Source organism: Pseudarthrobacter sp. Hb11 (assembly GCF_059383655.1).
Map to the genome: position 1 here is coordinate 517,954 of NZ_JBWZCM010000001.1, position 115,343 is coordinate 633,296.

Below are 115,343 nucleotides of genomic sequence, written 5' to 3' on the forward strand. Positions count from 1 at the left end.
TATCCGGGAAGTCGGTGACGGCGAGTGCGTCCATGACACCCCAGGCGTGGTTGGCTGCGTCGCCGGCGAGGGTGCAGCCGATAGCCTGGCGCACCTTGCTCCGGGCACCGTCTGCACCCACCACGTATTTGGCCTTAACGATGCGCTCCTGACCCTCATGGGGACCGGCAGTGTGGAGCAGAGTCACGCTGACAGGGTACTCCCCCTCCCCCACCTCAAGACCCCGGAACTCGTAACCGTAGTCGGGCGCCATGCGGGTGGGCGCATTGGCCATGTACTCGGCAAAATAGTCCAGCACTCGGGCTTGGTTAACGATCAGGTGCGGGAACTCGCTAATACCAGCGGGGTCGTCCGGGGTCCGGGCGGTGCGGACAATGCGCGACGGGTCGTTGACGTCCGGCTTCCAGAACGCCATCTCGGTGATCGCGTAAGCCTCAGCAATGATCCGCTCCGCGAAGCCGAAGGCCTGAAAAGTCTCGACACTCCGCGCCTGAATACCGTCCGCCTGCCCAATGGCAAGCCTGCCGGGGCGCCGCTCGATAATGCGGGTGGTGACGGTCGGGAACTGCGAGAGTTGTGCTGCGGCGAGCATCCCGGCCGGGCCGGTACCAACAATCAGGACGTCAACTTCTTCGGGGAGATCTGCGGGTCGGTCAATACCGACCCCGGCGGCGGGCTGAACCCGAGGGTCCCCGGATACATAACCGTGGTGGTGGAACTGCACGGGCTTTCCTCACTTCACTGTGGGCTTTGATTCACCAATAAGTGTTCTTTATGCGAATCAGCTTTTCTATATTTGAACGCATGGGTTCGGCAAATACTGTACGGCACATGTGACGGGGACGACAAGGGCGCAGAAAACCGGCAGAATTCGGGGGCTTGACGGATCCAGTGAGGCACCTCATCGTTGTTCGTATACGATTTCGTACTTGATGAGGAGACAGCTTTGGAGCAGGTCAACGGGGACACCCTGGCAGCGGCACGGAAGGTGATCGCGGTCCACATTAACTACCCCAGCCGCGCTGCACAGCGGGGGCGCACCCCTGCCCAGCCGTCCTACTTCCTGAAGCCGTCGTCGTCGCTTTCACTCAGCGGCAGCAGTGTGGAGCGGCCCGCGGGCTGTGAACTGCTTGGCTACGAGGGCGAGATCGCGCTGATCATTGGCAAGGCCGCCCGCCGCGTCGGGCTCGAGGACGCGTGGAGCCATGTGGCGGCGGTGACTGCCAGCAATGACCTGGGCGTTTACGACCTGCGCTGGGCAGACAAGGGCTCCAACCTTCGGTCCAAGGGCGGGGACGGCTTCACTCCAGTGGGCCCGGCACTGATCCCGGCAGAGGCCGTCGACCCCGCCGGCCTGCGCATCCGTACCTGGCACAACGGCGAACTGGTCCAGGATGACACCACGGAGGACCTGCTCTTCCCGTTCGCCCGGCTGGTGGCGGACCTGTCCCAGCTGCTCACCTTGGAAGAGGGGGACATCATCCTCACCGGCACCCCCGCCGGCGCATCCGTCGCCAAGCCCGGGGACGTCCTCGAAGTGGAGGTCTCTGCCAGGGACCTGTCCACAGGCCGTCTGGTTACCCGGGTGGAGGAAGGCACGACGACGTTCGCCGGCTTTGGCGCCGGGCCAAAGGTTGATGACCTGCAGCGCGAGGAAGCGTACGGATCGCGCAAAGCCGCCGGGCTGCCCGAAGCAGCAAGTGTCCTGACCCCTGAGTTGAAGGCCAAGTTGGAAAGTGTCGCCACGGCCACCCTGTCTTCGCAGATGCGCAAGCGCGGGTTGAACAACGTCAGCATCGACGGCCTGCAGGCAACCCGGCCCGACCGGCGCGTGGTGGGCCTGGCCCGGACCCTGCGCTACGTCCCCAACCGCGAGGACCTCTTCAAAACCCATGGCGGGGGCTTTAACGCCCAGAAGCGCGCCATCGATTCCGTGAACGAGGGTGAGATCCTGGTGATGGAGGCCCGGGGCGAGAAGGGCACCGGCACCGTGGGTGACATCCTTGCCCTGCGCGCCCAAGTGCGCGGCGCTGCGGCGATCATTACCGACGGCGGCGTCCGCGACTACACCGCCGTGGCCGGCCTGGAGATGCCCACCTACTTCGCCAACCCGCACCCCGCAGTGCTGGGCCGCCGCCACATCCCCTGGGACACGGACATCACCATCGCCTGCGGCGGGGTCACTGTCCAGCCCGGTGACATCATCGTGGCCGATTCCGACGGCATCCTGGTGATCCCGCCGGCCATCGCCGAAGAACTGGTGGAGGACTGCATCCAGCAGGAAAAGGAGGAAGCCTTCATCTTCGAAATGGTGAAGCAGGGCAACAGCGTGGACGGCCTGTACCCGATGAACGCCGAGTGGCAGGCTCGGTATAAGGAATGGAAAGCAGGCAACGCAGATGACTGAAACAGCCGTTACCGATCTGCCAGGTTCAACCATCGCCGGCAGCAAGTCCGAGCAGGCGTACCAGGCCGTGAAGGCCCGCATCGTAGAAGGTGCCTACTCCCCCGGCTACCGGCTTGTCCTGGCTGCCATTGCCAAGGACCTCGGTTTCAGCGTGGTCCCGGTCCGGGAGGCCATCCGCCGCCTCGAGGCCGAGGGCCTGGTGACGTTTGAACGCAACGTGGGAGCAACGGTTTCCGGGATTGATCCCACCGAATACCTCTACACCATGCAGACCCTGAGCATCGTGGAAGGCGCCGCCACCGCATTGTCCGCACCACTCATTGGTGAGACGGACATCGCCCGGGCCCGCGCGGTGAACGAGGACCTGCGCGAGTGCCTCCACCACTTCGATCCCGTCCGTTTCACCCAGCTGAACCAGGACTTCCACAGCGTCCTGTTCGAGCACTGCCCCAACCCGCACATCCTGGACCTCGTCCACCGCGGCTGGAACCGACTCGCATCATTGCGGTCCTCCACGTTCCGCTTTGTTCCCGGCCGGGCCCGCGACTCCGTGGACGAGCATGAGGCACTGCTGCAGCTCATCGAGTCCGGAGCAGACGCGGATGAGATCGAGAAGACCGCCCGGCTGCACCGCTCCGCCACCCTGGACGCCTACCTGAGCCAGGCCAAAAACCTCTGACCCCTCGTCCTACCAAAGACCCCATTCGAGCAGTAAGGAAACAACAATGACGTTCACTGCAGAACAGACCGCCACGCATTACGTGCCGCAGGACCTTCCCACCCACATCCAGCATTACATCAACGGCCAGTTCGTTGACTCCGTGGGCGGCAAGACCTTCGATGTGCTGGATCCGGTGTCCAACCGGAACTACGCCACGGCTGCGGCCGGGCAGAAAGAAGACATCGACCTCGCCGTCGCAGCCGCTCGCGAAGCGTTCGTGAACGGCCCGTGGCCGAGGATGAAGCCCCGCGAACGGGCCCGCATTCTCAACAGGATCGCCGATGCCGTCGAGGCCCAGGAGGCCCGGCTCGCCGAACTCGAAACCTTCGATACCGGCCTGCCCATCACCCAGGCGAAGGGCCAGGCGCTGCGGGCAGCGGAGAACTTCCGGTTTTTCGCTGACCTGATCGTGGCCCAGTTCGACGACGCCATGAAGGTCCCCGGCTCACAAATCAACTACGTAAACCGCAAGCCGATCGGCGTCGCAGGGCTCATCACCCCCTGGAACACCCCGTTCATGCTCGAATCCTGGAAGCTCGCCCCGGCCCTGGCCACAGGCAACACCGTGGTCCTCAAGCCCGCCGAGTTCACCCCGCTCTCGGCATCACTGTGGGCCACCATCTTCAAGGACGCCGGGCTGCCCGACGGCGTCTTCAACCTGGTCAACGGCCTCGGCGAGGAAGCCGGCGACGCACTCGTCAAGCACCCTGACGTCCCTCTGATCTCCTTCACCGGCGAAACCACCACCGGGCAGACAATCTTCCGCAACGCGGCCGAGAACCTCAAGGGCCTGTCCATGGAGCTCGGCGGCAAGTCCCCCTGCGTCGTGTTCGCCGACGCCGACCTTGACGCAGCGATCGACTCCGCCCTGTTCGGGGTCTTCTCCCTCAACGGCGAACGCTGCACCGCCGGCTCCCGCATCCTAGTCGAGCGCGCCATCTACGACGAGTTCTGCGAAAAGTATGCCGCCCGCGCCAAGAACATCGTGGTCGGCGACCCGCACGACCCCAAGACCCAGGTGGGCGCCCTGGTACACCCGGAACACTACGACAAGGTGGCCTCCTACGTGGAGATCGGCAAGTCCGAAGGCCGGCTCCTGGCCGGCGGCGGCCGCCCGGAGCACCTCCCCGAAGGCAACTACATCGCACCCACGGTGTTCGCCGACGTCGCCCCCGACGCCCGGATCTTCCAGGAGGAAATCTTCGGCCCCGTCGTGGCCATCACCCCCTTCGAGAATGACGACGAAGCACTCGCCCTGGCCAACAACACCAAGTACGGGCTGGCCGCCTACATCTGGACCCAGAACCTGACCCGCGCGCACAACTTCTCGCAAAACGTGGAGGCCGGCATGGTGTGGCTGAACAGCCACAACGTCCGCGACCTGCGCACCCCGTTCGGCGGCGTCAAGGCGTCGGGCCTCGGTCACGAGGGCGGCTACCGCTCCATCGACTTCTACACCGACCAGCAGGCCGTCCACATCACCCTCGGCACCGTCCACACCCCCAAGTTCGGCAGCATCGAAGCCTCCGCCGCCAACGAAGGCTAAGCCCCTTCCCCCGTTACAAACTCAAGAACCTGCTCGAAGAAGAGAGACCATCATGACCAACTTTGTCCCCACCCCCAGCGTCCCGGCACCGGACATCGTCCGCTGCGCCTACATGGAAATCGTGGTCACCGACCTCGCCAAGTCCCGGGAGTTCTACGTGGACGTCCTGGGCCTGCACGTCACCGAAGAAGACGAAAACGCCATCTACCTCCGTTCCCTGGAGGAGTTCATCCATCACAACCTGGTGCTCCGCAAAGGGCCGGTGGCTGCCGTCGCCGCGTTCGCCTACCGGGTGAAGTCCCCCGCCGAGGTGGACGCCGCCGAGGCCTACTACCGCGAGCTCGGCTGCCGGGTTGAGCGGCGCAAGGAAGGCTTCACCAAGGGCATCGGCGACTCCGTCCGCGTCGAGGACCCGCTGGGCTTCCCCTACGAGTTCTTCTACGACGTGGAGCACGTGGAGCGCCTCACCCAGCGCTACGACCTCTACTCTGCCGGCGAACTGGTCCGCCTGGACCACTTCAACCAGGTCACCCCGGACGTGCCCCGCGGCCGCGCGTACCTCGAGGACCTCGGCTTCCGCGTCTCGGAGGACATCAAGGATTCCGACGGCGTGACGTACGCTGCGTGGATGCACCGCAAGCAGACAGTGCACGACACCGCCCTCACCGGCGGCAACGGACCCCGCATGCACCACGTCGCGTTCGCCACCCACGAAAAGCACAACATCATCCAGATCTGCGACAAAATGGGCGCCCTGCGCATCAGCGACCGGATCGAACGCGGCCCCGGCCGGCACGGCGTGTCCAACGCCTTCTACCTCTACATCCTGGACCCCGACGGCCACCGCATCGAGATCTACACCCAGGACTATTACACCGGCGACCCGGACAACCCCACCATCACCTGGGACGTCCACGACAACCAGCGCCGCGACTGGTGGGGCAACCCCGTCGTCCCCTCCTGGTACACCGAAGCCTCCCTGGTCCTGGACCTGGACGGCAACCCCCAGCCCGTCATCGAACGCACCGACGCCTCCGAAATGGCAGTCACCGTCGGCGCGGACGGCTTCTCCTACACCCGGCCCAGCGAAACAGCCGGGGCTGAGGGCTTCAAGCTCGGCGCGCAGCTCTAGCACTGACTGGGCAGCCGATTCCGTATCGCAACAGCGGGACCGGCTGCCCTTACACCCGAACGATTTGTACCACCCTGAGGAGCGCAGAATGCTGGAGCCGAAGACGATTGAGGCCATCGCAGACGAGTTGCTGGAAGCCGGGCGTTCCCGGACCCCGGTGCCGCGGTTGACGGCCCGCTATCCGGAGATGACGGTGGAGGACTCCTATGCGGTGCAGCAGTTGTGGCGGCGCCGGAACGAGGAAGCGGGCCGGACCCTGGTGGGGCGCAAGATCGGGCTCACGTCCAAGGCCATGCAGGACGCCACCGGCATCACCGAGCCGGATTACGGGGCCATCTTCGATGACATGGTCCTCGAGACCGGCTGCTCGGTGGAGTGGGACCAGTACACCCACCCGCGCGTGGAAGTGGAACTCGCGTTTGTGCTCAAGGACGGGTTGAAGGGCCCGGGGGTGACCATCTTTGACGTACTGAAGGCCACCGACTACGTGGTTCCGGCCCTGGAGATCCTGGACTCCCGGATCGAGATGGAGGGCCGGACCATCGTGGACACCATCTCGGACAACGCCGCGATGGGTGCCATGGTGGTGGGCGGACGGCCGGTGAAGCCGGACGCCGTGGACCTGCGCTGGGTTTCGGCCATCCTGTACAAGAACCAGACTGTGGAGGAAACCGGCGTCGCCGCCGGGGTCCTTGACCATCCCGCCAATGGGGTGCATTGGCTGGCCAACAAGATCGCCGCGCACGGGGACTCGCTCAAGGCCGGGGACATCATCCTCGCCGGTTCCTTCACCCGCCCGCTTTGGGTTCACAAAGGCGATACCGTCCATGCCGATTACGGGCCCCTGGGGAGTGTGACATGCCGCTTCGGATAGAGGACACCTTCCGCGACGCCCTCGCCGCGGCCAACCGGCCGCTTGCCGGGATGTGGATATGCTCCGGCAGCCCGCTCATCGCCGAGCTCTGCGCCGGGTCCGGCCTGGACTGGCTCCTGGTCGATGCCGAACACAGCCCTAACGGGCTTGAATCCATCCTCGCCCAGCTTCAGGCCATCCACGGCTACCCGGTCCACACCCTGGTCCGCCCGCCCGTGAACGACACCGTGGTGATCAAGCAGTACCTCGACCTCGGCGTGCAGAACCTGCTCATCCCCATGGTCAACTCCGTCGCCGAAGCCGAAGCGGCAGTGGCCGCCACCCGCTACCCGCCCCAGGGCGTCCGCGGTGTCGGCTCCGCCCTGGCCAGGGCCGCCCGCTGGAACCGGGTCCCGGACTACCTGACCCGCGCCGGCGAGACGATCAGCGTCACCGTCCAAATCGAATCCACCGCCGCCGTGGAATCGGTGCAGGACATCCTGAAAGTCGAAGGCGTCGACGCCATCTTCGTCGGACCCTCCGACCTCGCCGCGTCCATGGGCCTGCTCGGCCAACAGGAACACCCCGAAGTGCGCACCGCCGTCGAACGCTGCCTGACAGCTGCAAAGGCAGCTGGCAAGCCGGCGGGCGTGAACGCCTTCAACCCTGACACCGCCCAGCACTACCTGGACACTGGCGCCAACTTCATCCTGGTGGGGGCCGACGTCGCCCTTCTGGCGAGGGGCTCCGAAGCCCTCGCTGCCCAATACATCAAGGCCACCGACGGCGACACCCCCGCCAGTTACTAACCCCGTGGTTGGGCCTGTCGGTACCACTGACCCATCAGGCCCATCCCCGCCCACACACTTTTTCAGGAGACCCGCATGACGACTTTGCCCGTAACCTCCCCTGCCATCCCACAGGAACGGGAAGCGTCCCTCCTCGCTTCCGTGCCCACCGGCCTGCTTATCAACGGCGAGTGGCGGGACGCGTCCGACGGCGGCACGTTTGACGTCCACGACCCTGCGACCGGGGAAGTGCTTGCCACCCTCGCCGCTGCCACCAGCGAGGATGCGGTTGCCGCGCTGGACGCCGCCGACGCGGTTCAGGCTTCCTGGGCGCGGACCGCACCGAGAGTCCGGGCCGAGATCCTGCGCCGTGCCTTCGATCTGATCACCGAACGGGCCGAGGACTTCGCGCTGTTGATGACCCTGGAAATGGGAAAGCCCCTGGCAGAGGCCCGCGGCGAGGTGGCCTACGGCGCCGAATTCCTGCGCTGGTTCTCCGAAGAGGCCGTTCGTGACTACGGCCGCTATCTGACCTCCCCGGAGGGAAAGAACAAGATCCTGGTCCAGCACAAGCCTGTCGGTCCCTGCCTGCTCATCACGCCCTGGAACTTCCCGCTGGCGATGGCCACCCGCAAGGTCGCACCGGCCGTCGCCGCAGGTTGCACCATGGTCCTTAAGCCCGCCAAGCTGACCCCGCTCACAGCACAGCTTTTTGCCCAGACCATGATTGACGCCGGCCTTCCTGCCGGTGTGCTGAACGTTGTCCCATCCTCGTCGGCCTCGGGGATTTCCGGCCCGTTGCTGAAGGACTCCCGGCTGCGGAAGGTCTCCTTTACCGGCTCCACCCCTGTGGGCAAGCGCCTGATGGCCGACGCGGCGCAGAACGTTCTGCGGACCTCCCTGGAACTGGGCGGCAACGCACCGTTCATCGTGTTCGAGGACGCCGATCTGGACAAGGCGGTCGAAGGTGCGATGGCGGCGAAGATGCGGAACATGGGCGAGGCCTGCACCGCCGCGAACCGGTTCCTCGTCCAGGAATCCGTTGCGCACGAATTCACCCGGAAATTCGCCGCCGCCATGGGAGTCCTGACCACCGGACGCGGTACCGACCCCGCCACCCAGGTAGGTCCCCTGATCGACGCCGGCGCCCGCGACGACGTCCACGCCCTCGTTACTGCCGCCGTCGACGCCGGAGCGGTAGCCGTAACCGGCGGCGCCCCCGTGGACGGCGCGGGCTACTTCTACCAGCCCACCGTCCTCGCAGACGTTCCCAACGATGCCGCGATCCTGGGCCAGGAAATCTTCGGCCCCGTCGCCCCCGTCACCACCTTCGCCACAGAGGAAGACGCCATCCGGCTGGCCAATGCCAGTGAATACGGACTCGCGTCCTACCTCTACAGCCATGACTTCAACCGCCTGCTGCGGGTGGCGGAACAGATCGAATTCGGCATGGTCGGCTTCAACGCCGGCGTCATCTCCAACGCAGCAGCACCCTTCGGCGGCGTGAAGCAATCCGGCCTCGGCCGCGAAGGCGGCACCGAAGGCATCGCCGAATACACCACCACCCAATACATCGGCATCGCCGACCCCTACGCCCGCTGACCCAAACCCCTCAAGCATCTGGGCTCTTGTCGATCTCCCTACGACAAGAGCCATGCGCAAAAGACAGTTAATCAACTCGCAGTCAACAAAAACTGTGGAACTCCGTCCAGCCATTCCGGCTGCACTCAAACGACTACCCGAAGTGGAGTATCTCTTGGAATCCTATGATGCGCTTCTCGCGTCCATCACCCCCTCGTTCGGCCCCACGAAAACCATCCTTAACCCAGCAACGGGCGAGACGGTCGGCGAAGCTCCCCTTCACGATCTCGAATACCTGGAGAACGCTGTTGCCGCTGCTGTTGCCGCGCAGCCGGCCTGGGCTGCGCTGGGCCACGACGGCCGGTCCGCTGCGCTCCTGAAGGCAGCCGACGCCGTAGAACGCTCCGCCGAAGAACTCGCGCAGCTGCTCTCCCGTGAGCAGGGAAAGCCGCTGAACGGACCCAACGCCCGCTTCGAAGTCGGCGCCTGCGCGGCCTGGCTCCGCGCCGCGGCCACGATCCATCTGGAACCAGAAACCATTGTGGATGACGGTGAAACCCGCGCCGAACTGCATTACAAGCCCATTGGTGTCGTTGGGGCCATTGGGCCCTGGAACTGGCCTATGATGATCACCGTCTGGCAGATCGCCCCCGCCCTGCGGATGGGCAACGCGGCGGTGGTCAAGCCCTCCGGCAACACGCCGCTGAGCGTCCTTGCGCTGATCAAGGTCATTAACGAAGAACTCCCCGAAGGTTTGCTGTCAGTGGTCTCGTGCGGCCGGGAGGTCGGCGCCCGCCTGACCGACCACCCCGCCATCGGCAAAATCATGTTCACCGGCTCCACCGCAGCCGGCAAGGCCATCATCAAATCTTCCGCGGACACCGTCAAACGCCTCACCCTGGAGCTCGGCGGCAACGACGCCGGCATCGTCCTTCCCGACGCGGACCCCAAAGCAATCGCCCAGGACCTTTTCTGGGGCGCCTTCATCAACACCGGCCAGACCTGCGCGGCCCTGAAGCGCCTGTACGTCCACGAAGACATCTACGACGCCGTCTGCGAGGAACTCACAGCCGTCGCCGCCGTGATGCCGATGGGCAACGGCCTGGACGAAAACAACGTCCTGGGCCCCTTGCAGAACAAATCCCAGTACAACATCGTCGCCAACCTCGTGGAGGCGGCCAAAGACTCCGGCGCACGCGTGCTTCTGGGCGGAAACCCCGACACGGACCAGCCCGGCTACTTCTACCCCACCACCCTGGTTGCGGACATCGACAACGACAACCCGCTTGTGGCCGAGGAACAGTTCGGCCCCGCACTGCCCATCATCAAATACAGCACCGTGGACGAGGCCGTCGAAATGGCCAACGCCCTCGACGTCGGACTCGGCGCGTCGGTCTGGTCCTCCGACCTCCCCGCAGCCCGCACAGTGGCAGCCCGTATCCAGGCCGGCTCCGTATGGATCAACAAACACGGCGTCGTAGATCCGCGCATCCCGTTCGGCGGAGCAAAGCAGTCCGGTTACGGCCTCGAATTCGGCGTCGAAGGCCTCAAAGCCCTCGGCGTCCCCCAGGTCATCAACGGCTAGGGGCCGTTCATAAGCAGGAGCACTGCACGCCGTGGCGTGCAGTGCTCCTGCTGTTTAAGTAGCTAGCTACTTGTGATGACGGCCATGGCGAGGGTCTTTTTGCCCTTGCGGAGGACTAAGAATTTTCCATGGATGAGTTCCTCCGCCGGGACTACATGCTCAGCGTAGGCAATTTGAGCGTTGTTGAAGTATGCCCCACCTTCGCTGATAGTTCGGCGGGCTGCGGAGTTGCTGGTCGCGCGCCGAGTGGCAACGAACAGACTGCTCATGGCCAAGTTGTCTCTGCTAACTTCCGTCGTTGCTATTTCCGCGGAAGCTGCCTGCAGCGTCTCGGGGTCCAGCGCCGCCAGGTCACCGTTGCCGAAGAGGGCAGCCGAAGCCGCGATCACCTTCTCGGTGGTCCCCTCCATGAACAAGGGACGTCACTGCGAGGCAAGCTTCCGCGGGCACTCCCTGGTAAACGGACGTTCGGCAACAGCCGTTGCGATGTCTTCGATTTCGGCCCGGCTCAGGAAGGTAAGCACCTTCAACCGGTCCACCACATCCGCATCGGCTGTGTTGAGCCAGAACTGGTAGAAAGCGTACGGGCTGCACATGCCGGCGTCCAGCCAGATGGCGTTGCCCTCGCTCTCCCGAACTTGGTGCTGATTGCGCCCTTTCGTCCTCAGGACAAAACGGGGCAAAAAGGGACATCGATAATGATGCGGCCGGCGACCGATCCTCTGATCAGGTTTCTGCTTGGGCGGCTACGAAGTCCCCCTGACACGCCAAACGAGACCGCCGTCAAGGCGTGAAACCAGTCTGCGTCCAAGGCCCGTGTCGACATACAGCCACAGGATCGTGCCATCGTCTGTTACAGCGTCAACTTGACCGTGCAACTCATGTGCGTCCTTTTCAACAAAGCACACCTTTTCCCCCGCTTGCAGGCTGGTCCAGTCGCGGACATATTCCGCATCTTGCGGGGGAAAGTAGTCGAGGGGGTAACCCTCAACTTTCCTCGGCGGTCGTAGCAGGGGTCGGCCTCGGGGCATGTTTTCCTCCCGTATTGCTTATGCGGCCAGTTGACCGGTGGATGTACATTCTGATTGGGCGAAGCAGGGCCGATTCGTCCCTGCCAGCCCGCTGGCCAAGAGTCGTATGTGGATGGTTGCGCCACCTCAGCGGCTACCGTGCAATGTTGCACGTTGGTTGGTCCGCAACCGGGCGATCAGCGTGGCGGCAAGCAGCCCCGTCATCAGCTCCAGTCCGACAATGGCCAGCAAGGTTCCGGTCTGGCTGCTTGCAGAACCTTGATCGCCGTGGTGGGCCAAGTGTGTGTGTCCCTCTGTTATGCCGCCCACCAGCAACATGCCGTGGAGGGCCACCATGGAAAGCGCGCAAACCATGACACGCTGCAGGGCACCTACATTGCTGTGCCGCCAGATGTGCTCAAGGCAGGGCACGCACACGGCGGCGAGTACAAGCATTAGAAGGCCGAGCCAGACCCCATGCCGGCCCGACGCCGCCACCCACAAGTGGACCAGGCAGGAGACCGAGGTAACCGCCGCGCACACCCGGGGGTGCAGGACGGGCCCGGCTGACCGGACCCGTCCCGCCGTCGTCGTCACTAGTTTCCAGTCCGTGGCCGCAACAGCGGGACTAGTGGCAAGAGCCACCGTTATCACCCTCGCTATGGCAGGACCCTGAGCTCTGCTTGTTCGGGTTGGCAGGTACGTCCAGGACGGGGCTGCGGTCGAAGAAGCCCTCCGGGCGGAGTTTAAACCCCACGGTGTCCACCGGCATGATGGGCCAATCCTCAACACGGGGAAAGTGGGTGAGGCCGAACGTGTGCCAGACCACGATGTCCTGGCTGTCGATGTCACGGTCCTGCGCTACGTACTCGGGCAGGCCCGCCCCGCCGCCATGCTGGTTCACGAAATCGCCCGTCGGGTAACGCTCGTCCTCCGCGTAGCGGGTGACCCAGAGGTCCTTCGTGGCAAAGGCCGCGCGCCTGGCGATTGAGGATCCCGGGTCCGCGAGAAGGGTGGGCTGGTTTTGGGCGTGGAGCTTGTAACCCACGGGCTCGCCCAGGCGGTTGCGCGATTCAGGGTTGGAGATGATCCAGGTCCGGCCGGCGCGGGCGTCGGCTTCACGGACCGCCTCGGATTCGCGAGTGAGCAAGGTGCGCTTGCGGGAGAAGGCATTGCCGCGCTCGTTGCCCGGGCCCATGGCCTGCCGGACGACGTCCTCCTCTTCCACCCTGTTGGTAAATCCGTCGATGGCCATGTCCAGCCGAGCGCCAAAGAGGTGCTGGTGGTACGGCGCGCCCAGTCCAGGGGCGAGCTGGGAGATGTTGTCCGAGCCGCCCTCAGGGAACGCGGAGGTGAAAACGACGCCGGTGGCCTTGGCTTCGAATTCGATGGTCCCGTCCAGGTAGAGGTACCAGTAGAAGCCGTAGTCATAGTTGCCGATGGTGGTGAAGAAGGAGATCACCAAGCGCCGGTTTCGGCGGGTGTAGTTAACCCCGCTCCACAGGTCCGAGTGTTTGGACAGGATGCCCCAGTCTTCCTCGTGCATGCAGATGCCGTTGCGGATCTCCCGCGGGTTGCCGAAGGCGTCGGAGATGACGGGGCTGAGGTAGGTGATGTCGCCGAGGCAGTCGCAGCCGAGCTCCAGGGAGTTGGCGTACTGGCCCACCAGGTATTCGCCGGTGTCGAAGTAGTTCTGCCAGGACCGGATGGGTGAGGGGTCGCCGTACGGGACCACCATTTCGGCGATGGAGGCCCGGTTGATGATGGGCCGCAGCCGGTCCCCGTCACGGAAGGCCAGGTTGTGCAGGACCACACCCTCGCGGACGTCGAACCCGACATCCACGCTCCACTTTTCCCATTCCACGTGGTTCCCGCCGGTCACGGTGAAGCTGGGGCCATCCGGCTGGGTGATGCTGATGGGCTTCTGCGTGGTGCGCAGCGGCCCGGTCAGCTCAGGATCAGTGTAGTTGCCGTGCTCGGCCGGGACCGGCATGGGTCCGAGGTCCAGGACCTGGGTGACTTCCTTATTGACCACATCAACGTAGGCCACCAGCCCGTCGACGGGATGCGCCCAGGCACTGTCCTCAGGGAACTCCTGAACAAAAGCCAGGCCGCGCAGGATGCGTCGGCCCTTCTCTTCGGTGTACTCGAAAGAGCCTGCAGAGAGCGGCGCCACCCGGACCTTGCTGACGTCCAGGTCCCGTGCCGCCAAGGCGGTAAGCCAGCGTTCGTCTCTGGCCAGCAGGGACTCCACCACCTCAAACTCTTCCTCGAGAACGGGCAGTTCGCCGGTCCGGGCGGTATCGAGGATGACGGCGGACTCCACATGCTGCTTGGTGACCGAAACGACGACGTCATGCGGCGTGCCGCCGGAGACATCGTGGATGAAGATGCGGAAGCGCCGGTCTGCTTCCTCCGGGGTGGCTCCGCGGGAAGGCTCCAGGAGCCCCAGATAGGCAATGCGGTGGTGGGGCTCAAGGTGGCCGGCTGCCCGCAGGATTGCCTGGACCTGGGAGATTTCGTCGCCAGAAGTCAGGCGGTACTGGGTGTCTGCGTCTGCATGTGCGAGTGTCATCGTCGACCTTACTTAAGACCGTTGCCGGCCGGAGAGTTTATTTTCTATACCTGTAGATAATAACCTGAGGTTAGATGGATCACAAGAGTTGAAGCGAGATGTTTCCCGGAAGGGGCAGCGTGCCAAAAGTTGTTGACCATGATGAGCGTCGCCTGGAGCTGCTGGATGCCACGTGGCGGATCATTGCACGCCATGGCATCGAGGGTGCCACCATGCGGGAGATTGCGATGGAGGCGGGCTTCGCCAATGGGGCGCTGAAACCTTACTTCTCAACGAAGGAGACGCTCCTGGAATTCGCGTTTGGACATGTCTTCAACCGCACCAATCAGCGAATTTCCAACGTAACCGCCGGCAAGTCCGGTCTTGCCGCTTTGCGAGCGTTCTGCCTCGAGGTTCTTCCCTTGGACGAGGAACGTGCTAACGAGGCGCGGATAGTTATTCCCTTCTGGCAGAAGGCGGTCAACGACCCCCAAAAGGCGCTTATTCACCAGCGTTCAATGGCTGAATGGCTCGACGCTATTCGGCGCTGGCTAACCGAGGCAAGGAAGGCCGGCGACGTAAGCACCACAGTGGAGGACTCCGTCCTCGCCGGCCAGCTCCTGAACATGCTGCTCGGTGCGCAGATTGAGGCGGCCCTTGCACCTGCCGGCAAAGGGGATTTTCAACATGCCCTTCAACTTGAGGGCTATCTGGCCCTGCTTCGACCGGAAGGCGTCAGCACCTGATTCAAAGCCAAACCAAGGCTGTGGCAACAGGGGCTGCGTTTCCTGTTACGGCATTGAATATTGACAGTGTCATTCAGCCTGGTAGTGGACGTCTCGCGCTGTTGCTGGTGATGGTCGAGTGGCCGGGTGTGCCACAGAGCAGCGGTTCGGACCGAACCGATGTTGGCAGGGGCTCGCCGCGCACCCAGGCCTTCTCCGAGTTTGTGCGTCAAGCGGTACAACCTCCGGGCAGGAGCCCGAGCAGCTACTTGCCAGAATAGCTCCGCATCACGGCGCAAGCTGAAGTTTTTTTTCGACGTTTGTGGAAAAAAGATGACAGATGAGTCCTCGTGGGTTTAGCCTGAGTGGAATGTGTTGCGCGACACAACGTTCGTTGCTACTCCACCGAGGTATTGGATGGATCTAGTCACTACCGGCAGAGTCCCTGATGTCCCTGGATGGTCTCCGCTGTGCGTTGCTTCAACCGGGTTGAAGCAGCTGCCGGCTGCGGTGCTCAGTGTGTGAATAAGTGATTTCGAGGTTGCTGCCTTCCTCGCCCAACATCGGGGGATGGCAAGCCGCATCCTTCCATTTCCTGTAGGCGCAGTGCCTGATCTGTGCTGAACGTCTCAAGTCCCACCCCGTTCGCAGGGCCACTTCCCTGTTCTTCTTTTGGAGCATTACTTGCAACCTAAAACTTCGTCACCGCTGACGGCCAATGCGTTGCCCTCCCTTAACCGCCAGACCATAGGTGTTCCGGGACTCGTCTTCATGATTGTCGCTGCTTCGGCGCCACTTACAGTCATCGCCGGTGGCGTTCCCAGTAACTTTGCCGTGACGGAGAACGTCGGGGTGCCCCTTTCGTTTCTCCTCCTGGGAGGAGTGCTGGCCCTGTTTACGGTGGGCTACGTAGCCATGAGTGCTCACATTCGTAACGCAGGCGCGTTTTATGCCTACGTAGCTCAAGGACTAGGCCGCGCTGTTGGCGTGGCAGCGTCGTGGGTCGCCCTTGTGTCCTACAACGCGATGCAGGTCGGCATTTACGGCCTTTTCGGTTTTGCTTCCGCATCCTTTGTGGCAAGCAAGACCGGAGTGGACCTACCCTGGTGGGCGGCGGCGCTGGCCGGGTTCATCATTGTCGGGTGGCTGGGAATCAACAAAGTGGACCTGTCAGTGAAGGTCATTGCCGTGCTTGTGGGCCTTGAATTCCTGGCCGTTATCGTCTTTGATGTGCTGGCCTTTTCGGTAGCACCCGAAGGTGTTTCGGGAGCTGGTCTGGATCCGTCCAACCTGTTGGTTCCCGGGCTGGGAGCAGTCCTGGCATTCAGCATCGCTGCCTTCATGGGATTCGAGTCGGCAGCTATCTACAGCGAAGAAGTGAAGGACCCCAAACGTGCTATCGGGCGGGCAACCTACGTCGCTGTCGGTATTGTCGCCGCTTTCTACGCATTTTCATCATGGGCCATGACCGTGGCGACCGGTCCAGGCAATGTCGTGGCCAGTTCGCAGGAAGCAGGGCCTGACCTCATTTTTGTCTTCTTGGCAGAACATGCCGGGCAGGTGATTACCGACATCACCCAGATCTTGTTCATAACCAGTCTCCTTGCGGCTTTGATTGCTTTCCATAATGCTGTGGCGCGCTACTCCTTCTCCTTGGGGCGGGAAAGCGTTTTGCCCCGCTGGCTGGCCGGTGTAAATCCCCGGACTCATGCTCCTGTAGCCGGTTCCCTCGCGCAGTCCGTTTTCGCTCTGGTTGTTTTGGTCTGTTTCGCCCTTGCAGGGGCAAGCTCCGAACTTGGTCCGCTCTTCCCCGTCCTGACGCTCTTCACTTGGCTCACCAACGCAGGAGCGGTGGGACTCGTGCTTCTGCTCGTGATGACTTCCCTGGCAGTCATCGGCTACTTCCGCCGCCACGCCGGCCAGCACACGGCATGGACGCGAGCAGTGGCACCGGGACTGTCGGCAGTCCTTCTTGGAGCAGTTCTCACGGTAATACTGGTCAACTTTGACGTCCTGATCGGCGCCGAGGGCGATTCTGCACTGTCCTGGATTTTGCCGGCACTGGTACTTCTGCCGGGCGTCGCTGGTCTCGGCTGGGGTCTGTACCTCAAGGCCCGCCGGCCCGGCGTGTACTTAGGCATCGGTTTCGGTGGTTCACAGGACCCAGCAGACGATCTGAGGACTGATGGTGGCATGCCGGCCCAGGACCGCGACAACACAGCAAAATAACCAATACTCGCCTAGTGCCGCTAGCCACTCAGAACCGAGTACCCACAGAGTCAGAAAGATCCCCGAGCAACTAACTACGCGAAGTGGAGTAATCATGGAAAGCTACGAAGCACTTTTGGCCTCAATCACGGGCGGCGCCGGCGACACGAGGACGATGCTGGACCCCGCGACCGGTGAAGTTGTCGGTCAGGCGCCCGTTCATACTGTCGAGGACTTGGACCGCGCGGTCGCCGCTGCCGCAAACGCCCAGCCGGCATGGGCGGCGCTGGGGCACGATGGCCGCAGCGCCGCTCTGCTCAGGGCGGCCGATGCTGTCGAACGTTCCGCTGAGGAGCTTGCACGGCTGCTTTCCCGTGAGCAGGGCAAGCCGCTGAACGGATTGAACGCCCGCTTCGAAGTCGGCGCCTGTGTCGCCTGGCTTCGCGCTACCGCTACTACCGTCCTGGAACCAGAGACGGTCGTGGATGACGGCGAAACCCGCGCCGAGCTGCACTACAAACCCATCGGTGTCGTCGGCGCCATCGGACCTTGGAACTGGCCCATGATGATCACCACCTGGCAGATCGCCCCCGCCCTGCGCATGGGTAACTCCGTGGTCGTTAAACCTTCCGAATACACCCCGCTGAGCGTGCTGGCCCTGGCTAAGGTCATCAACGAGGAACTGCCCGAAGGCCTCCTGACCGTCATTTCAGGAGGTCGTGAGGTCGGGGAACGTCTGGCCGGACACCCGGCTGTTGGCAAGATCATGTTCACCGGATCCACCGCCACGGGCAAGGCGATCATCAAATCCTCCGCCGACACGGTCAAACGGCTCACCCTGGAACTGGGCGGAAACGACGCAGGCATCGTCTTGCCCGACGCCGACCCCAAAGCTATTGCCGAGGGTCTGTTCTGGGGAGCGTTCATCAATACCGGACAGACCTGCGCAGCCCTCAAACGCCTCTACGTCCACGAGGACATCTACGACGCGGTCTGCGAAGAACTCAGTGCGGTTGCCGCTGCTGCTCCGATGGGCAACGGGCTGGACGAGACCAGCGTTCTCGGCCCCCTGCAGAACAAGCAGCAGTTCGACATCGTGAACAGGCTGGTTGAGTCCGCCAAAGACTCCGGTGCGCGCGTCCTGATGGGAGGCAACCCGCCGCAGGAACAACCTGGCTACTTCTACCCCACTACTCTGGTCGCGGACATCGACAACGACAATCCACTCGTGGCTGAGGAACAATTCGGCCCGGCCTTGCCGATCATCCGCTACAGCACGATCGATCAAGCGGTCGCCATGGCCAACAGCCTCGAGGTCGGGCTGGGAGCCTCAGTCTGGTCATCCGATCCCGCAGCTGCCCGCGAAGTTGCAGCAAGGATCCAGGCCGGCACCGTATGGATCAACAAACACGGAGCCGTCGACCCACGCGTTCCCTTCGGCGGCGCCAAGCAGTCAGGCTACGGCTTGGAATTCGGCGTCGAAGGTCTCAAAGCCCTCGGCGTCCCCCAAATCATCAACGGCTGAACTCACGACGGTCTTCGGGCCTCGAGTATGGAGGCCTCCAAAGTACAGCTTCGTTAGGTATCCGCAAAGCGGCCGCGACAAGCTGTCGTTATCTGGCAGGACACCCCTATGTGGCAGATCAACCTTTGGTTGGCTTGCCGTATAGCTGCGCGGCGAGTGTGATCATCGCCTCGACGCTTCGGGACGGCCGGATTGCTGCGGGCCAGGTGATGGATACGGGAACGTTACGCACTGGGGGCTCGATGGGCCGGACCGCGAGTGGGCGCCCCTCGTAGGATTGGTTGGATGCGGGTTGCTGGACAAGGATCGCGTAGCCCATGCCGCGTCCCACCAGCGATCTGGTGACCTCGTAATCCAAGGTCCTGAACCTGATGTTCGGTTCTATACCCGCACTGGAAAACATCATCATTGTGTTTTCCCGGCTGGGATTGACGTCCAGCAGGATCATCGGTTCATCAGCTACGTCTGTCAGTCCCAGCGCCGGGTGCGCGGCAAGTGGGTGGTCGGCGGCGAGGACGATCGCTGGCACGGCGTCGAAGAGTCTTTGGCTCACCAGCCCGTTGGGCAGTGACAGGTCGTAGGCGATGGCGAGGTCCAGGGATCCAGTTGCCAGGCCGCTCTGCACCTCGGACTGCGGACCAACGAAGAAGTCGAGTTCGACGAATGGATACTGCCGGCTGTAGTCGTCAATGAGTGCGGCCAGGACCGTAGGCGCAAGGGTCCTGTAGCAGCCCAAGGTCAGGGACCCACGCAACTCGGCTCCCGCGTCCGCGGCATGAAGCTCCAAATCGGAAGCCGCGTTGAGCAGCCCCTTGGCCCGGTCCAGGACGTACCGCCCGGCGGCAGTAAGTGCCACGCCGTGGGCCTTGCGCCGTATCGTCAGTTGCGCTCCAAAAGCATGTTCCAAGGCGTTGATTGCTCCAGCGACCGCCGACTGCGACACAAGCAAGGCGTCTGCTGCAGCCGACATGCTTCCGTGCTCTGCAACAGCAATGAAGATCTCAAGCTGTCGCAACGTGTAGCGTGCCATGCTTCACCTCCCTCTCCTCATTAAAACCGTGGATATAGCTCAGATAGTTGTACTTTACCGGGGATATGTTCTAACCCACACTGAGTACAGGCAAAGTCGCGCAACACTTAAGGAGACCAAAGATGATCATCCAGGGAACCCCCAAAGCCCCAGGCTGCCCGTTCACAGGGGCGCTGCCGGAAGACGCAGCGGAGCGGAACGCACTACTATCCTCGGTTCCAGCGGACCACGGCGTCGTCGCAGACTCCTCAGCTGCTGCGGCCGCCGTTGAGGCCCCGGTGGCTGACTGGGTGACCATACCGGACCTGTACCGCGACCCGTTCCCCATGTACCGGCGCATGCGTGAAGAAGCTCCGGTGCACTGGGTGCCGGCAGTGAACCGCTACATGGTCACCAGCTACGCTGCCTGCCACACCATCGAACAGGACGCGGACACGTTCTCCGCCAACGAATCCGGTTCACTCATGAAGCGGGCGATGGGCCACTCGATGCTGCGCAAAGATGACCCCGAACACAAAGTGGACCGGGACTCCTACGGCAGCACGCTGCGCCCCGGAACGATCAAGAATCACTGGGCATCAATCTTTGAGAAGAACAACACCAAATACCTGGAAGAGATCGCCGCCGAGGGCCCGGGCGCGGACTTCGTCTGGGACTACGCCGCCCCCTACGCGGCAGAAAACCTCAGGCTAATCTGTGGCTTCCACAACTCCACCCAGGAGGACTTCCAGCGCTGGAGCCAGACAATGATCGATGGCACCGGCAACTACGCCGATGACCCCGCCGTCTGGGCCAAGAGTGAAGCATCTTCCAAAGAAGTTGATGCGGCCATTGATGACATGATCCCGTACCTGCGCAAGAACCCCGATCCATCGCTGCTCTCCGGGCTGGCCTCCATGCCTATTCCACTTGAGTCCATAAGGGCCAACCTGAAGATGACCATCGGCGGCGGCCTCAACGAGCCCCGCGACGTGCTGGCCACAACGGTCTGGGCACTGCTGTCAAACCCGGACCAACTGGCTGACGTGCTCGCGAACCCGAAATTGTTCTCCGTCGCCTTCGAAGAGTCCGTCCGCTGGGTCGCGCCCATTGGAATGTATCCGCGCCAAACGACCCGCGAAACAGTCCTCGAGGGTGTGCGCCTCCCCGCCGGTGCACGGCTGGGTGTCGTGCTCGGCGCCGCGAACCGCGATCCTGCCGTGTTCACTGACCCGGAGACTTTCAACATCAATCGGCCTAAGAAGCCGCACCTTGGCTTCGGTGGAGGCGCACACTTCTGCGCCGGGACCTGGGTCGCCCGTGCCCAGGTGGCCCAAGTGGCGATGCCCGTACTCTTCGACAGGCTGCCAAGTCTGCGGCTGGACCCTGATAACCCCTCTATCGACGCCGGCTGGGTATTCCGCGGACTGACCAAAATGCCAGTCCTCTGGAACTGAAACCAGCCCCATCCAAGCACTCCAAGGAAGAATCATGCCAACCATCACCTTCGTACAGCCCACCGGAAAATCCAACACCGTCTCTGTGGATGAAAAGACATCTCTCATGCGCGCCGCGGTCGCCAACGGCGTTGAAGGAATTGTCGGCGAATGCGGCGGCCAAGCCATGTGCGCCACCTGCCACGTCTACGTCCGCCCCGAGTTCGAGGACGCACTGCCCGCGCTCAGCGAGGACGAAGACGAAATGCTCGACTGCACCACGGCAGAGCGGACAAACCAGTCCCGCCTTGGATGCCAGGTGAGCGTCGGCGCACACCTCGACGCAATCATCGTCGACGTCCCCACGGACCAGGTCTAAACCATGGGGGTAATCATCATCGGAGGCGGCCAGGCCGGCATTCAAGCGGCCGACTCCCTCCGCTCCGGCGGATATACCGACAGCATTACCATCCTCGCCGAGGAAGAGGGCCTGCCATATCAGCGCCCGCCACTGTCCAAGGACTACCTGGCCCCGGGCGGCCGCCCTGCGGCCCTGCCACTTCGGCCAGGAACCTTCTACACCGACAACGACATTGACCTGCGCACCGGTGTCTCAGCAACGGACATCGACCGGGACAACAAGACCGTCACCATCTCAGACGGGACTGCGCTTCCCTACGACCACCTTGTCCTGGCCACTGGTTCCCGCAACCGAAAGCTGACCTGCCCAGGAGCGGAAATGACAGGCATTCACAGCCTGAAGACTCTGCAGGACGCAGAAGAACTCCACCCGGCTCTCGCCCAAGCCCGGGACGTCATCGTCATTGGAGCAGGATTTATTGGCCTGGAATTCGCCGCGGCCGCCCGAGCCCACGGGTGCTCCGTGACAGTGCTGGAATTTGCCCCCCGACCCATGGCCCGGGCCCTGACGCCTGTTATGAGCGAATGGTTTACCGATGCGCACCGACGGAACGGTATCGAGCTTCGTCTGGAAGAAGGCATCAGCCATTTTGAAGCTGGCCCTGATGGCAGGGTCTGTGCCGCACATTCCACCACTAATCGGCGTTACCCGGCTGATCTCATAGTCGTCGGTGTGGGTGTCATACCCAACGACGAGATTGCCGCGAGGGCCGGACTCGAAACAAACAACGGCATCGTCGTGGACCAATCCCTGAGAACTTCAGACCCCCGAATTCTCGCCATTGGCGACTGCGCGAACTACCCGAACCCCCACACCCGGACCAGAACCCGGCTCGAGTCGGTCCAGAACGCTGCGGCGCACGGGCGGCACGCAGCACAGGTCATCCTTGGCGCAACGGACCACTACGAAGAAACACCCTGGTTTTGGTCAACACAAGGCACACTGCGCCTGCAGATGGCCGGAATGTACAGAGCCGGTGACACAACCACACTCATTGGAGACCCCGCTGCAGCTAAATTCTCAATCCTCTGCCACCGGGACGGCCAACTCGTAGCAGTCGAATCCGTAAATGCCGCAGCAGACCATATGGCTGCCCGGAAACTTCTATCCGCCGGCCTGGGACCATCACCCGAAGAAGCCCAAGCCCCAGGTTTCAGCCTGAAAGCACATACACAGAAGGCACTGCTAAACCCCGCCTAGCGCTCCCCCCTTATACGCCGCCTTGACCAAACGCAGGAGAAACCATGCCCAGTGCATTAACCGACGCCGCGGCGAAAAAGACGCAACGCCGCGTCGCCTTCGCCACCATCGTCGGAACCACCATCGAGTGGTACGACTTCTTTATTTATGCCACAGCCGCAGGACTGGTCTTTGCCCAAGTCTTCTTCGCCCCCGCGGGGGAGTCGATCGGGCTTCTGCTGGCATTCGCATCCGTGGGGATAAGTTTCCTCTTCCGCCCGCTCGGAGCCTTCTTAGCCGGACACTTTGGCGACCGCATCGGCCGTCGGCCAATGCTGGTCCTAACACTCATCCTGATGGGAGCCGCCACTACACTCATCGGCATCCTGCCAACTTACGAAACTGCAGGGATCCTGGCCCCCGTCATGTTGCTGCTGCTCAGGATCCTCCAAGGCATCTCAGCAGGCGGTGAATGGGGAGGCGCAGTCCTCATGGCCGTCGAGCACGCCCCACGGGACCACCGCGGCCGCGCCGGAGCCTTCCCTCAACTCGGAGTACCGCTGGGCATGCTCCTGGCCTCCGGAGTCACAGCCGTTATGACCGGATGGGTCTCCCCCGGAGCAGCCTTCATCGAATGGGGCTGGCGCGTGCCCTTCCTGCTCAGCATCGTTCTGATCGGCGTCGGATACATGGTCCGGCGCGCCGTCGACGAATCCCCCGTGTTCCAGGAAATCGCCACCAAAAAGCAGCAGACGAAAGTCCCGGCCGCCGAACTGTTCCGCAAACACTGGCTGCTGGTCTTGCTCGCCGCACTCGTCTTCGCGGGAAACAACGCAGCCGGCTACATGGCCACCGGAGGATTCATCCCCAGCTACGCCACAAGCCAGGTAGGCCTGGACCGCACCGACGTACTCCTGGCCATCACCTTCGCCGCCGCCATGTGGTTCCTCTTCACGCTTCTGTCCGGCTACCTCGCAGACAAAATCGGCCGCAAACGCACCTACCTGATCGGCTTCGCCTCCCAGGCACTCATGGTCTTCCCGCTTTTCTGGCTCATCGACACGGGGTCGCTGCCCCTGCTCTACCTCGCCCTTGGCCTGTTCACCATCGGGCTAGGACTTAGCTATGGGCCACAGGCCGCCTGGTACAGCGAAATCTTCCCGGCCTCAGTGCGCTTTTCCGGCGTTTCCATCTCCTACGCCATCGGCGCCATCCTAGGCGGTGCGTTCGCACCGACCATCGCCCAAGCACTCATACAGTCCACCGGGAGCAGCGCCTCGGTTTCCCTTTACCTGCTTGGCATGACCCTACTATCCGTAATTGCTGTCCTAATCCTGAGGGACCGGCCAGGCATCGACCTCTCCATCAACAACCAAGCCGAGCAGGAAGTCGGAGCCACAATCTTCGATAAGCGCAGAGAACCAGCCTACGAAAAAGCGACCGTCTAGCAGCACTACGAGCAGAAAGGCCCTGCGGGCTCTTGTCATCCTGACGAGAGCCCGCAGGGTTCAGCTGTTTAGTGATGTCCCAAGGGACCAAAGTGCGGGCCCGGCGCCGGCAGCATGCTCACCTACGCCCGGCGCAGCCAACGGCGAAGAGTTCCGAGAAAACGCACTCGTGTGAGTCCTATCCGCAGCCAGTTACCAGGAGGGGCGACCAATCCATGAACCGTGCAAGGTAAGGGACGCCAGCTGTTATCGCCCAAGCAAGGGAAGTTAAGTGAATAGTTCGGCATCGGCGAACTCGACTTGCCGCCGAACAGGGCAGCGGGGCTTGGAGTCCCACAGAGGAGGACTGCGCAAAAAGTGAACACTCTGTCGTAAATCGACAAGCGACGAGGCCGGGCTGCGGGGAGAATGAATGCAGCGTCTCTCAGCAAACACATGGAGATGCGGGTAGGCACTGAACCGCGGGTCAAATGCCGCCCGCGCTCCATTAGTGACGCTTGGCGCCATCACTGGCAATCATTCAGATCCGAGTATGACGTGAATTCCACGACAGGTACAGGAAAATTTCTGCCAGAGGACCAATGGCTTGGTCCACAAGGAATGATCCCTGGTTTCGGCGATCCAAGCCTGCCGGCATCGCAAGATCTTGCGGGGCGGACAATCAATACGATATGACGCAGGTCACGCAACGGTGGCAAGAGTTTTGAAGCAGGAATCTTGCGATGAAGGAAGATAACAGTGGTACTTTTCGGCGGTTTTGTCAACACTCAAAGAGGAAACAGGCCCTTGACCTGCGAAAATACTGTGCCCGAGGTGGGACTCGAACTACATTCCCGGCCTTGCAAACATAGGGAACCCGCCAAAACATGCGGAATCCGGGCCAGTCCGGAGGCTCTACGAAGCAATCAGAGAAGAAAAGTGTGGACAATGTCCCCACCCCGGTGCTCGGGCGCTGGAGGATTTCAGGGGACCAGATACCTCGACATCTGGGCGGAGGGGTCCCGCAAGTTGATATTGCCCGCAGCGAGTGTCAGTCGCTGAGCGGACGTCCATAGGGATAGTCGACCCACTCGCCCGGGACGCCATCGCCCGCCAGTGCTCGCGCACCCTTCATAACGGAGTGGTAGTCAGCCGGAAAGCTGGATCCCTTAAGCACCTTATTGAGGTCGACGTTGGTTTGCACTTCGCCGCTCTCAAAGCGCACATCATAAATGAAGTACCACCTGCCAAAAATGAGCGATGGTCGTTTTCGGGTTACCCTCGTAGCCCTAACGTGCATCGGTAGCTTCATGGTTAATCACTTCCCTAATTCAAGTTGCGTCACGGTCGACTTGCTGTTTGCAGGACGCGTAGATCCGCATTCGGCTGGAAGTCCCTGGAATATCCCGGGTATCCGGCAACTGCGTGGCGCTCGATCTGGTAAAAGGGAGAATCCAAATCTACGCCGATATCCACGATTCTCTTTCCGGAGTTTACTTGGGTATTGATCCAAGCTCTGTTGAAATTCTCGTCCACGGAGTTCATGGCGCCGCCCAGCACTCTATGTGCAAGGGAGTTATCATCTACGCGTTCAACAATGTTTGCCATCGGATTATGGATCCAGCCGGGCGTGCCCTTGTAGTAACCGAATCCATTGGCATCAGCGTATGGAATGACGCGCCCGTCCATCCATCTGCCCATGGCCACAGTTGAAGATGAGGCATTCTGAGTCAGGGGTCGCATCAAACCACGGGCAACGAAGGTGCCGGCAACGCTACCTGCACCACCGAGTACAGTTCCGAAGGCGGCCCCTTGACCGGCTGCACCGAGAGCGCCGGTAACCGTGTGAGGCCCCTGACCTGCGTAGTAGCCATACGTGCTCTGAATCCCTCCGCTGATACCGCCGGAGCTGACGCCTGCAACTGCCGTCGCTCTTAGCCCCGTAAAACCAGCCCGCGCGGCTATACCGGCTCCACCAAAGCCTCCCAGTGCCCCACTGAGCGCGACCTGGCCCCAGTTCACCTCGCCGGTGGTTGTTTTCTGGATGATCGTGTCAGCGCCGGCACCGATGAGCATCATTCCGACCGGGCCTCCAACTCCCGTGGCCATGAGGACCCCGCCAGCGAGCACCATGGCGCCACCTGCAACATACTCCCAGTTGTCTCCGAGCCAATTTTCGGCGGCGGCGATGGCGCCCCCGGCGGAACCGTCGTAGATCTTCAGTTCCTCATCGGTTAGGGGACGCAAGCCCGTGGGGTCCGTGGCGTTGAGCGGGTTGTTACCGGCGTAGGAATACGGGTTGCCATCCCACCCCGCACCCAGAACGGGAGCGAGGGGGTCGGTGGAGAGGAAACCGCGGACGGCGGGGTCGTAGGCGCGTGCCCCGAGCCACTCCAGGCCTGCGACGTCGACGCCGCCGTTGCCCGTCAAGTTGATACCGGTAGGCAGCATTCCGGCCGCCCCCGAAACGGCACCTGCCGTTCCGCCGGGAGCCGGAAGGGCAGACAGACCGATGACGGACCATGGGTCGGTCTCGTCGGTGGGCCGGGCGGCGCGCCAGCCCGGCACCGTCCACACGCCTCCAACACCGGTGACGCCACCGGGCAGGACAATGACCTGCCCGCCACCCATACCGGCCAAAGAAGGTACGGGGTTGGCGGTATCCCACCACAACTCACAACGGTCGACGGCGGCAAGCTCACCCAGCGCATCAACCCACAACGAGTGTCGCGACACCTCCGCCCCATCACGGTCCCGAACCACAGAACCACTCAGCAGCCCGGTGGGACCCCATGCGTACTCAGTCCAGGAACCATCCGGACCAATCAACCGCGTCCGCCGGCCCAGCCCATCATGGATGTACTCCGTCCGGGACCCATCCGGTTCCCTCACGGACAGAAGCTGACCCGCAGCGTCATACCCATAAACCCGGGATCCGCCCGGGACCGTTTCACGCAGAAGCCGCCCACCGGCGTCGTACTCCCACCCCAACACCACGGCGGGGGCCTCAGGCTCACCCACACGTGTGGTGGACGCGGAAACCATCTGCCCGGCCCCGTCGTACCCGTATTGGGTGACCGCACCGGACCGGGTCAGTGCCGTGATCCTGCCGTCATCATCGCGGCCGATCATCGTCACATCAGGGGCACCGCTACCTGAATGGTCAACCCTCAGGTGCTCGGCCAGCGCCCCGTTACGGTAAGCCCACTCCTGCACCAGATCCCCGGCAGTTGCGGAAGTCATCCGGCCCGCAGCGTCATAGCTGAAGGATGCCTCCCCCAGCAACGGATTACCAACAGCCGTGATCTGCCCGGCAGCATCACGGGCGTAGGTTGTGGTGGCGCCGTAGGCGTCGGTGAAGCCGGTCCGGTGCCCGTCCCCGTCGTATTCCCAGGACAGGCCTTGGGAACCACGGGTCCGGGAGGTCAACCGCCCGCACCGGTCAAAAACGAGCTCATGCTCGACGGCGAGCCCGTCCGGGCCGGTGTAATCGGTAATAACAGCGCGGCGCCGCAGCAGATCGCGGCTGATGGAGGAAATAAGCTTCCCGTCCACCGAGGTGCTGGCTTCGCGGCCCGCGGCATCGTACGTCCACGAGGTGGTGTGGCCGTCCGGATCCGTTTTCGAGAGCAGACGCCCGGCGGGGTCATACGTGGCCGTGGCCACTCGGCCCAACGGATCCGATACCAAATCGACGAGGTCCGTGACCGTGTAGGTCCTCGTGGTGACCCCACCTAACGGGTCGGTGATCCGAACCAGCCTGCCGCGGAAGTCATACTCGAACCGCGTCCGCCCACCCACGCCATTAACGGACTCAGTAAGCTCACCGGCGACGTTGTATTTGAACCTGCGGGTGCCGTACCAGGTGTCCTGCGAAAACGTGAGCCGCCCGCACGCGTCGTATCCGTAGCGGGAGAGTCCCCGGCCCGGGGTGCGCAGGGCAATCAGCCGCCCGCCGGCGTCGTACTCGAACGTCTCCACCTCGCCCGTGGGCAAGGTCCGGGAACTGATCCGCTGGTCTGCGTCATAGGCCAGCTCCGTGACCGCGCCGAGCGGGTCCGTGGTGCGCCAAGGCCGGCCACAGCCGTCGTATTCGTACCGGGTGACGGCGCCACCAGGTGAGGTGACCGAGGTGACCTTGCCCGCGACGTCCCGCCCCAGGACCGTCAACCCGCCTTCACCGTCCACCAGCTCTACCGGGTTGCCGGCGGCGTCGTACGTGACCAGTTCTGCTGACCCGTCAGCAGCTTCCACTTTGGTGGGGCGGCCGAACTCGTCAAAGCGGATGGTGGCGGACCCGAAAGCCTCCGTCAGGGTCGCGGTGCCGGCCCTGCGGTCAGAAGCAGCGTCCGTCCGGACGCCAGTTGGGTCGATGACGGCTGTCAGGGCGCCAACTTTGTCGTATTCCCGGGTCCAGTCGTGCCCTGCCGGGTCAGTGATGCCCACCAGCCGTGAAAGCGCGTCATGCGTGAAACCCCAGGCAGCGCCGTCGGGCAACAGTGCCCCAGTGAGGTTCCCCAGTTCGTCGAAGATCCTCTCGATGGACCGGCCCAAAGGGTCGATGGTGCGGACCAGTTCACCGTTGGCGGCGTACTCAAGCTCTGTCCGGCCACCGTCCGGTGCCACGGACGTTGTAACACGCCCCGCTGCGTCGTGCTCAAAGGCCCATATGGCCCCGTCCGGGTCCTCCCGCCGGACCAACAGTCCGGCATCGTTGTAGGTGAAACGGGTTTCGGCACCCGTAGGGGTCACCGCCGTCACCGGCCGGCCGGCCTGATCCCGGATTATCCGGGCAACATCGCCTGCCGCATTGCGGGTGGCCACCAGGTCCCCGAAGGAATCGTACTCAAACCCGACCTGGACTCCCACCGGGTCGGTAACCCGGGCCAGTTGCCCGTCCCGCCACTCCAACTCGGTACGGCCACCCAGGGGATCCAGGATCACTGAAGGATCCCGGGAAAGTTCATCGGCGTACTCGTAGGACACCGCGGCACCGGAGGCGGTCACCAGCGTGGTGATCCGGTCCTGGTCGTCCCAGCCGTACGTAAGGTCCGCACCTTCCGGGGTTACGGTGCGGGTCTTGCGGCCCCGTTCGTCGTAGCCGTGGACCGTGACCGCACCGTCGCGTTCGGTGAACGACACCAGGTTTCCGTGTGCGTCATAGGCCATCGACTGGCGCTGGTCCTGGGAGTCCAGCACCCCCACCAGGCGGCCCTTTGCGTCTGCGATCCACGAGTTGGAGCGGGTGCCATCCTCGTCCGAGACAACAGTGACCCGGCCCGGCAGGTACGCGAACCGGACGCGGCGGCCGTGTTGGGTTACCTGCAGGACCACTCGGCCGGACGAGTCATAGGTGTTTTCCGCCTCGAGGACGCCGGCGGCGGAGTACACGGCGTCGATCAGGCCGGCTTCGTTCCACCGGTAGGTCCTGGCACCGAGTTCGGTGGTGACGCTCACCAGGCGGCCCGCGGCGTCATATCCGTATTCGATGCGCCGGCCATCTGAGGCACGCACGACAGCGGCACGTCCGGCCGCGTAGTCGACCTCGAGGAAGCGGCCCCGCACGTGTTCAAGCCTGCCCACCGAACCTGCCGTGGCGCCGTCGGCCGCTTCTTCCCGCAGGGCCGATACGGTCCGGCCCGGCGCCGATCCCATACCGAGCCACACGCCGGAAGGGCTGAACGCCCACCACGAGCCTTGGTTGTCGCGGACCACGAGGAGTTCCGCAGTGCCGGCAGGCAGGGAACGCAACTCCCGGAAAGCGGCATTGGTGGCAGCTTCGCTGGCGACCCAGTAGCTCTCCCCCACAGCCCGGCTCCAGCCGGCGCCTTCGCGCGGAAAATCCACCGCCCGTCCATCTGCCATCACCCATCGGCAGCCCTCGTCCGAAAGCAGCAGCGACTGGTCCAGGACGGAGGCCCAGCCCGGACCGAACACGCCCTCGCGGTCCAGGCCCGAACCCAGGGAGTTGTACATCCGTGACAGCACCAGGTTTGAGGAAGCGCCTGCGAAGGCCAGATCGGACTCGGGTTCGATGAAGTTTCCCGTCGCCGTGTTCACGGGGTCGTTGGCATAACCGCTGGTGGGCATCGCGCCGGCAGCAGTGGGTGGATCAATGGCAAGTGAAGACCGTGTGGCACTGACCCCTGCCGCGGCCAGCGCAGCGTTGACAGCGGCGTCCGAAACGCTGGAGACCGCACCCTCACCGCCGGCGGCCGCGAAGGCATCCGCCACAGTGGTGGCCCAGATAGCATCGTTTTCATTCGCCTGCAGATACCGCCGGTAAGCACTGATCACGCCGGACGCATCGATGGAACCCCAATAGCAGAAGGAGGCGAACGAGGACATCTGCCCGTCCAGTGAGCCCGGTTCCGCCGCAAGACTGTCGTCCAGGCCGCGTGAACCCGCCGCGAAGGAGCGCAGGTCGGCGGGCCGGGCCGAGGAAGTCCCCCCTCCGTATCCGCCACCGGGCGCCGGGTTTTCCCGGGAGCCCAGGTTAGGGGACGGCGACGCAAAGGTCGGGGCGGGGCCGGGGTCTGCGTTGGGCCGCTCTGCCTCGCCAAAGAACCAGTCCCTGACCTGCTCCAACCCGTTCCGGTCGTTGTGCTCGCGGACCCATTCGTTGTTCCGCCGGCGCCGGTTGTCTTCCTCGTGTGCGGCCTCGACCATCCGCCCCACGTAGCCCGCAACGGTCCGCATGGCCGAGGCCAGTGCTTCCGCGTCCCCGGCAGCCGTGGCGGCGTTAGCGGCAAACAGCTCCGAAAAATGGCCCCCGAAGTCCGCCTTTGCTGTTGACACATAGGAAGCGCGGGATCCCGCCTGCCCCTCAATCCGTGAAGCGGCGGATTGGAAGACCGACTGCACCGCCTCAGCCACGGCGTAACTGAACCGCCCGCCATTGGAAGCATCCGATACCGGCAACAACGGCACCTCAACGAATTCGGCCACAACCAACGCCCCCCACTGAGCAATTACGCGAAACGATCAAAGGAAACAAAGGAACCGCACCCCACCCGGGACAACACCACCGGACGGCGGAGACGGTCCACCAAACTTCAAACCGGACCAGGACACCCCAGTACCGGACACGCATCAGAAAATGGACGGCGCAACAGCCGGGTGGATGCCCCAGGACGGAACACCCACCCGGCCGTCACACCGGAAAGTACAGGCTAGGCGCCGCCGCCGGCGGAGAAGATGTCCTGGGAGATCTTCTCCAGCTGCCCGCGCAGCTGCTCCAGCTCTTCCTTGGCCTTATCCAGGGCCGCCTTCGTCTCAGGCCAGGTGGACCCACGGAACTGTGCGGCCAGCGGACCGTCCCAGACGTTCGGGTCAGACAGAACCCGGCCCTGCGCGTCCAGCGCGGAGATCTGGTCCGTGAAACCGCCGTTGATGATCGACTGGACCTGCCCGATGGCAGCCTTCGCTTGCTCTGTAGACAACACACGCGACATAAAAATTTTCCTCCCCAAAAAAATTCAACCAGGACATCGCCGGGCACATGACCGTCCGGCGACCAGACAGCCATGACGCTACCAATGACGGACAATATATCCAACAAAAAGAGTAACTGTTATTGCTGGTCATACGGATTTCACACGTCCGGCGAACCCCAGATTAGTCCATTCATCAGCGCAACCCCGTATATCCTTCTCTAGGCACCGTGAACGATTGAGGGGACAATCATGGCCAGAAGGACCAATACTGACCAACAGATGGGCGACCGGCGCATGGCGCCGGGGTTCGTTAACCAGGTGCCTGAATCACTTGCCCGGCAATCAAACGGATGAGTCCGATCGTTCGAGACGTCGCTGCAGGGACTCGCCGGCTTTGACAGTAATCGGCCTTTCACTGACATCCTGCTCAGCTGCAGCCCAAGACACGACCCCGGTTGCCACCAGTTCGCTCGCTGCAAAGCAGGAGCTGCCGACCGAGTTGCTTCTGAGTGAAGCCGGCAAGAAGGCTGTGGTTCATTCGGGACCGTCCTCGGCTCCGAGACAAGACGCTGAGCTCAAGGGGCGCCTCGATGACGACGGAGCCGGTTGCTTCATCCTACGGGCGGAGGACGGTGACGATTACACCCTGGTCTTTCCAGAAGGCACTAAGTTCGACGGTGAGTCAGTCGTCTTTCCTGGCACCTCGCCTTTATCTGAGGGTGCAACCGTTTCCGTCGAGGGCGCACGAGTTCCGGCGAACGAAGGCTTGAGCATGTGCTTGAACTACGCCCGGCTCCTATCCGTCGAAACTGCAACCGTTGTCGCGTCTTGACCTCGAAGTAGCGCGCCACTTCTACGAGATGAAGCCCCGCCCGTTAAGGGATCGGCTTACGGGCGTCCGGTGAACGATCCCTCACCGAACGCCCCGTAAGCCGAATCTTCAACGTGTCGGCTCCTCGTTGGAGTGCAGAACGGGTGCCCTAAGTGGCCTCGTGGCCGCCACAGCCAATGCTGATCCTGCTAGTACGGAGACCGGAATCCACCATCTCGCTGAACTCGTAAAGAGTGCCGGTCCCAACAAGACGAGCGGAGGAAGGGCGACTCCTACTGCGCCCCCAATCCCTGCGGCAGTGGCCCGCAACCCGCTGGATATCTTCCTAGCAAGTGCATGCAAACCAAGGGAACAAGCAGCAGACCCGCCACCCAATAGTGCGCCGAGGCTCGCTCCCGATAGGAAGACCAATGGCACTCTGCCGACATCCAAGGGAGCTGCTCCACCTACCGGCAGCAGGTGCAAGGTGACGGAAAGGGCGACGCCGACAGCGACACCGACCACAACGGTTTTGAAAAAGATTGCTGAAAGAGGCGTCGCTGAATCCCCATATGTGTTCCCCATGGTGGGAGCTTACTCCTGGGTTTTTCTGCAGAACGATAGTCCCGTTAGCCGGTCCCCTACCGGCGCTGGCTGGCCACTTCGCGACACTCTTAGCCTGTCCAATGTCTAAGGAAGCATAGGGGAAAACCGGCGGCATCCATATGAGTAAACTCGAGAGGTCTAAGACTTGAATGACCTAGAGAATTCGATCGCGGTCGGATTGCCTCGCAACGCCAGCCAATCGTGCGGCAACTAAGTCAAGGCGCTGGCCGGTTCTGGTCGAAAATTTGGCAAGACTTGGTGTTATTTAGAGGGGACCAAAATGTCACCGGCCCGAGAGTTGGATGCTTACTACTACCAGCACGTAGGACACAACCACACTAGCTGGGGCAGTTCGAATGGGTCATCGGCTTCAGCAGTGGTGATACGTGAGTGGGAAGCAGAATCCAATCGGCTCGGTATCCACTTTTACGCCACTTTCGGAATGTCACTGGACACACTGCGAGGAGCATCAAGTCATGGAAACGAGCTATATTCTGGCGTAAGTCAAGCATCCGCTTCGTACCGGGAAGCGTTGGCTACGCTGGCTACGAATGCGAGAAACTCCTGCGTTACCTTTCAAGACTGTCAGATACTGGATCTGGATTTCCCAGTCATTGACGGCCTTGGCTTCACTGGCTGGATTTTCTTCGATCGGTCAAAAGATCTGCTCCCGGTCCTGGATCTGAGTAACGGTGCGCACGTGCTTCTTCTGGACACAGCACCAATATTCACCTCTGAAGTCGAGCACGCACAGAATCGTGGTGTTGATTCGTTGCTGGACGTCTGGACGTCTGAAGGAACAGAGATATGGGACCTGTCACGAACTGTGCCGCAAGGTCTAGGAGCCCCAGGAAAAGCGGACAAGTAGCCGCCCCATCCCGCTACTTTCCGTGTGCCGCGACATGATCCATGGCCGCCCGGTAGGGGATCCTCAATCGGACTCCACAGCTGTCCATGGACTGAGAGACTGTCACCGTGACGATCGACATCAAAGCCATGCTGCACCGTGTCGTGGACGAAGTGTTTAACGAGACGTTTGCCGTGGTGGACGTTATCCCTGAAGCCGATCCCTGGCTGCACAGCGTTCGTGTGAGCGGCCGCTTCGGCAACGACCGCACGGCAAGGATCAGAGCCAGCTACGAGTGGGCGAATGTGTTCATACCTGAGCTGGACGTCGGCGCGATCCTCTTCGAATACGACGACGTCGAGGATGAAAAGGAAGCCGAACTCCGTAAGCTCTGCCTCGTGATGCGCGCCTACCTTCAAGGGCAAGGGCACATAGAAAAGCGGCGGCGGCTGTTTCGCCGAGGCGAGGTCTCAGTTCTGAAAATTGAAGTGGACGGCTACGAATGGCGTCTTGGCCGGTCCACCTCGTCGTATGGCTACATCGAGCCCGAGCGGTAGTGGCGAGCGGTCAGCGTCCTGCTGTCTCGCAGAAGGATCCTTTTCGTGCTGCAGTAAGTCTCACCGCTCAGCATCGAAAGCAGGCCCGCACCCCCGAAGGCCCCGCTCGGCCAAGCATCCTAGCTACCAGTTGCATCGCCGTTGAGTTTTCGTGCTTCCAGACGGTCTATCCTGCGGTTGTTGAAGATAGTAAAAGCAATGGCTGCTAAAAGAAAAATCGGTGGCCAATAGCCAAAGCGGCTGTCATTTGAAACAGCTATGAATAACGAGATACACACGATCCCGGACAGGATAAGGGTCACAGTCGGTGTTTTCTTATCCCAATAACGTGCCATTGGTCTTCCTTGACTCCCAAATGCCATCGAATGGATACGGGGCCCACCAGGGGATTAAGGGTCAAGTGTCCCTTACCTACACGATGAAGTCGATGGTGCCCCTGCTCCCGAACCAGGAACCTCCCGTTGAAGGTTCCTGCAGCGGGGCCACTGGCAGAGCCAGCCCTGACTTCAGAGCTGGGAAACTAGATTTGTGGAGAAACTGATCAATTCACTGACGTTCGTTGAGAACGAGCTGGAGTGGACGGAGTCGAGGTTCCGATTGTTCCGCCGGCGGCAGGTAGTCCAAGTCCGCGCGCCCATTCAGGAAATCTACATAGACGGCCTACCGTTGCTCGCGCTGACCGAACCGTCCGAGGCAGACAACCCCGATCGCAAGATCCCCCTGCCCTGGGCCGATAGCCCTAAAGAGTCTTTGGATCAACTGAGGCAGCTCCTTGGCGGCCCACTGCCAGCGGACAGGAACGGACGAACCTGGCTCTTGTACTGCCAATGTGGAGACCCCGGCTGCGGAGGCGTGAGCACCCGCATCAGCATCACGGAGAAAACTGTCACCTGGTCTGACTTCGGGTGGGACGACATCTTCGGCAACCCCACGGAAGCCGTAGAGATCGACAGGACGTTCGTATTCGAGCGGGCAGAGTATGAAACTCTACTTCACAGCCTCATCGGCCAGTTCTCAGGAAAATCCAATCGCAATCTCTGAGACCTGGAAGCCCGGCTGCCGGCCATCGCGTTCGCTTTGGTCACTCGCGCCGATTGGGCTAGTCCGTCAGTACCGTTCCGGTAGCGGTTCGGCTTACGGGCACCAAGGTGACAAATAGCGCTGCTAAAAATGCCGCCACTTACCGGGGCGAATCACATACTTGTGCGGATGGTAGTCGTCGCCGGAATCGTGTGCAGCGTCCTGGTCTCCAAGCTGATACCGCAGTTCTAATGGGCTGCGTTTCCTCCCCATGGGATTAGCCTCCGGTATGCGAACTCAACATATAGGATTCGCGGATGAGGATGTCTTACCCGCACTGGATCCAATTTCAAGGTCAAGGGCTTGGCCTCGTGTGGCAAACGGATGATGAGGCTGGTGACGAAGATACGGACGGCGTTCTCGTCCACAACGGCCAGATCGTCTGGGCCCGCACCCAAGAGGACTTCCCGGAGTTGGCCCGCCAGCACAACCTCACCTTGGACCCAGGCAACGAGGAATTCCAGAACCTTGATGGGATCGAAGACCTTCTCCAGCTGCCGGCATCGGATGACACCTGCGCGCAGCTGCTGAATGCGTGGAACCTTCTGGGCGACATTGCATGCAGCGTCAACGCATCCCTTGATGACCGCGGACCAGAAACAGACAAGTGTTACGACAAACTCTTTTACGGCAATAATCTCCCCAGCATTACCCCACCAGGTGAGCATTACAGCCCGCTTTTCGATGACCACGAGCAGCGTGTCATCAGCGAGATATTGAACCGTGGCCGGGTGATCTTGACCAACCGCCTCGACCGCAGCGCGACGACGCCCGGAAACTGACACGGCCATGAGGCCAGCCGGTGCTTTCATTCCGGTTGCCGGTCCCGACAAGAGATCAGGGCTTGTAGATCCGGTGCGCGCCGTTAGCACTCCGACTCCCGCCTTCCTGGCTACTTGGCCTCGGGTATCTCCCGGTCGCTTCCTAATGGTGGTCACTCTTGGTTCTTTGCGCAGCCGGGCTCGCGTATCTGGTTTATGTGCGCGGTCGCGACGGTCATTACTGGAATGAGGAAGAAGCTCGGCGGGCAGACTGGGACCGTCGGGGCAGGCAGCTTTAGTCGGGACACAAAGGATCCGAAGGCAAACCCACAATGAAACAGGTCGTCGTGGGCTAGAGCTCCCGAATATGGAAGACAGCCTTGAGGTTCAGTTGGCGGCGCGGCGGGCTTTCCTTGAGGTTGTCGATCAGCACGGACGCTCCAACCCACGTCGCTCCGGTCTCCGCGACGAGTCTTTGCAGTGCCAGCAGCTGGCCGCCGGTGTCGATTAGATCGTCCACAGCGAGAACACGGTCTCCCGAGCGGATGAGGCCTTTGGGTATCCCCAGCTCAAGGTGACGATCTTTATAGTCGGGCGGGCTGGTGACTGTTACCCAAGGATCGCTGTCGAAGGAAGGCGCTGCGTCTTTAGGTATTGGGCAGAAGCCGGCACGCAGGCTGGCGGCGGTAAGGCTGCCGGTCAGGTATCCGCTGGCTGATGGGCCAATGACCACAGTCGGAGCGGCGTCACGAAACGGTTCGGCGAGCAGGTCTCCAATGCCGGCTATGACTTCTGGCTCCCGCCACCACTTGTACAAGTTGAAGTATTCCCGGCCGGTCTGGGGACTGACTTTCCACTGAAAGATCTCCGCCATTCTCTGTCGAAGTTCCTTGGTGGTGGTGATGGCAGCCATGGATCGAATCGTAGTTCGTTACTTTCCCGGGCGGCGTCGGTGACCCTCTGGCTACGACTTCCTCGGTCCCCGCTTCCCCAGGTCACGGTGCCTTCGTGAAGTGTCCCGTTAGGGAGTGGCACATAACCCTGAGACCTCCGGGCAGGCTCAAATAGACAGAGTTTGCCCTGTTCAGACAGGAACCACCTGTGTAACACTTCGGGCATGAACGATCCACGAAGCCGGATTCTGCCACTCCTCCGCCAAGGCGAACGGCTTTTATGGGTCGGTCAACCCGACCCGAAGGTTCGCTTCACAGGCGCTGATGCATTCCTCGTGCCTTTCAGCATCCTCTGGGGTGGATTCGCGATCGTGTGGGAAACCATGGTTATTACCCAAGGCGAGTCACCTCTGTTCATTATTTGGGGCATTCCATTCGTCTTGGTGGGTCTGTACTTCATTTTCGGGCGCTTCATCGTCAAGAAACGTCGGAAGATCGCCACCGCCTACGGCCTCACAGATAGTCGCGCGATCGTCTGCACAGGGGACAGATCAGTTGCTGATGCTCCAGTAATGGGTATGCCAAGCAAGGTCGACAGATCCAGGGACGGCAAGCATGTGAGTGTGACATTCGGGTACCAGAGCGCGATGGGTCTTTTCGGCATGTATCAGAACACAGGGATGGACTTCTTCAGCTTTGGCTTGGGACAAAACGTCGCCTTTTTTGACGTCTCAGACGCCGATGGCCTGCTGATGGCTTTGGATCAGGTCCAGGCACGGAGTAAACCGTAACGGCAGAACCCTATCGTGCCTAGCGTGGCCAGCATGAGGGAATGGGGCACCAAGCATCCCGGTGCACTAGCCATATTGGTTGGTGTGGCCGGGGGCGTTCTCATCCTGGCCGTTGACCTACTCCTCGCACGCCGTCTCGATCAGGCGACTTTCAACGCAGTCTTCTACGCGCTGTTTAATGGTGGGGGCTGGTACTTCACCGTGAAGAAAACCCGTAAGACCGCGGCCAGACTCGCCGAGCACGGGCAGGCGGTGGTGTTTCTGCGGTATCCGAACTCACCACCCGGCTCTTTGAGCGGCATCTGGGACATGGGCGTGGCCACCCCAGCTCCGGTTCGGATCGAGTTCCAGCCGGTCGTTTACGACACCTTGGTACCCAGGGGCCGCAGCAAATCCCTTACCGGGCTCCGCGTCCTGGCACCGCCGCGACGACGGGAGCGCAACGACTCAAAGCAGGGCATACCGTCGAGGTTCCAAGTCATGGCACTCCAGTCGGACGGGGGAGTCATCGAGATAGCCGCAAGCCCCGAAACCCTCCAAAAGATCCAGGAAACCCTCGATTCCACAGACCCGTGAGCGGGTTGCAGTCGGCCACCGGCTTACGGACAGTGGCTGGAGCTCCCGCACATAGGATTCACGCATGACTTCACCCGCCCAACTTTCCGGACATGAGCCCAGATCTCCTGAGGGTCAGGCATTTTCACGCCGATTAGCCGAAATTGTGACCCAGTGGGGTATTCCCGGCGCGGGCCCTGACGCTTTCAACGTGGTCGGTGGACTTATCCCGTTAGTGATCGTTCTGCAGGTGCCCGACGTCGTAGTGCCCAATAATCAGTGCACTCTTCAGATTGCTTACTGGCCTGATCGGGACGGCTCTCCACTCGTCAGTGGAGAGTGGGGCGATGATCACCTGCTGGAAGGGCAAGGGCACGACGAAGGCGACCTCCTGATCAAAGGCGTGGCGCTCTCGCCAACCGAGTGCGCGGAAAAGGCCGCCGCATGGTTGAAGGATCAGCTTCATCGCCCACTGGTACGAGAGGACTGGACAAGAAGGGGAAAGGTGATCAAATCGAAGTGGATCCTAGATGACACCAAGAAGGTAGTCGTGGCTCATCATAAGATTTCGATGTCCATAGGATCACTTGAACACCGCACTACTCGCCTACGCTGAACCCCTCCCGAGGGTATCCACGGGTCACGCCCGCCTAAAGCGCCGGCGATGCTTCCCCTAGGCTAGGACGATCAGCACCGGAGCAGCTCGTTGCCCGGCGCGGTTTGTCGAATCAACTCAGGGGGAAGTTGTGAAGGTAAGACTTGGACTAGCAGGAATTGCTGCTGCCATCGCACTGGCGGACTGCGCCAGTGCGGAAGCCGCCTCGCCCGATGCCGCACCTTCAGTAGCAGCCGCGGTCGAACCTCCGACAACAGTACGTGGGTACGAGGGTTGGTGGAATGCAACCCCGTTCTCCGGTGACGCCACAGGACTCCCCCAGGAGACCGTGGCCGTAAATACCAGGACCGGTAAAGTCGTCGATGCCTTCAACCGCTCGATGAACGACGCCGGGAAAGTCACCAACGTCTCCGATGTTGATTACGCCGTTGTACCTGACCCTGCCTGGCCGGCGGACTCGGTGGTCATTATTGAGACAGCTACAGGCGAAGTCATAGAGAGCTTCCCCGTGAATCAGAACGGCGAGCCCATCTACGACGCCACAGGCAACTCAAACCGGGAGAGGCCCCACGGGGTCAAGCCCTAGGACGGAGGTAACCGTGAACCTCGCTCCAAGCTTCGGTATCTTGGCCGTGCTCTGCATTGTCGTGATGGCTGTACTGATCGGCCTGGCGATCTACGTCCTGATCCTTGTGATCACATTTCTTCGACTGCGCATAGCTGAGCTGCGACGCACCGCGCCGCCAAAAGGAGAAGATCCTACGTGAAGCGCGCCGCCCCTGACCCGGAGTTCGTGCTGATGTACCGGAAGGGCATCCCAACATCAACGATTGCCGCCCTAGAGGACGTCGCGGAGACCACCGTCCGCTACCACCTTCAGATCGCTGCCCGTGCAGAGCCTGGCATCCGGGCCGAGCACAAAGCAGCCCTGCCCCCTAAAGCCCAACGAACGCCCGAGGCAGGCTTGCGGAACCTGGCCGACGTCATCGCCTTCCACGAATCCGAGGGCAGGCTGCCCGTCACCCACGCCAAAACGGCAAGGGAGTGGGCCCTGGGTTCGTGGCTGGTACACCGACGGCGGGAATCGGCACAAGGAACCCTCTCCCCCACCTACCGTGAGGCCCTGACGGTCATCCCCGGATGGGACAGGACCTCAACACGAAAGGCGGACGACGAGGCACGCTGGCAGCAGCGGCTTGAGGAACTGCAGAAAATCCGGGCCGCCGGCGGCGACTGGCCGAGGCATCAGAAAACGGACGACACCCACGAACGCACCCTGGGCGTGTGGCTGCATGGACAGCGGATCGACTACCGCGCCGGCCGGCTGGACCCTGCCAAGGAGAAAAAGCTGAACGAGGCCATACCTGGATGGCGGAAAGGCCGCGGCCACAGGGGCGGTCTCCACCGGCCCGGGTCAAAACCCTCTGACCTGTATTCTGACCAGCCTTGATACCGGCAACCGGTTCTGAGCAAAACAGCGACTGGAAATCCCCGTCTTCGCCGACAAAACTCCGCAACTCAGAAGTTGGTATAAAACGGTCGTTTTTGATACTCCCGCCGGCGCGCACCAGTGCGTACCGGGCAGCTGCCACAGCTGCCGCCTGCAGTGGCTCGTTCCCTAGCGGGCAATCAAGCAGAACGAGGTCGTACTCCCCCGCAACATTGGCGAGCAGTTTAGCCAGGGCTAACTGTGCAGCGTCTCGGTCTTTCTGGGCCTTGGCCCCCAGGAATGCAGCAGCGTCGTCAAGTTGTGGTCCTCCAGCAATGACGTCCAAATTGAGTCTGATGTCCATTAGCAGGTCCGGCTCTGCCCCAAAGCACAGCGCAACTGCCAAGCTGCTGCCACCATCCCCTTTGTCGGCATAGCCAAGGTCCTCAGCCAGGTTGCCCTGGGGATCCAGATCGACGAGCAGGACACCTGGTCCGGCCTCGGACTAGAAGTCCGCCCACGTTTGCAACCAAGCTGGTCTTGAAGACCCCACCCTTGCCGTTGAAGACTGCGATGACAAGCTCCACCGCCCGGAGGATGAACCGTCGCGGGCATACGTGGGATGCTGGTCGAGGATTGCTGCTGATGGCCCCGCCCTGCGGTTGCACCCGTAAGCATCTGCTTTAGGGGGCTGGTCGTCCTGGCCTGCAAACCCGGTACGCCTTATCCGGCCCATCGATTCTTGCCAAAGATGCGCGCAACGGCATCATTGATGCGCTGAATCTCGGCTTCGCTGTAGCCCTTCTCGGCGAGGCTGGGAGGGACCTCCCTTTGCAACGGGGCTCGGTACGACCGCCGCGACGGGGCCTCAACCGGCCTCGTTGTTCCCTCCCGATATGCCCTTAGCTGTGCCAGCCGGGCTGACTCGGGCTTATCCCCGATGTACTCTGCCAGACCGGGCGGCGGCACAAGAACGCCCGCGGCCGAGATGCTCCACTCCGCCAGCGGCGCAGACGCGTAATGGGTGGGGACGCGCACCTGATCCTCCGCCGTGGGGTGACGGTACCCACTAGAGTAATTCGCGACGAGGACCCCTATCGACTCCTCTTCCACGTCTAACACGACGCTCGTCAGCGGCAGGTCGAGGACCAGATGGGGAACGTCCGGGGACCACAGCCATACGTCACGAACTCCCCCGCTTTCATACCCGCCGTGGCGACGGTCCCAGTCCTTCCGTTCCATCGGCATGCGCTGGACCTCGAAAGCGAGCTGTTGGCCGCTGGCGAGAGCCGCCTTCACGTCGCTCCGCAGCCGGACACCGGTCACCCAAAACTCTTCTTCAATGGACCACGGGAGGACGTAGTGCTGGCCCCTTGGCCCAATCCATGATGAGTTGCTTGCCGCGCAAGTGCTCAGCAGTTTCCCCGTGCCTACCCAGCCCGTCGGGCGCCTCCCCTTGCTGGTGCCGGAAGTGGAGACGCCTCCTCTGGGACTCGACGAGGATGACTGCAACGTCGCGGCCGTCCTGCTTGCAGTCGATGCACACGATGTCCTTGGAGCCCTTATACCCATAACGGTCGTAGTAAGAGCTATTCCCCCGGCTCATCGCCTCCGCGGCGACAACATGTCCTTCGGCGTTGTTGTACGCGACCAAGGGGTCCGAGGGCTCCCAGTTGCGCGGGTAGAGCGGACGTACTTCAACCATGGAGACAGTATGAGCCGACGGGCTGACATTTCGTGACGGGTCGCAACAAAGGATCCTTTGTCGAGACAGGAGAGCCGACCTGTCAGCCGTTTGGAAGCCCCTTGCTTCGCAGCGGTTCCAGAGAACGAAGGCGTCTCAACAACGTGTCTCACTTGGGACTATCTCAACTAAAGGGAAAGTAACCTTTGATGCCCCGACCCACCCTGATACATCGCCCTCTGTCCAAACACTTAAGGAGTTAGTTATCAGTCCACTCCTGTCCGTCCGTCTTGGAGCGCTCCGCGCCCACGCTCTTGAACCCCAAGAGCAGGCTTCGCTGTTGTCCTTCTGACGGCTCCTGCGCGTCTTAGTGGAGCCCTCCAATAGCGTTCGCGCCCCAATTCGGCGAAGTCATGTCGTCCCCGCCACCCGGACCATGAACAGGTGTTGACCACCCCCGACCAACCCGACAGAACCGGAACGAGGAACCGTATAACCCAGACCACAGCAGGCGGAGGCCCATTAGCCAGGGCCTTGAACCCGCCACCCCATACACCTGAATAGGCCACCGCGGCGGCCAGGCCACAGCCCGCGCCCTAGCGTCAGAGGGACGCCACCACAAGCTATGTCAACACTTTAAAGCAAAAACCCCTCTGACGAGGGGATCTACTGTGCCCGAGGTGGGACTCGAACCCACACACCTTTCGATACCGCATTTTGAGTGCGGCGCGTCTGCCAATTCCGCCACTCGGGCGCGGAATACATGGAACAAACCGGTACGCCCACAGCTGATTGTGAGCAACGCGATCGCTTCACGTACGCGGAATTACTCTACATGCAGATAGGCTGAATTCCAGAATCGCGCCGCCGACGCCGCACACCGACCATGCAGATCAAGTACAGGACCGGGCGCACCTAAGATAGTGATGTCCCCGCCGTACCTTTCCAAGGAGATCCCGTGACTGAACAGACGGAGTCAAAACCCACGTCCCAACCGGCGCGCCGCGTCGTTGTGGCCGAGGATGAAACCCTCATCCGCCTCGACATCATCGAAATCCTGCGCGGCGAAGGCTATGACGTCATCGGCGAAGCGGACAACGGCGAGAAGGCCGTGCAGCTGGCCGAGGAGCTGAAGCCGGACCTGGTCCTGATGGACGTCAAGATGCCCGTTATGGACGGCATCTCCGCAGCAGAAAAGATCGTTAAAGCCCGCATCGCCCCCGTGGTGCTGCTGACCGCGTTCAGCCAGAAGGAACTCGTGGAGCGTGCCCGCGACGCCGGCGCCATGGCCTACGTGGTGAAGCCCTTCACGCCTGCCGACCTCATCCCGGCGCTGGAAATCGCCCTCTCCCGCCACGAGGAGATCAAGGCGCTCGAAAGCGAAGTCTCCGACCTCCAGGAGCAGTTCGCCACCCGCAAGCTGGTCGAACGCGCCAAGAGCCTCCTCACCACCAAGATGGGCCTCACGGAGCCCGAAGCCTTCCGCTGGATCCAGAAGACCTCCATGGACCGCCGCCTCAGCATGCGCGAAGTCGCCGAGACCATCATCAACCAGGTCAACTAGCGTCGCCTGATCGGGCCTGCTGATCTCAAAAGGCGCACTCACCGGGCCACAACGAAAAGGACCCCTGCCAATCGGCAGGGGTCCTTTTTGCTACTCGAAAGCCTAGGCCTTCTTCTTCTTTTCCGGCCAGGGGCCGAGCTTTTCCTTGTTGCTGACCGCTTCACCAACGCGGGCGGTATCGGCGAGGTCGCCCACCTTGTGCACCTTCAGGGAGTTGGTGGAGCCAGCCTTTCCGGGAGGCGAACCGGCGGCGATAACCACCAGGTCGCCGTCGTCCACAAGCTCCATTTCCAGGAGGCTGCGGTCAACCTGCGCGGTCATCTCATCGGTGTGGTCCACCATCTGGACCAATACCGGCTGGATGCCCCAGGTCAGCGCCAGCTGGTTCCAGACCTGCTCCACCGGAGTGAACGCAAAGACCGGCTTGATGGGCCGCAGACGCGAGAGCCGGCGTGCCGAGTCGCCCGACTGGGTGAAAGCACAGATGTACTTCGCATCCAGCTGGTCAGCGATTTCGACGGCGGCACGGGTGATGGCGCCGCCGCGCGTCTTCGGCTTGGTACCCAGCGGAGGAACCCGCTCAAGGCCGTGGACCTCGGTGGACTCGATGATCCGAGCCATCACCTTGACGGTCTCGATCGGGTACTTGCCCACGCTGGTCTCACCGGAGAGCATCACGGCGTCGGCACCGTCAAGCACCGCGTTGGCGCAGTCCGAGGCCTCGGCGCGGGTGGGGCGCGGGTTGTCGATCATCGATTCCAGGACCTGGGTTGCCACGATGACCGGCTTGGCCCAGCGGCGGGCCAACTCAATGGCACGCTTCTGGACGATCGGCACTTCCTCCAGCGGAAGCTCCACGCCCAGGTCGCCACGGGCCACCATGATGGCATCGAACGCGTCGATGATCTCGTGCAGCTGATCAACGGCCTGCGGCTTCTCGATCTTGGCGATGACCGGCACACGGCGGCCTTCCTCGTCCATGATCTCGTGCACGCGGACGATGTCGGACGCGTCGCGCACGAACGAGAGGGCCACCAGGTCCACACCGCGGCGCATGGCCCAGCGGAGATCGTCCTCGTCCTTTTCGCTCAGCGCCGGAACGTTGACCGCAACGCCGGGCAGGTTGATGCCCTTGTTGTTGGACACCATGCCGCCGACCGTAACCTCGGCAACAACCTTGACGTCGTCAACAGCCGTGGCACGCAGGGCCACCTTGCCGTCGTCGATCAGCAGGGCATCTCCCACATTGACGTCCTCGGTGAGGCTCTTCAGCGTGGTGGAGCAGATGTCCTTGGTTCCCGGGACGTCCTCGGTGGTGATGGTGAACGTGTCACCCTCGGCGAGGGCATGCGGACCATCCACAAAACGGCCCAGGCGGATCTTGGGTCCCTGCAGGTCAGCCATGATGGCAACCGGCTTGCTCAGGTCGGCCGCCGCCTTGCGGACGTTCTCGTAGGTGTTGTCATGCACGGAGTAGTCACCGTGGCTCATGTTCATGCGGGCGACGTCAACGCCCGCCTCCAGCACCGCGAGGGTGTTTTCGTAGCTGGCAATTGCCGGGCCGAACGTAGCCACAATTTTTGCGCGTCTCATATACCTACCCTATTGGTCACTTGCATTGGTTAAGTTGTCGTGGAGGTGAACCCTCGATGCCGCTCTAGAGGACTGCGATGGCGCGGTCGGTAGGCGCCACGGGTGCGGGCAGGATGGTGCTGCCCATCAGGTACTTGTCCACTGCGGCTGCTGCGGCGCGGCCTTCGGCGATGGCCCAGACGATGAGGGACTGGCCGCGCCCGGCGTCGCCTGCAACAAAGACGCCCTCGGTGTTGGTCATGTAGTAGCCGTCCCGGGACACGTTGCCGCGGCCGTCAAATTCGGCGTGGACCTGCTCCGTGATGCCCGCCGGCTCGGCGCCCGTGAAGCCCAGGGACAGGAAGACCAGGTCCGCGGGGATGATCCGCTCTGTGCCTGCCTTGGGCAGGCGCTTGCCGTCAACGAACTCCGTCTCGGCAACCTTCACGCCGGTCAGCCGGCCGTTCTCGCCAACAAACTCAACGGTGGACGCAAGGTAGGTCCGCTCGCCGCCTTCTTCGTGCGCGCTGGCCACCTCAAACAGCGTGGGGAACGTCGGCCACGGCTGGTGGCCCGCCCGCTCGGCCGGGGGCTGTTTGCCGATGGCAAGGGTAGTCACTGATGCAGCACCGTGGCGGTGTGCAGTGCCGAGGCAGTCGGCTCCGGTATCACCGCCGCCGAGGATCACCACATGCTTGCCCTGGGCGTGGATCTGGTTTTCCACGGTCTCCCCCGCCACAACGCGGTTTGCCGGGACCAGGTAGTCCATCGCGAAGTGGACACCTTCCAAGTCGCGGCCCGGGATAGGCAGGTCGCGCGGAACAGTAGCGCCGGTGCAGACCACGACGGCGTCGTAGCGCCTTCGCAGCTGCTCCCAGGTGACGTCCGTACCCACCGATACTCCGGTGCGGAAACGCGTTCCCTCCGCCTTCATCTGCTCGACGCGGCGGTCAACCTGCTCTTTTTCCATCTTGAAGTCGGGGATGCCATAGCGCAGCAGGCCGCCGATCTTCTCGTCCCGCTCGTACACGGCCACGGTGTGGCCCACGCGCGTCAGCTGCTGCGCGACGGCCAGGCCGGCAGGTCCGGAGCCGACGACGGCAACCGTCTTACCGGTCAGGCGTGCCGGAGGCAGCGGGCTGACCCAGCCGTTGTCCCAGGCTTCATCGATGATGGAGACTTCCACCTGCTTGATGGTCACGGCAGGCTGGTTGATCCCCAGCACGCAGGACGCCTCGCACGGGGCCGGGCACAGCCGGCCCGTGAACTCCGGAAAGTTGTTCGTGGCGTGGAGCCGCTCGATGGCTTCCTCGCCCTTGTCCCGCCACATGAGGTCGTTCCACTCGGGAATAAGGTTGCCCAGCGGGCAGCCCTGGTGGCAGAACGGCACGCCGCAGTCCATGCAGCGGCCTGCCTGGGCCTTCAGGGTGCCCTTCTCCTGCGCCTCGTAGACTTCCTTCCAGTCCATGATGCGGACGGGAACGGGACGCCGCGGCTGGGTTTCCCGCTGGCGTACTTTCAAAAATCCGCGTGGATCAGCCACCGGTTACCTCCAGGATTCGGGACCACACTTCTTCGCCGTCGGGGTCCAGGCCCTCTTCGATGGCGTCGAGACGGGTTTGCAGCACCGCCGCGTAGTCGCGCGGCAGCACCTTGGTAATGCGGGCAGCGGTGTCATCGAAGTTCTCGAGGAGCCGCGCGGCCAGCTGGGAGTCAGTTTCTTCAACGTGCTTGACCAGGAGTCCGTGCACGATGTCGCGGTCCTCGGCGTCCAGCTCGCGGAGCTGGAGTTCACCGGACTGCAGTGCGTCCTTATTGACCTTGGCAGAGTCCAGGTCAAGGACGTAGGCGGTACCGCCGGACATGCCGGCACCGAAATTGCGTCCGGTGCGCCCGATGATCACGGTCTGGCCGCCGGTCATGTACTCGCAGCCATGGTCGCCGATGCCTTCGACGACGGCGGTGGCACCTGAGTTGCGGACCAGGAAGCGTTCGCCTACCTGGCCGCGCAGGAACATTTCGCCGCTCGTGGCGCCGTACCCGATCACGTTGCCGGCGATGACGTTGGTCTCCGCCGTGAACACGTTGGTGCGGTCCGGCCGGACGATGATGCGCCCACCCGACAGGCCCTTGCCCACGTAGTCGTTGGAGTCGCCGAACAGCCGCAGGGTGATGCCCGCGGGCAGGAAGGCGCCCAGGGACTGGCCGGCGGTGCCGCTGAGGGTGACGTCGATGGTGTCCGTGGCGAGAACGTCCGTGCTGAACGTCTTGGTAACCACGTGGCCCAGCATGGTGCCCACGGAGCGGTCAGTATTGATCACGTCAACAGAGATCTTCACCGGGCTGCGGTCAGTCAGGGCCTCCGTAGCCATGGTGATCAGCCGCTGGTCGAAGTGCTTGTCCAGCTCGTGGTTCTGACCGGTCATGTTCCGCAGCGGGGCGTCGTCGTCGAACTCCAGCCCGTGCAGGATCGGATCCAGGTCCAGGCCGTCGGCCTTCCAGTGGTTGACGGCTTCGCGGGTGTCCAGGACCTCAGCGTGGCCGATGGCCTCTTCGAGGCTGCGGAAGCCCAGCTCGGCAAGGATTTCGCGGACTTCCTCGGCCAGGAACTCGAAGAAGTTGACCACGAATTCCGGCTTGCCGCTGAAGCGTGCCCGGAGTTCCGGGTTCTGCGTGGCGACGCCCACGGGGCAGGTGTCCAGGTGGCAGACGCGCATCATGATGCAGCCTTCCACCACCAACGGGGCGGTGGCGAAGCCGAACTCCTCGCCGCCCAGCAGCGCGGCAATGACCACGTCGCGGCCGGTCTTGAGCTGGCCGTCCACCTGCACCACCACGCGGTCGCGCAGGCCGTTAAGCATCAGCGTCTGCTGTGTCTCGGCGAGGCCGAGCTCCCACGGGACACCGGCGTGCTTGAGCGAGTTCAGCGGCGAGGCGCCGGTTCCGCCGTCGTGGCCGGAGACGAGTACCACGTCGGCCTTCGCCTTGGTCACGCCGGACGCCACAGTGCCGATCCCGACTTCCGACACCAGCTTGACGTGTACCCGGGCCGAGGGGTTGGCGCGCTTGGCATCGTAGATGAGCTGCGCGAGGTCCTCGATGGAGTAGATATCGTGGTGCGGGGGCGGGGAGATGAGTCCGACGCCGGGGGTCGAGTGGCGGGTGCGGGCCACCCACGGGTAGACCTTCTGCGCCATGAGCTGGCCGCCCTCGCCGGGCTTTGCACCCTGCGCCATCTTGATCTGGATGTCGTCGGCGTTGGTCAGGTAGAGGCTGGTGACGCCGAAGCGGCCGGAGGCGATCTGCTTGACGGCGGAACGGCGCTTCGGATCGAGAAGACGGTCCACGTCCTCGCCGCCTTCACCGGTGTTGGACTTGCCGCCCAGCTGGTTCATGGCGATGGCCAGCGTCTCGTGGGCCTCCTGGGAGATGGAGCCGTAGCTCATGGCACCGGTGGAGAACCGCTTCACGATGCTGGAGACCGGCTCCACTTCCTCGAGCGGAACAGCCGGGCGCTCGTTCTTGAACCTGAGCAGGCCACGGAGGGTCATCAGGTTCTGGGACTGGTCGTCCACTCCCCTGGTGTAGGCCTTAAAGATGTCATAGCGGCGCTCACGCGTGGCGTGCTGCAGCCGGAAGACCGTCTCGGGGTTGAACAGGTGGGGCTCGCCGTCGCGGCGCCACTGGTACTCGCCGCCGCCCAGGAGCGGGCGGTGGGGCTGCTCGATGCCGCCCTCCGGGTACGCCATCTGGTGGCGCGCCGAAACCTCGGCCGCTATGACGTCCAGGCCCACGCCGCCGAGCTGGGAGTGGGTGCCGGCGAAGAACTCATCCACCAGCTCCTGCCCGAGGCCAAGCGCTTCGAACGTCTGGGCGCCGGTGTAGGAGGCAACGGTGGAGATGCCCATCTTGGACATGATCTTCAGGACGCCCTTGCCGAGGCCCTTGATCAGGTTGTAGACGCCGTCCTGCGGTGTTACCCCGGTAACGTCGCCGGCAGCAATCAGCTGCTCCACCGATTCCATGGCCAGGTACGGGTTGACGGCGGAGGCGCCGTAGCCGATCAGGACCGCGACGTGGTGCGTCTCGCGGACGTCGCCGGCCTCGACCACCAGGGCGGTCTTGGTGCGGTTGGCGCTGCGGAGCAGGTGGTGGTGCACGGCGCTGACCAGCAGCAGGGACGGGATGGGCGCCCACTGTGCGTTGGAGTCACGGTCGGACAGCACGATGTACTGGACGCCGCGGTTGATGGCGCCGGAGACCTGCTCGCAGATTTCGGTGAGCCGGGCGCGAAGCGCGTTCTCGCCGCCTTCCGGGCGGTAGAGCCCGCGGACCTTCATGGCCACACGGAAGCCGTCGGAGTCCTCCATGTTGGCGATCTTGGCCAGCTGGTCGTTGTTGATCACCGGGAACGGCAGCTGGACCTGAGGCTGGCGGACCTGCTTGGTGTCCAGGAGGTTGCCGTTGGGGCCGATGGCACAGGTCAGCGACGTGACCAGCTCTTCACGGATGGCATCCAGCGGCGGGTTGGTCACCTGCGCGAACGACTGCACGAAGTAGTCGAAGAGCAGGCGGGGCCGCTTGGACAGCACGGCCACCGGGGTGTCCGAGCCCATCGCGCCCAGAGGCTCTGCGCCGGTGCGCGCCATCGGGCCGAGCAGGATCTTCAGTTCCTCGGTGGTGTAGCCGAAGGTGCGCTGGCGGATGTTCACCGAAGCGGCCGTGTGGACCACGTGCTCGCGCTCGGGAAGATTCTTGAGATCGATCAAGTTGTCCTTGACCCACTCGGCCCAGGGGTTGGCAGCGGCGACTTCGGCCTTGACCTCTTCGTCGTCGATGATGCGGCCGGACTCGGTGTCCACGAGGAACATCTTGCCCGGGGACACGCGGCCCTTCTTGACCACCTTGGAGGGTTCGACGTCGATGACGCCCACCTCGGAGGCGAAGACGATCAGGCCGTCCTCGGTGATCCAGTAGCGTCCCGGGCGCAGGCCGTTGCGGTCCAAGGTGGCGCCCACGAGGTTGCCGTCGGTGAAGGAAACAGCCGCCGGGCCGTCCCACGGTTCCATCAGCAGGGAGTGGTACTCATAAAACGCACGCCGGGCCGGATCCATGGTGGCGTGGTTTTCCCAGGCCTCGGGGATCATCATCATGATCGAGTGCGTGATGGGGCGGCCGGAGAGCCACAGCAACTCGGCTACCTCATCGAAGGACGCGGAGTCCGAGGCGCCGGGGGTGCAGATGGGGTACAGCTCTTCCGGGGAGTCACCCAGCAGCGGGTTGGCGAGCTGGGACTGGCGGGCGCGCATCCAGTTCCGGTTGCCCTTGACGGTGTTGATCTCACCGTTGTGCGCGATGGTGCGGAAGGGCTGGGCCAGCGGCCAGGACGGGAACGTGTTGGTGGAGAAGCGGGAGTGGACGATCGCCAGCTTGGTCTTGAAGCGCTTGTCCGAGAGGTCCGGGTAGAACGGCTCGAGCTGGGCCGTGGTGAGCATGCCCTTGTACACGATGGTCCGGGAGGACAGCGAGGGGAAGTAGACGCCGAACTTGTTCTGGGCGCGCTTGCGGATCCGCCAGGAAGGGCTGGGAGAAGTACGGCATGCAGGCGCGGGCCATGGCACCGACGAGGTCGGCGACAATGGGCACCTCACGCCAGCCGAGGACCGTCAGGCCCTCGTCAGCCGCGAGGCCCTCGATCCCTGCCTTGGCGGCGTCGGCCTCCCGCTGTTCGGCGGGGAGGAAAGCCGTACCGGCCACGAACTGGCCGGGAGCGGGAAGTTCGAACTCAGTGACCGCGCGGAAGAACTCGTCCGGGATCTGCATCAGGAGGCCCGCACCGTCACCCGTGCCTTCGTCCGCGCCCACGGCACCGCGGTGCTCGAGGTTGCGCAAGGCGGTGAGGGCGGCGTCCACAATGTCGTAGCCGGGCTCGCCGCGGAGCGTGGCGATGATCGCAAGACCGCAGGCGTCCTTCTCCTGCTCCGGGTTGTACAGCCCGCTTGCCTCCGGGAGAGCCGCGAACCGCTTGAATGGCGACATGGCAGTCTCAGGCTGATCCGGTTCGGACCAGCTGGGCGTGTGAAGAGTTTGGGTCATGGGAGACGTCCTTCCTCCTGATCGTGCGTATGGAAGGGACAACGTTGGCCCCACTCGTGCGGCGCCGCGGTTATGGGCACAACAAAGTGTTGATTACTGGAAATTGTAGGTCAGCGCGGCCTGCTGAACTAACAGTTACGCAGGCCCCTGCCCCGGGCAACACCGGACAGCAGCTCTACGCTGTCCGGGGTGGCCCCGATGCCACGACACTGTGGTGATTGGGCGCTTCGAGCGGTGGCTCTACTGCCCTGCCTGGCCCGCGCGCTACTTGGTAGCGCCGGCTTCCGGCGCGGTTCCTGTGGCTGTGCTGCCAGAACTTCCGGCAACGGTTGCGTCCGGTCCGGGCTTGGGGCCCGCCGGCGCAGCCTCGGCTTCTTCCGTGGGGACGGAGGCATGCCGGGAACCGCTTTGGTTATCAGGGAGATTATCACGCGATTCACTATCTGAGACAGCGGGGTCCATATCACGGACTGGATCACCGGCCGCCACCACTGCGTTTGCAGCCGGCTTTGCCTCCTGCTTTTCCGCTGGCTCCCGGCCCGGAAGGTAGACAGTGTCCGGCTCCGTACGCTTCTTTCTTCCCAGCAGGATGAACGCCGCAAGGGCGGCCAGGAACACGAAGATGCTGGTCCAGACGTTCAGCCGGGTGGTGATGCCGAACAGGGAAATCTGTTCCGCATCGTCAATGCGCATTGCCTCGATCCAGACCCGGCCAAGGGTGTAATACATGGCGTAGAGCCAGAACAGCCTGCTGCGGCGGAAGTTGAACTTCCGGTCCAGGGCGAGCAGGATCAGGACGCCGGCCAGGTTCCACAGCGATTCGTAGAGGAACGTGGGGTGGAACAGGGTGTCGGCGGGGACTCCCGCGGGGAAGTTGGCGTTGTCCGCGTCGATCTGCAGCCCCCACGGCAGGGTGGTGGGTCCGCCGAACAGCTCCTGGTTAAAGTAGTTGCCCCAGCGCCCCACGGCCTGGGCCAGCAGCAGCCCGGGTGCGGCGGCGTCCAGGAAAGCACTGAGCTTGACGCCGCTGCGGCGGCAGCCAATCCACGCGCCCACGACACCCAGGACCACGGCGCCCCAGATTCCCAGGCCGCCGCGCTGGATCTGCGGGATCAGGGAGAGGTCGCCGGTGCCGTCGAAGCCGGGACCGAAGTACGCGTCGGGCGAGGAGACCACGTGGTACAGGCGGCCGCCTATGATGCCGAAGGGAATCGCCCAAACAACGATGTCCCAGACGCTGCCTTCAGGTGCACCGCGCTTGGCCCAGCGGGCGGAAGTCAGCCACAGGCCCACCACGATGCCCGCCAGGATGCACAGTGCGTAGGCGTGGATGCGCAGCGTCCCCCAGGGCAGGGGAATGTCGAAGCCGGACCAGTCCGGGCTGGGGATGCTGGCCGGCACCATGGCGGCCGCCGAAAGGAGCGTCTGCATTGATTAGGCTTCTTCCCTGGACAGGCCGGTGCTGAGGTCCTTGGTGAGGGCAGCTACGGCGTCCACTCCGCCGTCGCGGATGGCTGCCACCAGCGCAGTGCCCACGATAACGCCTTCGGCGTACGCGGCGATCTCACGGACCTGCCCGGCGTTGGAAACGCCCAGACCGACGCAGACGCGCTCGGCGCCGGCCGCGTGGGCCGCGGCAACCACGTCCTTGGCTGCGGTGCTGACGGAGGTCCTGGCACCGGTGACGCCCATGATGGACACGGCGTAGACGAAGCCGCGGCTCGCGTCCACCGTCCGCTGCATGCGCTCCGTGGTGGAGGACGGGGCCACCAGGAACACCCGGTCCAACCCGTACTTGTCCGAGGCTTCCATCCACTCGGCCGCCTCGTCAGGAATGAGGTCCGGGGTGATAAGTCCGGCTCCCCCGGCCTCGGCCAGGCGCCGCGAAAACTCGTCCACGCCCATCCGGACTACCGGGTTCCAGTAGGTCATCACCAGGACAGCGGCATTGGTCTTGCTGGTGATGCCTTGCACCACATCAAAGACCTGGCGGACGGAGAAGCCCTTGGCAAGCGCCTCCGTGGTGGCAGCCTGGATGACCTGGCCGTCCATCACGGGGTCCGAGTACGGGATGCCGATTTCGATGAGGTCGGCGCCGTTCTCGGCAAGGGCGATGCCCGCGGCGATGGTTTCCTCAACGCTGGGGTAGCCGGCGGGGAGGTAGCCGATGAGGGCTGCCCGGCCTTCGGCGCGGGCCTTGTCGATGGCCGCCGCCGACTTGCTGATGGTCTGTGCAGTGGTCACAGCTGCTCCCCCTCTTTGCCAATTTCCGCCTCGGCGGAGTCCTCGTCCAACAAATCGAACCATTCGGCTGCGGTGGCCACGTCCTTATCGCCACGGCCCGAAAGGTTCACCACCACGATCTTGTCCTCTGCCGTTCCGCCGCCTGCTGCGGCTTCGGCAGCAAGCCGCTGCCCCACCTTGATGGCGCCGGCCAGTGCATGGGAGGACTCGATGGCGGGAATGATGCCCTCGGTGCGGCACAGGAGCTTGAAGGCATCCATGGCCTCGCTGTCCGTGATGGGCTCGTAGCTGACGCGTCCGATGTCAGCGAGGTAGGAGTGCTCCGGGCCAACGCCGGGGTAATCGAGGCCGGCGGAGATCGAGTGGGACTCGATGGTCTGGCCGTCGTCGTCCTGCATGAGGTAGGAGCGCGCGCCGTGCAGGACGCCGGGCTTGCCGAGCGTGATGGTGGCCGCGTGGCGGCCCGTCTCCACGCCGTCGCCGCCTGCTTCGAAGCCGTAAATTTTCACGGACGGATCGTCAAGGAAGCCGTGGAAGATGCCGATGGCATTGGAGCCGCCGCCGATGCAGGCGCAGACGGCGTCAGGAAGACGGCCGGCCTGGTCCAGGATCTGGGCGCGGGCTTCCTCGCCGATTACTTCGTGGAAGTAGCGGACCATGGCCGGGAAGGGGTGGGCGCCGGCGGCCGTGCCAAGGAGGTAGTGGGTGTTGTCCACGTTGGCCACCCAGTCCCGGAGGGCGTCATTGATGGCGTCCTTGAGGGTCTGCGATCCGCTGGTGACGGGGATCACGGTGGCGCCGAGGAGCTCCATGCGGGCAACGTTCAGCGCCTGGCGCCGGCAGTCCTCCGCACCCATGTACACCACGCACTCCAGGCCCATCAGGGCGGCGGCGGTGGCACTGGCCACGCCGTGCTGGCCTGCGCCGGTTTCGGCGATGACGCGGGTCTTGCCCATGCGCTTGGCGAGGAGTGCCTGGCCCAGGACGTTGTTGATCTTGTGCGAACCGGTGTGGTTCAGGTCCTCGCGCTTGAGGAAGATCCGGACTCCCCCGGCGTGCTCGGAGAAGCGCTTGGCTTCGGTGAGCAACGACGGACGGCCTGAATAGTTCTTGTTCAGGTCCGCGATCTGGGCCCGGAACTCGGGATCTTCCTTGGCCTTGTCGAACGTTTCCTCGAGTTCGTCCAAAGCGGCGATCAGGGACTCCGGCATCCAGCGTCCCCCGTAACTGCCGAAGTAGGGTCCCGGAGCGTGCTTGAGGGAGCCGCCCTGCAGGAATGCTTCTGCGGCGTTGTTGTCAGCGTTCGCTGAGGGTGCGTCGGCCATCAGTCCCGTCCTGTTCCAGTTGATCGTTCAGTAAGTGTGATGTTCCGGCAGCGTTGCCGGGACAGAATCCGCGGGGCGGCAAACAGCCCCTGACCACAGCGTGTGCAGGGGCGTAAGGTCAGCCGCGGGCAGCGATGGCGGCGGCGCCTGCCGCCGTGAATTCGCCAATCCGCTCACGCGGGGTTGAGTGGCTGACCAAAGCTTCGCCCACCAGGACTGCGTTGGCGCCGCTGGCGGCATACTGCGTGACGTCGTCCACGTTGCGGACGCCGGACTCTGCAACCACGAGGGCCTCAGCCGGAATCCGGCCCGCCAGGGACGCGAAAACGGAGCGGTCGACGTCGAGCGTCTTCAGGTTCCGCACGTTGACTCCGATGATGCGCGCCCGGGCCGCGACTGCCCGCTCAATCTCCTCTTCGGTATGTGTTTCCACGAGGACGTTCATACCGAGCTCCCGGCTGAGCGCCGAGAACTCCGTGAGCTGGGCATCGGACAGCGCCGCCACGATCAGCAGGATCAGGTCTGCCCCATGTGCACGGGCTTCCCAAATCTGGTACTCGTCGAGCGTGAAATCCTTGCGCAGCACAGGAACGTCCACCGCGGCACGCACGGCATCCAGGTCCGCGAGTGAGCCGTTGAAGCGGCGCTGCTCGGTGAGGACGCTGATGACGGAGGCTCCTCCGTCGGCGTACTGCCGTGCGAGCGAAGCAGGATCACCGATGGCCGCGAGGTCACCCTTGGACGGGCTGCGGCGTTTGATTTCCGCGATGACTTTCAGCTGCTTCCGGGACGGTGAGGGGCCGCCGAGGGCTGCCCAGGCATCGCGGGCGGGTGCCGCGGCCTGGGCCAGGTCCTTCAGTTCAGCGAGGGAAACAAGGCGTTTCCGCGCGTCCATATCCTCCCTGACACCGGCATTGATGTCATCGAGAACAGTTGCCATCAGTGGCCGGAGTTCTTCAGCTTGCTGCCTTCGACGCCGTAGCCTGCCTTGCGCATGATCCAACCGAGGATCAGGCCGATCACCATAACGCCGATGCCGCCAATAAAGATGGGGGTGCTGGCGATGACGAAAGCGATTGACGCGATGAGGGCGCCCACCAGCATCACGATGACGCAGGTCCAGGCCGCGGGGCTGTTGCCGTGGCCGAGTTCCTGGCTGTGGTCAATGGTGCCGGGGGCTACCGTGCGGGTGCCTGACTTGGAAACGGACGCAGGTGCTTTGCTCATGGAAAATCTCCTCAGGGTGGATACTGCTTACATTCTGCCATTTATTGGCCGCTGGCCGCGTATTGGCAGCCTGCCCGCCTGGACCGCTGGCGGGCCGGTGACGGCTCAGGTCGGGTCGTCGCCGCGGGAGAGCCGGTCCCAGCTGTCGATCTCGTCCACCGGACCAGCCGCTGCGGCAGCGCTTCCGGTGGCCGGTGCGTCATATTTGGTCCTGGTTTTCCAGTACCGCCCTGCGGGAATGATGAGCAGGGCTGCCAGGGCCAGCAAACAGCCGGCGACGACGGCGAGCACCGGGAAGGCGGTGACCTCGACTTGCGCCTGGCTGCCGGTGATCCCGGTGGCGGCCGCGATGGCCCCTTGGGCTGCGGCCAGCGGACTGGCCAGGACGGTGGCGGCGGCGGCAACGATCCCTGCCGAGGCGAGGACGATGATGGCGGTGATGATCCACCTCGCGATCCTCCCTGCGATCGCAGCGGCCAGTCCGCCGGCGAGAGCCACCAGGGCCAGCGCCGTCACGGCAGTGGCAGCTTTGCTGCCCTGGACCTCAAGTGCCGTCTGCGCGGCGCCAGCCTGGCCCACCTGGTTCGCATCCAGTGTGACGGTCATCCACGTTTGGGTGGTGGTGCCAAATACGGCCAGCGCCAGGACCGCGACGAGCAGCACCAACGTGGACTTCCGGGCCCAGGCAGGGGTGCCGGAAGTCTTTTGTGTGGCCGCCGTCTGCCCCGCTTCCGGCCCCTGGGCCGGCATCAGGATCCCGTCCCGCCCGGCAACGTCTCCGCCGAGATGTTCTGCAGCGAACCTGCCGTGTGCACTGCGCGGAGCGGGGCTGCGGCCTTGTTCACGGTCTCGAGGGCTTCTGTCGGGTTGACCGAATCGGCCACGATGCCGCCGCCGGCCTGGACATATGCCCGGCCCTCGCGCAGCAGGGCGGAACGGATGGCGATGGCCATGTCCATGTCGCCGGCAAAATCGAGGTAGCCCACGACGCCCCCGTAGATTCCGCGGCGGTGCGGTTCGAGCTCGTCGAGGAGCCGCAGGGCGCGGGGTTTCGGCGCCCCCGAGAGGGTTCCGGCCGGGAACGTGGCCTTCAGCACGTCGTAGGCCTTGGCCTGCGGCGAGAGCTGGCCCACCACCGTGGAGACGAGGTGCATGATGTGGCTGAAGCGCTCCACCTCCATAAACTGCGTGACATCCACAGTCCCGGCCACGCACACCTTGGAAAGGTCATTACGGGAAAGGTCCACGAGCATCAGGTGTTCGGCGCGTTCCTTCTGGTCCGCCAGGAGCTCCTCGGCGAGTGCTTTGTCCCCCTCTACCGTCTTGCCCCGCGGGCGCGATCCGGCGATGGGATGGGTGATGACTTCTTCACCGGTGACCGTTACGAGGGCCTCCGGCGAGGACCCGACGATGGAGTACTCCCGGCCCTCGGCGTCCTCGAGGCTGAAGATGTACATGTAGGGGCTCGGGTTGGTGTTCCGAAGGACCCGGTAGACGTCCAGGGCCGAGGCCTTGCACTCCATTTCGAAGCGGCGGGAAATCACCACCTGGAACACCTCGCCGTCCACAATGGCTTCCTTGCCCCGGTCCAGCGCAGCCAGGTACTCGGCTTCGTCCCAGCGTTCCTGCACGCTTGAGGCAAAGTCCAGTGCGGCGGGGGCCAGGACGGAGACGGGCTGCGCCACCGGCGTACTGACCTTGGCCAGGAGCGCCTTGACCCGGGCCACGGCGTCATGCCAGGCCTCGTCCACGCGCTCGGAGCTGTCATCGAAGTTGATGGCGTTGGCGATCAGCAGCACTGTGCCGTCAACGTTGTCGTGCACGGCCATGTCGGTGACCAGGTTCAGCGCCATCTCCGGCAGCTGCAGGTCATCCTCCGGCGGGCTCACCAGGCGTTCCCAGTGCCGCACAGTTTCCCAGCCGAGGAAACCCACCAGGCCGGAGGTGAAGGGCGGCAGGCCATCGAACCTGTCCGTGCGGAGGGCTTCGATGGTGTCGCGGACGGCGTCCACGGGGCTGCCGTCCACCGGGACACCTGCGGGCGGCTCACCCAGCCAGTGCGCGTTGCCGTCCTTGGTGGTGAGGGTTGCGCGGGACCTGGCGCCGATAAAGGAGTAGCGGGACCATGCCCCGCCCACCGCAGCGGACTCCATCAGGAACGTTCCGGGCTGCCCCTGCGCGAGCTTCCGGTACAAACCAATGGGGGTCTCGGCGTCGGCAAGTACCTTGAGCCGGACGGGGATGACGCGGCTGTGGCCGGCCAGTTCCCGGAACTCCTCAAGGCCCGGGCTGATGATTCCAAGGTCCTGCATCGCTATGCTGTTCCGCCTGTTCTAGTAGGGGCCGGCCGGGCCGGCGCCTGTCGGTGTGCTTGCAGGGGTGGCCAGCCCTTCCCTGCTTTCCGCAGCAGCCTGCGGATGAAAGTCAGTCTGCCTGGCCGGTGGTGACGTTAAGGTCCCTGCCGTCGAAGCAGGTGCGGGTGCCGGTGTGGCATGCGGCGCCTACCTGGTCCACGCGGACCAGCAGCGCGTCACCGTCGCAATCCATGGCCACGGACTTCACCCACTGCACGTGCCCGGACGTATCTCCCTTGCGCCAGTACTCCTGGCGGGAGCGGGAGTAGAAGGTCACCCGGCCGCTGGTCATCGTGCGGTGCAGCGCCTCGTCATCCATCCAGCCCAGCATGAGCACCTCATTGGTGTCGTACTGCTGCACGACGGCGGCCACCAGGCCTGCGCTGTCACGCTTGAGGGCCGCGGCCAGCTCCGACGGAAGCGGGCCCGCCGGCGATGCAGCGGAGGGGGTTCCGGCCAGGCCTGCCGGCGGCGCTGCGGGCAGGGCGGAACCAGGGGTCGCGGTGGGGGTGGGCTGCTCAGACATCAGGTCAAGTCTAGTGCCTTGGCCATGCCCCGATTCCTGTGTGAACAACGGCACGCCTGCGCCGGTGGACGCGCTGCCCAACTGCGCGGCTCTCGTGCTAGTTTCACAAGTGATGCATTTCGTCGATCCGTCCCGTGAAGTCCTGGCCGAAACCCTCCTTGCGGCCGGCCCTGACGCGCCCACACTCTGCAAGGGCTGGCGCACCAGGGACCTCGCCGCGCACCTTTACCTGCGTGAACGCAAAGCCGCCGTGGGACTGGGGCTGATCATCAAGCGGCTGGCGAAGGCGTCAGACCAGGCCACCGCAAAGCTGGCAGCGAAGCTGACCACCGCCGATGCCTACGCCCGGCTGGTGAACACTTTCCGGAGCGGGCCGCCGGCCCTCTCCCCCATGAAGATCAAGGGTCTGGACGAAAGCGCCAACCTCATCGAGTACTTTGTCCACACCGAGGACGTGAGGCGCGCAGTGGACCGTTGGGCCCCACGCGCCTTGGACGAAGCCTATTCAGACGCCCTCTGGGATGAACTCGTCAAGCGTGCAGCCATCTTGTACCGGGGAGTGGACCTGGGCATCGTACTGGTGCGGCCCTCCGGACCGCGGCACGTTGCAAAACGTGCTCCCGTTTCAGTGGCCATCGTCGGCGAGCCGGGCGAGCTGCTGATGCACGCCCACGGCCGCACGCGCCACGCCCTGGTCACGTTCGAAGGCCAGCCGGACGCCGTCGCGCTGCTGCAGTCAGCCGAAGTAGGGCTTTAACGCAACTGACTCGCAGTTAATGCCGTTATGAGCGCTCATAACGACGTTAACTGCGAGTCAGTTGGGGACTAGCGGACTTCGAAGCCAGCTTCCCGGATGGCGGTCTTGACCTGCGACATCATGTCGTCCGGGCCCCAGTGGAAGATCGATGCGGCCAGCACGGCGTCAGCGCCGGCCGCGACGGCGGGCGGAAAGTGTGCCGGCTCCCCCGCGCCGCCGGAAGCAATGATGGGCACCTTGACGGCAGCCCGGACCAGGCTGATGAGTTCCAGGTCGAAGCCATCCTTGGTGCCGTCTGCGTCAATGGAATTAAGCAGGATCTCCCCCACGCCACGGTCGGCGGCTTCCTTGGCCCACGCGACAGCGTCTATGCCCGTGCCCGTGCGTCCGCCGTGGGTGGTCACTTCAAATCCCGACGACGTGGGCTGGGAGCCCGGGCGGGTCCGGCGGGCATCGACGGACAGGACAAGGACCTGGGAGCCGAAGTGCCGGGTGATCTCGTCGATGACGTCGGGGCGGGCAACGGCTGCGGTGTTGATGGAAGCCTTGTCCGCGCCGAAGCGGAGCAGCTTGTCCACCTCTGCCACGCCGCGGACGCCGCCGCCGACGCACAACGGGATAAAGACTTCCTCGGCGGTCCGGCGGACCACATCGAACGTGGTTTCGCGGTTACCTGAGGACGCCGTGACGTCCAGGAAGGTCAGTTCGTCGGCGCCGGCGTTGTCGTAGCGGTGCGCCAGTTCCACGGGGTCGCCGGCGTCGCGGAGGCCCTCGAAGTTAACGCCCTTGACGACGCGCCCGGCGTCGACGTCAAGGCAGGGAATGACGCGTACGGCTACTGCCATGGGAACTCCTGGAATTCTGTGGTGCGGGAGTAATGCGGTGCGGGCGGAATCAGATGCGGCAGGCGTGGATGCTGCTGACCAGGATGGCGCGGGCGCCGAGGTCGTACAGCTCATCCATGATCCGGTTGGTTTCCCGCTTGGGCACCATGGAGCGGACGGCAACCCAGTCCGAGTCACGCAGGGGCGAGACCGTGGGTGATTCCAGGCCGGGCGTCAGCGCAGCAGCCTGTTCCACGAGTTCCTTGCGGATGTCGTAGTCCATGAGCACGTACTGGCGCGCCACGAGGACACCCTGCAGCCGCCGGATCAGGACCTCGATTTCCTTGGCCGTGCCGTTGGCGGCGCCGCCGTTGCCGCTGCGCCGGATCAGGACGGCCTCGGACTTCAGGATCGGTTCGCCGAAAATTTCCATCCCTGCGGCCTTGAGCGTGTTTCCGGTTTCGACGACGTCGGCAATGGCGTCCGCGACGCCCAGCCGGACCGAGGATTCCACGGCGCCGTCCAGGCGGACCACCTTGGCGTTGACGCCGCGTTCTGCAAGGTAGCCGCGCAGCAGGCCGTCATAGCTGGTAGCCAGCCGCTTACCCTCAAGCTCTTCAACCTTGGCGAAATCCCCTACCGGACCGGCAAAGCGGAACGTGGAGGCGGCAAAGCCCAACGGAAGCAATTCCTCCGCTTCCACCTCCGCATCCAGCAGCAGGTCGCGTCCGGTGATGCCGACGTCGAGCGTTCCCTGGCCGACGTAAACGGCGATGTCGCGGGGGCGAAGGAAGAAGAATTCAATGTCGTTGTCCGGGTCCACCATCACCAGCTCGCGGGTGTCGCGGCGCTGGCGGTAGCCGGCTTCGGACAGCATCGCGGAGGCGGCTTCGGACAGGGAACCCTTATTGGGGACGGCAACTCGCAGCATGGGAAATCTTTCTGGATTCGAAAATGTCTAGGTGTTCAGGCAATGCAGGCCACGGCGGGCACCGGCGGCACAAGGCGCGCCGGACCGGTGGCTACAGATGCTTGTAGACGTCTTCCAGGGTCAGGCCTTTGGCGAGCATCAGAACCTGCAGGTGGTACAGCAGCTGGGAGATTTCCTCGGCCGCCGCTTCATCGGATTCATATTCGGCAGCCATCCATACTTCGGCTGCTTCCTCAACGACTTTCTTGCCGATGCCGTGGACACCGGAGTCCAATTCAGCGACGGTGCGGGAGCCTTCCGGGCGGGTGGCTGCCTTCTCGCTGAGCTCAGCGAACAGCGTCTCGAAATTCTTCACGCCCTCCAGCCTACTTGCTGCGGCACAAAGGGCGCCTGTCCGGCCGTTGCATGACGGGCGCGATGTGAGTGAACACACACCGCGCCCGCCATCCCGCGATTGCTAGCTGTTGTACTGCTTCAGGACGACGGCGGTGGCCAGTGCCGCGGTAACGGCTTCGTGGCCCTTGTCTTCCTTCGAGCCGGGAAGGCCCGCGCGGTCCAGGCCCTGCTGTTCGGTGTCGCATGTCAGGACGCCGAAGCCCACCGGAACGCCGGTGCGCACGCTCACGTCCGTGAGGCCCGACGTCGCCGCCTGGCAGACGTACTCGAAGTGCGGCGTGCCGCCGCGGATCACGACCCCGAGGGCAACGACCGCGTCGAAGTGCGGTGCCAGCCGGGCGGCGGCGACAGGCAACTCGAAGCTGCCGGGGACCCGCAGGACGGTGGGCTCGGCAATACCGGCGTCCTTGGCGGCGCGAAGGGCACCGTCCAGGAGCCCGTCCATGATCTGGGTGTGCCAGCTGGCCGCGACGATGGCCAGCCGCAGCTGGGACGTCCCGGCCGGGTTAAGGGTGGTGAGGTCGATATCGGGGGCGCCGTGTCCGCTCATAAGTCAGTGCTGTTCCATTCAGTCTTAGGGTTGGTCAGTCGTTGTGGTGGGTCAGTCTTGCGCGCGGGTCAGTCTAGCGCGCGGGTCAGTCTTGTTCGTGGCCAAAGGAGGTAGCGGGGGTGGTGACGGGCACTGCGCCGCCCACGTGGGAGTCCAGCACCAGGCGGTGCTCCATGCGGTCCTTTTTGGTCTGCAGGTACCGGATGTTCTGGTCACGGGACGGAACCTCGGTGGGGACCATCTCCACAACCTTGACACCGGCGTTGGCCAGCCTGTTCTGCTTGTCCGGGTTGTTGCTCAGGAGCCGCACTTCATGCAGTCCCATCTCCGCCAATACCTGGGCGGCCGCCTTGTAGCAGCGGGCGTCCACCGGCAGGCCCAGCTGTTCGTTGGCCTCCACCGTATCGAAGCCGGCCTCCTGCAGCGCATAGGCCTTGATCTTGTTGGCGAGCCCGATCCCCCGGCCTTCCTGGCCGCGCAGGTACAGCAAGGTTCCACCTTCCTCGCGGATCATTTCCAGCGCATAAGCCAGCTGCTCCCCGCAGTCGCAGCGGTAGGAACCAAAGACGTCTCCCGTGAGGCACTCGGAGTGCAGCCGGACCAAAGGGGCCTTGCCGTCCTTGGGCGGGTTGGGGGAACTGACAGCCAGGTGCTCAGCACCGGTCACCAGGTCGGTCCACGCCTGGGCGATAAAGTCGCCAAAAGCCGTAGGCAGCTGCACGATCGGACCGCCGCTGACGGGATGGGGCACCCTGCCGTTGCCCGATTCTGCCTGGTGGTGGCCATTGGCAGACGCTGGTGCGTGGTGGCCGTTTCCTGAATCGGGCAGGTGGTGGCCGTTCCCCGAAGCTCCGGAAGCCGTCATCGTATCTCCTCTTCTCCGCCCTGGCGTCCTGCCCGGGCGTTGCCGTCAGCCGATGTGCCCGCTGCCTCGAGGTAGGCCACAAGGTCTGCAATGGAAATCAGGGGGCAGCCGTGTTCAGCAGCGAAGGCACGGAGCCCATCCAGCCGCATCATTTCACCGTCGTCGTAGACGACTTCGGCAATGACAGCCGCAGCTTCCAGGCCGGCCAGGCGGCACAGGTCGACTGCGGCCTCGGTGTGGCCAGGACGTTCCCGCACACCACCATCAACCGCACGCAGCGGAAAAATATGCCCGGGACGGGTCACGGAGGACGGTCCGGACTCCGGATCCGCCAGGACCCTGGCCGTGAGGGCCCGGTCGGTCGCGGAAATTCCGGTGCTGACGCCGGTTGCGGCGTCACAGGACACCGTATAGGCCGTGCCTTTGGCATCCTCATTGACTTCAACCATGGGAGGAAGCGCCATCGCGTCGGCGCGGTCGCCGGACAGCGGGACGCAGATGACGCCGGAACTGTACCGGATGGTCCAGCCCATCAACGCCGGGGTGGCGTGCTGGGCGGCGAAGATGATGTCGCCCTCATTCTCCCGGTCCTCGTTGTCCACCACCAGGACAGGCCTGCCGGCCGCCATGGCCCGGACTGCTTCCTCGATGGTGTCTAAACCGGCGTCAATCCCGGTCTGGCTGCTGGAGACGGCAGCGGGAGCCACCTCAGGCTCGAACCGGACTGCGGCGTTCATGGTGTTCCTCCGTCAACAGCTGCGGGCGCCAGGGTGCTGAACGCCAGCAGGCGCTCGGTGTACTTGGCCAGGACGTCCACTTCCAGGTTCACCCGGCTGCCGGTGCTTTTTGCGCCAAGGCCCGTCTCGGCAAGGGTGGTGGGGATGAGCCCCACCTCGAACCAGGGGCTCTGTTCAGCCACGGCGCTGACGGCCGTGACCGTGAGAGAGACGCCGTCGATGGCGATGGATCCCTTTTCCGCGATGTAGCGGGCCAGGCTGGCAGGGACGCCGAAGCGGAGCCTCTCCCAGTTGCCCAGGGGCTCGCGTTCAAGCAGTACGCCCACGCCGTCCACGTGACCCTGCACAACGTGCCCGTCCAGCCTTCCGCCGGCCGGGACGCAACGCTCAAGGTTGACGGCGTCGCCGGGAGCCAGTTCGCCGATGGTGCTGCGGACGAGGGTCTCCCCCATCACGTCCACGCTGAAGTCCTTGCCGTCTATTTCAGTGGCGGTAAGGCAAACCCCGTTGACGGCGATGGAGCCGCCCAGGGCGAGGCCTTCGGTGGTGCCGGGGGCGTGCAGCCGCACGGTGGCGCTGGCATCCCCGTCCCGCTCGACGGACAAAACGTGCCCTTGCTCGGCAATAATTCCGGTAAACATCAGTAGCCTCCCTGGGCTTGCTCCGCGGTGGCGCGGGACGGTTGTTGGTCTAGGGCAACGGTGCGTTGCGGTCGGAGGTGGAGCCGGAGGTCCCGGCCCAGCGTTCGGACTGAGCCGCCGTCGGACAGGTCCCATTCCCAGTGCTGGGCATCGGCGAGGGTGGCGATTCCCAGGCCGGTGAGGGCGGGGGTTCCGGAACCAAGCAGCGTGGGGGCCAGGTAGACAATGAGTTCGTCAACGAGCCCGGCCGCGAGGAACGCGCTGAGTATGCTGGACCCGCCCTCGACCATCAGGTGCCGAATGCCGGAACCATAGAGGGTGGACAGCGCTTCGTGGGGGTCGCGGGTGGGCAGGTGCATTGCCAGTCCGTCGCTCCCGTGGATGGCGGCGTCTGCCGGGATATCCCGCAGTCCCATCACGGCCCGCAGAGGCTGCTTCGGGGCCGGCGTTCCTGTGGCGTCGCGGGCCGTAAGGCGTGGGTTGTCCACCAGTACCGTCTGGGTTCCCACGAGGATGGCATCGATGCGTTCGCGGATTGCGTGGTTGTCAGCCAGGGACTCGGGGCTGGAAATCCACTGGCTGGTGCCGTCCTCGGCCGCGATCCGGCTGTCCAGTGTCTGCGCGATGTGCAGGGTAACGAAGGGGCGTTTGACGGCAACTGCCTCAAACCAGTGGCGGTTCAGGTTCAGCGCTTCGCCCGCGCCCAGCCCGCTGCGTACGCGTACGCCTGCTTCCCTGAGGGTGGCGGCACCGCCCGCGGCCGGATCATGGGGATCGTCCACCGCGTAGACCACGTCCGTTATGCCGGCGGCAATGATCGCCTGGGCGCAGGGACCGGTGCGGCCCACATGGTTGCAGGGCTCCAAAGTCACCAGCATGGTGCATCCGGAAAGATCGAGCCCCGCGGCAGCCGCCTGCGCAATGGCGTCTGCCTCGGCGTGGGCGGTACCTGCGCCGCGGTGGAAACCAGCCACGAGTTGGCGGCCTTCGGAATCGACGACGACGGCGCCCACCAGGGGATTCGCACCACGGGGACCGTTGAGGGCAGCCTCGAGGGCGGTGTCCATTGCGGCGGTCTCGGCGGCGGTAAACGCTGTGACAACTTCCGCCGTCATGCTGGAGCCTCGATGGTTGTGCTGCCGGACATGGCGGCAGCAGGAATTATGGCGTTTAAGAGCCATCGCAGCAGGTTCATAGTGCTTGTGTCGTTCCTTCCCTCTAGAACCGCGATGGCTCCGGGGGTATACGACAGCAGAAGGCCGCGGCGTCGGGTGACGCCGCAGAAACAGCTGTACGTGCTTCTCTCATCCAGACTTTAACTGTCGGTACCGGAATTTCACCGGTTCAACCGTCCGCCGGGATTTTCCCAAAGGAAAACCACCGGCTCGCGGGTCGCGGACTGTCACCGCCGGTTCGGACTTACACCGACCCCGGAGCACGTATGTGTGTTGCTATTGTGCCATAACGGCGTAAGGCTCCCGGCTATTCCGCCGCGGAGCGTAACTTTTGGCTGCCTGCCTCGCGCAGGCGGTCGATGGCCGCTGCGGGATCCTCTGCACCGTACACGGCCGAGCCCGCGACGAAGACGTTGGCGCCCGCCTCCGCAGCACGGGTGATGGTGTCTTCGGTGATGCCGCCGTCGACCTGGATGGCCACGCCGATCCCCGAGCCGTCGATCGCTTTCCTGGCACGGCGGATTTTTGGCAGGGTCACGTCCAGGAACGCCTGGCCGCCGAATCCAGGTTCCACCGTCATGATGAGCAGCATGTCCAGCTCGGAGAGCATGTCCAGGTACGGCTCCACGGGAGTTCCGGGACGGAGGGCCATTCCGGCCTTTGCACCCCTGGCACGGAGCTCGCGGGCCAGCTTGATGGGCGCAATGGCAGCCTCAGCGTGGAAGGTGACCGATGCCAGGCCCGCGTCAGCAAAACCGGGTGCCCAGCGGTCGGCGTCGGCAATCATCAGATGCGCGTCGAGGGGAACCGGGCTCACGGCCTGGATCCGCTGCACCACCGGCAGCCCGAGGGTGAGGTTGGGCACGAAGTGATTGTCCATCACGTCCACGTGCACTGCGTCCGCATTGCTGATGCGTTGCAGCTCAGCTTCGAGGTTGACGAAATCGGCAGACAGGATGCTCGGGTTGATGCAGCATTGCGTCACAAGGGAAACCTTTCACGGGTCAAGGGCTGTTCTACAGTTCAGGACTTCTTGCGGATCAGGGCAAGGAACATAGCGTCAGTGCCGTGGACGTGGGGCCACAGCTGGGCGGTCGACTCATGCCCGGCACCAAGGCTTCCCGTGAGGCTCACGCTGTCCAGTGCCTGGCCGGCCTCGAGCAGTTCAAGGTCGTCCCGTTTACGGAGCGCATCAGTGACCACGGCCGTGGTTTCGGCCGGGTGGGGTGAGCAGGTCACGTAGGCAACCACTCCCCCCGGCCGTACTGCTGCCAGGGCCGACTTGAGGAGGTCGCGCTGAAGCTGCCCAAGATCTGCGAGGTCTTTGGGCGTGCGGCGCCAGCGGGACTCCGGGCGCCGGCGGAGCGCGCCCAGCCCGCTGCAGGGAACGTCTACGAGAACACGGTCGAAGAATTCTGGCTTCTCCGTGCCTACCTCGCGGCCGTCGCCAGTGCGGACCTGCCAGGTTTCCCGCGGCACTGCCGAAAGTGCCTGGCTCACCAGTTTGGCGCGGTGCGGCGCAGGTTCATTGGCCAGCAGTGTCGCCCCCCTCTGGCTGGCCAGCGCACCCAGCAGTGCCGCCTTTCCGCCCGGCCCGGCGCACAGGTCAAGCCAGGCCTCGGCAGGGCTTCCGGCGGGGCCTGCCCTCTCAGCGCCTGCCCTCTCAGCGCCTTCGGCTCCCGCTCCGGCGCGACGTCCGCCGAGGTCTACCGCGGCCATGGCGCGTGCCACCAGCTGAGAGCCGACGTCCTGCACCCGGGTGCTGCCCTCCCGTACCGAGGCAAGCCGGCCCAGGTCCCCGCCGCTGGAGAGCGCCGAGCCCTCCACGAGCTCACCGGGGGTGGCCCCGTTTTCCAGGGCCTCGTCGAGGCTTCCGATACCGGGCAGGGCCACCAGGTTGACCACGGGCGCGGCGTTGTCCGCTTCCAGGAGATCGACAATTTCTGACGCTGGGCGGCCATGTGCCACGAGGGACTGGCGCATGGCGCGGACGATCCACTCGGGATGGGCGTAGCGGAGGGAGGCCACCTTGGTCTCATCCGTTTCTCCGGTGACCAGCTCCTCCAGCCACTCCTCGAGGGTGTGCGCGGCGACCTTCCGGAGGACAGCGTTGATGAGGGCAGACGGTCCTGCTCCGATCACTGCTCGGGCCAAGCCAACGGTCTGGTCCAGCGCGGCATGCGCCGGTACCCGCATGGCCAGCAGCTGATGCGCTCCGATCCGAAGGGCGTCGAGGATGGCCGGGTCCAGTTGGTCCAGGGGCCGGTCGACGCAGCGGGCCAGGATGGCGTCGTAGGTGCCCTGGCCGCGGAGGGCCCCGTAGCTGAGCTCAGTGGCAAAACCGGCGTCCCGCTTGTCCAGGCCGTGGTGCCTGATCCGTGCCGGCAGCACCAGGTTGGCGTAGGCGTCCTCGGCAGCGACAGCCCGAAGGACTTCGAACGCGACCAGCCGGGCGGGATCCGCCCTGCGCGTGCGCTGGGAAGGGGCGTTATCGGTGAAGCTGCGCTGGGGGCCGCGGTTCCGTTCCCTGCCCTTGGCGTTTCGGGTGCTGGAATCGCGGGGTCCGCCGTTCCCGCGGCCGCCGCCGGTTCCGCCGCCTCTTCCGCGCTGACCGCCTCCTGAGCTTCCGCTCCCGCTCCCAGCACTGCCGCGACCGCCTTGATTGCCGCCGGAACCGCTCATTCGAAAACCACGCTTTCAAGGGAAGCCATGCCGCGTGCCCAATCAGCAGCGGCCATCATCTTTTTGCCCGCAGGCTGAATCCGGGTCAACTCCACGCCGTGCGAGCCGGTTCCCACGAGCACACTTTTGCCATGCACGCAGAGGGACCCGGGCGCTAATCCGGAAACATCGGGCCGCAGCCGGACGGGCTCCAGCTTGATGCGCTGGCCGTCCAGCACTGTCCACGCTCCAGGTTCGGGAGTGACGCCCCGGGCCTGCCGGCCGATGGCCAGGGCCGGATGTTTCCAGTCGAGGCGGCCGTCGTCGAGGGTCAGCTTGGCGGCGTGGGAAACCTCGCCCGTCTGCGGGAGGGCGGCCGCCTTGCCGGCGTCAATGGCCGAAAGGGTCTGGGCCAGGAGTACCGCTCCGCTGCGGGACAGCCGTTCCAGCAGTTCGCCTGCAGTATCGTCCGGCCCCACCGTTTCTGTGAGGGTTCCGAATACGGGCCCCGTGTCCAGTCCTTCCTCCAACTGGAAGGTCACGGCACCGGTGACATCGTCGCCTGCCATAACTGCCCGCTGCACGGGCGCGGCGCCGCGCCAGGAAGGCAGGAGGGAGAAGTGCAGGTTGACCCAGCCGTGCCGCGGAATCCTGAGGGCGGGCGGGGGCACCAGCCCGCCGTAAGCAACGATTGCGGCCACGTCCGGGTTAACCGCTGAGATCCTGCCGATGGCCTCCGCATCGATGCGGGACGCGTGAATGACTGCGATCCCCAGCTCGGCTGCCCGGGCGGCAACCGGAGAGGGAGTGAGAACGCGCTTCCGGCCGATGGGCGCGTCAGGCCTCGACAGCACCGCAACTACATCGAATCCTGCTTCAACGAGCGCATTGAGTGACGGGACGGCGACGGCGGGAGTGCCCGCGAACAGGACCCTCACCCGTGGGCACCCGCCGCGCCGGCACCGAAGCTCCCGCCGGAAGTGGCACCGCCGAAACTTGAGCCGCCAAAACTTGAGCCGACTGACTTGGCGCGCTTCGCCGTCGTCCGTTCCGTGACGGAGTCATAGTTGGCGTTGCGGATGGAACGCAGGGCAGCCTTGCGGTCCTCCCCCTCCAGCCGGTCCGTGTAGAGGATTCCGTCCAGGTGGTCATTCTCGTGCTGGAAGCAGCGCGCCAGCATCCCCTCGCCTTCGACGGTGACCGGGTTGCCGTGCATATCTACGCCGGAGACGCGGGTGGCACGGAAACGCCGCACGGGGAAACCGAGACCGGGAATGGACAGGCAGCCTTCCACGTGGTCGGGCTGGAAATCCTCGCTGTTCTCCAGCACGGGGTTGATGATGTGCCCTTCCACGCCACCGATGCGGTAGGTAAAGACACGCTTGCTCACGCCGATCTGGGGCGCGGCGAGGCCGGCACCGTCCACGTCTTCCATGGTCTCGGTCATGTCCGCCACCAGCTTGGCCAGCTCAGGCCCGAATTCCGTCACAGGATCAGCAACTGTGCGGAGCACAGGATCGCCGATGATGCGGATATTCAGAATAGCCATGCGCTGTTTTTCCTTACGGTAGGCGGCAAAGGGAACCAATCCAGTTTAGGCGCAGACGAAACGCCAGGCGGTTTCGTTCCTCCACACTCAGGCGGGCTGTACCTGCGCGAGCGGCGGCGGGGCAATGGGCAACAGTGCGGTCCCTGCGGAAATGGTGTCCGCTGACAGCTCCCACACGCGCCGCAAGGCACAGAACTTCCACCAGTGATGCTTGAGGACGTCAGGGTTGGCACGGACCGGACGGACCTCGGTTTCCCCAATGGCCACAGCCAACAGGACAGGGTTTTCGCCGTACTTCCACGGTTCCCAGGTCCCCGCTTCGGGGTCCACCAGGCTTTCTTCCGCCTTCATGCCGGCCACCAGCTGCATCACCACTTTGTCGTCCAGCGGCTTGACCAGGCCGTCGCGGGTGGTGCCCTTGGTCTTGTAGTCGATCAGGCAAACCCGCCCGTTGATCCGAGCCACCAGGTCAAGTGTGCCCGCGTACCCCACCGCGTTATTCCAGACGGTGATCTCAGGGGCAATGGGTTCCACCCGGAAGAGCTCCCACCATTCATCGAAGCGGACGGCAAAGGCTTCCTCACCGTTGGAAGCGAGGGCCTCGCGCGCTTCCTTCATGGCGTGTGGCCGGCCGAGGGCGCGCAGGGCCACCTGCTCGCAGTAATAGTGGACGCGGTCCCCCCGTTTAGCGGCCTCGTCCCGGTATGTCTCTGCAGCCTTGGCCGCGCGGTTGACGGCCTGCTTGATTTTGGCCGGGCTACCCAGGCAGTCCGCGAGCATCGGATCATTTGCCAGGCTGCTCGCACCCATATATCCGAACCAGCCGTCAAGCCCGTGCGGCTGCTGGCCGATCACCGTGGTGATGGACGGCACGGAGAAATGCTCAGAGGTGGACCGGGCGTACATCCGCCCGTATTCCGTGGCGTGGGCAAGAAGTGGAGCAGTCATAACAAAGACTCTTTCACAAGGGGCTGACAGAATGTCCGGCGCACAAAAAAGGTCCGTTTCCGCTGCAGATGAGCGGAAACGGACCAATATGCGGTGGGCGATACTGGGTTCGAACCAGTGACCTCTTCGGTGTGAACGAAGCGCGCTACCACTGCGCCAATCGCCCTGATGCATTTGAATGTTAGCCGACCTTGGAGCCATTTCGGAAATCGGCGCCAGCCGGCAGCAAAAGGGTCCTCAAACATGCAGCGGGACATGGCAACGGGAGCAGACGCGGGCAGGGTGTTCCCGTCCCTGCCCCACACAAACCAGGACCATTGGACCGGAAGCAGCCTGATGCCGTCGAAAATTACACGCGTGTAACTCGCGAAAGTCCGCGCCATTGCAGGGAAGCAGCGCTATTGCGCATTCACAATCGCTGGCCGATTTGGAGAATCCCGGAACCTCCTATATTGTTTTTACTCGTTGGAAAGCGAGGAAATGCCGGGAACGGCAGCGAATCAGCCCTCCAAAATGCGGACGTAGCTCAGCTGGTAGAGCACCACCTTGCCAAGGTGGATGTCGCGAGTTCGAATCTCGTCGTCCGCTCGCAGGACACTGTCACGGCAAAGGTTCATACGAATCGGCGCTTACACGGTGGGTTGGCCGAGAGGCGAGGCAGCGGCCTGCAAAGCCGTATACACGGGTTCGAATCCCGTACCCACCTCGGTGAAAACCATGGTTTCCGGTTTGTTCCGGATAAACATGGGCGATTGGCGCAGCGGTAGCGCGCTTCCCTGACACGGAAGAGGTCACTGGTTCGATCCCAGTATCGCCCACCAAGCAAGGACACTTGCTTCATGCAGTACTGCCGGCTCGGCCGGAACGTACTTCATATGCGGACGTAGCTCAGCTGGTAGAGCACCACCTTGCCAAGGTGGATGTCGCGAGTTCGAATCTCGTCGTCCGCTCTCTTAGTTCTTACAATCCCATAAGCCGGTCTTCCGGTTCCGGGCGATTGGCGCAGCGGTAGCGCGCTTCCCTGACACGGAAGAGGTCACTGGTTCGATCCCAGTATCGCCCACATGCAGCAGCTCCCCGGAGCTGCTTTTTTCTTGCCAGTTTCCGGCCTCTGCTCCAGCATCCGCTGCAGGCGAACGCCCAAAGCCCCTCATTTCCTTGGCACGTGTCGCCGGCAGGGCTAGGATTTTAGGCGGAGGAGCGACTTGGCTCCGCGATTGAAGGGAGGTGCTCGTGGGACTGATTGGCGACCTAAAGGGCAAGGCTCAGGGTCTTATCCGCGGCAACGAGCAGGCCATCAAGAACGGCATCAGCAAGGCCGGCGATTTCGTTGACACCAAGACCGGAGGCAAGTACTCCGGCCACGTCGACAAGATCCAGCATGGCGCTTCCAAGCTCATTGACCAGAACGGAACTCCGGGCCAGGCACCTGCCCCCGGGCAGGTTCCGCCGGTCAACCCGGTTCCGCCGGTTGACAAGGCTCCGTAAACAGGATTTGGCCAGGGTTTTGCCCTAGTACGTCAACGGGGTGCGGGTCCCGCCGGGAGGCGGCGCCCGCACCTTTGGCGTTTAAGACGCCACCCGCCCGCCCTTCAGGAACGGACGACGACGGGCGCCCCGCTTCGAGTTCGGGCTAAGACGGCTCGTGGTTCTGTCCCTCGCGCGCCAGGGCCGTGAGGCGGGAGACAGCGCGGAAGTACTTCTTCATGTAGCCGCCCGTCATCATTTCCTCCGTGAACAACTTGTCGAAGGGAACTCCGCTGGCAAGGATCGGCACGTCCTTGTCGTAGAGCCGGTCAGCCAGCACCACGAACCGAAGTGCCACCGCCTGTTCGGTGATGGTGTCCACGTTGCGCCACACCACTCCGTCAATGCCGTCGATCAGTTGCCGGTAGCGGCTGGGGTGCACGCCTGCGAGGTGGTGGATCAGGGTGGCGAACTCGTCCTGGGCGACGGTCTTGCCGTCAAACTCCGCTTTCATGTGGGACGACAGTTCGCTGTTCTTCAAGGGCGATGGTGCGGCCGGCAGTCCGCGGTGGCGGAAGTCCTCGCCGTCGATCCGTATAACGTCGAACTGGTCCGCGAGGACCTGGATCTCGCGCTGGAAATCCACCGCGGCGAACCTGCCGTCACCCAGTGAGCCCGGAAGGGTATTTGAGGTGGCCGCCAGCTTTACGCCGGCATCGGCCAGTTCGCGCATCAAGCGCGACATCAGCACCGTGTCGCCCGGATCATCCAGCTCGAATTCGTCAATGCACACGAGCTTGTAATGGCTCAGCGCATCCACCGTTTTCCGGAAGGACAGGGCGCCCACCAAGTTTGTGTACTCCACAAAAGTGCCGAAAGCCTTGGGCCCGGGCGCCGCGTGCCACAGCGAGGCCAGCAGGTGGGTTTTGCCGACGCCGAACCCGCCGTCCAGGTAGATGCCCGCGCGGGAGGCGTCCTTTTTCCCGAACAGTTTCTTGAACAGGCCTCCGCCGTCCCCGGCTCCGACGCCTGCGGCAAATCCCTCCAGTGCCCGGACGGCGTGGGCCTGGCTGGGCTGCTTGGGATCCGGGCGGTAACTCGCAAAGGAGACCTTGCCAAAGCGCGGCGAGGGAAAGAAACCCTTGAGGAGCTCATCCACCGATACTGACGGAGTTCGGGCGGCAAGCTGTTCGATCTGTACCAAGGTGGTCCGTTCTGCTGGTGGTTGGTCCCCAGAAAGGATACCGGCTACGAACCCCTGCCCCGGGTGGCGCGGACGCCGGGCCGCGGCGTGATGAAGGCCACATTTCGTCCTGTTAACGGAAACCGGACATCATCCAAGGCAGTGGCTAGGGTGGAAGGAGGTCCCCATGCCGGTCCCGCGGATCAGCCGTGTTCTCGATGAAAGGCAAAGATATGTCCTACCCAGCTGAACAAAACGAGAAGTTCGCCGCCTACGCCCACCCAGAGCGCCTGGTTTCCACCGAGTGGCTTGCTGCAGCCATTAATAACGGCGCAGTGGCCAGCGGCCAGCTGATAGTGGTGGAGTCTGACGAAGACGTCCTTCTGTACGAAACCGGACACATCCCCGGCGCGGTAAAAATCGACTGGCACACCGACCTGAACGACGAAGTCACCCGCGACTATGTGGATGGCGCTGCGTTCGCCGAACTTGCGGCATCGAAAGGTATCTGGCGGGACAGCACGGTGGTCATCTACGGGGACAAGTCCAACTGGTGGGCTGCCTACGCGCTGTGGGTCTTCACCCTCTTCGGCCACCAGGACGTGCGGCTGCTCGACGGCGGCCGGGACAAGTGGATTGCCGAGGGCAGGGAGCTCACCACGGACAAGCCGGCACCGGCCAGGGGTGACTACCCCGTCGTCGAGCGCGACGATGCTCCGATCCGTGCCTTCAAGGAAGACGTCCTGGCCCACCTGGGCAAGCCGCTCATCGATGTCCGCTCCCCCGAGGAATACACCGGCCAGCGCACCCACATGCCCGCCTACCCCGAGGAAGGTGCGCTGCGCGGCGGCCACATTCCCACTGCTGCCTCAATCCCCTGGGCGCGGGCCGCCGCGCCCGATGGAACCTACCGGAGCCGCGAGGAACTCGAAGCCCTCTACCTCGGTGAGGCGGGCCTGAGCGAAGGCGACGACGTTGTGGCGTACTGCCGCATCGGTGAGCGTTCCAGCCACACCTGGTTCGCCCTGAAGTACCTCCTCGGCTTCGATTCCGTCCGCAACTACGACGGATCGTGGACGGAATGGGGCAACGCCGTGCGGGTTCCCATCGTCAAGGGCGCTGAACGCGGTTCCTTTCCCGTTGCCCTCGGAGTCTGACGAGGCCTGACCATCAGTACCTGCGTAGACTTGGAATGATGACTACTCAAGCATTGCCTTCGGCCCTTGCGGCCATCGTGGACGACTTTCAGGCCCTGACGGAGCCCGAGCGGCTGCAGCTGCTGCTCGAGTTCTCGCAGGGGCTCCCTGACCTGCCCGAACGGCTCAAGGACCACCCCGAGCTGCTCGAACAGGTGGTGGAGTGCCAGTCCCCGCTGTTCCTCACCATCGAAACGGACAACGGCGACAGCCCGGCCGGCACAGTTCGGCTCTTCTTCAAGGCACCCCCGGAGGCCCCCACCACGCGCGGTTTCGCCGGCGTGCTGCATGAGGGCCTGGACGGGCTGTCCGCTGAGGAGATCCTTTCGGTGCCCGACGACATGCCTGAACTGCTGGGCCTTACCCGCGCCATCACGCCACTGCGGATGAGGGGAATGACGGCCATGCTGGGGAGGATCAAGCGCAAGGTTGCGGCCTCGTCCGCCGTGCGCTCCTAGCCACGCAAAGCATCAATGGCACGCAGCAACGCATCACAGGGAACTCCGGCCACTGCGCTACTGGCAGCGGCCGGAGTTCCCTTTGTGCCGCACCCCTACGTCCACGACCCCTCAGCGGCCAGCTACGGCGCAGAGGCTTCCGAGGTCCTGGGTATCCATCCCTCGAAGGTCTTCAAGACGCTGATGGTCGAGGTGGAAGGCAGGCTGGCGGTGGGCATCGTACCCGTCAGCGGAACGCTGGACCTTAAGGCCTTCGCGTCAGCCCTGGGAGCCAAAAAAGCGTCGATGGCAGATCCTGCTGCAGCCCAGAGGCGTACCGGATACGTGCTGGGCGGCATCTCCCCGCTGGGCCAGCGGCTCCCTTCCCCCACTGTGCTGGACCGCAGCGCACTGTCGCTGGAGACGCTGCTGGTTTCGGGAGGCAAACGCGGCCTGGACATCGAACTCGCACCTGCCGACCTCATCCGCCTCACCGACGCCCTCACCGCTCCCATCAGCTCGCTGTCCGCCTCGTAGGACCGCAACGAAGCCTGGCCAGCCCGTCAGCAGGCCCGCGGGGCGTGCAGCCGCACCTTCACTCCCCCGGACGGTCCTGGGAACTACTGAGCCGATCCTCCGGCACTGCAGCGTCGGTTCCCTGCCGGATCCCGCCGGGATTCAGCCGGGGCGCCAGCTGCTGCCGCAACCACGCCTTTACCACGCTCTCCCACCGTTCGGGATCAACGTTCCATTCCTTGGTGTGCCGGGCATGGTTGAAAGCCTCAAAGGTGACTATTTCCGGGTTCCGCTCGGCCAGGAGCGCTGAGGGCTTGTACGGCACGTATTCGTCGTCCACGCTGTGGATGATCAGGGTGGGAGTCCGCAGTTCCACGGCACGGGCCACCCAGTCCATCACCTTGAGGTCCACGGGAGCGGACAGTCCCGTGAGCCGCCGCCCCAGCGGGTGTCCCAGCATGAGCTGCGCGTAGCGCCCCACCAGCGACGGGATCCAGTTCAACTGGGCATGGTGGGCGAGGACCGTCACCCAGTCTATGACCGGCGCATCCAGCACCATGGCCCGGATGAGGTTCCGGTAGCGCGACAAGTCGGCAGCTTGAAGGCAAATGGCACCGCCCATTGACCAGCCGAACAGCACGATCTCCTCGGCGCCGTTGGCCAAGGCGTATTCAATGGCTGCTTCGATGTCGCGCCACTCGGTAGAGCCCAGGCCGTACCGCCCGTCGTCCGCCGACGGCGCAAGTCCGTCGTTGCGGTAGGACACCAGGAGACTGGTCAGTCCAAGTTCAAGGGCAGGTCCGACGGCGCGCAGGGCCTCCTGCCTGCTGGCTCCGCGTCCGTGCACCATCACCGCCCAGGTCCGTGCCGTGCCGCCGGCGCGGACCAGCCAGGCGGGCGCCTGCCCCCGGTCCACGTCGATCAACACGTCCTCTGCAGGGATTCCGACGGCGGCCGGGTCCGGGTAGACGGCGCCGCTCCACCAGCCCCAGCGCGCTTGGCTAAGATCCCCCGAGTAAACAGCTTCGACCTCCCGCGCCACCGTCCGTTCAGCGGGAGAATACGAGACGATGCGGCCGATCCGCGCGTGCCCCTTTCCGCCGTCGAAAAAGAATCCGTACACCCCGTCCACGGTGGTGTCGTCATTGGCCGCAAGGATCACCTGTTGCCGGTGGCCGTCCCGGATCACAGCCAGGACTTCCTGGTCAGCCGTGCGATGCCGGGCGGGGGTGATAACGCGGCGGGCAAAATAGACAGCCAGCGCCGACGACCCGGTGGCGAGCAGCCCGGTCAGGGCGCCGCCGCCGATGGCCCCGCCGATGGCCCATTTCGCGCGAAGGGACAATCCGGCACCCGGATCCTGGATAGGCGGGACTGAAGCAGGGCGGGTGCGCTGGAAAAGTGCCATGGAACTATTCTTACCGCCCCGGCACCGCGAGGCCGTATTTCCCGCGGCCGGGTGGGGAATGCCCCTGAACTCGAAGGAGTGCAGCGCACCCAACGCCGGACTAGGCTAAGGCCATGAGTGATCCCATCGTCATCCTGACCGAAGAACCTTTGGGGGCGGACGACCGCCTGAACATCGAGCGCCTGGTGGACGGAGCAGATACCCGGCTCGTGGTGCTGGTCCCGGCGAACACAGAGCGGCATCTGCTGGTGGACTTTCTTGAGAACCTTTCCTTACTGGACATCGCCAAGGCGTTCCGGGAGCTGACAACCCATGCTCCGGATCCGGCGGCAGAGCGGGCGCAGGCGGCGGAAACCCTTGCGGTCTCGCTGGCGGCGCTGGCCGGACTCGGTGCGGGCGTCAGCGGAGAGGTGGTGGACGGCGGGGCGGTGCAGGGCCTGGTGTCCAAGGTCAAGGAGACCGGCGCTTCGCAGGCCGTGGTGATCACCAGGCCGCACGCAGTGGCAGACACCTTCCACACCGACTGGGCCAACAAGGCCCAGGACCAATTGGGCCTCCCCGTCCTGCACCTGTACGCAGGTTCGGGATTTATCGGCGACTCCTGAGCGTTGTCAAGGCTATGAGCATCTTCGGAAACAACATCCTGGGTAACAGTATTTTCGGAAACAAGGCTGCGGATCCTGCCCCTGAGGCGCCCGAGGCCGAACCGGCCGTCCAAAAAACCGACGCCGAGTGGCGGGAGGAGCTGACGCCGGAGGAATACCACGTGCTCCGGCAGTCCGGGACCGAGCGGCCCTACACGGGCGAATACTGGGACACCCACACAGCGGGGGTCTATCAGTGCCGGGCCTGCGGCGCGGAACTGTTTACCAGCAACGAGAAGTTCGATTCGCACTGCGGCTGGCCCTCTTTCTGGGCCCCGCTCGCTGACGGTACCGTGCGGTACATCCACGACCGGACGTTGGGAATGGAGCGGGTGGAGGTCCGGTGCGCCACCTGTGATTCCCACCTGGGACACGTGTTCGGCGGCGAGGGGTACGGAACGCCCACTGACCAGCGCTACTGCATCAACTCCGTATCCCTCAAGCTCGTTCCGCGCCAGGACCCGCAGGTCACTGCGCCGGATGCTGACGCCTGAGAGTCCGGGAACGCTGGAGCTAACAGCAGTTCAAGGCCCGCTGAGGATTAGTCTTTCTTAAGCTCAACCTCTTTTAAGATTAGTCCTGCTGGTTGCTTGCTACGCTCGCCGTAGATGGCAAGCAACCAGAAAGGCAGCCGACGATGACCGAAACACTGACCACCGCTTCGACCGGAATAACGGCGGACAACCAGGACTGGCTCCGACTCAAGGCCGCGGCTTCGTCCCTGCAGTCCCTGCAGATTAAGGACGGCTCCATTCCCGACGCCGGCGCCCACGAAGAAGCATCCCGGTCCGTGGGCGAGATCGTAGAAGCCGTCCGCGCCCTCGTCCCGGCTTTTCCGCACGACGCCCCCTATCTGGACGCCGTCTGCGCAGACTTTGCCGCTTGGGCAGGCAACGGCTTCACCGTCCCTGACTTCCTGTCGTCGCTCCTGGCCTTCCAGCCGCAGGAACAGCGCCGGGACGGCCTCCAGCACCTGGTGGTCTTCCCGATGTACACCCAGAACGGCAGCAGCAACCGGCTGGTCGAGGCAGTCCTGATCGAGGTGATCTGGCCGGAGTTCATCGCCGGGCTGGAGGCCGTGGACTACTCCAACAAACTGTTCGTCCCAATCCGCTTCCTCGACTTCACGGCCGGCTACGACACCAACTCCGCAGTGCTGTTCCCGGAAACGGTCGCCGTCAGGGAAACCCCCACCTTCACCTGGGGGGCGATCTTTGCCGACCGCGAGGCTGCCCGGTTCCGGCGCGTGCTCAAGGCAGCGGCCGAGACCACCCGCCTGGAGCTTCCCGAAGGAGCGGCGGAACTGCTCGCGGACCAGGATCTGACGGAGGCCACGTTCGTGATGTGGGACCTCATCCACGACCGGACGCACATGCGCGGCGACCTGCCATTCGATCCTTTTATGATCAAGCAGCGGATGCCCTTTTTCCTGTACTCCCTCGAAGAGCTGCGCTGCGACCTGACGGCCTTCCGTGAGTCCGTCCGCATCGAGAAGGACGACGACGCCGATCCGGAAGCCCGGCGTCACGCCAAGCTGGTGCAGTACGCCATCATCTTCGACCGGATCTTCCGCTTCGCCATCACGGGCAGCCGGGTCCGCAACTACGACGGACTGGGCGGCCAGCTCCTGTTCGCCTGGCTGCACCAGCACCACGTCCTGCACTGGACCGATACCCGGCTCACCATCGACTGGGACGAGGTAGCGGACGCCGTCATCGCCTTGGGGGCAAGCATCGACGACCTGTACTGGCGGTCCATCGACCGGCCGAAAACCGCCCACTGGCTTGCCGCCTACCAGCTGATCTCCGCTACCGTTACTCCCAACCCGGCTTCTATCTGGGCCAAGGGTCCCGACGCGCTGGCCCTGGCTGGTCCCCCGCGCGGCCTGACGGACCAGGTGCTCGATGATGAATTCCCGCTGTCCATGTTCTACGAAGCACTGGAGAAAAAGATGCGCCCTGTGATCGAGTCAACTGCCGGAATCACCGGAGCTTCTGCCCTGTGACCGAAGAACCGGCGGCAGAGGAAGCACCTGGCGCAGCGGGGACCCAGGCGCCGAGGCTGAATATCCTGGTCACCGGCGGCAGTGGAGCCTCCGGCATCGCTGTCGCCCGGGCCCTCCACGGGTCCGGCCACCGGGTGTTCACCGTAGGTTCGGACCAGGCAAGGATCGGAGCCGCGGCCAAAGAGGCCGGCGACGGCGTCACGGGCCTTGTGTGCGACCTGGCCCAACTCGAACACGTGCGGCAGTTGCGGGCGGATGTGTCCGCGGCTGCCGGGACCATCGACGCCGTCATCCACTTGGTGGGCGGCTGGCGCGGCGCCAAAGGCATCGCCGACCAGACCGACGAGGACTGGGACTTCCTGGAACGCGGCGCCATCACCACGCTCCGGAACGTCTCGCGCACCTTCTTCGACGATATTGCCGGATCGCGCTGCGGCCGGTTTGCGATGATTTCCTCAACTGCCGTGGATAAGCCAATGGCCGCCACGGCCAGCTACGTTGCTGCCAAGGCAGCGGCCGAAGCGTGGACCATGGCGATGGCAGACGGCTTCCGCCGGGGCAACAACGGCGGGACCAACAGCGCCGGGGAGGCGGCCGCCGTCGTGCTGGTGGTCAAGGCCCTTGTGGACGATGCGATGCGACGGGACCATCCGGAACGGAAATTCCCCGGCGCAACTGACGTCGAAGACCTGGCTCGCGCCGTCGTGGGACTTTTTGATACCGAGGCCAGCGGGCTGAACGGCAGCCGGCTCCTGCTGGCGCCCTGACTGTCCCGTTCGTGACTGTCCGGTGTCCGGACAGTATCTAGACTGAAAGCGTGAGCAAAGCCATGACAACAACAGCAGAGACTGCCGCCGGAACCCGGCTGCACGATCCCACCATCCGCGGATTCGCTTCGGACAATTACTCCGGCGTCCACCCGGAGGTCCTCGCGGCCTTGGCTGCGGCCAACGATGGCCACCAGGTCTCCTACGGCGAGGATGACTACACCGCCCGGCTGCAGGAACTGATGGAGGCACACTTCGGGCCCGGCATCGAGTGCTTTCCCGTGTTCAACGGCACCGGCGCCAACGTCCTGTCGCTGCAGTCGCTGCTCCCCCGCTGGGGCGCCGTGGTGTGCGCCTCCACTGCCCACATCAACATGGACGAAAACGGCGCGCCGGAGCGCATCGGCGGCATCAAGCTCCTGCACGTCCCCACACCGGACGGCAAGCTCACGCCCGAACTGATCGACCGGGAGGCCTGGGGCTGGGGCGACGAGCACCGCGCCCAGCCGCTCGCCGTCTCCATTACCCAGACTACCGAGCTCGGAACCTGCTACACGCCGGAAGAGGTGCGGGCCATCGCCGACCACGCACACGCCAAAGGCATGAAGCTCCACATGGACGGGGCCCGGCTGGCCAATGCCGCAGCACATCTTCAGGTCCCGCTGCGGGCGTTTACCCGCGACGCCGGCGTGGACATCCTTTCCTTCGGCGGCACCAAGAACGGGCTGCTGTTCGGCGAAGTGGTGGTGGCGCTGAACCCGGAGGCGGCGCACGGGCTGGTGTACTTGCGGAAGATGAACATGCAGCTCGCGTCGAAGATGCGTTTTATGTCGGCCCAGTTCATTGCCCTCCTCGAAGGCGACCTCTGGCTGCGGTCCGCCTCCCACGCCAACGCCATGGCCACCCGGCTCCGCACCGCCGTCGACACCATTGACGGTGTGCAGCCGACGCAGAAAACCGAGTCCAACGGCGTCTTTGCCATCCTGCCCGCGGGGGTGGCGGACAGGCTGCGGAACTCCTTCCGCTTCTATGACTGGAACGAGGCCGCCGGGGAAGTCCGGTGGATGTGTTCCTTCGACACCACCGAGGAGGACATTGATGCCTTTGTGGCAGCAATCCGCCATGAGCTTCGTACTTTTGGAAACGGACAGTCCAGCTAGACGGCGTCTGGTGACGGCGAGCCTTCCCGCTGTCACCGGCCCGGTTGCGTAACCTGCGAAGGTGAACGCACTTGACAAGGTTCCCCCGGAATTTCTCCACGCCTTGGGAACCCTCAGGAAAGCCCAGTGCCGCGCGGAACTCCACCTCGCGGAGATTCCCGCGCCGGCCCGCCTCGCGCCGTTCGCCGTAGCGCTGGGCGCGGAGGTTCTGGCACCGGGGCCCGGCACCGCCACTACTCCCCTGCACGGCCCCGCCGCTATGGCGTTGGCTGCCGCGTCAGGAACAGCGGACGACGACGAAACCGAGTTGGCAACGGGCCGCTTCATCCTGCTCCACGACCCTGAGGGCTCAGCGGTGTGGGACGGGGAGTTCCGCATCGTCACCTACATCCGTGCCCAGCTGGAGCCGGAGATGGGCAACGACGAGATGCTGGGAACTGTGGCGTGGACCTGGCTCGTGGAGGCGCTCGAGAACCACAAAGCCCCTTACCGCGCAGCCGGCGGCACGGCCACCCGGGTGCTTTCGGAAAGCTTCGGGACGCTTGCGGAACGGCCCGGCTCCATCGACATCGAGCTCCGCGCGTCCTGGACTCCGGCCACCTCAGACGTGACCGCCCACCTTGAAGCCTGGTCCGACATGGTGTGCACCTTCGCAGGCCTGCCGCCCCTCCCCGACGGCGTCACCCCGCTCCCCAACCGGCGCCGGAGCTAGCAGCATGGCTGGCAGCGTGGCTGGCGGCCGGCCCGGCGGCGCCCGGAAGGCAGTCCGTTACCGGCCAGCCGGTAAACTAAGGGCATCATGACCCCTAACATTCCGGAAAACACCACGGCCGGCGTTCCGGCTGCTGATACCGCACCCCACATCACGGTGGAAGGCTTTGACAGCCCCATCCCCGAAATCATTGAGCTCGATTCGCCCCGCGAGGGCGTTCCGCTGGTCATCGAAACGCAGGCCGGATTGGAGCGGTGCGCGGCTGCGATCGCCGCAGGCATCGGGCCGGCCGGAGTGGACGCTGAACGGGCCTCCGGCTTCCGCTACGGACAGCGTGCCTTCCTGGTCCAGATCCGCCGGGAAGGGGCGGGGACGTGGCTGATCGATCCTGAGCCCTTCGAGAACCTGGACATCATCAACGATGCCCTGCGCGGCGTCGAGTGGATCCTGCATGCAGCCAGCCAGGACTTGCCCTGCCTGTCCGAACTGGGCATGTGGCCGGACAGGCTTTTTGACACTGAGCTGGCGGCCCGCCTGGCAGGCCTGCCAAGGGTTGGCCTGGCCGCCGTTATTGAGCAGCTGCTGGGGTTCGGGCTGGCCAAGGAACACTCGGCCGCTGACTGGTCCACCCGGCCCCTTCCCGAGCCGTGGCTGCGGTATGCCGCCCTGGATGTTGAGGTCCTGACGGAGCTGCGGGAGGAACTTATTGAACTCCTGGAAGCTGACGGCAAGCTCGAGTACGCGGAACAGGAGTTCGCGGCCATCCTGGACGCCGGACTCGCCCCGCCACGGGTGGACCCGTGGCGGAAAACGTCCGGCCTCCACCAGATCCGCGACCGTCGGCAACTGGCGGCTGTCCGGGAGCTGTGGCTCGAACGGGATTCCCTGGCACAGAAGCGGGATGTGGCCCCGGGAAGGCTGATTCCGGATTCGGCTTTAGTGGCGGCGGCGAAGGCAATGCCGTCCACCGTTCCACAACTGCTCGGCACCAAAGGCTTTCACGGGCGGGCTGCGCAGCGCGAGGCTCCCCGGTGGCTGCGCTGCATCGCGGCGGCCCGGGACCTGGAGGATCTTCCGCCGCTGCATCTGGCCACCAACGCGCCGCCCCCGCCCCGGGTCTGGGCCGACCGTGATCCCGAGGCCGCGGCCCGGCTGGCGACCGCCCGGCCGCTGCTGCAGGAAAAGGCCGATCAGCTGAACCTCCCGCTGGAGAACCTGCTGACCCCCGACTACCTGCGGCGTGTGGCGTGGCGGCCACCTGCTGAAATCAGCGAATCAGCAGTGGGTGCGGAACTTCGTATGCTCGGCGCACGGCAATGGCAGGTGGAACTGGCGGCGCCCCTCATCAAGGACGCGTTCCTCAACCCACAGCCGCTGCCGCCAAAGGAACCCAAGCCTGACGTGGCTGCTGCCGGACAATAGGCCCCGAACAGTAAGCGGGTGCTGACGCCCGCCAGGGTCAGCACCTGCGGAAAATCCGCCCCTTGCGGCCTAAGTTACTCGCGAGTAACATTGGAAGTATTGCCGTTCAGCTGCCTGCCGCCCTGCGGCAGGTGCTGACGCCTACGTCTCGATGAGGAGTTATACGTGAGCCACAACGGAAGCAGCGCGTCCAACCGCACTGTCCGGGACGTCGTTTTTGTCGACGGCCTCCGCACACCCTTCGGCCGGGCAGGAGAAAAAGGCATCTACGCCGGCACCCGGGCCGACGACCTGATAGTTAAATGCCTCCGTGAGTTGTTGCGGCGCAACCCATCGCTGCCGCCCGAACGCATCGACGAAGTGGCCATCGCGGCCACGACCCAAAGCGGCGACCAGGGCCTGACGCTCGGACGGACAGCAGCCCTCCTTGCCGGACTCCCCAGGACCGTTCCCGGCTTCGCCATCGACCGCATGTGCGCCGGAGCCATGACCGCCGTCACCACCACCGCCGGCGGAATCGGGTTCGGCGCATACGATGTGGTGATTGCCGGCGGCGTTGAACACATGGGCAACCACCCGATGGGCTCGGGAGCGGACCCCAACCCGCGGTTTATGTCAGAACGGCTCGTGGATCCGGCAGCGCTGAACATGGGCAACACCGCCGAGAACCTGCATGACCGCTTTCCCTCCATCACCAAGGAGCGGACCGATGCGTACGCCGTGGCGTCGCAGAAGAAGTTTGATGAAGCGCGCCGCGGCGGCCGGATCCAGCAGGACCTGGTGCCCGTAGCGACCCTGAAGCCGGGCCAGGGCTGGACCCTGAATACCGTGGACGAGCCGCCCCGGCCGGGCACCACCATGGCTGACCTGGCCACCCTCCGCACGCCGTTCCGTGCCCACGGCCGGGTCACCGCAGGAAACGCCGCCGGCCTGAACGACGGCGCCACCGCCGCCATCCTTGCATCAGCCGAAACCGCCGCTGAGCTGCGGCTGCCGGTCCGTATGCGCCTGGTCAGCTACGCCTATGCCGGGGTGGAGCCTGAAGTCATGGGCATCGGCCCCGTTCCCGCCACCGAGAAGGCCCTGGCAAACGCAGGGCTGTCCATCGGGGACATCGGCCTGTTCGAAATCAATGAAGCCTTTGCCGTCCAGGTGCTGAGCTTCCTGGAACATTTCGGCATTGCCGACGACGATCCCCGGGTCAACCGCTACGGCGGAGCCATTGCGGTGGGCCACCCGCTCGCCTCGTCTGGAGTGCGGCTGATGAACCAGCTCGCCCGGCAGTTCGAGGAGGATCCCTCCGTGCGGTACGGCATCACCACAATGTGCGTGGGACTGGGCATGGGTGCCACCGTCATCTGGGAGAATCCGCACCACGCCGACTACAGCGGGGGCCGGCAACGGGAATCCGCCGCAACTACCGAAACCGTTTCTGAAGGAGCAGCATGAGTGCCGCAGATTTCACCCAGCTTGCCGACCTCTTTCCCAACGAAACCGTGACACATTCCTACGTCCAGGACATCGAACTCCCGGCTCCGGCCGGAAGGCCCAGTCCCGGCACGTTTGCCCTCATTACGCTGGACAACGGCTTGGACCACTCGAAGCCCACCACGCTGGGGCCGAACACCTTGGTGGAACTCGGTACCGTGCTCGAGGAACTCCGGGAACGGGCGCGCCGCGGCGAAATCGTAGGCGTCGGCGTCACCGGCAAGCCCTACTACCTGGTGGCCGGCGCAGACCTTTCCACGGTCAAAACCCTGGACAAGCGCGAGCACGGATTGTGGATGGCCCAGCTCGGCCATGACGTTTACAGCACTCTGGCCAACCTGGGTGTACCAAGCTTCGCCTTTATCAACGGCGCAGCACTGGGCGGCGGCCTGGAGATTGCCTTGCAGTCCACCTACCGCACAGTGTCGACAGGAGCCGGCGCGCTGGCGCTGCCGGAAGCGTTTATCGGCCTGGTTCCCGGCTGGGGCGGCGTGTACATCCTCCCGCGCCTTATTGGCCCGGAAAACGCAGTGAAGGTCATGATCGAAAACCCCTTGAGCAACAACCGGACGCTGACGGGTCCCCAGGCCTTCGAGCTGGGCATCGCCGACGCCATGTTCGAGCCGGCGGATTTCCTGGAGCAGTCCCTTGCCTGGGCCGCGAATGTCATCACAGGTGAGGCAACTGCGGAACGTGCCAACGCCGTCGACCCCGCTGATCCGGACACGGCAGCACGGTGGGCCGCCGCCGTATCAGCCGGGCGTGTGCTGGTGGAAGCCAAAACGTCCAATGCCGCACCCGCTCCGGCCAAGGTCCTGGACATCCTCGAGGCCAACCGCACCATGACCCAGCCCGAGTCCGCTGCGTTGGAGTGCGAAACCCTCGCCGAACTGATGCAGACCGACGAATTCCGTGCCACCGTGTACGCCTTCCTGGACCTGGTGCAGAAGAGGTCCAAGCGCCCCGCCGGCGCTCCGGACCGCAAGCTGGCCCGTCCGGTCACCAAAGTAGGTGTGGTGGGCGCGGGCCTGATGGCCAGTCAACTGGCTCTGCTCTTCGCCCGGCAGTTGAAGGTGCCCGTGGTGATGACAGACATTGACCAGGCCAGGGTGGACAAGGGCGTGGGCTACGTCCACGCCGAAGTGGACAAGCTCCTGGGCAAAAAGCGGATCAGCCAGGACGGCGCCAACCGCACCAAGGCGCTGGTGACGGGCTCCGTTTCCAAGGACGTTTTCGCCGACGCCGACTTCGTCATCGAAGCCGTCTTTGAGGAGCTGAACGTCAAGAAGCACGTGTTCGCCGAGCTGGAGGCGATCGTTACCCCGGAATGCATCCTGGCCACCAATACGTCCTCGCTGTCCGTGACTGCCATGGCGGAAGACCTGCAGCACCCGGAACGGCTGGTGGGCTTCCACTTCTTCAACCCGGTGGCTGTGATGCCGCTGCTGGAGATCGTCCGCGCCCCGAAAACCGACGATGCGGTATTGGCCACGGCATTTGAGCTGGCCAAGGCCCTGAAAAAGACCGGTGTGCTGGTCAAGGATGCCGCTGCCTTCGTGGTCAACCGGATCCTGCTGCGGCTGATGGGTGAAGTCACGGCAGCCTTTGACGAAGGAACTCCCGCCGAGGTGGCGGACAACGCCCTGCGCCCCATGGGCCTGCCGATGACCCCCTTCACCCTCGGCGCCATGGTGGGACTTCCCGTGGCCCAGCACGTCCAGGAGTCGCTGCATGCGGCCTTCGGTGAACGGTTCACGGTATCCGCGAATCTGCAGAAACTGATCGACAACGGCGTGAAAAGTCTGTGGGCTCCCGGCCAGGACGGCTCACTGGAAATCCCCCAGTCCACGTTGTCCCTGATGTCCTTCGGGACCAGCCCCTCCACCACGGAGGAGGTCCTGCGGCGCACCCAGGATGCCCTCGCCGGGGAAATTTGCCTGATGCTGGAGGAAGGGGTGGTGGCCGGACCGGAAGATATCGACCTCTGCATGATCCTCGGCGCCGGCTGGCCCATGTTCCTGGGCGGAATCACCCCCTACCTTGACCGGGTTGGCGCCTCGGAACGGGTCAACGGCAAGCGTTTCCTCCCGCCGGGGGTTGCCTCACGGCCGGCAGGCCAACCCGCAGACGTCTAGAACAGCGGGCCCTTCACAGGCACACGCAGCGGGCTCCGTCCGGTACGCCGGACGGAGCCCTTGCGCGCAGGCGCCGGTACTAGCTGCCCAGCAGCCGCCCGCCGTCGAGCATTAGCAGGCGGTCCGCCACCGAACGTGCATAGGGCACGTCATGGGTGACCAGGACGACGGCGGCACCGGCCGCTGCTGCGGAACGGGCCGCGGCGTCCAGTACAGCAAGGCCAATTCCGTCCAGGGCAACCGTGGGCTCGTCCAGGGCTATGACGGACGGGCTGCGGGCAAGGACCGTTGCCAGTGCCAGCAGCCGTTGTGAGGAAGCAGGCAGCTCGGCCGGATGGTCGTGCGCGGAACCGGACAGGCCCACGGACGCCAGGGCTGCGGCGGTTCTTTCCGTCGCCTCGTCGGCGCCGAACCGCCGGCCCAAACCGAACCGGACCTCCCGGGCAGCAGTCCGTTCGAAGAGCTGGTCCCGCGGGTTCTGGAAGAGCAGTCCCACGGAAGCGGCCACCTCGCCGACGGGCACGCAGGCAATGTCCTCCCCGTTGACGTACACAGAGCCGGCCGTGGGCCGCAGCAATCCGTTGAAGTGTCGAAGGAGCGTGGATTTACCCGCGCCGTTGGCTCCGGTGACGGCAACGATTTCCCCTGGCAAGAGCACCAGGTCAACCCCCTGCAGCACCGTGTTGGGTCCCTGCCCGCCGGCACCGCGGGCGGCCGCCCTGGCCTTCCTGCCGCGGCCCGGGTTGCCGTGGTACCCGAAGCCCACACCCCGGAGTTCCAGGACGGGCCCGGCAGCAGCCTGATGATCCAGTGCTGCGCTGGCCCGGGCCGGCATTTTCAAGCTCGGCTGCATGGCCGGGCGTCTGATCGCGGCCGGCAGGCGTTCAGGCGCCGGGTGCAGGTCCTTCGGTGTGCCGCTGGCGGTCACCGTGCCGCGGTCGAGGACTATCCACCAGTCGGCCTCGAGCAGCACCTCGTCAGTCGCCTGGCTGAGGACGACGACGGCGGTCCCGCCGGTCACGAGCCTGCGCAGCAGGTGTGCCAGTTTGTCCGTCCCCGCTGAGTCAAGGGAGGCAAAAGGCTCGTCCAGGACCAGGACGGCCGGATCCGCGATGACAGCACAGCCTATGGCCAGGCGCCGCAACTGTCCGCCGGAAAGCGTGCCAGGGTGGCGGTCCAGCAGCCCGTTCAGTCCGAGCAGGTCCGCGGTGCGCTTCACGGCTGCCTTCATGGCGGCCCGGTCCAGTGCTGCGTTTTCGAGACCGAAAGCCAGTTCTTCGGCCACGGTGGCACTGACCGTGGACAAAGCGCTGGAGGCGTCCTGCGGGACGAACCCCACCCGTGCACCCCATTGGGCAGGGTTGAGCCGGGGATCGTCGGCGCTCCCGATGTAGTGGAGCCTGGTCCCCGCAAGTTCAAGGTGCCCGTGCAGGTTCCCGCCTGCCCCGGGTGGCAGCCAGCCCGCGAGGAGCCTGCCGAGCGTGGACTTGCCGCTTCCGGAAGCACCAAGGATCGCCGTAAGGGTCCCGGGTGCAAAGGAGAGGTCCACCTCGCGAAGGACGGGCGTGTCCTCCTCATGGTACGTAAAGCTCCTGATGCCCGCGCTGAGGGCAGTGGTGGAATGCACCTAGCCTCCCGCCTGCCACAGACGGGCCGCCACCGCAGCCACCGCGGCCAGTAGCAGAAGAATGCGCAGCAACCGCTCCAGGAACCGGTCCGGCACTTCCCGGTAGCTGGTGCGGGGGCCGGTGCTGCCGAAGCCGCGGGCTTCGAGCGCGGCGCCGCGGGTTCCCGCTTCCTCCACCAGCGCCGACACCAAGGGAACTGCCTGCAGCCGGAAAGCGGTAATCCGGTGCAGCAGGCCGCGGCGGATCACCAGCCCCCGAGCTTCCTGGGCCTGCCTGATGCGTTCCAGCCGGGACGCAGCGGCAGGCAGCAGGGTCAGGGTGGACGCCAGCACGAAGGCAATCCGGCCCTGGATGCCTTTCGCGGACAACGCCGCCACCAGGTCCGGAACGCTGACGCTGAAGGAAAACACCAGGAGGGCCAGGACGGCTGCCGAGAGCTGCGCTGCCCGCTGGAGTGCAAAGGAAAGCCCTTCGGTGGTGACGCGCGCGGGGCCCCACGACGCCAGCACGGTAAGCCCTTCCGGGAAAAACAGGCCGTGCAGGGCCAGCAGCGACATACACAGCGGCACCAGGACGCCAGCTGCCGCGGGCAGCAGCCGGCGGAGCGTACCGCCCCAAGCCGAGAGACCCACCGCGGCCGCCATCACGGCGAGGGACAGCGGCCAGCTCGCCGCCGCCGTCGTAATGACTGCCGTACTGCCGGCAGCCGCCAGGGACGTCAGCGGATGCAGTCGCATGGGCAGGCGGTCAGGAGCCCTGTTCGAGCGCCTTGCCGGCCAGCACGCGGTGCCGCCGGACAAACGGGAACTGCAGGCTTGCGCGGCGGGGCAGGGCGTAGACCAGCACAGCCACCACCGTGAACACGATGGCTTTGTCCATGGGGTCGGAGATGAGGGCCTGCTTGGTGATGGCGGCCAGGAGGGTGTCCCCCATGGAACGGAAGGCGCTGACTATGGCTCCGGTGGCCACACCGGACGTGCCGCCGAAGACGAAGGCCGCCACCGGGGCCGAAACCACTCCACCGATGATCCCGGTGAGGAACCCGGCGACGGGCGCGAAGTAGAAACGGCGGAAGAGTCCGTAACGCGCAGCAAGGCCTGCGAGGCACCCGATCAGTGCCGCACCGGCAGCGAATGGCAGCACGGTGGGATTGAAGAACGACCAGACGATGCTGCTCAAGGCACCCGTTGCTGCGCCGGCCGCCGGACCGGCGAGGACCGCAATCAGTACCGTACCGATCGCGTCGAGGTAGAACGGGACCAGGGTGCTGCCCACGAACTGGCCGAGCACGATATTCAGCACCAGGGCCACCGGGATCAGCACGATGGTTGAGGTCGGCAGGGTAGGCAGCACAGCGACGACGAGCAGGATGGCGCCCACCAGGAAACCGGACAAAGCGATCAGGGCGGAGGCGCTTCCCGGCCCGCCGGTGATGTCTGCGGGCTGGTTGAGGACGAGGTAGATGTAGGTGCCGGCGATGGCCACGGCGCCGAGGATTTCCAGTACGCGGCGTTTGCGGGCGGCGGCCGGTGCCGGGGATGGCAGCGTCAGGGAGGGCGATGACATGGAGTTCCTTTGGGGTGCGCACGGCCGGCCCGGGAATCCGGGGCCGGAATGGAACGCTGCTTATGTCACCTCGGCAGCTGCCGCCAGGCAGCTGCGCCTGTCCGGTCCGCCGACTATTCTACCGCGGCTGCCCGGGCGCCCTCGCGACGGGTCCCTGCCCCGCTCATCCGAGCCGCCAGGCCAGGCTGCCGACGGCGGACACCAGCTCGCGGAACGCAGCGTCCGGATAGTTGGCGAACACCACCCGGGCGTTTGGCGCCTGACCCCAGAGCCCCCGGAAGTCAGCCACCGTGGTGCCGATCAGCATCGGGGAGCCAGTCTCGACGTCAACGGTGGCGGGACGCGCCTCGAAGTCGAGGGTGCCGGCTGCGACGCCGGCGGCGAAGTAGTCGTGGACGTGGGCCAGGTAGCCCTGGTCGTAGTGGCGGTGGAACTCGAAGTAGAACCGCAGCGCATCGGACAGGTGCCGTACCAGGATGTTGTCGGACGTGCTGCGCTGGCCCTCCGGCTGTTCCGGCAGCACCAGTTCGGGAAATTTCGCCCCGGACGCCTCTGCCAGCTGCCGGACATGTACGGGGTGCAGCTCCATCCGCTCGGTGGTGTCCAGGGAACAGACGATGGGAAGTTTTTCCAGCGGCATGCCTTGGAAAGCGGCATAGACTTCCTTGGCCGCGTGCGGGTCCACGTGTGTGTTCCACTCGGCGGTGGGCGTTGTATTGCCCTGGTGGTAGAAGCTGCCGCCCATAATCACCACTTTGGCCAGCAGCTCCGGCAGTTGCGGTTCCTGCCGCAGAGCCAGCGCAAAGTTGGTCAGGGGTGCGGTGATGAGGGCGGTCAGCTCCCCCGGCCGGGCCCGGGCGTGTTCCACCCACAGGTCGACGGCGTTGCGCGCCGACACACTGCCGGCCGGTTCCGGCAGGACCGCGTGGCCGATGCCTTGGGGGCCGTGCGTTTCGGGAGTGGTCAGCAGCGGTATGGCCAGCGGTTCCCGGGCGCCGATGGCCACCTCCACCCCTTGGCGGCCGCACAGTTCCAGCAGCGCCAGGGTGTTGCGCGCCACCTGGTCCACGTCAACATTTCCCGGAGTGGCGGTGACGGAGACGAACTCCGTGTCCGGCAGGGCGGCAAGGTAGGCGAGGGCCAGGGCATCGTCAATGCCTGTGTCCACGTCCAGCAGGAAGGCGGTCATGGCGGTCCTAGAACAGGGCCACCTTGGGAGCGGCGGGGAAGATGCTGTTCAGCTCCGCCAGGTCCTTTTCCGAGGGCAGCCAGTCCGCTGATTCCGCGTTCTGGCGGACCTGTTCCGGCCTGGTGGCGCCGGCAATGACGCTCGCCACGCACGGCTGGGCTGCGAGCCAGGAGAAAGCCACCTGGATCTCGTTCAGTCCGCGTTCCCTTGCAAAGCTGCTGAACCTGTCCAGCTGGTCCCAGTCGGCGTCGTGAACCAGGTGTTTGCGCGTGTGGCTGAGCCTGGAACCGTCCGGGGCGTGGCCGGGTGAGTACTTGCCGGTCAGCAGGCCATTGGCGAGGGGAAAGTATGGCAGGACGCCCAGGCCGAACTCCTCTGCGGCCGGCGTCACCTCAAGCTCGGCCCGGCGGTCCAGGAGGTTGTAATGGTTCTGGGTGGAGATGAAGCGGGCACCGCGGAGTTCGCGGGCCACGTACTCCGCCTGGGCGATCTGCCAGCCGGCCCGGTTGGAATGCCCGATGTACCGGACCTTGCCGCTGGTGACGAGGGCATCCAGTGCGGACAGTGTTTCGTCGATGGGGGTCAACGGATCCGGAGTGTGGAACTGGTAGAGGTCGATCCAGTCGGTGCCCAGCCTCCGCAGCGAGGCCTCCACGGCCTGCATGATGTAGCGGCGCGAGCCGCGGGCGTTGAAGTCTGCTCCGCTGGCGCCCTTCATGTCCATACCGAACTTGGTGGCCACAACGACGTCGGCCCGCCTGTTGCCAAGGGCCTTGCCGAGCATCGTTTCGCTCAGTCCGGGTTCCCGGCCGTAGCTGTCCGCAACATCGAACAGGGTGATTCCCGCGTCCACCGCTGCATGGACGACGGCGTCGGTTGCCTCCTGCGACTCGGTGGCGGTATTGGCGCGTCCCAGGTTGTTGCAGCCGAGGCCGACAGTAGAGACGGTCAGGCCGGACTTTCCAACACGGCGGTACGTGGTCATGAACGCTTCTAAAGGCTGAAGGTGTTGGCAGGCTTGGCGGAGTGCTTGAGCTTGAAGTTCTGCGGATCGCTGTGGGGCGCTGCGCCGATACTGAGCTTGGTGAAGTCCAGGTCTTCGCCGCGGCTGCAGACCTTGATGGCGTTGACGGCCTTGTTGACGTCGGGGCAGAGGCAGAAGATGTTGAGCTTGTAGTCCGTGAACTCGGACCGTTCCACCGTTCCGAGTCCGCGCCAGGCGAGGTGGCTGATGAGGGCGTCCGTGGCCTTCTCTTCCAGGTAGCGGTCCCTGTCGGTGCCTTCCCTGGTTTTGAGCGCGAACTGGGCCACGACCCAAAATTGTTCTTCATCCGGGATCTCCGCGTAGCCGTCCTCAGCACATTGTGAAGCAAACGCGTCCAGGAGGCCCTCGGCCGCCTCGGCGTCCGGGACGTCGGTCTCCTCGGTTTTGCTCTGGTGCCCTACCGCTCCGTAATTCATGACGAACTGCTGGTAGTCCTCATCGAACCAGGCCTCCCGGAAGTGGAGGGTGCCCTCTTCGTCGCGTTTGTAGACCCTGACAATTCCGCTCATGACCGTCCCTTTGTAAACCATTCGACGTCGGTGCCGTCGAAGGGTGCCTGCTGCGCCTTGACGGCCTGGTAAAGCTGGTCCGCGCAGACCTGAAGTGTTTCCACCAGGGCTGGCGGGTAATCCATGGCCACGCGGTGTTCGGCGAACTCGTCCTCGTCGTCGATGAACACGCCGCGCTCTGCTGTCCTGACCACGTCCAGGTCCATGTCGATGACGTGGAATTCCGTCACGGCCGGCCGGATGGGCTGCCATTCGTGCGCCACGGCCAGGTCGATGTAGATCTGTACACCGCCCGGGTGTGCGTCGTCATAGAACGTGGCTACCCAGTCGCCCTCGCGCGGAACCAGGAGGACGGCGTCAGACTTGGTATAGAAGGCAGCGCCGGGCCGTGAGCAGAACTCGTTGGTTCCTTGGAAGATCCACCAGCCGTGGCGGTCTTCACCCAGGTACCGCCCGGGGACCACCCAGTGCGCCTTGCCGTTCCACTTGCGGTTCCGGGCCACGACCAGCTGGCCGGGCTCCAGATGCCGTGGTTCGCGGCTTGCCCCGGGCTGGTCTTCAGCGTCCGGCTCCCCCATCACGCCCGGATACTTCAGCAGATCCTCTCCCCTCACAGGATCGGAAGGCTGCCGGTGGTGGGATGCTGCTGGCCGGGCAGGGGGCGCGCGAACGGGACCTTTGTCCCGAGAACCTGGGCAACGACGTCGTGCGTTATCTGCTGGGCCGTGAGGCCAACGCGTTCCAGCACCTGCTTGCGTGTGCCGTGGTCCAGGAATTCGACCGGCAGGCCCACCTCGTTCAACGCGGTGTCCACGCCTGCGGCGCGCATTTCCTGGCGGATCCTGGAGCCCACGCCGCCGGCACGGACGCCGTCCTCAATGCAAATAACGAGGCGGTGGTGCGATGCCAGCGCGATGATGGAGCGCGGGACGGGCAGCACCCAGCGCGGGTCCACCACGGTGGTGCTGATGCCCTGCGCGCCGAGGCGGTTGGAGACGTCGAGGGCGAGTTCGGACATGGCACCCACGGAGATGATCAGGACGTCGTTCTCGGTGGCACCGCTGGGCCGGCGGGACAGGACGTCCACGCCGTCGCTGAGGCGCTCGAGGGCTTCCACTTCGGCGCCGACGGATCCCTTGGAAAAGCGGACCACGGTAGGCGCGTCGCTGATGGCCACGGCTTCGCGGAGTTCCTCCCGCAGCCTGCTGGCATCACGGGGAGCGGCCAGGTGGAGGCCCGGGACGATCTGGACCATTGACATGTCCCACATGCCGTGGTGACTGGCGCCGTCCGGTCCGGTGACGCCTGCCCGGTCCAGGACGATGGTGACACCGGCCTTGTGCAGGGCGACATCCATCAGGAGCTGGTCGAAGGCCCGGTTCAGGAAGGTGGCGTAGACGGCAACCACAGGGTGCAGGCCGCCAAAGGCCATGCCGGCCGCGGAAGTCAGGGCGTGCTGTTCGGCGATTCCGACGTCGATGACCCGGTCCGGGTGCCGGGCCGCGAACTTGTGCAGACCCACGGGAATAAGCATGGCGCCGGTGATGCCGACGACGTCCTTGCGCTCATCGGCGATGGCGGCAATCTCGTCCGCGAAAACGGAGGTCCAGGACTGGGCGCCGGCGGTGCCGGTAGGTTCACCGGTTTCGGGGTCGATGATGCCCACGGCGTGGAACTGGTCAGCTTCGTGTGCCCGCGCTGGAGCATAGCCATGGCCCTTTTCGGTCATGGCATGGACGATCACGGGGCCGGCGTAGTGCTTCGCTGTGGACAAGGCGTGCTCCATGGCCTGGAGGTTGTGGCCATCCACCGGCCCGATGTACTTCATGCCGAGGTCCTCGAACATGCCCTGCGGCGCCCACCAGTCCTTGATGCCCTTCTTCATGGCATGCAGGCTCTTGTAGGTGAACTGCCCCACCGGGCCGCCGTCCTGCAGCTTCTTCTTCCACCAGTCCAGCGCCACCTCGTAGGCAGGAGCCGTGCGGAAGGAATCGATGGTGGGACGCAAGGAGGCGAGGTAGTCGGCAAAGCCGCCCACCGTGGGGGCGTAGGACCGGCCATTGTCATTGACCACAATGACCACCCGGCGCCGCTTGTCCGCGGCGATGTTGTTGATGGCCTCCCAGGCCATGCCGCCCGTGAGGGCACCGTCCCCGACAACGGCGACGACGTGCCGGTCGCCTTCACCGGTCAGCTGCCGGGCGCGGGAGATACCGTCGGCCCAGGACAGCGACGAGGAAGCGTGGGAGCTTTCCACGATGTCGTGCTCGGATTCGGCCCGGGACGGGTAGCCGGACATGCCGCCCTCCTGGCGCAGGGTGCTGAAGTCCTGGCGGCCGGTCAGCAGTTTGTGGACGTACGACTGGTGGCCGGTGTCAAAAACGATGCTGTCGCGGGGCGAATCGAAGACGCGGTGCACGGCAAGCGTCAGCTCCACCACACCAAGGTTGGGTCCGAGGTGCCCGCCCGTCTGGGAGACGTTCGTGATCAGGAAATCCCTGACCTCCGAAGCCAGCTGCTTCAACTGTTCTTCGGACAACTCGTTCAGGTCCTGCGGATTCCGGATGGTGTCCAAGATTCCCAACGACCCCTCCTTCGGGTGGTAGACGTGCCGTTTAACTCTAACGCCTTGGTCCGCAGGACCAGACTCACCCAGCAAAGCCGAAGCCCCGGCTGGTCGGTGACCGGCCGGGGCTTCGGTAGGTGGCGCGTGCTGGGCAGAAACCGCTAGTTCGCGGAAATCTGGCGCAGAACGTACTGCAGGATGCCACCGTTGCGGTAGTAGTCCGCTTCACCCGGGGTATCGATGCGAAGGACGGCGTCGAACGTCACCGAGCTGCCGTCCTCGGCAGTTGCGGTGACCTTGAGGGTCTTCGGCGTAGTGCCCTCGTTCAGGGCGGTGACGCCCTCAACCGAGAACGTTTCCGTGCCGGACAGGCCCAGGGTCGAAGCGGATTCGCCGGCCGGGAACTGCAGCGGCAGGACGCCCATGCCGATGAGGTTGGAGCGGTGGATCCGCTCGTAGCTCTCGGCGATGACAGCCTTGACACCCAGCAGCGCGGTACCCTTCGCAGCCCAGTCACGGGAGGATCCGGAACCGTATTCCTTGCCCGCCAGGACAACCAGCGGAGTGCCGGCGGCCTGGTAGTTCTGCGCAGCGTCGTAGACGTAGGCCTGCGGGCCGCCTTCCTGGGTGAAGTCGCGGGTGAAGCCACCTTCGACGCCGTCCAGGATCTGGTTCTTGATGCGGATGTTCGCGAACGTTCCGCGAATCATCACCTCGTGGTTGCCGCGGCGGGAACCGTAGGAGTTGAAGTCCTTGCGCTCCACGCCGTTGGCCAGCAGGTACTGGCCGGCAGGGGTGTCGGACTTGAAGGAACCGGCCGGGGAGATGTGGTCGGTGGTGACCGAATCGCCCAGCTTCAGGAGCACGCGGGCGCCCGTGATGTCCTGGACCGGCTCCGGCTGTGCCTGCATGCCCTCGAAGTACGGGGGCTTCCGGACGTACGTGGAGCTTGGATCCCAGGCGAAGGTGTCACCGGCGGGAGTGTCGAGCGCCTTCCAGCGGTCGTCACCCTCGAAGACACCTTCGTAGCCCTTGGCGAACATGTCCTTGTCGATCGAGGAATCGATGACCTGCTGGACCTCAACCGGGTTGGGCCAGATGTCCTTCAGGAAGACGTCGTTGCCGGCCTGGTCCTGGCCCAGGGCGTCGGTTTCGAAGTCGAAGTCCATGGAACCGGCCAGGGCGTAGGCGATGACCAGCGGCGGGGAGGCCAGGTAGTTCATCTTGACGTCCGGGTTGATACGGCCTTCGAAGTTGCGGTTGCCCGAGAGGACGGCCGCGACGGCGAGGTCGTTGGCCTGGATGGCTTCCGAGACTTCGGTTTCCAGCGGGCCGGAGTTACCGATACAGGTGGCGCAGCCGTAGCCCACGATGTAGAAGCCGAGCTTCTCCAGGTACGGGGTCAGGCCGGACTTCTCGTAGTAGTCGGTGACAACCTTCGAGCCGGGCGCAACGGAAGTCTTGACCCACGGCTTGGACGTGAGGCCCTTGTCCACGGCGTTGCGGGCCAGGACCGCGGCGGCCAGCATGACCGATGGGTTGGACGTGTTGGTGCAGGACGTGATGGAAGCGATGGTGACCGCACCGTGGTCCAGCTCGAACTCGCGCCCGTCAGCCATCTTGACCGGAACGGGCTGCGAGATGCGTCCCGCTCCCCCGTGGGCTGCCGCGTACTTCTCCGGCTCGCGGTCCGTGTCGGAGATGTGCGTGGCTCCGGCGGTGAAGGAGGGCGAGTCGGAGGCCGGGAAGGTTTCTTCGAGTGATTCGTCCAGGGTGCCGGCGTCTGCGTCGTGTGCGACGTAGTTCTTCAGGTCGTGCCGGAACTCGTCCTTGGCTTCGGTCAGTTCGATCCGGTCCTGCGGGCGCTTGGGGCCGGCGATGGACGGAACTACCGTCGACAGGTCCAGTTCCAGGTATTCGGAGAACTTGATCTCACGGGAAGGATCGTGCCAGAGGCCCTGTTCCTTCGCGTAGGCCTCCACGAGGGCCACGTTCTGGTCCGCACGGCCGGTGAGGCGGAGGTAGTCCAAAGTGACGTCGTCGATCGGGAACATGGCAGCCGTGGAACCGAATTCCGGGCTCATGTTGCCGATGGTGGCGCGGTTCGCGAGCGGCACAGCGGCCACGCCTTCGCCGTAGAACTCCACGAACTTGCCCACAACGCCGTGCTTGCGGAGCTGCTCGGTGATGGTGAGCACCACGTCGGTTGCTGTGGCACCGGCCGGGATGGATCCAGTCAGTTTGAAGCCCACGACGCGCGGGATCAGCATGGAGACGGGCTGTCCCAGCATGGCAGCCTCGGCTTCGATGCCGCCGACGCCCCAGCCGAGCACACCCATGCCGTTGACCATGGTGGTGTGTGAGTCAGTACCCACGCAGGTGTCCGGGTAGGCCCGCAGGGCGCCGTCAACCTCGCGGGTCATCACGGTGCGGGCCAGATACTCGATGTTGACCTGGTGCACAATGCCGGTTCCCGGGGGAACCACCTTGAAGTCGTCGAAGGCCGTCTGGCCCCAGCGCAGGAACTGGTACCGCTCCCCGTTGCGCTGGTACTCGATCTCCATGTTGCGCTCCAGTGCGCCGGAGTTGCCAAAGGCATCGATCTGGACCGAGTGGTCGATCACCATCTCGGCCGGCGCCAGGGGGTTCACCCGCTTGGGGTCGCCGCCCAGTTCCTTGACCGCTTCACGCATCGTCGCCAGGTCAACCACGCAGGGAACGCCGGTGAAGTCCTGCATGATCACGCGTGCGGGCGTGAACTGGATTTCTGTATTGGGCTGGGCGTTGGGATCCCAGCCCGCCAAGGCGCGGACGTGATCGGCAGTGATGTTCGCGCCGTCCTCGGTCCTCAACAGGTTTTCAAGCAATACCTTGAGGCTGAACGGAAGGTTTTCTGCACCTTCAACGGAGTTCAACCGGAAAATTTCATAATCGGTTCCGGCTACATTAAGTTTGCCTTTTGAACCGAAGCTGTCCACAGTGCTCATCGCAGGACTCCTCTCGCAACAGTTTCATCTTTGTCGCGCGGTTGACCGCCTGCTAGTTAGGAGGCCCTAATTAGCACAGGGCCCGAAAATTGCACACGGCCGGCCGTGATTACGGAGCGCGACGTGGGACTACTACCGCCATAGTAGTCGATACCTGTTTCGGCATCAGGGACGCGGAGTCAGCAGCGCCACCGTCTCCAGGTGATGGGTGTGGGGGTAGAGGTCGAAGGCCCGGAGGCCCGCGAGCTCCCAGCCGGCCTGGCGGAAGTACCCCACGTCACGGGCGAACGACGCCGGATCGCACGATACGTAGGCGATGGCGCGCGGTCCCGCCGCAACAAGCTGGTTCACCACTGCCTTTCCGGCCCCGGCGCGCGGCGGATCAAGGAGCAGGGCGTCGAAGTCCCGCGGTTTCTGGCGAAGGACGCGCTCAACGCGGCCTTGGACGATCTCCACCTGGGGCGCTGCGTGGAGGTTCTTGCGTGCGTCCCGGCTGGTTCCGGGAGCGCCTTCCACTGAAAGGACGGACCCCGTCTCCCCCACCGCGTCGGCCAGGACGGCGGTGAACAGCCCGGCTCCCGCGTACAGGTCAGCCACAACTGCGCCGGGGTGGAGGAAGCCGCCGCCCTGCAAGAATTCTGTGACGGCCCACACAAGAGCCCCGGGCGCGTCGCGGTGGATCTGCCAGAACCCGGCGCCGGTGACCCGGTACTCGTGCCCGGCGGCAGACTCCTGCACCCACAGCCTGCCCCGCAACTGTTGCACTTCCTCGGTGGTGGGGTCGAAGGCTGCAACGGAAACGTCAGCGGGAAGGTTCGCCGCGATGGCGCCAAGGCGCTTGGGCTTGGTCCCCTCGGCGGGAGCCAGCAGCACCAATGGCCGTGAACCGTTGGCCGGAGCAGCCACTTCAACGCGGTCTACACCCTGCAGGTCGATGTCCCACAGGCGCAGGTTGTTGATGGCGTCGATGGCCAGCGGCATCTCATGGATGGGAATGATCTGTCCTGAGCGGTGCGCATGCATACCGAGCTTGCCGGCGGGGGTGACCGAAAAACTGGCGCGCGTCCGCCAGCGGAGGCCGTCACCGCCGTCGTGCGTTACCGCAGCGCCTGCGTCCGGCGAGGGGCTGCCGCCCGCGGCTTCCACGGTGCCGGTCCAGCCGGCCGGGAGCTCCCCGACGCCGGCGAGCCGGTTGAGTTGCTCCATGAGCACGTCCGCCTTGAGGCTGCGCTGGCGGGCAAGGGTAATGTGGCCGAACTCGGCGCCGCCTACGGGCGGGTGTCCGTGGCGCCAGGCGCGGAGCGAATCCGCGGGGTGCCAGAAGTGGTCCACCCGGTCCGGTGATGCCTCGATCACTTCGACCACGTCGGCACGCCAGAACTTGGCCTTGTCGTCAGCATCCGTCAGCCGCGCCCGCACTTTCTCACCCGGGATGGAGTGCCGGACAAAGATGACGCGTCCTTCGTGCCGCGCGACGCAGTGGCCGCCGTGGGCGACGGGTCCGACGTCGAGCACTACTTCTGTGCCGGCTTCTCCGGTCAGTGCCGACTGGGTCTGTGTCTTCGCGTTCATTGGATGTCCTGCAGGTTCTTTGCTTCTTCGGATGATTTGAGCTGCCACGGAACACTGGCCACCATGACGCCGGGCTCGAAGTGGAGCCGGGTCTTGATGCGCAGCGCGGTCTGGTTGTGGACCAGTTGCTCCCACCACTTGCCCACGACGTATTCGGGAATGTAGACGACGATCAGGTCCCGCGGCGAGTCGCGCCGCATCTGTTTGACGTACTCCATGATGGGAGTGACTGTCTCACGGTAGGGGCTGGCCAGCACCGTCAGCGGCACGGGAATGTCGAGCTTTTCCCAATCGGCTACCGTGCCGGCGGTTTCTTCGGCGTCGATGTCCACCGTGACCGCATCCAGCCTCGATGGCCGGGAGGCCCTGGCGTAGGCAAGAGCCCGAAGGACGGGCTTGCGCACATGGGACACCAGCAGCACGGCATGCACCCGGGTGGGCAGGGCCCGCGGGGAGGAGTCCTCATCCACTGCCAGTTCCCTGGCCACGTTGTCGTAGTGAGCCCTGATGCTCCACATGATCAGGAAGAGGACGAACATGGCGAGCAGGGCAATCCATGCGCCCTGCTCGAACTTGGTGACCAGCACAATGACCAGTACCAGGGCGGTCATGCCGAAGCCGATGCTGTTGATGGCACGCGACTTGGCCATCCGGCGTCGGACGCCTTTGTCCCTTGCCAGCTTCAGCTGCCGGCCCCAGTGCCGGATCATCCCCAGCTGGCTGGCCGTGAAGGAGATAAAGACGCCCACGATGTAGAGCTGGATGAGCTTGGTGACGTCGGCATTAAAGGCGAGGATGAGCACCAGCGCTCCTGCGGCGAGGGCAAGGACACCGTTGCTGAAGGCCAGCCTGTCGCCCCTGGTGCGCAGCTGGCGCGGCAGGTAGCCGTCCTGGGCGAGGATGGAGCCAAGGACGGGAAAGCCGTTGAAGGCGGTGTTGGCGGCGAACACCAGGATGATGCCGGTGGCGGCCACCACAATGTAGAACAGTATGGATCCCGGACCAAAAATGGTCTGGGCTATCTGACTGATGGCGGGGGTCTGGATGTAGCCCTCCGGAAGCGGGCTGCCGTTCAGCAGGAACTCCGTGGCGGGGTCCAGGACGATGTGGACCTTGGTGGCGTTGGCCAGGTACATGATCCCAGCGAGCATGGATGCACCGATCACGCCCAGGAGCAGCAGCGTGGTTGCCGCGTTTTTGCTTTTCGGCGGCCTGAAGTTGGGGACGCCGTTGCTGATGGCTTCAACGCCGGTGAGTGCCGCGGCGCCGGAGGAGAATGCGCGCAGCAGGAGGAAGGCGCCGGCGAGCCCCACCAGCCCTTCGTCGAAGCCAGGGGCCGGCACGATGGTGAAAGCTGCGGAGGGCGCTTCGCCCAGCTGGCCGGTGGCCGCCTGGAAGAGGCCCACTGCCGTCATGCCCAGGATCGAGGCCATAAAGATGTAGGTGGGGACGGCGAACACGCTCCCGGCCTCTTTAACGCCGCGCAGGTTCACCAGCGCCAGGACCACCACGCCGATGGTGGCAATCATGGCCTGCTGGCCGTGGAGTGCCGGGATGGCGGTGGTGACATAGGCGGCGGCCGAGGACATTGACACCGCAACAGTCAGGACATAGTCCACCAGGAGGGCCGATGCCACGGTGAGACCTGCGTACTTCCCCAGGTTCTCGCCGGCAATCTCATAGTCCCCGCCGCCGGAGGGGTAGGCGTGGACGTTCTGCCGGTAGGAGGCTACAACCGTGAGCAGGACCACCATGACGGCCAGGCCCACCCAGGGTGAAAACGCCACCGCACTGACACCGGCCAAAGCGAGGGTGAGCAGGATCTCATCAGGGGCGTAGGCCACGGATGACAGGGCGTCGGAGGCGAACACCGGGAGTGCGATCCGCTTGGGAAGCAGCGTATGGGCCATCCGGTCGTTCCGGAACGGCCTGCCCACGAGCACGCGCTTCGCGGCGTTCAATATTGTCAGCACCCCACAAAGCTAGTCTGATTCCCGGGCTGTGTCATGACAGCCCGTGGACAGCCGGATGCGGGACGCTGACGGTAGAGTTCTAGCGGCAGGACCGTGGGGAAATATACAGAGGAGATACTGGTGGCGCATTTCGTGATCATGGGATGTGGCCGGGTGGGGGCTACGCTGGCGCACACGCTCGAGGACGCCGGGCATTCCGTAGCCATCATCGACCAGGACGACCGCGCTTTCCGCAGGCTCCGCCAGGGTTTCACCGGGCGCAAGGTCACCGGAGTCGGCTTTGACCGCGACACCCTGAAGCAGGCCGGGGTTGCCGAGGCGTACGCCTTCGCTGCAGTCTCCAGCGGCGACAATTCCAACATCCTGGCCACCCGCGTGGCCAGGGAGACCTTCCATGTGCCCCATGTGGTGGCCCGGATTTACGATCCCGGCCGTGCCGAGATCTACCAGCGCCTTGGTATCCCCACGGTGGCGGCGGTCCGCTGGAGCGCTGACCAGGTGCTGCGCCGTATCCTTCCGGAACAGCACCTGGCCGGGGACTTCCGGGAGCCGTCCGGGCGCCTGGTGCTCGCCGAGCTGGATCTCGACGCCGGCTGGATCGGCCATCGGATCAGCACCATCGAAAAGGCGGCGAACATCCGTATTGCCTACCTCACCCGGTTCGGTGAAGGATTACTGCCCGACGCCGGAACCGCGTACCAGGACGGCGACACCGTGCACGCCATGCTGCAGGTTGACCGCAGCGCCCACGTGGCCCAGATCCTGGCCAAAGCCCCCGCCAAGGAGTTGCAGTGAAAGTCGTGATCGTGGGTGCCGGCAGCGTCGGTTCGTCCATCGCCAGGGAATTGCTGGCGCACAAGCACGAGATCCTGCTGATCGACCTCAAGCCGGAGGTCATTGGGCGGAGTGGACTCCGTGGCGCCCATTGGCTGGTAGGCGACGCGTGCGAGCTGAGCACGCTGCAGGGCGCCAAGGTGGAGGACGCGGACGTGGTGGTATCCGCCACCGGTGACGACAAGGTGAACCTTGTGGTTTCGTTGCTGGCCAAGACTGAGTTTGGCGTCGGCCGCACAGTGGGCCGCGTCAACAATCCCAAGAACGACTGGATGTTCAACGATTCGTGGGGCGTGGACGTGGCAGTCAACACGCCGCAGCTGATGACAGCGCTGGTAGAGGAAGCTGTCGAAATCGGCGACCTGGTCCGGCTCCTCACCCTTCAGACGGGTGTGTCCTCACTGGTGGAGTTCACTGTTCCGCATGATTCCCATGTGATCGGCCGGACTGTAGGGGAAATCCGCTGGCCGGAGGACTCCACGCTGGTGGCCATCCTGCGGGACCACGCCCCGATTACACCCAGCCGGGACGACGTCATCGACGGCGGTGACGAGCTCTTCTTTGTCACCACCATCGCCGCAGAAGACGAGTTGCGGGCGCTGCTCTCCCCCGATACGGATGTGCCGCAGCCCCGGCCCGAAGAAGACGCGGGGCACCTGGAGCAGCAAGGTCCTGAGGACGACGGGTTCGACGGCTAGGCGCCTAGCCTTTGGCGGGGGCGCCGTCCGCCGTCCCGTCGTCAGCCGGAGCTGGCTTGGTGACGAGCCAGGCGATCCAGACTCCCAGGATGTAAAGCGGGGTACTCATGATGAGCCTGGTGGTTGCCAGCGCGGCGAGCCCGTCCGGCCCCAGCAGGTAGAGGGGTACCTGCACCACAAGCCTGAGCACCAATACGGCGACGATGATCCAGGTGCCAATCCGGTAGGCCTTGACCCGGGCAGGGTCCTTGCGCCAGTCGAGGCCTTCGTTGCGGATGAATCCAAAGAGCAGCCCGGCCACCGGCCATTTGACGGCGATCGAAATCACCATGGCAACGATGTAGGCGGCGTTGGTGAAGAAGCCCGGCAGGTAGAAGTCCTCGGCTTTCCCGGTGGTGTTGGCGACCCAGGCGGAGATGCCGACACCCACAACTCCCGCCAGTGCCTGCGTCAGCGGACGCCGCTGCACCAGCCGGACCACGGTGAACACCGCGGCAGATGCCAGTGCGGCTACAAGGGAAACCGTAAGGTCCCGGGTGATGGTGTAGGTCACGAGGAACAACAGTCCCGGGAGGATGCTTTCGGCAATGCCCTGGACGCCGCCGGCGCTGCGCAGCACATCCACCCGGCCGTCGTGGGTTCGGTGCAGCCCGGCTTTGGCGGCATAGTCTGCAGCGAGACCTGCTGCCGGGGATGTGTCCCGGTTGGCGGCGTCCTGGCCCGGGGCGCCCGACTGCCCGTTGTTATTGGCATCGTCCGGGCCCGCGCCGTTCTGGAGCCCACCCTGGCCGCCGCCATCCGGGCCGACAGCCCTGTTCGGGCCGGCACCGGAGGAAGGGTTGGGCGTGGGCGCAGTCATTCGTTCTCCTGGCGGGACAGTATTTCGTAGCGGGGGTTAAACATGGTGGGCAGGCCGTCTACCCGGGACAGCATTCCTTTGAGCCGCACCTCGGTGCCGGCTTCGATGCCAGATACGCGCCGCCGTCCCAGCCACACGACACGAAGACGCCCGCGGGGTCCGGCTGCGGCTCCGGCACCTGGTTCCCGGGGATCAGCGTCCGAGACCATGGCGCTGAAGGCCGCGGTCTGGTCCGCTGGAACATACGTTACGGATTCAATGCGGCCGCGGCAGACCACCCGGCCTTTGACCGGCAACCGGTTGAGGGGAACATCGTCGCTTTCGTTCAGCGGGGCTCCCCCCGGCACGCCATTAGCCAATCTGGGTAATTTCAGGACCACGTTCAGGTTCCTGAAGTGCAGACGCAGCAGGCGGCGGTGTAGCGGTGGCGTCCTTGGGCAGCCGGAGCTGCAGCAGGTCGCGAGGCGGCATGGGGCTGTCGCCGCGGACCACAACTACCTGGCGGAACAGGGTTTCGAGGGGTTCAGCGGCCGTTCGTTCCATGGCGGCGGCTCCGCCCAGTACACCTCGCAGGAACCAGCGGGGGCCGTCCACTCCAATAAAGCGTGCCACCCGATAGCCCTGGCTGCCGTCCGGCAGTCCAGCCGGCAGCTTCGCGACGAGTTCGGTGCCGTAGATGCCTTCGACCTCCTCGACCTGCCCGCCCTGGGCTCCGACGGACTGGCCAATCTGCTCGCGGATCTCGTCCCAGAGTCCCTCGCTTTTCGGCGCTGCGAAAGCCTGGAGCTGGAGGCTGGAGCCGTTGAGGTCCAGGGTGACCGCAACCACCCGCTGGGTGGCCTCTTCCACCTCGAGCCGGAGCTGGAGCCCCTCGCTCGGGGTGATCAGGAGCGCACCCAGATCAACATAGCCATCGCGGCTGCTGATTTCGGATTCGTCGAACGGGCCACTCGAGCGGGGTCCAGCATTGTCCGCTGTCTCCTCCGCGGTCTCTGCCGAAGTCGACAGTTCGTCCGGTTCGGCTGCTTGTTCCTTCTTGGCTTTCCTGCCGAGCCCAAAGACCATTGGGGTGTCTCCTTAGTTGGTTGCCGGGCCGGCCCGTGGGGGTCCCGCCGTCGTGCTCTGTTGCCGTCCGGCATGCGTGTGCCGGAACGGAAGAACGGGTGAGGGAAGAGCTGAAGGTCAAGCGTCCGGCACGTTGAAGCCGCCGGTGGAGCCGAAACCTCCTGTGCCACGTACGGATCCGCTCAATTCGTTGACGGGGATAAACTGCGCGTACTCCACGCGCTGAATGACCATCTGGGCAATTCTATCGCCGCGGCGCAGTTCGATGCTTTGCTTCGCATCGGTGTTCAGAAGGGTGACAGCGATCTCGCCGCGGTAGCCCGCATCCACTGTTCCCGGCGCGTTCACGATGGTCAGGCCGTGCTTGGTGGCCAGGCCCGAGCGGGGATGGATCAAAGCCACGAAGCCTTCCGGGAGGGCAATGGCCACTCCCGTGGGGACCAGCTTCCGCTCCCCCGGCTGCAGCACAACGTCCACGCGGGCACGAAGGTCGGCGCCGGCGTCTCCCGGGTGGGCATAGGACGGTGCCTCAAGGTCCGGATCCAGCATCTTCAGCTGGACCTGCAGGGTGGGAGCGCCTGGAACCGCGGCGGGAGCGGCAAAGCCGGCTGCGGCTGCTTCGTCAGGGAAAGTATCTACTGTGGCGGGATGATCAGTCACAGTCACTCACTCTAACCCGCGCCCCCAAATCAGTCCTAGGCTGGGCACCTGCCGGCCGCTGCATCGTGCAATGAAATGCCGGTCCGGGGACGGTTCAACCCGAGATGAAATAGCAGGGCAAAGATGGAAAGCTTGGCACATGCCCGAATCAAGTTCCTCCGCGCCCGTTCCCCAGAAACCATCCACCGGGGCTGCGGTGATCTACAGGGAGAAACTCTGGCCCAACGTATGGATCTGGATCATCGCTGCGGGCGTGGCCGGAGCCGGCATCCTGATGTTCGCACCCATCAGCGCAGCAGCGGGTTTCACGGCTGCAGCAGTGCTCTTTGTCATCATGGCTGTTCTCCTGATCCTGTCCACGCCGGCCATCGTGGTTACCGACGAAGCCCTGACTGTGGGACGGGCCAGCATCGAGCGCCGCTTCGTGGGCGCCGTTGAAGGTTTCCGGAGTGCAGAGGCAACAGCAGAACGTGGCACCCGGTTGAATGCGCTGGCCTACCTCTGTATCCGCGGCTGGATCGACCCTGTTGTCAAGATCGGGATTACGGATCCTTCGGACCAGACGCCGTACTGGCTCACCTCCACCCGGCACCCGGATGAACTGACTGCGGCCCTGTCGCGCAGGTGACGTGCCCTGCCAGTCGGACTCCCGCCGTCGTAGTGCCTGCATCCCGGCCTGCCTGCCCACCCGGCTTGCCCGCTGCATCGGCCCCGACTGTCGTGGGCCCGACTGGAAATCAGCCTTCACACTCCTTGCAGTAGAACCGGCCGTCTTTCTCACGTGCGATCTGGGAGCGGTGCCGGACCAGGAAGCATGACGAACAGGTGAACTCGTCTGCCTGGGCGGGAACCACCTGAACAGTCAGTTCTTCGCCGGAAAGGTCCGCGCCGGGCAGATCGTAGCCGGCAGCCAGATCGCTTTCGTCCTCGTCCACCACCGCAACCGGCTTGTCCGAGCGCCGGCTCTTCAGCTCTTCGATGGAATCTTCTCCGAGCTCTTCCTCAGACTTGCGCGGCGCATCGTAGTCGGTGGCCATTGTCGCCATATCCTTCTTCCTCTTGGCGGCCGGTGAACATCACCCTTCATAACGCCGGGCGCCGCGGGTTTGTGCCCGGCTGCGGCATGCCTTTCGTTGGCCCTTGGGTTCCCCCTCTGCCCCGGCCCGGGCCGGAATATCGCGGCGCGCCCTGCCCCTTGAGCCAAAACGGGTTCAGCGGGTGGCAGAGTTTCGATTGATAGTAATGCCAGGGTGGAGGATTTGTATGCAGGATCTACGGCTTGTAGGCGTGCACGACGACGGAGCACATCTCCTGTTGAGCGGTGCCGGCGGCGAGATGTTCCAGCTGCCGATCGACGAAGCGCTGAGGACCGCGAGCAGGTCAGCGGCGAGGCCGCCGGCCGAGCGGCCTGCCATTCCCTTGTCCCCGAGGGACATCCAGGCCCGCATCCGGGCTGGTGCGACCGCTGCTGACGTAGCGGAACTGTCCGGCCTGCCGCTGGCCAAGGTGGAACGCTACGAGGGACCCGTCCTGGCGGAACGCGAGTACGTGGCCCAGCAGGCACGCAAGGTGGAAGTAGCTTCGCCTTCGCCGGGCCACGACATCTACCGGTCTGCTTTCGGTGACAACCCCGCCACGCTGGCTGACATGGTGGCACACCGCCTGTCAGCCCATGGCATTGATCCATCCACCGTGGAGTGGGATTCCTGGCGGCGCCAGGACGGAACGTGGACTGTGCAGGCAAGCTTCGCAACGAATACCGGCGGAAAAGCCGGCATTGGCGAAGAGCCTCCGGCATTGTGGACTTTCAGCCCAGCCAGGAAGTCGCTGCAGAACGCCAACCGGTGGGCGCAGCAGCTCAGCGAACTCGAGCCCCTGGACGGGCCTGTCCCGGCGCGCAGGCTCTCGGCAGTTTCCGACCGCCCCTTCGACTTCGAGGCCGACGCGGACTCGGTCCGCCCTTCGCCCGGTTCCGGACCTGATGCCGGCCAGGCGGACGGCAAGGAATCGGACGGACTCCTGGACATGCTTCGCTCGCGCCGCGGGCAGCGCCTGGGAGTGGACGAGGACTCGGACGACGCCTTGGCGCTGCTGCTGACCCACGGGGTCCCGGCCGCCCACCCGAGGCCGTCGGAAGTGGCGCCCGAAGCAGAGGAGCAGGTTGACGAGCCGCAGGATGACATCCCGGAGGCACCGGCTGCAGAGGGTCCGGCGGCACAGGGCAGCTCCTTTGTCCGCAGGAGGGACGCCAGGCCCTCCATGCTGTCCCGCCTCAGCCTGATCCCTCCGCACCGGGACGCAGTCGATGACACCTTGAAGCTGCACGACGGCGTGAGCACCAATACCCGCGAAATCACCATCGTTGCGTCCCCCCAGCGTCCCTCCGACAGCATCGCCGAAGCCGCGAATGGGGACGCCAGCGGCAGCAGTAACGGTACTGGCCCTAACGGCAACCCTCCCAGCGGCGGAGGTTTGAACGAGTTGTTGGGCGGGAATCCCCGGCGCCAGGCGCCGCGGCACGACGACAGCTCCCCCACTACAGGACAGTTGCCGGAAACCGGCACCCCTGAGCGCCAGCCGGGCAGGCCCAAGCGCTCCAGCGTCCCGTCCTGGGACGAAATTGTGTTTGGTACTCGCGGAGATTAGCGCCTTTCCCGCATGACATCAGGCCGCGTCCACTCTTGGTTCAGCCCGGTGTGTTCGGCAAGGCGTTCGGTATAACTTGACTCAGCCGTTCGCCGCTCCGCCCGCTTCGTTGTCCGGGGAGTTGTTGCTGCAGCCGGGGATCGGGCATTTGCCGTCCCTCAAGCTGAGGCAGCTCCGCATCGCCTTGTTGACCCGGTAGCTGGTGCGGCCGATCTCCAACGGTGCCCCGTCCCGCGGTCCACCAGCACCCGATGGAACGAGCCGGCCCCGTTGGCCACCAGCTTCTTTGCCATCGACGCCGGGATCGGGCCAGCCAGCCCGCGGCCACATCCGCCCGCAGCTGGGGCAGGGGTCCGGGATTCCTCCGTGCAAATGGCCCCGGCACCGGAGCGTTGCCAGGTCTAAGCCTCCGCGGTTACGGTTCCACCCGAGCCGCGCCACAGGCACGCGTCCACTTCGAACGGCAGCAGCGGGTCCTGCTGGCCCATCAGGGCCGCGCCGTGCGCGGTGACGCGCCGCATGTAGTGCCGGCGGCAGAGGGTCTCGTAGCCCACAACAGGGACGTGGTCCCCCGAAGGCTCAACGGCGGCGGAATCTCCGGCCATATCCACGTCGCCCACCACCACCTGCGCTCCTTCGGTGACCATCACGCCGTCGACCGTTCGAGCATTGTGGGTGGCACGGCGGCCGCACCAGCACAGCGCCTCCACCTGCAGCACCTGCACCCGGTCAGCGAGTTCGACAAGCCGCTGCGACCCGGGAAACAGCCGGGTACGGAAATCGGCGGTGATCCCGAAGGCGAAGACGTCCACGTCGATCTCGTCCACGACCTTCGCCAGCTGTTCCACCTGCTCAGGCGTGTAAAACTGGGCCTCATCACAGATCAGGTAGTCCACCCGCTGCCCCTGGGTGCGCCGGAGCATGACTTCCTCCCAGAAGTCGGTCCCGTCCACCACTTCCACTGCGTCGGTTTTCAGGCCAAGGCGGCTGGAGATGCGTGATTCGCCGGCACGGTCGTTGCGGCTGAAGCGCACTCCGCCGCGTCCCCGGGCCCGGTGGTTGTGGTCCATTTGCAGGGCAAGCGTGGACTTTCCGCAGTCCATGGTTCCAGAGAAAAAGACGAGTTCAGCCACGGCGGGAACTCCTGCCGCCAGCCGTAAAGCAGAGCAGGGGAACCTCCCGCTCGGCTTTGGTGAGCGAGCCGTGCTGGCCCACAACCTCCATGGCCGTAGGACGGACGCGCCGGGTGTCATAAAGGGCGACGGCGTCCCGGGCCGCGATCATGACGTCACCTATCCTGCCCTCAACGGCGGGACGAACCGCGCCGAACAAGCCCGCCGCCAATGCGTCCTCGCGGGTGAACGCCCACACCTTTTCACCGAAACGTGCCCGCCACGCGGCGAGCAGCCGGTCCCTGCCGTCTTCCCCCATACCGGCTTCAAGGTAGAGGTGGACCATGCGAGGCTCCCCGGCCGTATGCCGGACGCCTTCCACCAGTGCGGGGTCAGCGGAAAAGTCGATTCGTTGCTGTTCGGGGACGTCCAGCATGCCGTGGTCGGCCGTGAGCAGGATGGTGGTGCCGGCCGGGAGGGAAGCATTGAGCCGCTTCATGGTGGCGTCAAGCTCTTCGAGCTGGTGCTCCCATTGCTCGGACTGGCAGCCGTAGCGGTGCCCGGCCTTGTCCAGCTCGTTCAGGTAGAAGTACATCAGTGACGGACCGGCGGCGGACATGGCCTCGGCGGCGGCTTCCGTCCGGGCGTGCGCGGTAATGGCTGAGATAAAGTTGCCGCCCCGCAAGGCTGCGCGGGTCATGGGCGAGCCGCCGAACTGCGGCAGGCTGACCGTGGTGACCTCCACGTGTTCCGCCGCGCGTTCCAGCACGGTGGGAAAAGGCTGCCATACCGCGGGGTCGACGCCGGCATCCCAGTTGCCGAGCAGGTTGACTACCTTGTCCTGCTCCGGGTCGAGGACGTCATAGCCCACCATGCCGTGCTGGCCCGGGGCCAGGCCGGTGCCGAAACTCGCCAGGGCGGCTGCGGTGGTGGAAGGAAACGCAGAATCCAGCCAAACAGGCACCTCGCCCTGCCCCGCCTGGACAACGGAGCGCAGGAAGGGTGTGTGGGCTGCTTTCTGCTTCAGCAGGTTCCGGCCCAGCCCGTCGGCCAGCACAACACACACGCGCGGGGCGGCAGGCAGGCCAAGGGTGTTCGCAAACCCGTCTACGCCCAGGCTTGCCGCGGCGCTGGTCAGCACCTCGGCAATGGAGCGCTGACCGTAGGCAGGAGCGGCCGGCAGGAAAACCTGAGGGTGGGGCCGGGCGGAAAGGTTAACGTTCGGGTGGCGGTCTTCGGGCATCAGCGCTGCTGGTGCCCGCGGCTGAGGCGGTTGCCGAACACTCCGGCCCGCGGCCGCGGCGCCATCGACTGCACGTGTGGCTGCGGCGCGGGGGAACCGGTGTTCACAGCACGAAGCGCACGGGCGAAGAGCTTGGCGTCCTGGACTGCCTGCAGGCCGTCCGCCTCCGCGCTGATACGGAGGACGATGTCCTCCTGGGCGATGGTCCCGCTGTAGCCGTGGTCCGCTTCGCACTGCGGGTCACCGCAGCTGGCAGGACCCATGTCCAGCCGCTGGCCGCCGGACCAGGCGATGGAGAGTGTTACTTCGCGGACAGGGTCGGAGGGCTTGTAGTTCTGCGGCTGGGAGTACATGTAGCTAAGGACCACGGACCGGATCTGCGCTACGGGGACAGATTCTGTGGAAATCTGGGCAACGATCTGCTCGCCGGCCTCGTCCAGCTGCTGGTCGTCCACGTGGGTGATCACCAGCATGTCCGAGGTGAGCACCAGCACCGTGATGTGGCGGCGGACCTCGGCGCGGTCGAAGTGGGTTTCCAGGTGCACCAGGTGCGCAACACAGTCGCGGCCGTCCAGGGCGTCGTCGACTACATCGGCCACGAGAAGGGGGTAGAAGCCGGCCTTCTGCAGCGCGCCATCCAGGCTCTGGCCCTGGGCGCTGTGGCTGTGTGAGCTGTGGTGGCGGACTGCCTGGGTTTCATTGCCGGGCGTTTCTGGCGCCGAAGCGGAAGGCTGAGAGCTCATTCCCCCATTTTCACAGATCGGCCGGTCACTTGCTAACCGCCTCAGCCCAGCATGGCCCTGCGCGCACTGTCCGTCCGCTTGGCGGCATTGCCGATTCGAACGTCAGCGGCAAGGGTGGTGGCTCCCGAGGTGCCGCACAGGACCGGGTTGAGCTCCACCAGGGCAATCTCGGGGTGGTTGTCCTTGAGCCAGGCGAGGCGACCGGCCAGATCCTCCAGGGCCTTGACGTCCACCGCGGGCAGGCCCTGGTAGCCAAACAGTTTTTGGGCCGCCCGCGGTCCCCGGATGAAATCGTCGACGTCGGCCGCGGACAGCGGCGGCACCCGGTGAGCCCAGTCGTCCAACAGGTTCACGGCGTCCCCGGCGAGCCCGAAGGAGATGACCGGACCCAGCAGCGGGTCCTCGATGGCCCGGAAAGTGCAGGCCTGGCCCACCGGAGCCATGCTCTGCACTTCCAGCGCGGGATCGCCGTAGTTCGAGAGCACGCGCCGCATCTGCAGCACGCTCACGCGGAGCGATTCGGCATCCTGAATGTCCAGCCGCACGCCACCGAGGTCCAGCCGGTGCCGCAGGGCGGGATCGGTGGTCTTTAGCACCACTGGCCACCCCAGGGTCTCGGCCGCCTCAACTGCCTGGTCCGGGTTATCAAAGCCCACGGAAGGCAGCACCTTGATCCCATAGTGGCCGAGCAGGGACGCTGCTGCCGCCGGGTCCAGCTTCTTCAGCTGTTCGCCTTTGACATCCTGGAGCAGGGCTTCAAGTTCCGCCCGTGCCAACTCGGGTTTGCAGCCTTCGGGTTCCACAAAGTGCCCCTGGTCGCGGGACACCCACTCCGAATAGCGCACTACGGCTGCGAGCGCAGCCACAGCGGCCCCTGGATTCGAGAAGCAGGGAACGGCGCGTTCCGAAGAGCCAAGCATTCCCTCCACCGAAATGGAGGGGTCCAGGATGCCGGTGAACGCGGCCACCACAGGCTTCCCGGCTGTTGCCGAACATTCGGCCAGGACTTCGGCGATGCTGTCCACTGTCAACCCGCGTGCGGGGAGCACCGCCGCGACAGCCGAGTGGACGGCGTCAGACTCGAGCGTTTTGAGCAGGCTTGCCCTCAGGGCGGGAAGCGCGACTGACTGTCCGGCGTCGAGGTCCACGCCGGACACCAGCTGCTCGACAGCGAGTCCCTGGGACGATGCGCTGTCGGCCACCACCTTGCCCAGCGCCTGGGAGTTGCTGAAGATGGCAAGCCCCGGGCCGGCCGGGAGCGGCTGACCCGAAACCACCTGGGCGACATCCACCAACTGTTCGATGGTCTCCACCCGGATGACGCCGGACTGGCGCAGCATCGCGTCCAGCGCCCCGGACGGTGCCTGGGTGGTCCGGACGGCGTGCCCGGGCGGCAGCCGCAGCCCCATGGCGTCGGACTTGGCGACGATCACCGGTTTTGTGCGGGCCAGCCGGCGGGCCAGGCGGGAAAATTTGCGCGGGTTGCCGATGGATTCAAGGTAGAGGCCCACGGCGCTTGTCTCGGGATCGTCCTCCCAGTACTGCATCATGTCGTTGCCCGAGACGTCGGCCCGGTTGCCGGCCGACAGGAAAGTGGACAGGCCCAGCCGGCGCCGGCTCGAGGCAGCGTAGAGGGAAACACCGATGGCAGCCGACTGGCTGAACAGGCCCAGTTCCCCCCGCAACGGCAGGGTGGGCGCCATTGAAGCGTTCAGCGACACCTCGGGGCTGGTGTTCACGACCCCCAGGGATGCCGGCCCGATGACTCGCATGCCGCTTGCCCTGGCCTGGCGCACGAGGTCCCTCTGGCGCAGCAGGCCGCGTTCGCCGTCGTCCGCGAAGCCTGCCGAGGCGACCACCAGCCCCCTGACGCCCGCTGCGGCGCAGTCCGCCACCACTGCGGGGACTTCTTCGTAGGGGACGGCGACGACGGCCAGCTGGACGGGATCCGGAACCTCGGACAGCTTGCCGAAGGACAGCATGCCGGCAAGTTCCAGCGCTTCAGGGTTGATCGCGTAGATGGGGCCGCGGAAGCCGCCTTCAATGATGTGCTCCAGCAGTTGGTAGCCAACGGTCCCCCATTTGCGGCTGGCACCGATCACGGCAATGGACGACGGCGTCAGCAGGTCCCGCACGCTCCTCGCCTCCGCGCGGTGTTCCCGGGATTCCATCACGGCACGGGATTTTTCCGTGGGGTCGATGTTGAACTCGAGGCTGATGACGCCGTCGTCAAAATGCCGCCGAACGTCATAGCCCGCTTCTGAAAAGACCGTCAGCATCTTCCGGTTCTCCGGCAGCACCTCGGCGCTGAAGCGGCGGATCCCGTTTTCGTGGGCAGCGGCGGCGAGGTGCTCCAGCAGGATGGAGCCGATTCCCCTGCCCTGGTGGGAATCAGCGATATTGAATGCCACTTCCGCTTCCGTGGGATCATTGAGCCTGTCGTAGCGGCCGATGCCCACGATTTCGCCGCGGATGGTGATGACGAAGGCCACCCGGTCCTTGTAGTCCACTTCGGTGAAGCGCTTGAGCTCCTTGCTGGACAGGCGTGCCTTGAACGCGAAGAAGCGCATGTAGATTGAATCCTGCGACTGCCCGATGTGGAAGGCCTGGACAGCGTCCGCGTCAGAGGGATGGATCGGCCTCAGGTGCGCTGTTCCGCCGTCGCGCAGTACGACATCGGCTTCCCAATGTTCCGGATATTCGCCGTCCCCGGGCTGATCCACCATAGGCTTAGCCTAGCCAAAAACTTCCGCAGCACCGCAGCTCGCGCACAATAGACCGATTGCACAGTAC

General features: G+C 64.5%; 99 protein-coding genes, 7 tRNA genes, 4 pseudogenes and 1 riboswitch (1 of these 111 running past the window's edge). Of the genes and pseudogenes, 49 read left to right on the plus strand and 61 right to left on the minus strand.

Annotated elements, in window-relative coordinates; all coding sequences use genetic code 11:
* A protein-coding gene (locus AC50X7_RS02455) for an FAD-binding monooxygenase (protein ID WP_494977589.1) crosses the window boundary here: on the minus strand, positions 1-724 show its beginning. It extends 1,184 nt beyond the left edge of the window; only the first 724 of its 1,908 coding nucleotides appear in the window; the start codon lies at positions 722-724; its stop codon lies off the left edge, out of view.
* A 222-nt stretch (positions 725-946) separates the two neighbouring features.
* Here AC50X7_RS02455 and AC50X7_RS02460 point away from each other — a divergent pair, with 222 nt between their 5' ends.
* The 8 genes from AC50X7_RS02460 (at position 947) to AC50X7_RS02495 (ending at position 10,613) form a co-directional block, all read left to right on the plus strand.
* Positions 947-2,407 (plus strand): fumarylacetoacetate hydrolase family protein, encoded by a 1,461-nt coding sequence (locus AC50X7_RS02460; protein WP_494977590.1) that lies wholly within the window; start codon positions 947-949, stop codon positions 2,405-2,407.
* The gene (locus tag AC50X7_RS02465; protein WP_494977591.1) at positions 2,400-3,086 is read left to right on the plus strand and encodes a GntR family transcriptional regulator; all 687 of its coding nucleotides are present in this window, start codon (positions 2,400-2,402) and stop codon (positions 3,084-3,086) included. The genes AC50X7_RS02460 and AC50X7_RS02465 overlap by 8 nt, the downstream gene beginning before the upstream one ends.
* A 46-nt stretch (positions 3,087-3,132) precedes the next feature.
* The gene (hpaE, locus tag AC50X7_RS02470) at positions 3,133-4,674 is read left to right on the plus strand and encodes a 5-carboxymethyl-2-hydroxymuconate semialdehyde dehydrogenase (RefSeq protein ID WP_494977592.1); all 1,542 of its coding nucleotides are present in this window, start codon (positions 3,133-3,135) and stop codon (positions 4,672-4,674) included.
* 52 nt (positions 4,675-4,726) lie between these two features.
* Positions 4,727-5,806, plus strand: a complete 1,080-nt coding sequence (gene hpaD, locus AC50X7_RS02475) for a 3,4-dihydroxyphenylacetate 2,3-dioxygenase (RefSeq protein ID WP_494977593.1) — start codon at positions 4,727-4,729, stop codon at positions 5,804-5,806.
* Between the two features lie 88 nt (positions 5,807-5,894).
* Positions 5,895-6,680, plus strand: coding sequence for a 2-oxo-hept-4-ene-1,7-dioate hydratase (gene hpaH / locus AC50X7_RS02480; protein WP_494977594.1), 786 nt, complete (start codon positions 5,895-5,897; stop codon positions 6,678-6,680).
* A complete protein-coding gene (locus tag AC50X7_RS02485; RefSeq protein WP_494977595.1) occupies positions 6,665-7,468 on the plus strand; it encodes an HpcH/HpaI aldolase family protein in 804 nt (267 codons plus the stop codon). Before hpaH ends, AC50X7_RS02485 begins: the two co-directional genes overlap by 16 nt.
* Positions 7,469-7,543: 75 nt before the next feature.
* Complete coding sequence (locus AC50X7_RS02490) at positions 7,544-9,049, plus strand: NAD-dependent succinate-semialdehyde dehydrogenase (RefSeq protein WP_494977596.1); 1,506 nt, start codon at positions 7,544-7,546, stop codon at positions 9,047-9,049.
* Between the two features lie 154 nt (positions 9,050-9,203).
* Positions 9,204-10,613, plus strand: a complete 1,410-nt coding sequence (locus AC50X7_RS02495; RefSeq protein ID WP_494977597.1) for an aldehyde dehydrogenase family protein — start codon at positions 9,204-9,206, stop codon at positions 10,611-10,613.
* A 62-nt stretch (positions 10,614-10,675) separates the two neighbouring features.
* On the opposite strand, the pseudogene AC50X7_RS02500 reads toward AC50X7_RS02495, so the two are convergent.
* The 3 genes and pseudogenes from AC50X7_RS02500 to AC50X7_RS02510 form a co-directional block, all read right to left on the minus strand.
* Positions 10,676-11,245: pseudogene (locus AC50X7_RS02500) on the minus strand (tyrosine--tRNA ligase); the annotation flags it as partial.
* 525 nt (positions 11,246-11,770) lie between these two features.
* Entirely contained in the window at positions 11,771-12,268 is a 498-nt protein-coding gene (locus AC50X7_RS02505; protein ID WP_494977598.1) for a hypothetical protein, read from the minus strand.
* Positions 12,252-14,198, minus strand: a complete 1,947-nt coding sequence (locus AC50X7_RS02510) for a primary-amine oxidase (RefSeq protein WP_494977599.1) — start codon at positions 14,196-14,198, stop codon at positions 12,252-12,254. Before AC50X7_RS02510 ends, AC50X7_RS02505 begins: the two co-directional genes overlap by 17 nt.
* Positions 14,199-14,317: 119 nt before the next feature.
* Between AC50X7_RS02510 and AC50X7_RS02515 the strand changes: the two genes are divergently transcribed.
* The 3 genes from AC50X7_RS02515 to AC50X7_RS02525 all read left to right on the plus strand — a co-directional run bounded on the left by AC50X7_RS02515 (position 14,318) and on the right by AC50X7_RS02525 (position 18,635).
* Complete coding sequence (locus AC50X7_RS02515) at positions 14,318-14,923, plus strand: TetR/AcrR family transcriptional regulator (protein ID WP_494977600.1); 606 nt, start codon at positions 14,318-14,320, stop codon at positions 14,921-14,923.
* A 663-nt stretch (positions 14,924-15,586) separates the two neighbouring features.
* Positions 15,587-17,131, plus strand: a complete 1,545-nt coding sequence (locus AC50X7_RS02520) for an APC family permease (protein ID WP_494977601.1) — start codon at positions 15,587-15,589, stop codon at positions 17,129-17,131.
* 94 nt (positions 17,132-17,225) lie between these two features.
* Entirely contained in the window at positions 17,226-18,635 is a 1,410-nt protein-coding gene (locus AC50X7_RS02525; protein WP_494977602.1) for an aldehyde dehydrogenase family protein, read from the plus strand.
* 118 nt (positions 18,636-18,753) lie between these two features.
* Here the strand turns inward: AC50X7_RS02525 and AC50X7_RS02530 are convergent, their stop codons facing one another.
* Complete coding sequence (locus tag AC50X7_RS02530; protein WP_494977603.1) at positions 18,754-19,665, minus strand: LysR substrate-binding domain-containing protein; 912 nt, start codon at positions 19,663-19,665, stop codon at positions 18,754-18,756.
* 122 nt (positions 19,666-19,787) lie between these two features.
* On the opposite strand from AC50X7_RS02530, the gene AC50X7_RS02535 reads away from it, so the two are divergent.
* The 4 genes from AC50X7_RS02535 to AC50X7_RS02550 are packed head-to-tail and all read left to right on the plus strand — an operon-like array spanning position 19,788 to position 24,128.
* Entirely contained in the window at positions 19,788-21,101 is a 1,314-nt protein-coding gene (locus AC50X7_RS02535; protein ID WP_494977604.1) for a cytochrome P450, read from the plus strand.
* 34 nt (positions 21,102-21,135) lie between these two features.
* Positions 21,136-21,459 carry a 2Fe-2S iron-sulfur cluster-binding protein gene (locus tag AC50X7_RS02540; protein ID WP_494977605.1) on the plus strand — a complete coding sequence of 108 codons (324 nt, stop codon included), beginning with the start codon at positions 21,136-21,138 and terminating at the stop codon, positions 21,457-21,459.
* 3 nt (positions 21,460-21,462) lie between these two features.
* Entirely contained in the window at positions 21,463-22,701 is a 1,239-nt protein-coding gene (locus AC50X7_RS02545) for an NAD(P)/FAD-dependent oxidoreductase (protein WP_494977606.1), read from the plus strand.
* Positions 22,702-22,745: 44 nt separating this feature from the next.
* On the plus strand, positions 22,746-24,128 hold the full coding sequence (locus AC50X7_RS02550; protein ID WP_494977607.1) for an MFS transporter: 1,383 nt from the start codon (positions 22,746-22,748) through the stop codon (positions 24,126-24,128).
* A gap of 1,320 nt (positions 24,129-25,448) precedes the next feature.
* Here AC50X7_RS02550 and AC50X7_RS02555 read toward each other — a convergent pair.
* Entirely contained in the window at positions 25,449-31,055 is a 5,607-nt protein-coding gene (locus AC50X7_RS02555) for a DUF6531 domain-containing protein (protein ID WP_494977608.1), read from the minus strand.
* A 224-nt stretch (positions 31,056-31,279) separates the two neighbouring features.
* Entirely contained in the window at positions 31,280-31,561 is a 282-nt protein-coding gene (locus AC50X7_RS02560) for a pyrophosphorylase (RefSeq protein ID WP_406632433.1), read from the minus strand.
* A gap of 1,679 nt (positions 31,562-33,240) precedes the next feature.
* On the opposite strand from AC50X7_RS02560, the gene AC50X7_RS02565 reads away from it, so the two are divergent.
* Together AC50X7_RS02565 and AC50X7_RS02570 are read left to right on the plus strand one after the other, a co-directional pair.
* Positions 33,241-33,828, plus strand: a complete 588-nt coding sequence (locus tag AC50X7_RS02565) for a suppressor of fused domain protein (RefSeq protein WP_494977609.1) — start codon at positions 33,241-33,243, stop codon at positions 33,826-33,828.
* A gap of 107 nt (positions 33,829-33,935) precedes the next feature.
* Positions 33,936-34,364, plus strand: a complete 429-nt coding sequence (locus AC50X7_RS02570) for a hypothetical protein (protein WP_461186782.1) — start codon at positions 33,936-33,938, stop codon at positions 34,362-34,364.
* 119 nt (positions 34,365-34,483) lie between these two features.
* On the opposite strand, the gene AC50X7_RS02575 is transcribed toward AC50X7_RS02570, so the two are convergent.
* Complete coding sequence (locus AC50X7_RS02575) at positions 34,484-34,699, minus strand: hypothetical protein (RefSeq protein ID WP_494977610.1); 216 nt, start codon at positions 34,697-34,699, stop codon at positions 34,484-34,486.
* Between the two features lie 193 nt (positions 34,700-34,892).
* On the opposite strand from AC50X7_RS02575, the gene AC50X7_RS02580 reads away from it, so the two are divergent.
* A complete protein-coding gene (locus AC50X7_RS02580; RefSeq protein ID WP_494977611.1) occupies positions 34,893-35,405 on the plus strand; it encodes a hypothetical protein in 513 nt (170 codons plus the stop codon).
* 296 nt (positions 35,406-35,701) lie between these two features.
* Positions 35,702-36,226, plus strand: a complete 525-nt coding sequence (locus AC50X7_RS02585; RefSeq protein ID WP_494977612.1) for a hypothetical protein — start codon at positions 35,702-35,704, stop codon at positions 36,224-36,226.
* A 331-nt stretch (positions 36,227-36,557) separates the two neighbouring features.
* Here the strand turns inward: AC50X7_RS02585 and AC50X7_RS02590 are convergent, their stop codons facing one another.
* A complete protein-coding gene (locus AC50X7_RS02590) occupies positions 36,558-37,118 on the minus strand; it encodes a phosphoribosyltransferase family protein (RefSeq protein ID WP_494977613.1) in 561 nt (186 codons plus the stop codon).
* Positions 37,119-37,322: 204 nt separating this feature from the next.
* Here AC50X7_RS02590 and AC50X7_RS02595 point away from each other — a divergent pair, with 204 nt between their 5' ends.
* From AC50X7_RS02595 to AC50X7_RS02620, 6 genes are all read left to right on the plus strand, one after another.
* Entirely contained in the window at positions 37,323-37,889 is a 567-nt protein-coding gene (locus AC50X7_RS02595; protein WP_494977614.1) for a hypothetical protein, read from the plus strand.
* A 33-nt stretch (positions 37,890-37,922) separates the two neighbouring features.
* Positions 37,923-38,465, plus strand: a complete 543-nt coding sequence (locus AC50X7_RS02600; RefSeq protein WP_494977615.1) for a hypothetical protein — start codon at positions 37,923-37,925, stop codon at positions 38,463-38,465.
* 64 nt (positions 38,466-38,529) lie between these two features.
* Positions 38,530-39,060, plus strand: coding sequence for a hypothetical protein (locus AC50X7_RS02605; protein ID WP_494977616.1), 531 nt, complete (start codon positions 38,530-38,532; stop codon positions 39,058-39,060).
* 130 nt (positions 39,061-39,190) lie between these two features.
* The gene (locus AC50X7_RS02610) at positions 39,191-39,646 is read left to right on the plus strand and encodes a hypothetical protein (RefSeq protein WP_494977617.1); all 456 of its coding nucleotides are present in this window, start codon (positions 39,191-39,193) and stop codon (positions 39,644-39,646) included.
* A 13-nt stretch (positions 39,647-39,659) separates the two neighbouring features.
* Entirely contained in the window at positions 39,660-39,827 is a 168-nt protein-coding gene (locus AC50X7_RS02615) for a hypothetical protein (protein WP_494977618.1), read from the plus strand.
* Positions 39,824-40,510 (plus strand): helicase associated domain-containing protein, encoded by a 687-nt coding sequence (locus tag AC50X7_RS02620; RefSeq protein WP_494977619.1) that lies wholly within the window; start codon positions 39,824-39,826, stop codon positions 40,508-40,510. The genes AC50X7_RS02615 and AC50X7_RS02620 overlap by 4 nt, the downstream gene beginning before the upstream one ends.
* Before the next feature lie 127 nt (positions 40,511-40,637).
* Here AC50X7_RS02620 and AC50X7_RS02625 read toward each other — a convergent pair.
* From AC50X7_RS02625 to AC50X7_RS02640, 4 genes and pseudogenes are all read right to left on the minus strand, one after another.
* Positions 40,638-40,976, minus strand: a pseudogene (locus AC50X7_RS02625) (ParA family protein); the annotation flags it as partial.
* Between the two features lie 236 nt (positions 40,977-41,212).
* Complete coding sequence (locus AC50X7_RS02630; RefSeq protein WP_494977620.1) at positions 41,213-41,815, minus strand: hypothetical protein; 603 nt, start codon at positions 41,813-41,815, stop codon at positions 41,213-41,215.
* A gap of 13 nt (positions 41,816-41,828) precedes the next feature.
* Positions 41,829-42,194 (minus strand): hypothetical protein, encoded by a 366-nt coding sequence (locus AC50X7_RS02635; RefSeq protein ID WP_494977621.1) that lies wholly within the window; start codon positions 42,192-42,194, stop codon positions 41,829-41,831.
* A gap of 651 nt (positions 42,195-42,845) precedes the next feature.
* Positions 42,846-42,927: transfer RNA gene (locus AC50X7_RS02640), tRNA-Leu, on the minus strand.
* A 204-nt stretch (positions 42,928-43,131) separates the two neighbouring features.
* On the opposite strand from AC50X7_RS02640, the gene AC50X7_RS02645 reads away from it, so the two are divergent.
* On the plus strand, positions 43,132-43,737 hold the full coding sequence (locus AC50X7_RS02645; protein ID WP_163163231.1) for an ANTAR domain-containing response regulator: 606 nt from the start codon (positions 43,132-43,134) through the stop codon (positions 43,735-43,737).
* Between the two features lie 102 nt (positions 43,738-43,839).
* Here AC50X7_RS02645 and pyk read toward each other — a convergent pair whose 3' ends face one another.
* The 11 genes and pseudogenes from pyk to hisI form a co-directional block, all read right to left on the minus strand.
* Positions 43,840-45,330, minus strand: coding sequence for a pyruvate kinase (gene pyk, locus AC50X7_RS02650; RefSeq protein WP_494977622.1), 1,491 nt, complete (start codon positions 45,328-45,330; stop codon positions 43,840-43,842).
* Between the two features lie 64 nt (positions 45,331-45,394).
* Positions 45,395-46,852: a glutamate synthase subunit beta gene (locus tag AC50X7_RS02655; RefSeq protein WP_494977623.1), complete on the minus strand. Its 1,458-nt coding sequence runs from the start codon at positions 46,850-46,852 to the stop codon at positions 45,395-45,397.
* Positions 46,845-51,405 (minus strand): annotated as a pseudogene (gene gltB, locus AC50X7_RS02660) (glutamate synthase large subunit). Before gltB ends, AC50X7_RS02655 begins: the two are co-directional and overlap by 8 nt.
* Positions 51,406-51,669: 264 nt before the next feature.
* Entirely contained in the window at positions 51,670-52,836 is a 1,167-nt protein-coding gene (gene lgt / locus AC50X7_RS02665) for a prolipoprotein diacylglyceryl transferase (protein WP_494977624.1), read from the minus strand.
* Between the two features lie 3 nt (positions 52,837-52,839).
* Positions 52,840-53,649, minus strand: a complete 810-nt coding sequence (trpA, locus tag AC50X7_RS02670; protein ID WP_494977625.1) for a tryptophan synthase subunit alpha — start codon at positions 53,647-53,649, stop codon at positions 52,840-52,842.
* Complete coding sequence (trpB, locus tag AC50X7_RS02675; RefSeq protein WP_494977626.1) at positions 53,646-54,974, minus strand: tryptophan synthase subunit beta; 1,329 nt, start codon at positions 54,972-54,974, stop codon at positions 53,646-53,648. Before trpB ends, trpA begins: the two co-directional genes overlap by 4 nt.
* A 118-nt stretch (positions 54,975-55,092) precedes the next feature.
* Complete coding sequence (gene trpC / locus AC50X7_RS02680) at positions 55,093-55,914, minus strand: indole-3-glycerol phosphate synthase TrpC (RefSeq protein ID WP_494977627.1); 822 nt, start codon at positions 55,912-55,914, stop codon at positions 55,093-55,095.
* Positions 55,914-56,201, minus strand: coding sequence for an HGxxPAAW family protein (locus tag AC50X7_RS02685; protein WP_494977628.1), 288 nt, complete (start codon positions 56,199-56,201; stop codon positions 55,914-55,916). The genes trpC and AC50X7_RS02685 overlap by 1 nt, the downstream gene beginning before the upstream one ends.
* A 105-nt stretch (positions 56,202-56,306) precedes the next feature.
* The gene (locus tag AC50X7_RS02690; protein WP_494977629.1) at positions 56,307-56,951 is read right to left on the minus strand and encodes a Trp biosynthesis-associated membrane protein; all 645 of its coding nucleotides are present in this window, start codon (positions 56,949-56,951) and stop codon (positions 56,307-56,309) included.
* The gene (locus AC50X7_RS02695) at positions 56,951-58,513 is read right to left on the minus strand and encodes an anthranilate synthase component I (RefSeq protein WP_494977630.1); all 1,563 of its coding nucleotides are present in this window, start codon (positions 58,511-58,513) and stop codon (positions 56,951-56,953) included. Before AC50X7_RS02695 ends, AC50X7_RS02690 begins: the two co-directional genes overlap by 1 nt.
* Positions 58,514-58,625: 112 nt before the next feature.
* Positions 58,626-59,081, minus strand: a complete 456-nt coding sequence (gene hisI, locus AC50X7_RS02700; protein WP_494977631.1) for a phosphoribosyl-AMP cyclohydrolase — start codon at positions 59,079-59,081, stop codon at positions 58,626-58,628.
* A gap of 112 nt (positions 59,082-59,193) precedes the next feature.
* On the opposite strand from hisI, the gene AC50X7_RS02705 reads away from it, so the two are divergent.
* Positions 59,194-59,838, plus strand: coding sequence for a TIGR03085 family metal-binding protein (locus AC50X7_RS02705; protein ID WP_307095324.1), 645 nt, complete (start codon positions 59,194-59,196; stop codon positions 59,836-59,838).
* 68 nt (positions 59,839-59,906) lie between these two features.
* On the opposite strand, the gene hisF is transcribed toward AC50X7_RS02705, so the two are convergent.
* The 14 genes from hisF to AC50X7_RS02775 all read right to left on the minus strand — a co-directional run bounded on the left by hisF (position 59,907) and on the right by AC50X7_RS02775 (position 71,281).
* Positions 59,907-60,683 (minus strand): imidazole glycerol phosphate synthase subunit HisF, encoded by a 777-nt coding sequence (gene hisF, locus AC50X7_RS02710; RefSeq protein ID WP_494977632.1) that lies wholly within the window; start codon positions 60,681-60,683, stop codon positions 59,907-59,909.
* Positions 60,684-60,732: 49 nt separating this feature from the next.
* Positions 60,733-61,593, minus strand: coding sequence for an ATP phosphoribosyltransferase (gene hisG / locus AC50X7_RS02715; RefSeq protein WP_307095326.1), 861 nt, complete (start codon positions 61,591-61,593; stop codon positions 60,733-60,735).
* A 91-nt stretch (positions 61,594-61,684) separates the two neighbouring features.
* Positions 61,685-61,948, minus strand: a complete 264-nt coding sequence (locus tag AC50X7_RS02720) for a phosphoribosyl-ATP diphosphatase (protein ID WP_015936881.1) — start codon at positions 61,946-61,948, stop codon at positions 61,685-61,687.
* Positions 61,949-62,050: 102 nt separating this feature from the next.
* Positions 62,051-62,539 (minus strand): 6,7-dimethyl-8-ribityllumazine synthase, encoded by a 489-nt coding sequence (gene ribH / locus AC50X7_RS02725; protein ID WP_494977633.1) that lies wholly within the window; start codon positions 62,537-62,539, stop codon positions 62,051-62,053.
* 85 nt (positions 62,540-62,624) lie between these two features.
* Positions 62,625-63,404, minus strand: coding sequence for a GTP cyclohydrolase II (ribA, locus tag AC50X7_RS02730; protein ID WP_494977634.1), 780 nt, complete (start codon positions 63,402-63,404; stop codon positions 62,625-62,627).
* A complete protein-coding gene (gene ribB / locus AC50X7_RS02735; RefSeq protein WP_494977635.1) occupies positions 63,401-64,141 on the minus strand; it encodes a 3,4-dihydroxy-2-butanone-4-phosphate synthase in 741 nt (246 codons plus the stop codon). The genes ribA and ribB overlap by 4 nt, the downstream gene beginning before the upstream one ends.
* Entirely contained in the window at positions 64,138-64,782 is a 645-nt protein-coding gene (locus AC50X7_RS02740) for a riboflavin synthase (protein ID WP_494977636.1), read from the minus strand. The genes ribB and AC50X7_RS02740 overlap by 4 nt, the downstream gene beginning before the upstream one ends.
* On the minus strand, positions 64,782-65,897 hold the full coding sequence (gene ribD, locus AC50X7_RS02745; protein ID WP_494977637.1) for a bifunctional diaminohydroxyphosphoribosylaminopyrimidine deaminase/5-amino-6-(5-phosphoribosylamino)uracil reductase RibD: 1,116 nt from the start codon (positions 65,895-65,897) through the stop codon (positions 64,782-64,784). The genes AC50X7_RS02740 and ribD overlap by 1 nt, the downstream gene beginning before the upstream one ends.
* Positions 65,898-66,073: 176 nt before the next feature.
* Positions 66,074-66,225: riboswitch (FMN riboswitch) on the minus strand.
* A 39-nt stretch (positions 66,226-66,264) separates the two neighbouring features.
* Positions 66,265-66,942: a ribulose-phosphate 3-epimerase gene (gene rpe, locus AC50X7_RS02750; RefSeq protein ID WP_307095336.1), complete on the minus strand. Its 678-nt coding sequence runs from the start codon at positions 66,940-66,942 to the stop codon at positions 66,265-66,267.
* Between the two features lie 38 nt (positions 66,943-66,980).
* Positions 66,981-68,639: an RsmB/NOP family class I SAM-dependent RNA methyltransferase gene (locus AC50X7_RS02755; RefSeq protein WP_494977638.1), complete on the minus strand. Its 1,659-nt coding sequence runs from the start codon at positions 68,637-68,639 to the stop codon at positions 66,981-66,983.
* Positions 68,636-69,556, minus strand: a complete 921-nt coding sequence (gene fmt / locus AC50X7_RS02760; RefSeq protein WP_494977639.1) for a methionyl-tRNA formyltransferase — start codon at positions 69,554-69,556, stop codon at positions 68,636-68,638. Before fmt ends, AC50X7_RS02755 begins: the two co-directional genes overlap by 4 nt.
* Positions 69,553-70,167, minus strand: coding sequence for a peptide deformylase (def, locus tag AC50X7_RS02765; protein WP_494977640.1), 615 nt, complete (start codon positions 70,165-70,167; stop codon positions 69,553-69,555). The genes fmt and def overlap by 4 nt, the downstream gene beginning before the upstream one ends.
* A gap of 87 nt (positions 70,168-70,254) precedes the next feature.
* Entirely contained in the window at positions 70,255-71,115 is an 861-nt protein-coding gene (locus tag AC50X7_RS02770; RefSeq protein WP_494977641.1) for a cytochrome, read from the minus strand.
* 94 nt (positions 71,116-71,209) lie between these two features.
* Positions 71,210-71,281 (minus strand) — tRNA-Val (locus tag AC50X7_RS02775).
* A gap of 349 nt (positions 71,282-71,630) precedes the next feature.
* Here AC50X7_RS02775 and AC50X7_RS02780 point away from each other — a divergent pair.
* From AC50X7_RS02780 to AC50X7_RS02805, 6 genes are all read left to right on the plus strand, one after another.
* Positions 71,631-71,703: transfer RNA gene (locus AC50X7_RS02780), tRNA-Gly, on the plus strand.
* A 47-nt stretch (positions 71,704-71,750) separates the two neighbouring features.
* Positions 71,751-71,821: transfer RNA gene (locus AC50X7_RS02785), tRNA-Cys, on the plus strand.
* Positions 71,822-71,861: 40 nt separating this feature from the next.
* Positions 71,862-71,936: transfer RNA gene (locus tag AC50X7_RS02790), tRNA-Val, on the plus strand.
* Between the two features lie 56 nt (positions 71,937-71,992).
* Positions 71,993-72,065 (plus strand) — tRNA-Gly (locus AC50X7_RS02795).
* A gap of 41 nt (positions 72,066-72,106) precedes the next feature.
* Positions 72,107-72,178, plus strand: a tRNA-Val gene (locus AC50X7_RS02800).
* Between the two features lie 170 nt (positions 72,179-72,348).
* Positions 72,349-72,603 carry an antitoxin gene (locus AC50X7_RS02805; protein ID WP_307095343.1) on the plus strand — a complete coding sequence of 85 codons (255 nt, stop codon included), beginning with the start codon at positions 72,349-72,351 and terminating at the stop codon, positions 72,601-72,603.
* A gap of 145 nt (positions 72,604-72,748) precedes the next feature.
* Here AC50X7_RS02805 and zapE read toward each other — a convergent pair whose 3' ends face one another.
* Positions 72,749-73,786, minus strand: a complete 1,038-nt coding sequence (gene zapE, locus AC50X7_RS02810; protein WP_494977642.1) for a cell division protein ZapE — start codon at positions 73,784-73,786, stop codon at positions 72,749-72,751.
* A gap of 212 nt (positions 73,787-73,998) precedes the next feature.
* Here zapE and AC50X7_RS02815 point away from each other — a divergent pair, with 212 nt between their 5' ends.
* Genes AC50X7_RS02815 through ybaK form a run of 3 tightly spaced genes read left to right on the plus strand, consistent with a single transcriptional unit; the run spans position 73,999 to position 75,935 of the window.
* Positions 73,999-74,922 (plus strand): sulfurtransferase, encoded by a 924-nt coding sequence (locus tag AC50X7_RS02815; protein ID WP_494977643.1) that lies wholly within the window; start codon positions 73,999-74,001, stop codon positions 74,920-74,922.
* Positions 74,923-74,960: 38 nt separating this feature from the next.
* A complete protein-coding gene (locus AC50X7_RS02820; protein WP_494977644.1) occupies positions 74,961-75,419 on the plus strand; it encodes a SufE family protein in 459 nt (152 codons plus the stop codon).
* A gap of 15 nt (positions 75,420-75,434) precedes the next feature.
* Positions 75,435-75,935 carry a Cys-tRNA(Pro) deacylase gene (ybaK, locus tag AC50X7_RS02825; protein WP_494977645.1) on the plus strand — a complete coding sequence of 167 codons (501 nt, stop codon included), beginning with the start codon at positions 75,435-75,437 and terminating at the stop codon, positions 75,933-75,935.
* A gap of 58 nt (positions 75,936-75,993) precedes the next feature.
* Here ybaK and AC50X7_RS02830 read toward each other — a convergent pair whose 3' ends face one another.
* The gene (locus tag AC50X7_RS02830) at positions 75,994-77,322 is read right to left on the minus strand and encodes an alpha/beta hydrolase family protein (RefSeq protein ID WP_494977646.1); all 1,329 of its coding nucleotides are present in this window, start codon (positions 77,320-77,322) and stop codon (positions 75,994-75,996) included.
* Positions 77,323-77,435: 113 nt separating this feature from the next.
* Here AC50X7_RS02830 and AC50X7_RS02835 point away from each other — a divergent pair, with 113 nt between their 5' ends.
* The 9 genes from AC50X7_RS02835 (at position 77,436) to AC50X7_RS02875 (ending at position 87,655) form a co-directional block, all read left to right on the plus strand.
* Positions 77,436-77,927, plus strand: a complete 492-nt coding sequence (locus AC50X7_RS02835; protein ID WP_494977647.1) for a hypothetical protein — start codon at positions 77,436-77,438, stop codon at positions 77,925-77,927.
* Between the two features lie 14 nt (positions 77,928-77,941).
* Entirely contained in the window at positions 77,942-78,460 is a 519-nt protein-coding gene (gene msrB / locus AC50X7_RS02840) for a peptide-methionine (R)-S-oxide reductase MsrB (RefSeq protein WP_494977648.1), read from the plus strand.
* Positions 78,461-78,603: 143 nt separating this feature from the next.
* Complete coding sequence (locus AC50X7_RS02845; protein WP_494977649.1) at positions 78,604-79,971, plus strand: DUF6421 family protein; 1,368 nt, start codon at positions 78,604-78,606, stop codon at positions 79,969-79,971.
* Positions 79,968-80,738, plus strand: a complete 771-nt coding sequence (locus AC50X7_RS02850) for an SDR family oxidoreductase (protein WP_494977650.1) — start codon at positions 79,968-79,970, stop codon at positions 80,736-80,738. The genes AC50X7_RS02845 and AC50X7_RS02850 overlap by 4 nt, the downstream gene beginning before the upstream one ends.
* Before the next feature lie 62 nt (positions 80,739-80,800).
* Complete coding sequence (locus tag AC50X7_RS02855) at positions 80,801-81,898, plus strand: threonine aldolase family protein (protein WP_494977828.1); 1,098 nt, start codon at positions 80,801-80,803, stop codon at positions 81,896-81,898.
* Positions 81,899-81,959: 61 nt separating this feature from the next.
* Positions 81,960-82,610: a DUF3000 domain-containing protein gene (locus tag AC50X7_RS02860; protein ID WP_494977651.1), complete on the plus strand. Its 651-nt coding sequence runs from the start codon at positions 81,960-81,962 to the stop codon at positions 82,608-82,610.
* Between the two features lie 87 nt (positions 82,611-82,697).
* The gene (locus AC50X7_RS02865) at positions 82,698-84,032 is read left to right on the plus strand and encodes an HRDC domain-containing protein (RefSeq protein ID WP_494977652.1); all 1,335 of its coding nucleotides are present in this window, start codon (positions 82,698-82,700) and stop codon (positions 84,030-84,032) included.
* A gap of 165 nt (positions 84,033-84,197) precedes the next feature.
* Positions 84,198-85,481 carry a thiolase family protein gene (locus AC50X7_RS02870; protein ID WP_494977653.1) on the plus strand — a complete coding sequence of 428 codons (1,284 nt, stop codon included), beginning with the start codon at positions 84,198-84,200 and terminating at the stop codon, positions 85,479-85,481.
* Positions 85,478-87,655 carry a 3-hydroxyacyl-CoA dehydrogenase NAD-binding domain-containing protein gene (locus AC50X7_RS02875; protein WP_494977654.1) on the plus strand — a complete coding sequence of 726 codons (2,178 nt, stop codon included), beginning with the start codon at positions 85,478-85,480 and terminating at the stop codon, positions 87,653-87,655. The genes AC50X7_RS02870 and AC50X7_RS02875 overlap by 4 nt, the downstream gene beginning before the upstream one ends.
* 79 nt (positions 87,656-87,734) lie before the next feature.
* Here AC50X7_RS02875 and AC50X7_RS02880 read toward each other — a convergent pair whose 3' ends face one another.
* From AC50X7_RS02880 to AC50X7_RS02930, 11 genes are all read right to left on the minus strand, one after another.
* Positions 87,735-89,282: an ABC transporter ATP-binding protein gene (locus AC50X7_RS02880; RefSeq protein ID WP_494977655.1), complete on the minus strand. Its 1,548-nt coding sequence runs from the start codon at positions 89,280-89,282 to the stop codon at positions 87,735-87,737.
* Positions 89,283-90,020: an energy-coupling factor transporter transmembrane component T gene (locus tag AC50X7_RS02885; RefSeq protein WP_494977656.1), complete on the minus strand. Its 738-nt coding sequence runs from the start codon at positions 90,018-90,020 to the stop codon at positions 89,283-89,285.
* A 10-nt stretch (positions 90,021-90,030) separates the two neighbouring features.
* Complete coding sequence (locus tag AC50X7_RS02890; protein WP_494977657.1) at positions 90,031-90,849, minus strand: ECF transporter S component; 819 nt, start codon at positions 90,847-90,849, stop codon at positions 90,031-90,033.
* Positions 90,850-91,012: 163 nt separating this feature from the next.
* The gene (locus AC50X7_RS02895; RefSeq protein ID WP_494977658.1) at positions 91,013-92,038 is read right to left on the minus strand and encodes a nucleoside hydrolase; all 1,026 of its coding nucleotides are present in this window, start codon (positions 92,036-92,038) and stop codon (positions 91,013-91,015) included.
* Positions 92,039-92,045: 7 nt separating this feature from the next.
* On the minus strand, positions 92,046-93,023 hold the full coding sequence (locus AC50X7_RS02900; protein WP_494977659.1) for an aldo/keto reductase: 978 nt from the start codon (positions 93,021-93,023) through the stop codon (positions 92,046-92,048).
* A gap of 8 nt (positions 93,024-93,031) precedes the next feature.
* Positions 93,032-93,592 (minus strand): hypothetical protein, encoded by a 561-nt coding sequence (locus AC50X7_RS02905; RefSeq protein WP_307095373.1) that lies wholly within the window; start codon positions 93,590-93,592, stop codon positions 93,032-93,034.
* Positions 93,589-94,206: a DUF402 domain-containing protein gene (locus AC50X7_RS02910; RefSeq protein ID WP_494977660.1), complete on the minus strand. Its 618-nt coding sequence runs from the start codon at positions 94,204-94,206 to the stop codon at positions 93,589-93,591. Before AC50X7_RS02910 ends, AC50X7_RS02905 begins: the two co-directional genes overlap by 4 nt.
* On the minus strand, positions 94,203-96,176 hold the full coding sequence (gene dxs / locus AC50X7_RS02915) for a 1-deoxy-D-xylulose-5-phosphate synthase (RefSeq protein WP_494977661.1): 1,974 nt from the start codon (positions 96,174-96,176) through the stop codon (positions 94,203-94,205). The genes AC50X7_RS02910 and dxs overlap by 4 nt, the downstream gene beginning before the upstream one ends.
* A 143-nt stretch (positions 96,177-96,319) precedes the next feature.
* Positions 96,320-99,145: an aconitate hydratase gene (locus tag AC50X7_RS02920; protein ID WP_494977662.1), complete on the minus strand. Its 2,826-nt coding sequence runs from the start codon at positions 99,143-99,145 to the stop codon at positions 96,320-96,322.
* A gap of 165 nt (positions 99,146-99,310) precedes the next feature.
* Positions 99,311-100,717 (minus strand): class I SAM-dependent RNA methyltransferase, encoded by a 1,407-nt coding sequence (locus AC50X7_RS02925; protein WP_494977663.1) that lies wholly within the window; start codon positions 100,715-100,717, stop codon positions 99,311-99,313.
* Positions 100,714-102,690, minus strand: a complete 1,977-nt coding sequence (locus tag AC50X7_RS02930; protein WP_494977664.1) for an APC family permease — start codon at positions 102,688-102,690, stop codon at positions 100,714-100,716. The genes AC50X7_RS02925 and AC50X7_RS02930 overlap by 4 nt, the downstream gene beginning before the upstream one ends.
* A gap of 120 nt (positions 102,691-102,810) precedes the next feature.
* Here AC50X7_RS02930 and AC50X7_RS02935 point away from each other — a divergent pair, with 120 nt between their 5' ends.
* On the plus strand, positions 102,811-103,485 hold the full coding sequence (locus AC50X7_RS02935) for a potassium channel family protein (protein WP_494977665.1): 675 nt from the start codon (positions 102,811-102,813) through the stop codon (positions 103,483-103,485).
* Positions 103,482-104,222 (plus strand): potassium channel family protein, encoded by a 741-nt coding sequence (locus tag AC50X7_RS02940; protein ID WP_494977666.1) that lies wholly within the window; start codon positions 103,482-103,484, stop codon positions 104,220-104,222. Before AC50X7_RS02935 ends, AC50X7_RS02940 begins: the two co-directional genes overlap by 4 nt.
* A gap of 4 nt (positions 104,223-104,226) precedes the next feature.
* Here the strand turns inward: AC50X7_RS02940 and AC50X7_RS02945 are convergent, their stop codons facing one another.
* The 4 genes from AC50X7_RS02945 to dut all read right to left on the minus strand — a co-directional run bounded on the left by AC50X7_RS02945 (position 104,227) and on the right by dut (position 106,806).
* The gene (locus AC50X7_RS02945) at positions 104,227-105,081 is read right to left on the minus strand and encodes a DUF3159 domain-containing protein (RefSeq protein WP_494977667.1); all 855 of its coding nucleotides are present in this window, start codon (positions 105,079-105,081) and stop codon (positions 104,227-104,229) included.
* Positions 105,078-105,428 (minus strand): single stranded DNA-binding domain-containing protein, encoded by a 351-nt coding sequence (locus AC50X7_RS02950; protein WP_494977668.1) that lies wholly within the window; start codon positions 105,426-105,428, stop codon positions 105,078-105,080. The genes AC50X7_RS02945 and AC50X7_RS02950 overlap by 4 nt, the downstream gene beginning before the upstream one ends.
* A 4-nt stretch (positions 105,429-105,432) precedes the next feature.
* Positions 105,433-106,146, minus strand: a complete 714-nt coding sequence (locus AC50X7_RS02955) for a DUF3710 domain-containing protein (protein ID WP_494977669.1) — start codon at positions 106,144-106,146, stop codon at positions 105,433-105,435.
* 117 nt (positions 106,147-106,263) lie between these two features.
* Positions 106,264-106,806 carry a dUTP diphosphatase gene (gene dut / locus AC50X7_RS02960; protein ID WP_307095389.1) on the minus strand — a complete coding sequence of 181 codons (543 nt, stop codon included), beginning with the start codon at positions 106,804-106,806 and terminating at the stop codon, positions 106,264-106,266.
* A gap of 139 nt (positions 106,807-106,945) precedes the next feature.
* Between dut and AC50X7_RS02965 the strand changes: the two genes are divergently transcribed.
* The gene (locus AC50X7_RS02965) at positions 106,946-107,434 is read left to right on the plus strand and encodes a DUF3093 domain-containing protein (RefSeq protein WP_494977670.1); all 489 of its coding nucleotides are present in this window, start codon (positions 106,946-106,948) and stop codon (positions 107,432-107,434) included.
* A 109-nt stretch (positions 107,435-107,543) separates the two neighbouring features.
* Here the strand turns inward: AC50X7_RS02965 and AC50X7_RS02970 are convergent, their stop codons facing one another.
* Positions 107,544-107,843, minus strand: coding sequence for a DUF4193 domain-containing protein (locus tag AC50X7_RS02970; RefSeq protein WP_494977671.1), 300 nt, complete (start codon positions 107,841-107,843; stop codon positions 107,544-107,546).
* Positions 107,844-108,069: 226 nt separating this feature from the next.
* On the opposite strand from AC50X7_RS02970, the gene sepH reads away from it, so the two are divergent.
* Positions 108,070-109,452, plus strand: a complete 1,383-nt coding sequence (gene sepH, locus AC50X7_RS02975) for a septation protein SepH (RefSeq protein ID WP_494977672.1) — start codon at positions 108,070-108,072, stop codon at positions 109,450-109,452.
* A 102-nt stretch (positions 109,453-109,554) separates the two neighbouring features.
* On the opposite strand, the pseudogene AC50X7_RS02980 reads toward sepH, so the two are convergent.
* The 5 genes and pseudogenes from AC50X7_RS02980 to AC50X7_RS03000 form a co-directional block, all read right to left on the minus strand.
* Positions 109,555-109,763, minus strand: a pseudogene (locus AC50X7_RS02980) (HNH endonuclease signature motif containing protein); the annotation flags it as partial.
* A 90-nt stretch (positions 109,764-109,853) separates the two neighbouring features.
* Entirely contained in the window at positions 109,854-110,585 is a 732-nt protein-coding gene (locus AC50X7_RS02985) for a thymidine kinase (protein ID WP_494977673.1), read from the minus strand.
* Positions 110,578-111,807 (minus strand): alkaline phosphatase family protein, encoded by a 1,230-nt coding sequence (locus tag AC50X7_RS02990; protein ID WP_494977674.1) that lies wholly within the window; start codon positions 111,805-111,807, stop codon positions 110,578-110,580. Before AC50X7_RS02990 ends, AC50X7_RS02985 begins: the two co-directional genes overlap by 8 nt.
* Positions 111,807-112,550, minus strand: a complete 744-nt coding sequence (locus tag AC50X7_RS02995) for a DUF5998 family protein (RefSeq protein ID WP_494977675.1) — start codon at positions 112,548-112,550, stop codon at positions 111,807-111,809. Before AC50X7_RS02995 ends, AC50X7_RS02990 begins: the two co-directional genes overlap by 1 nt.
* Positions 112,551-112,591: 41 nt before the next feature.
* Entirely contained in the window at positions 112,592-115,276 is a 2,685-nt protein-coding gene (locus tag AC50X7_RS03000) for a bifunctional acetate--CoA ligase family protein/GNAT family N-acetyltransferase (RefSeq protein WP_494977676.1), read from the minus strand.
* Between the last annotated feature and the right edge of the window lie 67 nt (positions 115,277-115,343).

Coding starts and splice junctions, on each gene's coding strand:
- ribA (WP_494977634.1), bottom strand. CDS start 63,404: ATGACGGCTTCCGGAGCTTCGGGGAACGGCCACCACCTGCCCGATTCA.
- AC50X7_RS02690 (WP_494977629.1), bottom strand. CDS start 56,951: ATGCCGGCCCAGGGGCCGGAAGCGGGGCAGACGGCGGCCACACAAAAG.
- AC50X7_RS02845 (WP_494977649.1), top strand. CDS start 78,604: ATGACCGAAACACTGACCACCGCTTCGACCGGAATAACGGCGGACAAC.
- AC50X7_RS02585 (WP_494977612.1), top strand. CDS start 35,702: ATGAGGATGTCTTACCCGCACTGGATCCAATTTCAAGGTCAAGGGCTT.
- AC50X7_RS02990 (WP_494977674.1), bottom strand. CDS start 111,807: ATGCCCGAAGACCGCCACCCGAACGTTAACCTTTCCGCCCGGCCCCAC.
- AC50X7_RS02965 (WP_494977670.1), top strand. CDS start 106,946: ATGCCCGAATCAAGTTCCTCCGCGCCCGTTCCCCAGAAACCATCCACC.
- AC50X7_RS02535 (WP_494977604.1), top strand. CDS start 19,788: ATGATCATCCAGGGAACCCCCAAAGCCCCAGGCTGCCCGTTCACAGGG.
- trpB (WP_494977626.1), bottom strand. CDS start 54,974: ATGGCCGACGCACCCTCAGCGAACGCTGACAACAACGCCGCAGAAGCA.
- AC50X7_RS02820 (WP_494977644.1), top strand. CDS start 74,961: ATGACTACTCAAGCATTGCCTTCGGCCCTTGCGGCCATCGTGGACGAC.
- AC50X7_RS02925 (WP_494977663.1), bottom strand. CDS start 100,717: ATGAACGCGAAGACACAGACCCAGTCGGCACTGACCGGAGAAGCCGGC.
- AC50X7_RS02885 (WP_494977656.1), bottom strand. CDS start 90,020: ATGCGACTGCATCCGCTGACGTCCCTGGCGGCTGCCGGCAGTACGGCA.
- AC50X7_RS02900 (WP_494977659.1), bottom strand. CDS start 93,023: ATGACCACGTACCGCCGTGTTGGAAAGTCCGGCCTGACCGTCTCTACT.
- AC50X7_RS02875 (WP_494977654.1), top strand. CDS start 85,478: ATGAGTGCCGCAGATTTCACCCAGCTTGCCGACCTCTTTCCCAACGAA.
- hpaE (WP_494977592.1), top strand. CDS start 3,133: ATGACGTTCACTGCAGAACAGACCGCCACGCATTACGTGCCGCAGGAC.
- ribB (WP_494977635.1), bottom strand. CDS start 64,141: ATGAACGCCGCAGTCCGGTTCGAGCCTGAGGTGGCTCCCGCTGCCGTC.
- AC50X7_RS02485 (WP_494977595.1), top strand. CDS start 6,665: ATGCCGCTTCGGATAGAGGACACCTTCCGCGACGCCCTCGCCGCGGCC.
- AC50X7_RS02855 (WP_494977828.1), top strand. CDS start 80,801: ATGACAACAACAGCAGAGACTGCCGCCGGAACCCGGCTGCACGATCCC.
- trpC (WP_494977627.1), bottom strand. CDS start 55,914: ATGGCAACTGTTCTCGATGACATCAATGCCGGTGTCAGGGAGGATATG.
- AC50X7_RS02895 (WP_494977658.1), bottom strand. CDS start 92,038: ATGACCGCCTTCCTGCTGGACGTGGACACAGGCATTGACGATGCCCTG.
- AC50X7_RS02465 (WP_494977591.1), top strand. CDS start 2,400: ATGACTGAAACAGCCGTTACCGATCTGCCAGGTTCAACCATCGCCGGC.
- AC50X7_RS02995 (WP_494977675.1), bottom strand. CDS start 112,550: ATGAGCTCTCAGCCTTCCGCTTCGGCGCCAGAAACGCCCGGCAATGAA.
- AC50X7_RS02550 (WP_494977607.1), top strand. CDS start 22,746: ATGCCCAGTGCATTAACCGACGCCGCGGCGAAAAAGACGCAACGCCGC.
- AC50X7_RS03000 (WP_494977676.1), bottom strand. CDS start 115,276: ATGGTGGATCAGCCCGGGGACGGCGAATATCCGGAACATTGGGAAGCC.
- AC50X7_RS02575 (WP_494977610.1), bottom strand. CDS start 34,699: ATGGCACGTTATTGGGATAAGAAAACACCGACTGTGACCCTTATCCTG.
- hisG (WP_307095326.1), bottom strand. CDS start 61,593: ATGCTGCGAGTTGCCGTCCCCAATAAGGGTTCCCTGTCCGAAGCCGCC.
- AC50X7_RS02830 (WP_494977646.1), bottom strand. CDS start 77,322: ATGGCACTTTTCCAGCGCACCCGCCCTGCTTCAGTCCCGCCTATCCAG.
- AC50X7_RS02685 (WP_494977628.1), bottom strand. CDS start 56,201: ATGAGCAAAGCACCTGCGTCCGTTTCCAAGTCAGGCACCCGCACGGTA.
- AC50X7_RS02815 (WP_494977643.1), top strand. CDS start 73,999: ATGTCCTACCCAGCTGAACAAAACGAGAAGTTCGCCGCCTACGCCCAC.
- AC50X7_RS02740 (WP_494977636.1), bottom strand. CDS start 64,782: ATGTTTACCGGAATTATTGCCGAGCAAGGGCACGTTTTGTCCGTCGAG.
- AC50X7_RS02835 (WP_494977647.1), top strand. CDS start 77,436: ATGAGTGATCCCATCGTCATCCTGACCGAAGAACCTTTGGGGGCGGAC.
- AC50X7_RS02945 (WP_494977667.1), bottom strand. CDS start 105,081: ATGACTGCGCCCACGCCCAACCCTTCCTCCGGTGCCGGCCCGAACAGG.
- pyk (WP_494977622.1), bottom strand. CDS start 45,330: ATGAGACGCGCAAAAATTGTGGCTACGTTCGGCCCGGCAATTGCCAGC.
- AC50X7_RS02595 (WP_494977614.1), top strand. CDS start 37,323: ATGAACGATCCACGAAGCCGGATTCTGCCACTCCTCCGCCAAGGCGAA.
- AC50X7_RS02530 (WP_494977603.1), bottom strand. CDS start 19,665: ATGGCACGCTACACGTTGCGACAGCTTGAGATCTTCATTGCTGTTGCA.
- AC50X7_RS02920 (WP_494977662.1), bottom strand. CDS start 99,145: ATGAGCACTGTGGACAGCTTCGGTTCAAAAGGCAAACTTAATGTAGCC.
- msrB (WP_494977648.1), top strand. CDS start 77,942: ATGAGCATCTTCGGAAACAACATCCTGGGTAACAGTATTTTCGGAAAC.
- sepH (WP_494977672.1), top strand. CDS start 108,070: ATGCAGGATCTACGGCTTGTAGGCGTGCACGACGACGGAGCACATCTC.
- hisF (WP_494977632.1), bottom strand. CDS start 60,683: ATGGCAGTAGCCGTACGCGTCATTCCCTGCCTTGACGTCGACGCCGGG.
- hpaH (WP_494977594.1), top strand. CDS start 5,895: ATGCTGGAGCCGAAGACGATTGAGGCCATCGCAGACGAGTTGCTGGAA.
- hpaD (WP_494977593.1), top strand. CDS start 4,727: ATGACCAACTTTGTCCCCACCCCCAGCGTCCCGGCACCGGACATCGTC.
- AC50X7_RS02600 (WP_494977615.1), top strand. CDS start 37,923: ATGAGGGAATGGGGCACCAAGCATCCCGGTGCACTAGCCATATTGGTT.
- lgt (WP_494977624.1), bottom strand. CDS start 52,836: ATGCAGACGCTCCTTTCGGCGGCCGCCATGGTGCCGGCCAGCATCCCC.
- AC50X7_RS02510 (WP_494977599.1), bottom strand. CDS start 14,198: ATGACACTCGCACATGCAGACGCAGACACCCAGTACCGCCTGACTTCT.
- AC50X7_RS02970 (WP_494977671.1), bottom strand. CDS start 107,843: ATGGCCACCGACTACGATGCGCCGCGCAAGTCTGAGGAAGAGCTCGGA.
- AC50X7_RS02545 (WP_494977606.1), top strand. CDS start 21,463: ATGGGGGTAATCATCATCGGAGGCGGCCAGGCCGGCATTCAAGCGGCC.
- AC50X7_RS02755 (WP_494977638.1), bottom strand. CDS start 68,639: ATGAGCGGTTCCGGCGGCAATCAAGGCGGTCGCGGCAGTGCTGGGAGC.
- ribH (WP_494977633.1), bottom strand. CDS start 62,539: ATGAGCGGACACGGCGCCCCCGATATCGACCTCACCACCCTTAACCCG.
- AC50X7_RS02955 (WP_494977669.1), bottom strand. CDS start 106,146: ATGGTCTTTGGGCTCGGCAGGAAAGCCAAGAAGGAACAAGCAGCCGAA.
- AC50X7_RS02490 (WP_494977596.1), top strand. CDS start 7,544: ATGACGACTTTGCCCGTAACCTCCCCTGCCATCCCACAGGAACGGGAA.
- hisI (WP_494977631.1), bottom strand. CDS start 59,081: ATGTCTGAGCAGCCCACCCCCACCGCGACCCCTGGTTCCGCCCTGCCC.
- AC50X7_RS02565 (WP_494977609.1), top strand. CDS start 33,241: ATGTCACCGGCCCGAGAGTTGGATGCTTACTACTACCAGCACGTAGGA.
- AC50X7_RS02635 (WP_494977621.1), bottom strand. CDS start 42,194: ATGGTTGAAGTACGTCCGCTCTACCCGCGCAACTGGGAGCCCTCGGAC.
- AC50X7_RS02770 (WP_494977641.1), bottom strand. CDS start 71,115: ATGACTGCTCCACTTCTTGCCCACGCCACGGAATACGGGCGGATGTAC.
- AC50X7_RS02590 (WP_494977613.1), bottom strand. CDS start 37,118: ATGGCTGCCATCACCACCACCAAGGAACTTCGACAGAGAATGGCGGAG.
- AC50X7_RS02865 (WP_494977652.1), top strand. CDS start 82,698: ATGACCCCTAACATTCCGGAAAACACCACGGCCGGCGTTCCGGCTGCT.
- ybaK (WP_494977645.1), top strand. CDS start 75,435: ATGGCACGCAGCAACGCATCACAGGGAACTCCGGCCACTGCGCTACTG.
- ribD (WP_494977637.1), bottom strand. CDS start 65,897: ATGACGGCGGAAGTTGTCACAGCGTTTACCGCCGCCGAGACCGCCGCA.
- AC50X7_RS02905 (WP_307095373.1), bottom strand. CDS start 93,592: ATGAGCGGAATTGTCAGGGTCTACAAACGCGACGAAGAGGGCACCCTC.
- AC50X7_RS02525 (WP_494977602.1), top strand. CDS start 17,226: ATGGAAAGCTACGAAGCACTTTTGGCCTCAATCACGGGCGGCGCCGGC.
- AC50X7_RS02540 (WP_494977605.1), top strand. CDS start 21,136: ATGCCAACCATCACCTTCGTACAGCCCACCGGAAAATCCAACACCGTC.
- AC50X7_RS02605 (WP_494977616.1), top strand. CDS start 38,530: ATGACTTCACCCGCCCAACTTTCCGGACATGAGCCCAGATCTCCTGAG.
- AC50X7_RS02560 (WP_406632433.1), bottom strand. CDS start 31,561: ATGTCGCGTGTGTTGTCTACAGAGCAAGCGAAGGCTGCCATCGGGCAG.
- def (WP_494977640.1), bottom strand. CDS start 70,167: ATGGCTATTCTGAATATCCGCATCATCGGCGATCCTGTGCTCCGCACA.
- AC50X7_RS02890 (WP_494977657.1), bottom strand. CDS start 90,849: ATGTCATCGCCCTCCCTGACGCTGCCATCCCCGGCACCGGCCGCCGCC.
- AC50X7_RS02695 (WP_494977630.1), bottom strand. CDS start 58,513: ATGCAGGACCTTGGAATCATCAGCCCGGGCCTTGAGGAGTTCCGGGAA.
- AC50X7_RS02705 (WP_307095324.1), top strand. CDS start 59,194: ATGCATTTCGTCGATCCGTCCCGTGAAGTCCTGGCCGAAACCCTCCTT.